98 protein-coding genes and 4 pseudogenes are annotated in these 100,736 nt (G+C 47.2%); 41 read left to right on the top strand and 61 right to left on the bottom strand.

Features of this window, described 5'->3' with window-relative positions:
• The 4 genes from GC178_01210 to GC178_01195 form a co-directional block, all read right to left on the bottom strand.
• Positions 1-169, bottom strand: a 169-nt coding sequence (locus GC178_01210) for an IS200/IS605 family transposase (GenBank protein MBI1286175.1), incomplete at its 3' end; no start/stop codon positions are given.
• Positions 170-273: 104 nt separating this feature from the next.
• Positions 274-1,527, bottom strand: a complete 1,254-nt coding sequence (locus GC178_01205) for a GNAT family N-acetyltransferase (GenBank protein ID MBI1286174.1) — start codon at positions 1,525-1,527, stop codon at positions 274-276.
• Between the two features lie 81 nt (positions 1,528-1,608).
• Complete coding sequence (locus GC178_01200; protein ID MBI1286173.1) at positions 1,609-3,375, bottom strand: DUF885 family protein; 1,767 nt, start codon at positions 3,373-3,375, stop codon at positions 1,609-1,611.
• 48 nt (positions 3,376-3,423) lie between these two features.
• Positions 3,424-4,317 (bottom strand): hypothetical protein, encoded by an 894-nt coding sequence (locus GC178_01195; protein ID MBI1286172.1) that lies wholly within the window; start codon positions 4,315-4,317, stop codon positions 3,424-3,426.
• Positions 4,318-4,427: 110 nt separating this feature from the next.
• Between GC178_01195 and GC178_01190 the strand changes: the two genes are divergently transcribed.
• The 4 genes from GC178_01190 to GC178_01175 all read left to right on the top strand — a co-directional run bounded on the left by GC178_01190 (position 4,428) and on the right by GC178_01175 (position 9,782).
• Positions 4,428-5,264, top strand: a complete 837-nt coding sequence (locus tag GC178_01190; protein MBI1286171.1) for a hypothetical protein — start codon at positions 4,428-4,430, stop codon at positions 5,262-5,264.
• A 158-nt stretch (positions 5,265-5,422) separates the two neighbouring features.
• Positions 5,423-6,877 (top strand): DUF1800 family protein, encoded by a 1,455-nt coding sequence (locus GC178_01185; GenBank protein ID MBI1286170.1) that lies wholly within the window; start codon positions 5,423-5,425, stop codon positions 6,875-6,877.
• A 72-nt stretch (positions 6,878-6,949) separates the two neighbouring features.
• Positions 6,950-8,530 carry a DUF1501 domain-containing protein gene (locus tag GC178_01180; protein MBI1286169.1) on the top strand — a complete coding sequence of 527 codons (1,581 nt, stop codon included), beginning with the start codon at positions 6,950-6,952 and terminating at the stop codon, positions 8,528-8,530.
• A 229-nt stretch (positions 8,531-8,759) separates the two neighbouring features.
• Positions 8,760-9,782, top strand: coding sequence for a hypothetical protein (locus GC178_01175; GenBank protein ID MBI1286168.1), 1,023 nt, complete (start codon positions 8,760-8,762; stop codon positions 9,780-9,782).
• A 41-nt stretch (positions 9,783-9,823) separates the two neighbouring features.
• Here the strand turns inward: GC178_01175 and GC178_01170 are convergent, their stop codons facing one another.
• The 3 genes from GC178_01170 to GC178_01160 form a co-directional block, all read right to left on the bottom strand.
• A complete protein-coding gene (locus GC178_01170) occupies positions 9,824-11,080 on the bottom strand; it encodes an MFS transporter (protein MBI1286167.1) in 1,257 nt (418 codons plus the stop codon).
• Entirely contained in the window at positions 11,077-11,931 is an 855-nt protein-coding gene (locus tag GC178_01165; GenBank protein ID MBI1286166.1) for a hydroxymethylglutaryl-CoA lyase, read from the bottom strand. Before GC178_01165 ends, GC178_01170 begins: the two co-directional genes overlap by 4 nt.
• A gap of 210 nt (positions 11,932-12,141) precedes the next feature.
• Positions 12,142-13,176: a quinone-dependent dihydroorotate dehydrogenase gene (locus tag GC178_01160; GenBank protein MBI1286165.1), complete on the bottom strand. Its 1,035-nt coding sequence runs from the start codon at positions 13,174-13,176 to the stop codon at positions 12,142-12,144.
• Between the two features lie 109 nt (positions 13,177-13,285).
• On the opposite strand from GC178_01160, the gene GC178_01155 reads away from it, so the two are divergent.
• Positions 13,286-13,705, top strand: coding sequence for a hypothetical protein (locus tag GC178_01155; protein ID MBI1286164.1), 420 nt, complete (start codon positions 13,286-13,288; stop codon positions 13,703-13,705).
• Between the two features lie 101 nt (positions 13,706-13,806).
• Here the strand turns inward: GC178_01155 and GC178_01150 are convergent, their stop codons facing one another.
• The 6 genes from GC178_01150 to GC178_01125 all read right to left on the bottom strand — a co-directional run bounded on the left by GC178_01150 (position 13,807) and on the right by GC178_01125 (position 18,757).
• Positions 13,807-14,283 carry a GNAT family N-acetyltransferase gene (locus GC178_01150; protein MBI1286163.1) on the bottom strand — a complete coding sequence of 159 codons (477 nt, stop codon included), beginning with the start codon at positions 14,281-14,283 and terminating at the stop codon, positions 13,807-13,809.
• Positions 14,280-15,344, bottom strand: a complete 1,065-nt coding sequence (locus GC178_01145) for a CoA transferase (GenBank protein ID MBI1286162.1) — start codon at positions 15,342-15,344, stop codon at positions 14,280-14,282. Before GC178_01145 ends, GC178_01150 begins: the two co-directional genes overlap by 4 nt.
• Positions 15,345-15,424: 80 nt before the next feature.
• Positions 15,425-16,375, bottom strand: a complete 951-nt coding sequence (locus GC178_01140) for a S1/P1 Nuclease (protein ID MBI1286161.1) — start codon at positions 16,373-16,375, stop codon at positions 15,425-15,427.
• A 620-nt stretch (positions 16,376-16,995) separates the two neighbouring features.
• Positions 16,996-17,703, bottom strand: a complete 708-nt coding sequence (locus tag GC178_01135) for a DUF1961 family protein (protein MBI1286160.1) — start codon at positions 17,701-17,703, stop codon at positions 16,996-16,998.
• 84 nt (positions 17,704-17,787) lie between these two features.
• Positions 17,788-18,402 carry a T9SS type A sorting domain-containing protein gene (locus GC178_01130; GenBank protein MBI1286159.1) on the bottom strand — a complete coding sequence of 205 codons (615 nt, stop codon included), beginning with the start codon at positions 18,400-18,402 and terminating at the stop codon, positions 17,788-17,790.
• A gap of 88 nt (positions 18,403-18,490) precedes the next feature.
• Complete coding sequence (locus tag GC178_01125) at positions 18,491-18,757, bottom strand: hypothetical protein (protein MBI1286158.1); 267 nt, start codon at positions 18,755-18,757, stop codon at positions 18,491-18,493.
• Positions 18,758-18,817: 60 nt separating this feature from the next.
• Here GC178_01125 and GC178_01120 point away from each other — a divergent pair, with 60 nt between their 5' ends.
• Positions 18,818-19,105 carry a hypothetical protein gene (locus tag GC178_01120; protein ID MBI1286157.1) on the top strand — a complete coding sequence of 96 codons (288 nt, stop codon included), beginning with the start codon at positions 18,818-18,820 and terminating at the stop codon, positions 19,103-19,105.
• Between the two features lie 37 nt (positions 19,106-19,142).
• Here GC178_01120 and GC178_01115 read toward each other — a convergent pair whose 3' ends face one another.
• The 3 genes from GC178_01115 to GC178_01105 all read right to left on the bottom strand — a co-directional run bounded on the left by GC178_01115 (position 19,143) and on the right by GC178_01105 (position 22,278).
• Positions 19,143-19,862, bottom strand: coding sequence for a 2-phosphosulfolactate phosphatase (locus GC178_01115; GenBank protein MBI1286156.1), 720 nt, complete (start codon positions 19,860-19,862; stop codon positions 19,143-19,145).
• Positions 19,863-19,950: 88 nt separating this feature from the next.
• A complete protein-coding gene (gene gcvT, locus GC178_01110; GenBank protein ID MBI1286155.1) occupies positions 19,951-21,033 on the bottom strand; it encodes a glycine cleavage system aminomethyltransferase GcvT in 1,083 nt (360 codons plus the stop codon).
• A gap of 162 nt (positions 21,034-21,195) precedes the next feature.
• Positions 21,196-22,278, bottom strand: coding sequence for a glycosyltransferase (locus GC178_01105; GenBank protein MBI1286154.1), 1,083 nt, complete (start codon positions 22,276-22,278; stop codon positions 21,196-21,198).
• A 90-nt stretch (positions 22,279-22,368) separates the two neighbouring features.
• Here GC178_01105 and GC178_01100 point away from each other — a divergent pair, with 90 nt between their 5' ends.
• From GC178_01100 to GC178_01075, 6 genes are all read left to right on the top strand, one after another.
• Positions 22,369-22,743: a hypothetical protein gene (locus GC178_01100; protein ID MBI1286153.1), complete on the top strand. Its 375-nt coding sequence runs from the start codon at positions 22,369-22,371 to the stop codon at positions 22,741-22,743.
• A gap of 53 nt (positions 22,744-22,796) precedes the next feature.
• Entirely contained in the window at positions 22,797-23,711 is a 915-nt protein-coding gene (locus tag GC178_01095; protein ID MBI1286152.1) for a hypothetical protein, read from the top strand.
• Between the two features lie 7 nt (positions 23,712-23,718).
• On the top strand, positions 23,719-24,111 hold the full coding sequence (locus tag GC178_01090; protein ID MBI1286151.1) for a hypothetical protein: 393 nt from the start codon (positions 23,719-23,721) through the stop codon (positions 24,109-24,111).
• A 361-nt stretch (positions 24,112-24,472) separates the two neighbouring features.
• The gene (locus tag GC178_01085; protein MBI1286150.1) at positions 24,473-24,691 is read left to right on the top strand and encodes a hypothetical protein; all 219 of its coding nucleotides are present in this window, start codon (positions 24,473-24,475) and stop codon (positions 24,689-24,691) included.
• Between the two features lie 29 nt (positions 24,692-24,720).
• Positions 24,721-25,293, top strand: a complete 573-nt coding sequence (gene tag, locus GC178_01080; GenBank protein ID MBI1286149.1) for a DNA-3-methyladenine glycosylase I — start codon at positions 24,721-24,723, stop codon at positions 25,291-25,293.
• A 33-nt stretch (positions 25,294-25,326) separates the two neighbouring features.
• Entirely contained in the window at positions 25,327-25,695 is a 369-nt protein-coding gene (locus GC178_01075; GenBank protein MBI1286148.1) for a hypothetical protein, read from the top strand.
• Between the two features lie 20 nt (positions 25,696-25,715).
• Here GC178_01075 and GC178_01070 read toward each other — a convergent pair whose 3' ends face one another.
• The 14 genes from GC178_01070 to GC178_01005 form a co-directional block, all read right to left on the bottom strand.
• Complete coding sequence (locus GC178_01070) at positions 25,716-26,873, bottom strand: DUF2062 domain-containing protein (GenBank protein ID MBI1286147.1); 1,158 nt, start codon at positions 26,871-26,873, stop codon at positions 25,716-25,718.
• A gap of 22 nt (positions 26,874-26,895) precedes the next feature.
• Positions 26,896-27,258: a hypothetical protein gene (locus GC178_01065; GenBank protein ID MBI1286146.1), complete on the bottom strand. Its 363-nt coding sequence runs from the start codon at positions 27,256-27,258 to the stop codon at positions 26,896-26,898.
• A 92-nt stretch (positions 27,259-27,350) separates the two neighbouring features.
• Positions 27,351-27,908, bottom strand: coding sequence for a hypothetical protein (locus GC178_01060; GenBank protein MBI1286145.1), 558 nt, complete (start codon positions 27,906-27,908; stop codon positions 27,351-27,353).
• Positions 27,883-28,509, bottom strand: a complete 627-nt coding sequence (locus GC178_01055) for a hypothetical protein (protein ID MBI1286144.1) — start codon at positions 28,507-28,509, stop codon at positions 27,883-27,885. The genes GC178_01060 and GC178_01055 overlap by 26 nt, the downstream gene beginning before the upstream one ends.
• Positions 28,502-29,260, bottom strand: a complete 759-nt coding sequence (locus GC178_01050; protein MBI1286143.1) for a polysaccharide deacetylase family protein — start codon at positions 29,258-29,260, stop codon at positions 28,502-28,504. The genes GC178_01055 and GC178_01050 overlap by 8 nt, the downstream gene beginning before the upstream one ends.
• Positions 29,257-29,886 carry a hypothetical protein gene (locus tag GC178_01045; GenBank protein ID MBI1286142.1) on the bottom strand — a complete coding sequence of 210 codons (630 nt, stop codon included), beginning with the start codon at positions 29,884-29,886 and terminating at the stop codon, positions 29,257-29,259. Before GC178_01045 ends, GC178_01050 begins: the two co-directional genes overlap by 4 nt.
• Positions 29,883-30,869 carry a hypothetical protein gene (locus GC178_01040; protein ID MBI1286141.1) on the bottom strand — a complete coding sequence of 329 codons (987 nt, stop codon included), beginning with the start codon at positions 30,867-30,869 and terminating at the stop codon, positions 29,883-29,885. The genes GC178_01045 and GC178_01040 overlap by 4 nt, the downstream gene beginning before the upstream one ends.
• Before the next feature lie 186 nt (positions 30,870-31,055).
• Entirely contained in the window at positions 31,056-32,246 is a 1,191-nt protein-coding gene (locus tag GC178_01035; GenBank protein MBI1286140.1) for a beta-ketoacyl-[acyl-carrier-protein] synthase family protein, read from the bottom strand.
• 109 nt (positions 32,247-32,355) lie between these two features.
• Positions 32,356-32,952, bottom strand: a complete 597-nt coding sequence (locus GC178_01030; protein ID MBI1286139.1) for a 3-oxoacyl-ACP synthase — start codon at positions 32,950-32,952, stop codon at positions 32,356-32,358.
• A gap of 44 nt (positions 32,953-32,996) precedes the next feature.
• The gene (locus GC178_01025) at positions 32,997-33,380 is read right to left on the bottom strand and encodes a PIN domain-containing protein (GenBank protein ID MBI1286138.1); all 384 of its coding nucleotides are present in this window, start codon (positions 33,378-33,380) and stop codon (positions 32,997-32,999) included.
• Positions 33,380-33,592: a DUF2281 domain-containing protein gene (locus GC178_01020; GenBank protein MBI1286137.1), complete on the bottom strand. Its 213-nt coding sequence runs from the start codon at positions 33,590-33,592 to the stop codon at positions 33,380-33,382. Before GC178_01020 ends, GC178_01025 begins: the two co-directional genes overlap by 1 nt.
• A 34-nt stretch (positions 33,593-33,626) precedes the next feature.
• Positions 33,627-34,769 (bottom strand): beta-ketoacyl synthase, encoded by a 1,143-nt coding sequence (locus GC178_01015; protein MBI1286136.1) that lies wholly within the window; start codon positions 34,767-34,769, stop codon positions 33,627-33,629.
• A gap of 140 nt (positions 34,770-34,909) precedes the next feature.
• The gene (locus GC178_01010; protein MBI1286135.1) at positions 34,910-35,329 is read right to left on the bottom strand and encodes a YbgC/FadM family acyl-CoA thioesterase; all 420 of its coding nucleotides are present in this window, start codon (positions 35,327-35,329) and stop codon (positions 34,910-34,912) included.
• Between the two features lie 128 nt (positions 35,330-35,457).
• The gene (locus GC178_01005; protein ID MBI1286134.1) at positions 35,458-36,324 is read right to left on the bottom strand and encodes a lipid A biosynthesis acyltransferase; all 867 of its coding nucleotides are present in this window, start codon (positions 36,322-36,324) and stop codon (positions 35,458-35,460) included.
• A 234-nt stretch (positions 36,325-36,558) separates the two neighbouring features.
• Between GC178_01005 and GC178_01000 the strand changes: the two genes are divergently transcribed.
• Positions 36,559-36,774: a hypothetical protein gene (locus GC178_01000; GenBank protein ID MBI1286133.1), complete on the top strand. Its 216-nt coding sequence runs from the start codon at positions 36,559-36,561 to the stop codon at positions 36,772-36,774.
• 158 nt (positions 36,775-36,932) lie between these two features.
• On the opposite strand, the gene pyrF (GC178_00995) is transcribed toward GC178_01000, so the two are convergent.
• The 8 genes from pyrF (GC178_00995) to GC178_00960 all read right to left on the bottom strand — a co-directional run bounded on the left by pyrF (GC178_00995) (position 36,933) and on the right by GC178_00960 (position 50,328).
• The gene (gene pyrF / locus GC178_00995; protein ID MBI1286132.1) at positions 36,933-37,586 is read right to left on the bottom strand and encodes an orotidine-5'-phosphate decarboxylase; all 654 of its coding nucleotides are present in this window, start codon (positions 37,584-37,586) and stop codon (positions 36,933-36,935) included.
• Positions 37,587-37,592: 6 nt separating this feature from the next.
• Positions 37,593-38,519 (bottom strand): orotidine-5'-phosphate decarboxylase, encoded by a 927-nt coding sequence (gene pyrF / locus GC178_00990; protein ID MBI1286131.1) that lies wholly within the window; start codon positions 38,517-38,519, stop codon positions 37,593-37,595.
• A 39-nt stretch (positions 38,520-38,558) separates the two neighbouring features.
• Positions 38,559-40,208 carry a phosphotransferase gene (locus tag GC178_00985; protein ID MBI1286130.1) on the bottom strand — a complete coding sequence of 550 codons (1,650 nt, stop codon included), beginning with the start codon at positions 40,206-40,208 and terminating at the stop codon, positions 38,559-38,561.
• 4 nt (positions 40,209-40,212) lie between these two features.
• Positions 40,213-45,225 (bottom strand): hypothetical protein, encoded by a 5,013-nt coding sequence (locus GC178_00980; GenBank protein ID MBI1286129.1) that lies wholly within the window; start codon positions 45,223-45,225, stop codon positions 40,213-40,215.
• Positions 45,226-45,887: 662 nt separating this feature from the next.
• Positions 45,888-46,130, bottom strand: a complete 243-nt coding sequence (locus GC178_00975; GenBank protein ID MBI1286128.1) for an acyl carrier protein — start codon at positions 46,128-46,130, stop codon at positions 45,888-45,890.
• Between the two features lie 2 nt (positions 46,131-46,132).
• Positions 46,133-47,359 (bottom strand): beta-ketoacyl-[acyl-carrier-protein] synthase family protein, encoded by a 1,227-nt coding sequence (locus GC178_00970; GenBank protein MBI1286127.1) that lies wholly within the window; start codon positions 47,357-47,359, stop codon positions 46,133-46,135.
• 543 nt (positions 47,360-47,902) lie between these two features.
• Entirely contained in the window at positions 47,903-48,643 is a 741-nt protein-coding gene (gene fabG, locus GC178_00965; protein MBI1286126.1) for a 3-oxoacyl-ACP reductase FabG, read from the bottom strand.
• Positions 48,644-48,786: 143 nt separating this feature from the next.
• Positions 48,787-50,328 (bottom strand): aromatic amino acid lyase, encoded by a 1,542-nt coding sequence (locus tag GC178_00960; GenBank protein ID MBI1286125.1) that lies wholly within the window; start codon positions 50,326-50,328, stop codon positions 48,787-48,789.
• Positions 50,329-50,421: 93 nt separating this feature from the next.
• On the opposite strand from GC178_00960, the gene GC178_00955 reads away from it, so the two are divergent.
• The 6 genes from GC178_00955 to GC178_00930 all read left to right on the top strand — a co-directional run bounded on the left by GC178_00955 (position 50,422) and on the right by GC178_00930 (position 57,278).
• Positions 50,422-54,213, top strand: coding sequence for an MMPL family transporter (locus GC178_00955; GenBank protein MBI1286124.1), 3,792 nt, complete (start codon positions 50,422-50,424; stop codon positions 54,211-54,213).
• 145 nt (positions 54,214-54,358) lie between these two features.
• Positions 54,359-54,694 (top strand): type II toxin-antitoxin system HigB family toxin, encoded by a 336-nt coding sequence (locus tag GC178_00950; protein ID MBI1286123.1) that lies wholly within the window; start codon positions 54,359-54,361, stop codon positions 54,692-54,694.
• Between the two features lie 11 nt (positions 54,695-54,705).
• A complete protein-coding gene (locus tag GC178_00945; GenBank protein ID MBI1286122.1) occupies positions 54,706-55,098 on the top strand; it encodes a transcriptional regulator in 393 nt (130 codons plus the stop codon).
• Positions 55,099-55,704: 606 nt separating this feature from the next.
• Positions 55,705-56,298 carry a cyclic nucleotide-binding domain-containing protein gene (locus tag GC178_00940; protein MBI1286121.1) on the top strand — a complete coding sequence of 198 codons (594 nt, stop codon included), beginning with the start codon at positions 55,705-55,707 and terminating at the stop codon, positions 56,296-56,298.
• A gap of 87 nt (positions 56,299-56,385) precedes the next feature.
• Positions 56,386-56,871: an SgcJ/EcaC family oxidoreductase gene (locus tag GC178_00935; protein ID MBI1286120.1), complete on the top strand. Its 486-nt coding sequence runs from the start codon at positions 56,386-56,388 to the stop codon at positions 56,869-56,871.
• 125 nt (positions 56,872-56,996) lie between these two features.
• Complete coding sequence (locus GC178_00930; protein MBI1286119.1) at positions 56,997-57,278, top strand: GNAT family N-acetyltransferase; 282 nt, start codon at positions 56,997-56,999, stop codon at positions 57,276-57,278.
• 228 nt (positions 57,279-57,506) lie between these two features.
• Here the strand turns inward: GC178_00930 and GC178_00925 are convergent, their stop codons facing one another.
• Positions 57,507-57,806 (bottom strand): helix-turn-helix domain-containing protein, encoded by a 300-nt coding sequence (locus tag GC178_00925; GenBank protein ID MBI1286118.1) that lies wholly within the window; start codon positions 57,804-57,806, stop codon positions 57,507-57,509.
• A 2-nt stretch (positions 57,807-57,808) separates the two neighbouring features.
• Entirely contained in the window at positions 57,809-58,147 is a 339-nt protein-coding gene (locus tag GC178_00920) for a type II toxin-antitoxin system RelE/ParE family toxin (protein ID MBI1286117.1), read from the bottom strand.
• Between the two features lie 112 nt (positions 58,148-58,259).
• On the opposite strand from GC178_00920, the gene GC178_00915 reads away from it, so the two are divergent.
• From GC178_00915 to GC178_00895, 5 genes are all read left to right on the top strand, one after another.
• Positions 58,260-59,774: an FAD-dependent oxidoreductase gene (locus GC178_00915; protein MBI1286116.1), complete on the top strand. Its 1,515-nt coding sequence runs from the start codon at positions 58,260-58,262 to the stop codon at positions 59,772-59,774.
• 102 nt (positions 59,775-59,876) lie between these two features.
• Complete coding sequence (locus GC178_00910) at positions 59,877-61,124, top strand: FAD-dependent oxidoreductase (GenBank protein MBI1286115.1); 1,248 nt, start codon at positions 59,877-59,879, stop codon at positions 61,122-61,124.
• The gene (locus tag GC178_00905) at positions 61,124-62,824 is read left to right on the top strand and encodes an NAD(P)-binding protein (protein MBI1286114.1); all 1,701 of its coding nucleotides are present in this window, start codon (positions 61,124-61,126) and stop codon (positions 62,822-62,824) included. The genes GC178_00910 and GC178_00905 overlap by 1 nt, the downstream gene beginning before the upstream one ends.
• A gap of 113 nt (positions 62,825-62,937) precedes the next feature.
• Complete coding sequence (locus tag GC178_00900; GenBank protein MBI1286113.1) at positions 62,938-64,407, top strand: NAD(P)-binding protein; 1,470 nt, start codon at positions 62,938-62,940, stop codon at positions 64,405-64,407.
• A gap of 3 nt (positions 64,408-64,410) precedes the next feature.
• Complete coding sequence (locus GC178_00895; GenBank protein ID MBI1286112.1) at positions 64,411-65,469, top strand: hypothetical protein; 1,059 nt, start codon at positions 64,411-64,413, stop codon at positions 65,467-65,469.
• On the opposite strand, the pseudogene GC178_00890 reads toward GC178_00895, so the two are convergent.
• A pseudogene (locus GC178_00890) lies at positions 65,466-65,552 on the bottom strand (peptide-methionine (S)-S-oxide reductase). The gene GC178_00895 and the pseudogene GC178_00890 overlap by 4 nt on opposite strands.
• Positions 65,553-65,832: 280 nt before the next feature.
• On the opposite strand from GC178_00890, the gene GC178_00885 reads away from it, so the two are divergent.
• On the top strand, positions 65,833-66,240 hold the full coding sequence (locus GC178_00885; protein MBI1286111.1) for a hypothetical protein: 408 nt from the start codon (positions 65,833-65,835) through the stop codon (positions 66,238-66,240).
• Here GC178_00885 and msrA read toward each other — a convergent pair.
• Positions 66,237-66,788: a peptide-methionine (S)-S-oxide reductase MsrA gene (gene msrA, locus GC178_00880; protein ID MBI1286110.1), complete on the bottom strand. Its 552-nt coding sequence runs from the start codon at positions 66,786-66,788 to the stop codon at positions 66,237-66,239. The genes GC178_00885 and msrA overlap by 4 nt on opposite strands.
• A gap of 484 nt (positions 66,789-67,272) precedes the next feature.
• Positions 67,273-68,550: an NAD(P)/FAD-dependent oxidoreductase gene (locus GC178_00875; GenBank protein ID MBI1286109.1), complete on the bottom strand. Its 1,278-nt coding sequence runs from the start codon at positions 68,548-68,550 to the stop codon at positions 67,273-67,275.
• Positions 68,551-68,671: 121 nt separating this feature from the next.
• On the opposite strand from GC178_00875, the gene GC178_00870 reads away from it, so the two are divergent.
• The 10 genes and pseudogenes from GC178_00870 (at position 68,672) to GC178_00825 (ending at position 78,354) form a co-directional block, all read left to right on the top strand.
• The gene (locus GC178_00870; protein ID MBI1286108.1) at positions 68,672-69,730 is read left to right on the top strand and encodes an acyltransferase family protein; all 1,059 of its coding nucleotides are present in this window, start codon (positions 68,672-68,674) and stop codon (positions 69,728-69,730) included.
• The gene (locus GC178_00865; protein MBI1286107.1) at positions 69,715-70,218 is read left to right on the top strand and encodes a hypothetical protein; all 504 of its coding nucleotides are present in this window, start codon (positions 69,715-69,717) and stop codon (positions 70,216-70,218) included. The genes GC178_00870 and GC178_00865 overlap by 16 nt, the downstream gene beginning before the upstream one ends.
• 338 nt (positions 70,219-70,556) lie before the next feature.
• Entirely contained in the window at positions 70,557-71,102 is a 546-nt protein-coding gene (locus tag GC178_00860) for a transposase (GenBank protein MBI1286106.1), read from the top strand.
• Positions 71,096-71,542 carry a transposase gene (locus tag GC178_00855; GenBank protein ID MBI1286105.1) on the top strand — a complete coding sequence of 149 codons (447 nt, stop codon included), beginning with the start codon at positions 71,096-71,098 and terminating at the stop codon, positions 71,540-71,542. The genes GC178_00860 and GC178_00855 overlap by 7 nt, the downstream gene beginning before the upstream one ends.
• 80 nt (positions 71,543-71,622) lie before the next feature.
• Positions 71,623-73,041: pseudogene (locus GC178_00850) on the top strand (methylmalonyl-CoA mutase).
• A gap of 18 nt (positions 73,042-73,059) precedes the next feature.
• Positions 73,060-73,524 (top strand): annotated as a pseudogene (locus GC178_00845) (DUF559 domain-containing protein).
• A 126-nt stretch (positions 73,525-73,650) separates the two neighbouring features.
• Positions 73,651-75,585, top strand: a pseudogene (locus tag GC178_00840) (methylmalonyl-CoA mutase).
• 47 nt (positions 75,586-75,632) lie between these two features.
• On the top strand, positions 75,633-77,060 hold the full coding sequence (locus GC178_00835) for a hypothetical protein (protein ID MBI1286104.1): 1,428 nt from the start codon (positions 75,633-75,635) through the stop codon (positions 77,058-77,060).
• A 3-nt stretch (positions 77,061-77,063) separates the two neighbouring features.
• A complete protein-coding gene (locus GC178_00830) occupies positions 77,064-77,705 on the top strand; it encodes a DNA-binding protein (protein MBI1286103.1) in 642 nt (213 codons plus the stop codon).
• A 103-nt stretch (positions 77,706-77,808) separates the two neighbouring features.
• Positions 77,809-78,354, top strand: coding sequence for a transposase (locus tag GC178_00825; protein MBI1286102.1), 546 nt, complete (start codon positions 77,809-77,811; stop codon positions 78,352-78,354).
• On the opposite strand, the gene GC178_00820 is transcribed toward GC178_00825, so the two are convergent.
• From GC178_00820 to GC178_00805, 4 genes are all read right to left on the bottom strand, one after another.
• Positions 78,339-78,950 (bottom strand): hypothetical protein, encoded by a 612-nt coding sequence (locus GC178_00820; protein MBI1286101.1) that lies wholly within the window; start codon positions 78,948-78,950, stop codon positions 78,339-78,341. The two genes, GC178_00825 and GC178_00820, sit on opposite strands and share 16 nt — an antisense overlap.
• A 172-nt stretch (positions 78,951-79,122) precedes the next feature.
• Positions 79,123-79,494, bottom strand: coding sequence for a hypothetical protein (locus GC178_00815; protein MBI1286100.1), 372 nt, complete (start codon positions 79,492-79,494; stop codon positions 79,123-79,125).
• Positions 79,495-79,804: 310 nt separating this feature from the next.
• Positions 79,805-80,278, bottom strand: a complete 474-nt coding sequence (locus GC178_00810) for a hypothetical protein (GenBank protein MBI1286099.1) — start codon at positions 80,276-80,278, stop codon at positions 79,805-79,807.
• 54 nt (positions 80,279-80,332) lie between these two features.
• A complete protein-coding gene (locus GC178_00805) occupies positions 80,333-81,097 on the bottom strand; it encodes a hypothetical protein (GenBank protein ID MBI1286098.1) in 765 nt (254 codons plus the stop codon).
• 415 nt (positions 81,098-81,512) lie between these two features.
• Here GC178_00805 and GC178_00800 point away from each other — a divergent pair, with 415 nt between their 5' ends.
• Positions 81,513-82,754: a hypothetical protein gene (locus tag GC178_00800; GenBank protein MBI1286097.1), complete on the top strand. Its 1,242-nt coding sequence runs from the start codon at positions 81,513-81,515 to the stop codon at positions 82,752-82,754.
• 84 nt (positions 82,755-82,838) lie between these two features.
• On the top strand, positions 82,839-84,674 hold the full coding sequence (locus GC178_00795; protein ID MBI1286096.1) for a T9SS type A sorting domain-containing protein: 1,836 nt from the start codon (positions 82,839-82,841) through the stop codon (positions 84,672-84,674).
• A gap of 56 nt (positions 84,675-84,730) precedes the next feature.
• On the opposite strand, the gene GC178_00790 is transcribed toward GC178_00795, so the two are convergent.
• On the bottom strand, positions 84,731-85,081 hold the full coding sequence (locus GC178_00790) for a helix-turn-helix domain-containing protein (protein ID MBI1286095.1): 351 nt from the start codon (positions 85,079-85,081) through the stop codon (positions 84,731-84,733).
• 215 nt (positions 85,082-85,296) lie between these two features.
• Positions 85,297-86,400, bottom strand: a complete 1,104-nt coding sequence (recF, locus tag GC178_00785; protein MBI1286094.1) for a DNA replication and repair protein RecF — start codon at positions 86,398-86,400, stop codon at positions 85,297-85,299.
• A 129-nt stretch (positions 86,401-86,529) separates the two neighbouring features.
• Between recF and GC178_00780 the strand changes: the two genes are divergently transcribed.
• From GC178_00780 to GC178_00770, 3 genes are all read left to right on the top strand, one after another.
• Positions 86,530-87,222 (top strand): tetratricopeptide repeat protein, encoded by a 693-nt coding sequence (locus tag GC178_00780; protein MBI1286093.1) that lies wholly within the window; start codon positions 86,530-86,532, stop codon positions 87,220-87,222.
• Between the two features lies 1 nt (position 87,223).
• On the top strand, positions 87,224-87,718 hold the full coding sequence (locus GC178_00775; protein MBI1286092.1) for a 6,7-dimethyl-8-ribityllumazine synthase: 495 nt from the start codon (positions 87,224-87,226) through the stop codon (positions 87,716-87,718).
• 105 nt (positions 87,719-87,823) lie between these two features.
• Positions 87,824-87,985, top strand: a complete 162-nt coding sequence (locus GC178_00770) for a YqaE/Pmp3 family membrane protein (protein MBI1286091.1) — start codon at positions 87,824-87,826, stop codon at positions 87,983-87,985.
• Here the strand turns inward: GC178_00770 and serA are convergent.
• Both serA and GC178_00760 read right to left on the bottom strand, forming a co-directional pair.
• The gene (gene serA / locus GC178_00765; GenBank protein ID MBI1286090.1) at positions 87,979-89,877 is read right to left on the bottom strand and encodes a phosphoglycerate dehydrogenase; all 1,899 of its coding nucleotides are present in this window, start codon (positions 89,875-89,877) and stop codon (positions 87,979-87,981) included. The two genes, GC178_00770 and serA, sit on opposite strands and share 7 nt — an antisense overlap.
• Positions 89,878-89,883: 6 nt before the next feature.
• A complete protein-coding gene (locus GC178_00760) occupies positions 89,884-90,657 on the bottom strand; it encodes a DUF4625 domain-containing protein (GenBank protein MBI1286089.1) in 774 nt (257 codons plus the stop codon).
• 126 nt (positions 90,658-90,783) lie between these two features.
• On the opposite strand from GC178_00760, the gene GC178_00755 reads away from it, so the two are divergent.
• Positions 90,784-91,878, top strand: a complete 1,095-nt coding sequence (locus tag GC178_00755; protein MBI1286088.1) for a type IX secretion system membrane protein PorP/SprF — start codon at positions 90,784-90,786, stop codon at positions 91,876-91,878.
• A gap of 14 nt (positions 91,879-91,892) precedes the next feature.
• Here GC178_00755 and bshC read toward each other — a convergent pair whose 3' ends face one another.
• The 10 genes from bshC to GC178_00705 all read right to left on the bottom strand — a co-directional run bounded on the left by bshC (position 91,893) and on the right by GC178_00705 (position 100,587).
• On the bottom strand, positions 91,893-93,485 hold the full coding sequence (gene bshC / locus GC178_00750) for a bacillithiol biosynthesis cysteine-adding enzyme BshC (protein MBI1286087.1): 1,593 nt from the start codon (positions 93,483-93,485) through the stop codon (positions 91,893-91,895).
• Positions 93,486-93,585: 100 nt separating this feature from the next.
• Complete coding sequence (rimO, locus tag GC178_00745) at positions 93,586-94,899, bottom strand: 30S ribosomal protein S12 methylthiotransferase RimO (GenBank protein MBI1286086.1); 1,314 nt, start codon at positions 94,897-94,899, stop codon at positions 93,586-93,588.
• A 167-nt stretch (positions 94,900-95,066) separates the two neighbouring features.
• Positions 95,067-96,023 carry a signal recognition particle-docking protein FtsY gene (gene ftsY, locus GC178_00740; protein ID MBI1286085.1) on the bottom strand — a complete coding sequence of 319 codons (957 nt, stop codon included), beginning with the start codon at positions 96,021-96,023 and terminating at the stop codon, positions 95,067-95,069.
• Between the two features lie 313 nt (positions 96,024-96,336).
• Positions 96,337-96,495: a DUF4295 domain-containing protein gene (locus GC178_00735; protein MBI1286084.1), complete on the bottom strand. Its 159-nt coding sequence runs from the start codon at positions 96,493-96,495 to the stop codon at positions 96,337-96,339.
• Between the two features lie 6 nt (positions 96,496-96,501).
• Positions 96,502-96,684 carry a 50S ribosomal protein L33 gene (gene rpmG, locus GC178_00730; GenBank protein MBI1286083.1) on the bottom strand — a complete coding sequence of 61 codons (183 nt, stop codon included), beginning with the start codon at positions 96,682-96,684 and terminating at the stop codon, positions 96,502-96,504.
• A 222-nt stretch (positions 96,685-96,906) separates the two neighbouring features.
• On the bottom strand, positions 96,907-97,560 hold the full coding sequence (locus GC178_00725; GenBank protein MBI1286082.1) for a hypothetical protein: 654 nt from the start codon (positions 97,558-97,560) through the stop codon (positions 96,907-96,909).
• A gap of 4 nt (positions 97,561-97,564) precedes the next feature.
• On the bottom strand, positions 97,565-98,209 hold the full coding sequence (locus GC178_00720) for a hypothetical protein (protein ID MBI1286081.1): 645 nt from the start codon (positions 98,207-98,209) through the stop codon (positions 97,565-97,567).
• Positions 98,210-98,213: 4 nt separating this feature from the next.
• Positions 98,214-98,699 carry a TIR domain-containing protein gene (locus tag GC178_00715; GenBank protein MBI1286080.1) on the bottom strand — a complete coding sequence of 162 codons (486 nt, stop codon included), beginning with the start codon at positions 98,697-98,699 and terminating at the stop codon, positions 98,214-98,216.
• An 11-nt stretch (positions 98,700-98,710) separates the two neighbouring features.
• Positions 98,711-99,706, bottom strand: a complete 996-nt coding sequence (locus GC178_00710) for a hypothetical protein (protein MBI1286079.1) — start codon at positions 99,704-99,706, stop codon at positions 98,711-98,713.
• On the bottom strand, positions 99,706-100,587 hold the full coding sequence (locus GC178_00705; protein ID MBI1286078.1) for a nucleotide pyrophosphohydrolase: 882 nt from the start codon (positions 100,585-100,587) through the stop codon (positions 99,706-99,708). Before GC178_00705 ends, GC178_00710 begins: the two co-directional genes overlap by 1 nt.
• Between the last annotated feature and the right edge of the window lie 149 nt (positions 100,588-100,736).

The following is a 100,736-nucleotide window of genomic DNA, read 5'->3' as shown; positions in this document are numbered from 1 at the left end:
CATGGCCTTTGATGGTCTCCACATCATGCTGCTTGCATATCATTCTTATCAGTTCCCGGACCCGATGAGCAACCTCTCCAACAAGTACCTTCCTCCTATATTTGGTTATCCGCACAACATGATACTTCAGGTCATATAGGCTATGAGAGGTCTTTCGGTAATTCTGCATCCTTCAAAACCATCAAACTCAGGTCTTCGCCTTAAGGCGAGGGATTTTCTCCCATTCCCAGTATGTGACATTAAAGACGCAACGCATCGAATCAACGGCTTCAATTACTGTCCCTTAAACGGCTTTCGCTGCGTCCACTCTTTGGGGCGGATGTTGGTAATGAAGCGCTTGAGGATGGAATTGGTGATGGAATTGAGGTGTTTGATCATCAAATGATGGTCCACTGGCTCGGCACCCATCGTGCTTTTGATCTCCATGGCCGTACGCGCCAGGTCAATGCTTTTCACACCATCCTTAATGGCATCGTCCAGCAAATGGTAAAGGATGTTCTGGTAGAGTGAGCAATCCTGATTGTAATCGTAGTTCAGCCCCACAAAACTGGCGTAGCTGTGCTCGAACCCACGGATGTAGGAATAGAACCCGATGAGCTTTTCATCATCGAAGAAGCCCTTCACCACGAAGTGGTCATCGAGGGCGGCCTTCAGGTCGAGGAAGTACCGCGGATGGATGCTCACCATGTGGAAATCGGCCCCGGCCTCCACATTCTTGAAAAGTTGCATGATGGTGTCGTTGTGCTGCTGAATGTCATCCACGCTGAACGCTTTCAGCGTAAGATGCTCCGCCTTTTTGATGGCCGCCTTGGCCCTTACCCGGTACTTGGAACTGAAATCGTTCATCACGCTGTCGAAATCCTCCCAATCGGGGCGGATGGTCGAGGTCATGTTCGGTTGCACCGCAAACGGTGTCAGGTCGTTGTCCAATAGCTGTAGTTCCTGCTTCAGCGGCTCGTTGATGTCTTTGATAAGGATGCAGCGGATCTTCTTCCCCGAGCGGTTCGATTCTACGATCTTCCGCCAGGCCGTGTCCACGATCAGCGCGCGTTCTGGCAAGGTCAGCGTTTCGGTGAAGAAAGCACCATGCTCGCCCGACTGCAACAGGTTTCCCTGAATAAGCAATCGTGCTTTGATGCTCTCCAAACTGGCCGAGACCATGCCCTTGGCCTTTTCGAGAAACGACTGCGTATCGCCCACCTTATTGGTGTCCACATTCTTATCCACGTTGGTGATGTGCACATCGGTTTCCTGATAGTACAGAATGGCCACGGGCTCCTCATTGCGGTAAGCCACAATGTAGTGGAAACACATGCCCTTGTACGGATGCTGCTCCAGCGCGGCCAAGTATGGGGCCGATAGCAGGAAATTGCCGCTTTCGTGCACCAGTTTGCTCCAATGCGCTGTCGGTACATCAAATGCCGAGGTGAAGTGCGCCAAGGACAGTTCCATGCCTTCCTCCGCTCCTTCGCATTGCTTGCGAAGACCGCCTATTCTATCACGTATGAAATCGAGGGAAATGGCCACTTTTAATGATTTGCAATTGACAATTTACGATTGACGATCAGCGATCGGTACAAGAACATACTTCGACTTTCCATTCGCTGACTATTCACTCGTGGTTAATGATGGTTCGTTCTCCTCCAACATCATCTCGCGCACATACTTGATCGGGGCCGAACCGAAAGAAAGGAATTCTTCGTGAAATGTCTTCAAGCTGAAGTTGTCGCCCAACCGCTTCTTCATCTCATCGCGTAGCTGCATCACTTCGTAAAATCCGGTGAAATAACTGCATAGCTGTACCTGCGACAAGGTGGCTCTGCGCCATTTGTTGGTGGCTTCCTTTTCCTGTTGAAATGCCTGATTGACAAGCAGGTCCATCGCCTGTTCTTCGGTCATTCCGTTTACGTGTATCGAGTAGTCCAAAATGGTGTTACAGACGGTGCGCAGATTCCATTTGTAGTACATCAACCACATTTCGGGCGAATTGTTTCCGTAGCCTTCCTCCAGCATCATCCGTTCGGTATACACCGCCCAACCTTCTACCATGGCACCATTGCCGAACACGCTTTTGATGATGCTTGGCGACTCGTTGCTGTACACCAGCTGCGCGTAATGGCCGGGAATGGCCTCGTGGATGTTCAGTATCTGAAGGATGTATTTGTTGTACTCGCGCAGATAGCTTTCGGCATCCTCATCGGTGTAATTCTCCAATGTTCCCACGTTGTAATATGTGTCTCCGAATCTATCGTAGGGCCCAGGTGCGGAAACGGAAGCACCCGCCACACCCGCCATGTAAGCAGGTTCTTTACGCACCACCAATGGTTTTTCAGGGTCGAGATAGAGCAGGTCGTGTTCCTTTACAAACGCCATCAGTTCGGGCAATTGCTTTTCGATGGTGGCTTGGAAGCTATCGCGGTGGCAATGCTCCAATGAGAGTCGATCGATCATCTGGCGGATGGCCAGCAAACGGTCCTCCGGCATCTTCTCCTTTGGAAGATAGGTTTCCCAAAGCTTTTGCGTGAGTTCGAACATCTTTCCATGCAGATCTTCCTTTGCCTCCAGCGCCTTCTGGTAGATCTCTTCGGCAGAATACGTGGAAACGATCTCGTTGTCGAACTTCTGAAGGAACAGCTCCTTCCCTATTCTGAAATCGCGCCCGTTGAGTTCGGCTGCGGGCAGCACTTCCGACTCCAAGAATTCCACATACCCTTCAATGGCCTCTTTGGCCAATTCGATATTGGTAAGGATGTTCTCTTTCTCCGTATCGCTCAATTCAGAAGCATGCACGCTGTCTATCAGCGATGGCCCAAACACGTCCAGCGCGCCTCTGTTCTGCATAATGGCCAACTGTGTGTGCTGCAACGTAGGGTTCTGGATGTTCTCCTCGGCCGCTTCGTAGTACGCATCCAGTTTCTCCATTTTGGATGACATGGCACGCAAACGCTGCTCCAAAGGCGCGTACTTTCCGTTGATCATGATGCCAAAGGCCGTTCCCACGTTATACACCGATGGATTCCACTGGTAGGACCTGAAAACCTCAACATTCCATATCTGCTTCTCCAGTTGATTCTGGATCATGCGCAGATCGGTCAGTTCGCTTTTGCTCAGTTTGCTCGGGTCGAACTGTTTGAGTGAATCCAAGTAGGTGCGGCAGAATTCCAACTCGGTCTTTCGGCCTTCCTCATTCGGAATGACCATGAGCGAATCATGCTCATGAAACCCGACATAAGAGGCCCAGTCAGGATTCAACCTCCAAAAGTCAAGGATGAAACGCTCTTTGAACGCCCCGAAATCCATCGGTTCCTTCTTCTGTTTCTTTTCTCCGCACGAAACAAGCATGGTCAACACAATTACAAGTACAGAATACCGCATGGCATCAATTTGCCCTAAAGATAGCGGAAGCGGTCAGCTATGTTCCAATCAATGACGTGACATGCGTTTGAGCTGCTCGCTATGGAACTGCTGGCCAGAGGAAAAGGGAGAATACAGAATCATATCCCTAGTTACTTCCGGCTCCAATTTTCGATTGGTTGCAATGATATTCTTTTTCGGAATCCCATATCCAAGTAACATTCCTTTGTTCTCTTCACACACAATCCATCGTATATTGGGTTTCTTCGAAAGCTCCTTGCTGAAAATACGTGCAAACTCTCCCTTTCGATAGAACTGAACAAATCTTCCAACTTCGATGGTCACCGTTTCGTTTTCAGGAAAGCTATTGAAAACCTTAAGAACCTCTTCCGTTTCGGGAGAGTTGACCCAACCATACCAGCGGTAACGCAAGGGCTGATCAGAAACCTTTCTAATAGGAGAACGAATTACGTGACATTCGCTGTATTCCAAATCGTAGAGTTCGCCATCACTTGGTTTAAGGGATGTGGAATGATCGGCAATCATATCATAAACGACATTGTAAGCAGCACTCACAATTTCATTGATCAAAGGGTCATCGTTACTGTTTCCACTATGAAAACCAGTATGAACCGTCTTCCCATCCTTTAGTACATCTATTTTGGTCGCTGTACCATCGCCCCAAACTCTATTCGACATCTTAAGGTTCCCTTCTACGATCAATTTTTCCGCAGTTACACGAAGCGAATTAAGATGACTCCTCAGCAAATTGTCAGTTGAATCGAGAAGATGGGGATTCCCGTTTACGGAACAGATTCTCCCGTCATATTCAATAATCATCTCCACTGTATTGCCAAAGGATGGGTTCACCTTCATGTGAACTGAAAAATCCGCAGGAGTTTGACCCGTAGCAGATAGCAAACAGACACAAATTAGAAGGGTTAAACCAAAGAAATACCTCATGGCATCAATTTGCCCTAAAGATAGCGGAAGCGGTCGGCTAACGGCTGCCGATCTGTGCGACTTGAATATTGAACCTTGAACTCTGACACCCTATCGGTATTTTTGACAGCGTGAGAATATCGGTGCTTCTATTCTTTTCTCTGTTCGGTCTTGCTGCTTTGGCGCAGGATGAGGATTACTATGCACCAGAAAAGACGCGTAAACCGATGTCTCAAGATGAACTGAACGAGCTTTACCGTTGGGGGCCGAAACTTGGCATTGAGGCATGGGGATCGATCGGTTACTCACATTTCTACACGCCCACGACCATACAGGGAGGTTTTTACAAAGCTGTGGGTGGCTTCGGATATGATGCTGGTCTCGGTGCACGCATCCGTCTGTACCATAAGCTGGCCATGGCATTCGGTTTTCAGTTCTCGGGGCGTGGCTACAACATTAGTTTTCCGGCTTACGCTGAAATAGATACTGGAACTGGGGCTAACCGCGCCACCGCCCGAATCGATCTGGACGTGAAGGAAAAAGCACAGATCACCTACATGGGCTTTTACATAAAGCCGGTCATCGAGCTTAGCCGCAAGTTCCATCTGGGTGTCATCTTCCATCCATCATGGCAGTTGAAGTATAAGGGAACCTCTTCTCAGACGATAACTGGAGGGCCTCCAAGTGTGATCGGTTCTTCTGGAACTATTAAAGACCAATCATCACTTCAACTTATCAAAAAACAGTTTGAACTGGGCATCGAGTTCGCATACAAATGGACCATTGCCCCGCAACTTATCGTCAAACCCCACATCGGTATCAATTTCGCCACATCGGGCATTTTCCATACAGGAGCCAAACTACCAACACCTTTTGGTGGTTGGGAACAGAACCCAAGTTTCATGACACTTCGATTTGGGGTCATATTAGAGACAGGTCTTTGGCTCGATAAACCTGAGAAACAGTAATTTGCGAGCAATTCTCTTAGCAGTATGAATTTCCAAGGTTCAAGCCTTGATGTTCATGCCCCATCAACAGTTACGAAATTGATAACCTTACCGTCCATCAATTTGCAATTGTCTCAAATTGTGTAATATCACGTTGTTCAATCTAAGACGTTCACTCTATGCCTCTACCTCCTGCACCGTGCGATCTTGACGGTATTTCCGTTTACGTTCCCAGCGTAGCTAAACCTTGGGATAAAAGACGTGTGAAACACCTTTATCGTAGAATGGGCTTCGGCACCACCGATACCGAAGTTCAGAATGCCTTGACAATGGATCCTGACATATTGGTGGATTCGCTGATCGATGCGGCCATTGCCCTACCGCCAACCTCGGCACCTACTTGGGGAGATTGGGCCCTTTCCGACTATTCTAATCCCAATACTGAGGTAACGGCCCAGATCCTTGCTTGGTACGGTCAGTTCATTACCGATATGATCACCAATGGGCTACGCGACAAACTGACGCTTTTCTGGAGCAACCATTTCGTTACCCGTTTAGACGTATACAACTGTCCATCTTATATGTACGAGTATTACCACCTGCTTCAGGTACAAGGTCTGGGCAATTTCAAAGACTTTGTGCACGGCATCGGCACCAGCAATGCCATGATCGTGTTCCTGAATTCGTACGAGAATGTGGCCGGGGCGCCCAACGAGAATTATGCGCGGGAGCTTTACGAGCTTTTCACCCTTGGGTTGAACAATGGCTACACGCAAACTGATATTGTGGAAACCGCCAAGGCACTCACCGGTTATAATGGTTTTGTTGAGCCTTGTGCACCCATCACGTTCAACTCCATATCGCACTCCAACGACAATAAGACCATTTTCGGGCAGACCGGAAACTGGGGATATGACGATGTGGTGAACATCCTCTTCTCCGAGCGTGAGAATGAGGTGGCGCAGCACATCTGCACCAAACTCTACACGTATTTTGTAAGTCCTGTTCCGGACCAAGGCATCATTGATGAATTGGCCTCAACCTTTACCAGCAATAACTACGAGATAGCCCCTGTGCTTCGTCAGCTGTTCAAAAGCGACCATTTCTTTGACGATGATATCATTGGCGTGAAGATCAAAAGTCCGATGGAAATGATGGTCGGTTTCATTGTAGAAAGCGGATTTCCGTACGATGCAACCGTTATCAACGGCACGCAATATTATGGTGGATTGCTCGGTCAAGAGATATTCAACCCGGTGGATGTGGCCGGATGGCAGGGCAATCATGAGTGGATCAACAGCAGTACGCTCACAGGGCGTTGGCTCATTATCGATTACTTCATTCAATACGTTTATTCACAGGATCAGGAGCTCTTCCGTCAGTTTGCCATCGATCTGGTGGGCGGTGTAAGTTCCGACCCCGATCTGGTGACCCAGACCATTGTGGACTACTTCATGCCACGCGGCTTGCAAACGCAGGCCGATTACGATCAGGCGGCAACCGTGTTCAGAGATGTCTATCCATCCAATTACTACACCTTGGGACTTTGGGACATGAATGCCCAGTACGCCCACTATCAGGTGTATCTGTTGCTCAGCCACATTGCCCATACCCCCGAATTTCAATTGACCTAAGCCTCACTGACCATGAAAGAGTTTAAGAAATACCAGAAACCGACTTTCCCTAAGCCTGGTGAGCTGAAGTTGATGCAGAATGAGCATGACCGTGAGCATGCCAGATGGGACAGGCGTTCGTTCTTCAAGACCTTGGGCATCGGGCTTGGCGGATCCATGATGCTTGGCGGAATGAAAGTGGGTGCCACAGTTGTTTCTCCGCTTGCCAAGGCATTGGCGGCAGCCGAATCAACGGGCCGTTCGTTGGTGTTCATCCGGCTGAAAGGAGGAAATGACGGTCTCAACACCATCATTCCGCTCTACGATTATTCGACCTACGCCAATCTGCGGAGCACCATCCGGATCAACCAGTCTGATGCGTTCAATCTCAGTTCCGAGTTCGCCATGCCCAACTTCATGAACGATCTGGAATCGTTCTGGAACGATGGCAAGATGAAAGTAGTGCATGGCGTGGGCTATGACGAACAGAGCCTTTCGCATTTCCGTTCATCCGACATTTGGGCCACAGGAACCGATTCGCAGGAAGTGTTGAGTTCCGGTTTTCTCGGCCGATATTATGAAGAGGAATATCCCGATTATCTGAGCAATCCGCCCGAAGAACCGCTGGCCATTCAGATCGGTAGCGTGGGCAACCTGATGTTCAAGGGTTCGGACAGCACGGACTACGCGTTTTCCGTGGCCGACCCCAATCAACTGTATCAGTTGGCGCAGAACGGTTGGTTGCATGACGTGAACAACCTTCCTCCCTGCCTCTATGGCGAGCAGGTCGGTTTCATCAGAGGAATCGCCAACAGCACATTCATCTACGCAGGTGTGATCAATGACGCGTACAACAACAGCACAAACGCGGTGACCTATGCCGATACTTCACTCGGCAAGCAACTTTCGTTGGTGGCGCGTATGATCAAAGGAGGTTTGAGCACCAAAGTATATCTGGTAACCTTGGATGGTTTCGATACACATGCCGAACAGCCCGATGCGCACCAGGCGCTCCTTACCGACCTTGCCAATAGCGTGACCACCTTCTATCAGGATCTGGCGGCCTCCGGCAGAGACAACGATGTGCTGAGCATGACCATTTCCGAGTTTGGAAGACGCCCGGAACAGAATGCTTCTGACGGAACAGATCACGGTGCGGCTGCACCATCCATGTTCTTCGGCCCTGCCTTGGAAGGAAATGGTTTCATCGGCAACCATCCATCGCTCACAGATCTTGACTATGCCGGAAACCTTGTGTTCAATATCGATTACCGCCAACTGTATGCCTCAGTACTTGAGAACTGGCTGTGCATACCCGAAGCGGTGGTGGATGAAACCTTGCTGAATGTGCATTACGACAGGTTGCAGCTCGGTTTCGAATGCGTTACCTCGGTTGCCGAACACGAACGTGTGGCACTCAAACACGAGCCGCTATACATGCCAGACGGTTCGGTAACAGTTCAATACACCTTGCCGGTGGGCATGGATGTGACCGTTCAACTCTACAACATTATGGGGCAGCAGGTCGACCAATTGGATTCGGGTTATCGAAGTGCCGGAACGTACCGTGTCCCGCTTGCCTCGGCCAATCAGAATCTTGCAGGTGGTCAGTACATCTACCGCATCATTGCCAACGATCGGCCTTATAGTCGATCGATCGTTCTGTCCAGATAACAGACGTTTGCATTTCGGTTTTGCCATCAACACCTGAGCTCGCTTCAGGTGCTTGTCCTGTGCTTGCCTTCTCCTTCCAGCAGTACAAAATGTAACCCTTTCAGTACCGATCGAGTTAAAGGCTGTCCAATGCTTTTGATTCATCTACAAAGCGAGAACCTGAAAGAGAGCGGCCATGGCCGCCAATCTGTGGTGCCTTTTTTCGGGGCATCTCTAAAAGCCTAAGATCATGAGAACCAAACTTTTCCTTGCAGCAGGAATGCTGGCGGCTGGCGTGTCGGCCAACGCACAGATCACCAAGAACAGAAAGTACGACTGGGGCTGGTCCTATAAATTGGAAATGCCAGAAACGGGACTTCGGTGCGAATTTCCGGCCCGACCTGTGACAACCACCCTCGCCTATGGCTACATGGCGGCTGCCGCGAACAATGATGAACTGTATCTGGCCGTGAAAATGGAAAACCCGGACCCGTACGACATTCAATGCCGCACGGAAGAGTTTTCGGCAGAGTTGGAAAAGGTGTATGGACTTCCATTGGGTGACCTGAAATGGGATGCCGTGCAAACGGAGAATGGCAACCTGACCCTTTCCGGAAATTCAACCGGAGGTTATGCCGACTTTCATGTGGACGCAATAGCCACCGAGGATGTCATCACCATCTTCCTCTACTCCGACCATCGAGAGCTCTCGGTTCCGGGGCATTTCTTTGCCAGTTCGTACTCGGTTTACGATACAAAGGAGGGAAACCTCTGCTATCAGGCCGATGCAGCCGGAACGCAACCGACTGCTACCAAAACCCATACTTCCATTCCGGGAACTTCGTTGATCACCTCATGGCCGGGAGCTCCGATCGTGACCACTCATCGCCATGAAACGGATTACAGCCTGAGAAGTGGCGAAACTGCCTATTCGGAGAAGGTGGTGAAATTGGAATCAGACGTCAGCTACATGCAGTTCATCACATTCGTCAATCGTGAAGAGGCACAGAGAGGTACTGCGTACGGAACGACAATCACTTCCGACAATACCGAAACCATTGATGCGAATCTCGATGAACCCGTGTTGATCCGCAAATTGAAGAGTGAGAACCCACAGACGACCTTTCACCGCACGTATGCGCTTGTAAAAGGGAGAATTGTCATTCAGGAAGTAGCTTCATCAGGTCAGCTTTCCAACAGCGACAATCGCTTTCTGAACTCGCTTGACGAATCCATCCGTAATACATACGGCCCTGTTTTCGTTTCGAAGTAGGAATCTTTCCCTCAGCAAACAATGAGATTCCGATCAACGCTTCAACCAGCGGTTGACACGGTCTCGGCATCTGCGCCCTTCCTATTCGTTCTTGCTATGGTAACGATGGCCAATGTGAACGAGATGAGAAGCATGACGGCTGCTGTTGCAAACGGCATCCCTGGGAAATAAGTGATGGCATCCTTCCCTGTGAACAGTTCGAACAAACGCGTGTGGATCAACGGCCCCAGAATGGCCGAAATACTGATGAGACTTGTAATGGCTCCCTGCAATTTGCCCTGCTCGCTTGACGAAACATGATTGGAAAGCAATCCTTGCAGCGTGGGCGTGGCCACGCCTCCCAAGCAATATGGAATGGTAAAAGCATACACTTGCCAACCGACCTCCGCCTGAGAAAGGAGTCCCATGCCGAGCGCGGCCAAAAAATAACCACCGACAATGACCCGCTCTGTGCCGAACTTTCTGGTACTCCAACCCACAAATACCGCCTGCACAAAGGAGATGAGTATCCCCACAAAACCCAAACTTATCCCAATGTCCAGTTCCGACCAGTTCAATTTCTCGATGACGAAGAAGGTCCATGTTGATGGCATGGCCTGCCCTGCCAGAAACGCAAAGAAAAACGCAACGATAAATCCTCCTACCGATCGGTATTTGGTAAGATTCAACAGGCTTGCGCCCGGGATCATCTTACTGAATTCGATAGGCCGCCTCTTCTCCTCTTCCAACGATTCGGGAACGAAGAACATTCCGAAAAGGAAGTTCAGAAAACCCAAGGCGGCCGCCAGAAAGAAGGGCGCACGGAAGCCCCAATATTCGCCACACACACCACCTATTACCGGTCCGAGAATGAACCCAAGACCGAACGCTGCACCCACCAACCCAAAGTTCTTCGCTCGGTCTTCCGCCTTCGAAATATCGGCTATGTAAGCATTGGCAACGGTATAACTCGCCCCAGAGATCCCTGCCAGTATTCTTCCCACAAAAAGCCAAGCCACAGAAGGGGCAAATGCATGAAAAAGATAGTCGATGGAAAGTACGAGCAGGGTTGTGAGCAGAAGCGGACGTCTGCCAAATCGGTCACTCAGCTCACCCATCACAGGGGCAAAAAAGAACTGCATGCCCGAATAGACCATCATCATCATACCTCCGATGGCAGCCGCTTCAGAAAGCGACACCTGCGCCACATTTCCGATCAACTGAGGAATCACAGGAATGATGATGCCGATACCGATCATATCGACCGCAACTGTACCGAAAATGAACGCCAGCGAGGCTTTGCGATTTCTCATATTCATACTGGGAATGTCTGGCTGGAAAGTTTCATCGCTTCCATCCACGCATTTTCATCGATGCCCGTATCGACCTTTTTTTCCTCCAAGAACTGAAGCACACGCTCGGTGGGCATGTTTCCCGTCAGGTCGTCCTTGGCCATGGGACAGCCACCGAAACCTTTCAAAGCAGAGTCGAACCTGCGACAACCATTGTCCCAAGCAGCATCCAACTTCTCTTTCCACGTGTCGGGCGTGGTGTGCAAATGTGCCCCGATGTCCAGTTTTGGGAATTCCTGATTGAGCAATTTGTAAACCGCAGAAATGGACTCTTTGGTGGACGAACCGATGGTGTCGGATGGCATGAAAAGCTGAATATCCAGCGCAGCGAGCTTAGCTGTCCACTCCGCTACAATTTCTGCATCCCAAACCTCGCCATACGGATTTCCGAACGCCATGCTAAGATAAATGAGCAGTTCCTTGTCGTGCTTGGTGGCGAGTTCCTTTACTTCCTTCACGCGGTCCAAAGCCTCTTCGCGCGAAGCGTTGGTATTGCGCTTCTGAAACTCATCCGAAACAGAGAATGGAAAACCCAGAATATCCACGCGAGGATGATTGGCCGCATCCAGCGCTCCGCGTTTATTGGCCACAATAACTGAGAGTTTCGTGGAGTGCTCCTCACTCAGTCTGTCCAGCACTGCGGAAGTATCTGCCATCTGCGGAATGGCCTTTGGCGATACGAAACTGCCGCAATCCAACGTATGGAAACCACATTGCAGCAATGCGTTGATGTACGCCACTTTCTTATCCGTTGGAATAAACTCATGGATGCCTTGCATGGCATCGCGCGGACATTCTATGAGTTGGATTGCTTTCATTCGTTATTTCACACAGTTCAGTTGAGAAACACAGAGCGACACCGAGAGTTCGGTCTCAATCAACTCCGTCAACTTTATCTCTCCGTCAACTTTATCTCTTTGTAAACTTTATCTCTTCGTCAACTCTATCTCTCCGTCAACTCTATCTCTCCATCAACTCTATCTCTTCGTCAACTCTATCTCTCCGTCAACTCTATCTCCTCGTCAACTCTATCTCTTCGTCAACTTTACCAACGCTTTATTTATCCGCTTCACCAATCCCGGCCCCTCATAAATGAACCCCGTATAAACCTGCACCAGACTCGCGCCCGCATTCAACTTTTCTATCGCATCCTCGGCAGAATGGATTCCACCCACACCAATGATCGGGAACGAACCATTGCTTTTCTGATGAAGGTAGCGTATCACTTCCGTGCTTCGCTCACGGACCGGTTTCCCACTCAAACCTCCAACTTCCTTTGTAATGGATTCAGAAGACTTCAAGCCCTCGCGGGAAATGGTGGTGTTGGTGGCAATTACTCCATCGATCTTCGATTCGGCCACAATTTCCACAATGTCGTCCAACTGCGAATCGGTAAGATCTGGCGCAATTTTCAGAAGGATCGGCCGTGGCACAGGGATCTTCGTGTTCTCCTCCTTCAGCGCGTTCAGAATTCGAAGCAAGGGTTCCTTGTCCTGCAACTCGCGCAGACCGGGCGTGTTCGGTGAGGACACGTTCACCACGAAATAGTCTACCAGATCGTGCAGGCCTTGAAAACAGAGGATGTAATCATCCACCGCGTTCTCGTTGGGCGTTACCTTGTTCTTACCGATGTTGCCCCCGATAATGAAACTGCGATCACGGCCTTCGAGGTTCTTGCGGGCCATGTCCAACCCGCCATTGTTGAACCCCATGCGGTTGATCAACCCTTGATCTTTTGGCAGGCGGAACATACGCGGCTGCGGATTCCCGTTCTGAGGCTGGGGCGTGATGGTCCCCACCTCAATGAAACCGAACCCCAACGAGCTGAATTCCTTGTAAAACGAAGCCTGCTTATCAAACCCTGCGGCCAACCCGACCGGATTCGGGAATTTCAACCCGAACAGTTCCCGTTCAAGACGTTTGTCCTCCACCTTATACATGCTTTCGGTGATCTGTTTCACACCGGGAATCTTCATCAGAAGCGTAAAAAGATCCGTGACGAAGTGATGTGCAGATTCAGGATCGAGGATAAAAAAGAGCGGTCGGAAAATGTATTTGTACATGCGCGGCAAAGGTAGCACCGCTGGTTTATCGGCAAACAACCGATTTCATCTACCAACGACCATAACACCAACGTGCAATGTCCGGTAAAAGACACCGAAACCAGAAAGTATGAGATCAGCAATCTTTATTCTACTCCTGTCGGGATGGGTAACATCTGCCTTGGCGCAATCCACCGAACTGTACGTGTTCAAGGACGAACGCAAGGAAGCGCTCAATGCGGCACGCAAGGCCCGCGAGGAACATCGGGCAAAGGCCGTGAGCAATGATTTTTACATGCGCGTGCGCACACTCACTTCGCTTCAGACCGCCAAGATGGAAGTGAGCATGAAAAAGGCACACGATGCCGAAGTGAAAGTGACCGATATGAACGGACAGGAATTGGCCACGCTGCACAAAGGCGAATTGAAAGAAGGTCAGTACGAATTCAGCTACGCGGCCGAAGGAAATCTGCGCAAACCATTGGTCTGCCAACTGCTGATAGACGGCAAGACCGAAGCCATGAAAGTGGTCAAATTCAATGCCTTCTAATTGAACTTGCACAGAGAGCGTCTGAGTTGAGGAGTTACACAGAGAAGGTGGCCGCCAGATCGAAGCACCTTTGAAACATCAACCTTCTGACCGGTGATCTTTCAGTCAGCTTCCCCCTTTGGGGGATCGAGGGGGTTTCTTAGCATCTCCGTATGCGGGATCTCATCTTCCAAGTATTCCTTTCCCGTGGAACGGAAACCGAACTTCTCATAGAAATCAAGTAGGTACGTTTGTGCTGAAATGCGGACAGGAACGTTCCCGTAGTGTTCCGTGATCTTCTTCAAGCCTACTTCCATCAGTTCCATTCCAGCACCTTTTCCACGCACCTTTTCGGTGGTGAGAATGCGTCCCATCGAAACCTCCTCGTAGCTCACACCCGCATCCAGAATACGTGCGTAGGCCACCAGCTCATCCCCATCAAAACCCATCAAATGGAACGACTGACGGTCTTTGCCATCGGCATCCAAGTACAGACATTCCTGCTCAAGCACAAACACCTGCTGCCGCACGCACAGGATCGTGTAAACCTCATCGGCCGTAAGGTCATCGAACCGTTTCCATTCCCAACGCAGACTCATGAGCGCATTTTGAACGCAATTTGCGAAACACGTTCGGTTTCCCCTTCCTTTCGTACCAAAGCTTGGGCTGCTTCCGTGGCAAAAACCTCCTTCAAGTTTCGGATAACCCCTGCGGGAATGTTCCTTTCCAAGAACGAATCCATCAAAATATCACAGTTCATCGAACTGGCCTTTTGCTGAAGTTGCTGTTGCAACTCGGTTCGGTTTTCCACGCGGTGCTGATTGGTCTCAAACCGTTCATCCGCTGGCAATTCCTCCAAACCCAATACTCCACAGAGTGCTTCGAACTGCGCATTGGAACCAATGGCCAGCACGATCTGCTTGCCGTCCTGCGTGTTCAATATCTCGCCATAAGGCGCAATATTCGGATGCAACGAACCCATGCGCTGCGGAATGTGACTGTTCATCAGCCAATTGCTGGCCTGATTCGTCAATGCGGAAACAGCCGCATCGAACAGCGAAACTTCCACAAACGCACCGTTTCCTGTCTTTTCGCGCTGGAGCAGCGCTAACAGAATGGCTTCCTTCAATTGATGCGCAGCCAGCACATCGATCAGCGCCACGGGCATCTTGGTCGGTTCGCTTTCCGGCTGACCGTTCATGAACATATAGCCCGTTTCGGCCTGCAACACCACATCGAACGCAGGGCGACCTTCCTCCGCCCCAAACCCCGTGATGTTTCCATAAATGACCTTCGGATTGTGTTTGTTGATGGCATCAAAATCCAACTGGAAAGCTTCGGCCTGTCCTGTTCGGTAATTGGCAATGATGATGTCGGCTTTCGCAGCCAATTGCTGCACTTCCGCCAATTCAGAAGCGTTCTTCAGATCAAGAAATCGGTGCTGCTTTCCATAGTTCACAGACGCGAAATACGCGCTGATGTCCGCGTTCGGGTCTTCGGTGGTCAGCTTCCAACTCCGCGTTACATCTCCGCCTGTTTTCGGATTCTCAATCTTGATCACCTCCGCACCAAGCTCCGCCAAGAACATGCCCACCGCTGGCCCCGCCAACACGGATGCCAACTCCAATACTTTCAGTCCTGATAGTGGTTTGTCGTTCATTTCCAATTTGTCATTCCGAGGAACGAGGAATCTCTCAATCTGAATGAGATGCTTCCTTCGTCAGCATGACAAAACAACAATCAATTCTCATGCGACCGCCCCTTGATGCCGTCCGAGCCCTTCACCTTCAGTTCCAACTCGATCATCTCCTCCTCTTCCTCAGGCGAAAGCTTCTCGTCATACAGCTTCGAAAGGTCGGGCTGCCCCGCATTCACCCAGCACGTGTACCAGATGCAGCCGATGCTGTAAATGGCTCCGCGCATGCGTCTTTCCACCATGCCGTTCAGGCGGTTGTGGTACTCCTCCGAATATTCCTGCGAATACACTTTCAGCAGCACCTGCCCACGGTTCTCCATGGTGTATTTGCGGTCGCTGGGCCATTCGGCATTCAGCTCGGCCTCAAACAGCAGCACGCTGTCCAGCGCGGCATGACTGTCCTCCACCACGTTCCACGCAAAATCCAACGGGTCGTCAATATACTGGGCGCGCCCCACCAAAAAATCATACTGATCGGAGAAGAGCTCGGGCAGACGGCTTTCCCAGAAACCATGGATGCCATGCTGGTTCGTCATGTCGCCATTGTAGTTCTCGCTGGTGTGCAGCGGCACATGCGCATCGGCAATGTAATGGCCTATCTCGGCCGAATTCCGCAGAATGCGGTCCAAGTTGCCTTCCTGAAAGGCCTTCGTCAAACGGAACACCATCACATCAATGTGCCACGGCACAATGCCGTACGCCTGTAGCGTGTCTTCCGTGTACTTCTGCACCGCCTCGTTCCATTGGCGCGGCATGGCCTCAAAGCACTCCATGCCAGGGCCGAAATGGTCGATGTCAATGTAATGCCGTGGCGCCTCATCCTTGGCAATGTAGCGCCTCTTGTCAGGGTCCACCGCATGCTCCGTGATGTAGTTGAGGTTGCGTTTGTAGAACCCGATCATCTCAGGCGGAAGCGTAAAGGCCGCCAAACGGTTGATGCGCTTATGCGCAAAGAACCCCCACGAGAAAAGCATGTTACTGCTGAACGGAACCATCAGCAACACCACCAGCACCGTACGTAGAAGAATGCGCCTCAGCATATTGCCGCCAAATTACGGATTAGGGGTTTGTGGAAGGTTGCGGGGATGTGAATTTAGGGTGATCATGAATCTGAATAATTTCGTCTAAATTTACTTATCGAGCATTCATGCCTACATACCTTCCCACAGTACTACTCATATTCGGTTCATTGATAATTCTTGCTTGGAGAATGCTATTCCAAGAGTACTTTGAATTCGTAGATTTCATAATTCTTCATTATCTAAGTATTCCAGCAATCCTATTGCTCACCGCAACAGCAGTTATGTATCGATACTTTCTACTCGACAAAAGAGTCAAATTGATAATCATTGATGTTGTCGTTGGCACTCTTTTTCTATTGATTAATTGGTTCTTACTTGACTTTAAGCACTACCACTAATCCAATATCCAAACGCCCCATGGCCGCGCCAGTCTTCCAAAGAATCACTTGTGTGGAAATAGACACGACCAGTTTTCTGCCAAATGCAGAGAGAACGCTGCGCTAAGTTGTAACTGATCTAAAGCCGCCAGCCAAACCATTCAACCAACACTCCCGGTCTGCTATAAATTTATCGCTACCGAATACCGATCTATGTCAGAGCAACTCCCAAACACGCAAGTTCCGATAGACCATCCGCGTCCATTTCATCTGGCGGAAACCGAGTTTTCCTGAACCCAGCACTTCGCCAAAGGTCTTTCCATCATCCGTCCAATCGATGATCATGCGGCCATCCACCGACATGGTAATGTGACCCTGGTCTTTCACCAATCGGATGTGGTGCACCTCCTCCGAATCGGGCGGAATGCCCAACTCTCCTGCCTGCACCTTCTTGAAACCGTGGTTCTTACGCAAGTGGCTGTGCGGACGGTCCTTTTGCGTAGGCGTGTTGGCGTAGTACGAGATGTGGTAATTGTCAATATCACCTTTGGTGTACTGCCTGAAAATGCCCGTTCGCTTGGTCAGTTGCGGGTCGAAGATGTCTTCGCCATGGCGCCCTTTGGCCGCAAAGAAAACGATGCAGAGCCCTGCTTCGGGATGGAGGTTTCTTACGTCCCACTCGGCCACAAAACGCGCTGGCAATTCCTGCGGACACCAGAACACATGATGCCCCGCCTCATCAGGCGAATACATGGTCATTCCGCTGCTGTCTGTCGCAACCACGCCCGCGCCTTCCATCACCCAATCGTTCAACGAATCGCGTTGCGTAAACGAATTGGCGTAGACAAGCGCTCCCTTCTCCTGCGCTTGCAGGCTTCCGAACAACAGCACGGCCAAGTACCATAACAGAACATTCTTGAGCATCACCGCAATGTACCGATCATCAAAAAGAAACCCTCACAGAATTGATCTATGAGGGTTCCAATAAACCTTAGAGCGTCTGCTCGATCATTCAGAAAGAAAGACCAGTCGCTCGCGCAGAATGGCCTTGTCATCTTTGCTGATGATCACCGAGTAAACGCCATCTGCCAGCGTTGCATGCAGTTTTGCTTCCTCGCCTTTCAGGTTCAACGACCTTACCAACTGACCGCTAATGTTATAGATCTCCAACTTGGTATTGTCCAAGGTCTGGCCGTTGCCTCTGACCATAAAGTCGCCCTTCACCACAGGATTCGGGAACACCTGCAGCGAAACGCCACGTGCAGCATCCACAATTCCAGTTGCGGCCGAAACAATGATCTTTCCTTTCATGCCCAAAGAAACATGGTTCATGCAGACGTAGTAAATGTCATCCGTGCTGGTGATGGTGAATGTGTAATCCGAAGTTTCTGGCCCAAAACCACCCGAAAGTTGTGTTGTGCCATCGGCATCCCATGTGGTCTGGCTCACCTGGACCAACGGGTGGTTTCCTGTGGCCTGAATGGTGATCTCATCTCCCACAACCGCATTCAAAGTAGCTGGCGTGTAGGTCAATCCGCTGATGTTGATGGTGTAACTGGTAGCAAATACCGAGTTGACCGAAAAAGCGATAAAAACGAAAAGGATAGTGTAGATTTTTTTCATGTTTTTTCCTTTAAAGGTAGGTGTCCAAAGGCACGATGTCAAATCGGATGTCCATTTGAGGCACGCGCAAAGCGGGATAACGCCTCTACTATTCCTCCTGCTTTCCTGCGTAATCCAACATTTCCAGAATGTAGAGGGTCGCCTCGTTCAAGTTGTTCAGCTGTGTCATTTCCTCCTCAGTAAGTGGCCTTTGGCGGAGTGTTTCGCGCAACTGCACCTGCTGAGGCCCAATGTCGGCCATCAGTTCATCCAGTTTCTGTCGTACCTCCGCAGTGGCAGCCAGTTGATACGCCCTAATGGTGTTCTCGGCCAATTGCTGCGCCAATCGGTACTGCTCTTCGTTCAATTCACTCATTGGCACGAAGGTACATGGCATCTTCCTAATGAATGGTCTCCCCACGCACTCGCAGGATCTGTGAAGTACATCTTGCACCGAAATACGTATGATCGGCCAATGACCGACCTAAAACCCGACACAAACCGTAACCACCTGATAACCAACATCATCAGTCCATTCCCGATCATTCTCGGTCGAGTCCCGATCTATCTCCGTCTTCTCCCGATCTATCTCGGTCAAGCCCCGATCATTCTCGGTCTTACCACAAAAATCTACCAGACAAGCATCGATCACCATCGGTCCGAGCACACACATCCACGGTCAAGCAACGGCCTTTCTCAAAAAAGCAACAAATCATTTCGGTAAATAGAAAGACAAACTCGCGGAACCGCAGTCTTACAGCTTAGTCGGTCAATCGCACCAACTTCCCATCTCGCAGCACAGGGATCACGTCTGTTACATCCCGCTGAAGACAGTATTCCACATCCTTCTCAAGGTGAAGATGCGCCAAACGCTTCCGATGAGAACAACTCTTCAAAAAGGTCATCAGATTTTTGCGGCCCGTGCGGTAAACCAGACTGCTGGCATTCGCGCTGTCGCAATCCGAATAGAACTTGCCGCTGGTAAGTAGCAAATTGGTGAGTGCACCCGCAAAAAGGCTATCCTCCATATTGAAACGGTCCTTCCAACCCGCGCAGAAGATCACCACATCCTTGCCTTGGGTTTGAATGTGATCAGCTAACGCTTGAAGATTCAGAAATGAACCAATGAGAACCGTATCGGCTCCCTTCTTGGCAATGTTGATGGCGCGGGTGCCGTTGGTGGTCGTCAGCGCAATCTCACGGCCCTTGATGCCTTCGTTCATATACGAGAACGGACTGTTCCCGAACTCAAATCCCTTCACCACTTCCCCGTTCCGCTCACCTCCTGCCAAGAAACCTTTGTCCTTGTAGTCCTTCGCCTCTTTAATGGTTGAAACCGGAATGATGCTGGCCGCCCCATGATGGAAAGCCGTGACCATGGCCGAGGTCGCACGGAAGATGTCAACCACCACCACAATGCTTCCCTTCCTCGCGAAAAGGTCGAACAACGGTGGAGAGAAACAGACTTCTACTGAGTTCAATGATCTGCGATTGACAATTTGCAATTGACGATTTGCGATTGAACTCAATCAGCTGAACCTGTCAACTTTATAAACTTTATAAACTCAATCACCCCTTATAAAACGGTGGCCTTACCACAACCGCCTTTATCTTCTTATCGCGGATGCTGATGTAGATCTCCGTGCCCACTTTCGAAAACTCCGTGTTCACATACCCAAGACCGATGGCCTTCTTCAAACTTGGCGACTGCGTGCCCGAAGTAACCTTCCCGATCTCCTTGCCATCCGCATCCACAATCACATAATCATGGCGCGGAATACCACGGTCGATCATCTCAAACCCTACCAATTTCTTGGAAACGCCTTCCTCCTTCTGCTTCAGCAACGCAGCCGAATTGGTAAACTCACCGTTGAACTTGGTAATCCAACCCAATCCCGCTTCCAGCGGAGAAGTCGTATCGTCAATATCATTTCCGTACAGACAGAAACCCATTTCCAAACGCAGCGTGTCACGCGCGCCCAAGCCTATCGGCTTGATGCCATATTCAGCACCCGCTTCAAAAACGGCATTCCAGATCTTGTCGGCATCCTTGTTCTCAAAGTAGATCTCGAAACCACCTGCACCTGTGTAGCCCGTAGCACTCACCAGCACATTCTCCACACCCGCAAAAACACCCTTCTTAAACGTATAGTAGGTCATCTCCGAAAGGTTGATGTCCGTCAACTTCTGCAAAGCCTCCGCAGCCTTCGGGCCTTGAACCGCCAAAAGCGTGGTCTTATCCGAAATGTTGATCATCTCCACCCCAGCCGTGTTGTACTTGCTGATATGCGCCCAATCCTTGTCGATATTGGAAGCGTTCACCACCAACATGTACGTCTTCTCATCAATGCGGTAAACCAAAAGGTCATCCACAATACCGCCCGTCTCGTTCGGAAGGCACGAGTACTGCACCTTTCCGTCCACCAAGGCAGAAACGTCATTCGAAGTCACCTTCTGAACCAACTCGAACGCGCCCTCACCACGCACGATGAACTCACCCATGTGCGACACATCGAACACGCCCATCGCATTGCGAACCGTGTCATGTTCAACCAGCAGTCCTTCGTACTGCAATGGCATGTTGTAGCCTGCAAACGGAACCATTTTGGCTCCCAATTCAATGTGTTTCGCGGTCAGCGCGGTGCTTTTCAGCTCGGTAAGTTCAGTAGTATCAGACATGGAGATAGAGTTATTTATCGGAGTGAATGTATTCAAATTAGATAGCCACAGAAACACAGAAGGCACAGAGGTTTTCGCTGAAGGATTTCATTTATTCAGTGGAAATCTGTGTTTCTGTGGCTATAAAATGTCGTTTTAATTGGCGAACAAAAGTAGAAAATCGCGGGTGTTGGACTTGACCGAATAATGCTCCTCGATCTTGGTTCGGGCAGCGGTAGAAAAATCCTTCAGATCTACCTTCTTCTCCAAGATGGAACGAAGCGTCTGCTCCCATTCCTCGGGTGTGTCACATATCCAACCGTTCACCTCGTGGTCAACGATCTTCGTATTCACCCCAACAGGCGAAACAATGGCGGGAATGCCCAGCGCCATGTACTGCAACGCCTTGAAGCCGCACTTGCCTTTCGCCCATTTGTCGTTCTCCAGCGGCATCACGCCCACATCCATTTTCAGCAGGTCATCGATCTCCGATTGCTTGTTCCATGGAACGAACTGAAGTCCTTTCAGGTCGAAATCGGGCTTGCGGTCAGCGATTACCACAAAGTTGAAATCGAACTCACCTTCCAGCTTCTTCAAGATCGGAATAAGCGCATCCAAGTATTTGATGGTGGAATGCGTACCTGTCCAACCAATGGTGATCTTCTCACCCGAGAACTTCTTCACCTGATTGTGATGATGCTCCGTATCAATCGTGGTCGGATTGACAAAAACGTTCTGATTGAATTGCCGCGCATGATCGGCCAAGTAATCGTTCCCACAACTAACCTTCCACGCCCATTTGCAGGTATCGTTAGCGTTGCGATACCGCTTAAAGAACGCAATAACCGAATTGGTGCTTGACGTGTTCTTCAGCCAAATGGCGTCATCAAAATCAAAGATGACCTTCTTCCTAAAAACCTTCGTGATGATCCATTCAAAAACGGGCGGACCGATGGCTGCGGCTTCGCGATGAATGAAAACGTAATCGTACTTCGCAATAGAAAATAGCTGGAGGAATCGCTTCAACAAACCGAGCTTCACCTTCCAAACCTTGCGGAAAAAGTTGCCAGGTTCGTAGAGGTAGATCATGGCGCGTTCGTCCAAGAACGGCTTTACATCAAACTCAAAACCTGCTTCCGTCAGCTTATCGAAGTACTGCTCGAAGCGGAAACGCTGGCTGGGCGCAATTCCCAATGGGTAGGGAACCAAGAAGAGAATGCGTTGCGGCTGCGAGCTCATGCTGTAGTTGCAAAAATAGGATACCGTATAAATGAACCGAGAGTGCCGAAAATCATATTTGCAGTTGAATCGCTTGGTATATTTGCCGTGATGCTTCGCGCCATAGCCGCCATAGGATTGATCGGACTGCTTTTCAGCAATGTTTTTCTGAAGAGTTTCGTGTTCTTGGATTTCAAGATCCATCAGCAATTAATTAGCCAGACCATCTGCGTGCAGAAAGACACAAAAATGAACACCTGCAACGGGAAATGTCATTTGGCCAAGCAGTTGAAGAAATCAGAAGAAGGCTCGAAAAAAATGCCCGCGCTTCCATCGCAATTGGAAGAAGTGCTGCTGTTCTTTACGCAGACCTCAGATTTTGAGTTGAGGCAATTTGAGAACGAGACACGCCTCGTTCCAAACATTTCCAATCTACACGGAGCGGATATCCCAAGTTCCATTTTCCATCCACCGCCCGTAGTGTGAATTGACGTTACTGCGGCCTCCAAGCCGCGATTTTCAACTCACACACATTTTTAATGAGACAATTCATACTTGGGCTTGGCCTGTTGGCCATGTCAAGTTTGGGCGCGCAAGCCTGCGACCAATGCGGCTGTGCCTCAAGCGGATATATGGGAATTGTACCCCAGTTCGGTCGTCATTATGTCGGCCTGAGGTATCAGTTCCAGCAATTTGAAACCCGACACACCAGTTTGCTGGATGTGTCGGCAAAAACTGCGCGAAGCCGTGAATACTTCCACACGATGGAACTGCGCGGAAGCTACTACCCACACAAACGGGTGCAGTTGCTGGCAGCGGTGCCGTTGGTGTATCGCTCGCAGATCTCAGACACCGAAGGTTCCTCTACGAGTTATGGACTGGGGGACGTTTGGCTTGGTGCCAATTACACCGTTTTCGCTTCGCCAGATAGCTTAACAAAGAAGGTGCGCCACCATGTGTTTGTGGGCACAGGATTGAAAACTCCCACGGGAAAAACCGATCTGAAGTCAAATGGCGAACTGCTGCATCGGAATCTTCAGCCAGGAACAGGAAGTTGGGATGTGGACATGAGCCTGCGTTACTTGGCGCGCATAAAGCGTTGGGGCGTAAGTGCTGCGGCCAATTACCGTTTGAACACAACGAATCGCGACCATTATAAATATGGCGATCGAATCACTTCGATGGTCGGAGTATTTTATTGGACGGTTTACAGAAACGTGACCTTCATGCCGCAAGTGGGAGTCAACTTGGATTATGCATTCCAAGACATTGACGGAAAACGGTTGCAGACGCATTCAGGCGGTTATCAGGTTTCGGCCACAGGCGGCCTGCAAGTGAGTTTCAAGCGGTTGATCGGTTCGGTGAGTTATTCTCAACCGATGTTTTTCAACCTGAGCCAAGGAGAAACCACGCCAAAGCATCAAGTGAATTTGTCGATTCTGATAACGATATAATTATTCAATGAAAAAGACCCTTTTGATGATGCTCGCGGCAGCAATTGTCGTGGCTGTTTCATCCTGCACCAAAACGGTGAAAAATGAGCCTCCAACCGTAACCATCATAAGTCCAACTGCCGCTGGTGGCGTGTACATGAGCGATAGCACGGTCAATCTGCATATTGAGTTCACAGATGATGATCAGCTGCATGAACTGTCGGTTGAGATCGTCCGTGAAGTGGACAGCCTGACGGTTTTTCACATGCATGCGCATCCTGATGCGGCCACCTATTCGCTGAATATGGACACGGTTTTCACAACTGCGGAACCTTCGAATTTCGTGATAACGGCCACTGCGACTGACCATGATGATGCGATGACGACCGACACCGAATCATTTCATGTGCATCCGATGTGATGAAGCATGTTGATCGAAACTGAAAACGGTGGCCGATAGTTGAATTCGGCCACCGTTTCTGTTTTTTGATGCGGCTGGCAGATGGCGCGCGTTAAGGATGGAAGCGGCATCTCCCGCATTTGCGGGAATATAGCGGACAGCCTGACCGCGCACATAACTGCCTCGCATTATGTGCGTGGGAACGCCCAAATAATCCTACGGCCATACATTGAAAACGCAATGAACAACAGGTGGTTAAGACTAATTAACATATAATTGGTTCGAGTATGGTTCAATTACCTATATTTCCCCACCAAGACAAGAATGAAACGCCAAACACGAATGTTCGATAAACTGGCGTAGCAAAAGAGTTAAAGACGATATGGGAAGACCTCCTACAAGACCGAAGAAGCTGAAAGACGGCTACTACATTGAAGTGCGGAACACGGGTGCAACCTCGGGCATTAAGATCAGAAGAGATACGGAAGATGAGATGATGCTGGCGGTGAAGGATTACGAGAAGTCGAAGGAAGTTGTGATTCTGGGCGAATCGGTAAACGGGAAGTTCATCAACGACCCGAAGGTGGTGAAGAAGAAGTAACCACTTCTACCCTTTTACATACTTGCGCAATGGAAAAAGTGCGTTGCGGCTGGGTTTCTGACGACCCGCTTTACATCCAATATCATGATGAGGAATGGGGCGTTCCGCTCTATGACGAGCAGAAATTGTTCGAATTCCTGATTCTGGAAACGTTCCAAGCAGGTTTGAGTTGGATCACCGTGTTGCGCAAGCGCGAGAACTTCCGAAGAGCTTTTGAAGGCTTTGATGTGGAGAAAGTGGCGGCTTTTGATGAAGCGAAGATCGCCTTACTGATGGAAGACGCTGGCATTATCCGCAATGGCGCAAAGATCCGTGCTGCGGTTTCCAACGCACAGGCATTCATTCAAGTTCAGAAAGATTTCGGTTCGTTCCGTAAATACATCTGGGATTTTGTGGATGGAAAACCGTTGCAGCCTGACCTGAGATCACTGAAAGATATTCCCGCTAAAACAGAATTGGCCGAAGCCATCAGCAAAGACCTCAAGAAACGTGGGTTCAAATTCGTTGGACCAACGGTTGTTTACGCACACATGCAAGCCACAGGCATGGTGAACGATCACACAATGGATTGCTTTCGGCATGAGGAGGTGAAAAGCCTATAGCAATCGGGAATTAATGGACAAAGAACCCCAGACATGAACTACATAAGATTTGTTGTTGGTTCTGAATCAGATTCTCCAAGAATACAAAATGGCTTGTTTACTGAAATTGAACACCTGAAATCTGAGGGGAAACTTCAACCGTATCAAGTAGATATTATCAAAGAGGTATTCGAATACTTTAACGAGAATTTACCAGTACCACCCTACTCGAAGAAAAACTGGTCAGTTGATGCAATTTCATGGTTTAAAGACGATGCGAACAACTTTATAGACAAGATGAGAGACCTTACAGCAATCTTGAAAGAAAATGGATATCAGGTTCGCGTATTGAGGACGGACAAACCTGGAATGATACTATACGAAGATGAATATCAAATCGTATCTCAAAACAGAATTCACTAAGGTTGGAAGGAAAAATAAAACTAGCTTTCAATCAGTTCTGGGTTCTTCCGCAAAGCAGAAAGGGCTGCCCAACTCACCAAGAAACCGGCAAGTCCAACCGCGATTGAGAGGATAATTGCTCCGATAACATACTGAATGAAGTTGTCGTGAATGTTCTCAAGCGTAAGTGTAGACAGCTTCTCAAATGGAATTGGTTCCGCATCGGAGAACGGTTGCCCCATCAAGTAGCTGAAAAAGATGATGAATGGAATCATCGGGGGAATACTGATGTTGGCCGCAGCAATGAACAGCACTTTATTCATTCTCAAGAGCACCGCTATCGGAATACCTATGAGTAACTGAAATCCCCAGATCGGTATGATTCCGAAGAAGAATCCGAAACCGATACTGGCAGCTTTTCTCAGATTGGTTTCCTCTGGTTTGATGGCTTCCTCTTTGATCAATCGGAAAAGTTTTCCTTTCAGCAGCAGTCTTCTTGGAAGATGATATGCAGCCGTAAGAATCGTAAACCACGCATTCAGGAAACTGATGCGTGTAAAATCTGGTCCAGGACGGAAATGTGACACGCGCTCATTCGGGTCGTACTTCACTTGAATCGGAACTGAAACAAACGGAACATCGCGCCACGCCAACTTCACAATAACTTCAATCTCAAACTCAAAACGCGTGGTGAAGAAGTTGATGTTCTTGATCTTCTGAAGCGGATATAAACGGAAGCCCGTCTGCGTATCAGGCATGAAAATTCCCGTCTGCAATCGGAACCAGAAATTCGAAAAACGATTGGCGAAACTGTTCTTGGCAGGCATTCCATCGGCTTCCAAGTTTCGAGCACCCATTATCACCGCATTCGGATGCGATTTGTGTACTTCAATGAACTTCGGAATGTCGTTTGGAAAATGCTGTCCGTCACTATCAAGTGTAATGGCATAGTGATAGCCGAGTTCGGTTGCCTTTTGAAAACCCATTCGCAGCGCATAGCCTTTCCCCTTGTTAGGAGCATAACTCACGCGAACGATTTTGTCACCAAAACCGTCCAGAATCCTTGGCGTTTCGTCTGTGGCGCCATCATTCACCACGATCAGGTCATCGGTGTATTCCAGCACACCTTCAATGACGCGGGCAATGGTCCTATGATTGTTGTAGGTAGGAACGATCACGCATATTCCCATGCGCTTCATTTCCTGCCGATAATGCTCAAATTCAGCCGAAGATGCCATTCAGCTTGAAGTAATTGGTTTCGCCAGAACGGCCTGTGCAAGTGAACATATCAACACCATTCCGCTCTTTGAAGTCGTATTCCAATACCAGTTGGTTAACCTTGGTCGGATCGATAACCGAAAGGAACTTGATCTGGCGGAACTCGGTCACTTTCTTCTTACCATCGGTCAATCGAATGGCCTCATCCAACACCATTTGCGTCAAAGCCGCACCAGGCGCAACAGGTTTTCCTACAAAATGACCTTCGTAAACCTCATGACCAGCGTTCAAATCCACGTTGACAATGAAGCCGCTTTCTGTCTTCTCTTCGGAGGTTCGTTCGTAAAATCCAGTTAGTGTTGCCATTCTTTCCGATTCGTCACCCTGAACTTGTTTCAGGGTCTATTGATTAGATGCTGAAACGAGTTCAGCATGACCGCAAAGGTGTTAAAACTCGATTACTTTTTCTTCAATGGTTCAAGCACGATTCCAAACGGAAATCCCTGATGATCAATATTCAACTTCTCAATGCACTCCGCACCATGCTCGTATTTCACAGTTCTGGTTGGATGATGTCTGCGTGTGACCACCTTTACAGAAGTCAGCTTTCCATCTTCAAAAACGGGAAGCAGTTTCTTTTTGTCCCACGTCCATTCATCGCCAAGATCCACAAAATCCTTGTCGTACTGATAGTGCGCAAATAGAAGCAGAATATCCTCCGCCATCATGTCAAATATGACCCGACCGCTCAATTTCTTGGTCGCATAGATCTTCTTCCAGCGACCTTTCTTCCACTCCATCTCCAAAAGGTTATTGCCCATAGGCGAAGTAAATTCTACGTGAAGTACATCGTTGCGCTTATGCTGTACCGCAAGAAAACCCGTAATGGTCGTTCCCGTCACTTTGATCTCCGCTTTGTAGATAGCCTCCTTGCCGCGCGGAAGTATCTCTATACCTTGCCCCGCAACAGCTGCGGAAGAAACCAACAGACTAAAAATCAGCAAAAACGCGCGCATCGTTCAGTTGGTTTGTTTTCACGTTGGAGAAGAAAATATCGGTCATATCGCCCGAAGGGTCGGTCAAAGTTACCTTTTTCAATACCGAGCCTTCCTTGGCAAACTGCACCTCTATCTGTTGAATGAACTCCTTCAGGTTCTTCTCCTTCGGTTGTAGCTGAATTCGGATGTTAGTTCCGTTGGTCGAAAATACCGTCTTGTAATTCGCGTTGCTCATGATAGAACCATCAATGCAGCCGAGAATGATCTCCTTCACCTGCCGCAGGATCTGGTTCATCCCCTTGTACTTCTTCTCCTCGCCATCTTCCTTCAGGCGCATCGAATTCTCGTTGATGAGAATGATGTACTCAATAGGCTCATTGAACTGCCAGCGCAGTTTACTCTCCTTCTGGTAGATGAAAACGCCTTTGGAGATGAGTTTCTCTGTGAGAAAAGCGAACGACTTCTCCTGCTGAATATCGCCTTTGATGCTCGTCATGCCATCCAAGGTCGATTTGAGTCCTTTTAGCATCGGGTCGTTAGCGTCCAAGCTTTTCCAATCCTGTGCTGAGAGGAAAAATGGGAAAACGAGACAAAGGAAAATCGTAAGAGTTCTACGCATGATAAGGTTCAACGCCAACGAGTTCGGGCAACGAAACGATCTTCATGCCATTCTCACGGCAAAGATGAATAACTTCTCGCAGAGCCTCGGACGTAACGGGGTTCGTGTCGTGAAAAAGAAGAATGGACGAGCCGTTCAAAAGCTTTTTCACGCGTTTTAGAATAAGGTCTTTCGATTTGGTTGTTCCGTCCCGCGAACGCAAATCCCAGCCAATGACCACACAGTTTTCCTTCTTCACCGCACGGGCAATTTCAGGCGTCATCACGCCAAATGGCGGACGGAAATACATCGTCTTTTTGCCAATGATATTCTGAATTGCTTCCTGTCCTTCTGTCACTTGCCGCTCCGCAGCCGACTTAGAAAACACATATGCGTGGTTGTACGTGTGATTTCCGATGGTGTGTCCATCTTCGAACATTTCCTTCAGCAATAATGGATTTTTCTCGGCATTCCTGCCAATGCAGAAAAAGGTGGCCTTTACATTTTCCTGCCTCAGAACATCTAAAATTCGTGGCGTATGTTCGGGGTGCGGACCATCATCAAACGTGATGGCGATTTTCCCAGGCTCGCCTTTCCAATATGTTTTCATAAAGAACTGTGAGCCGATATCGAACACGCCCCAGCCGAGAATGACCGAATAAACCGCTAACAGAATGAGCAGCGACCACCACGGAACAAATCCCAACGTGATGGCAGGCAACAAGACCAACACCAACCCGATGGCAAGGATATTCAGTCGCAGGAAATTCAATGGACGGTCAATTCTAAGAAATACCAGTTACCGATCTTCTCCCATTCAAAGAGATAAGATTTATTCAAAAACACACGCACATCTTCTCTACCCTTACACTTCGGATAGTTGAAGTATGTTCCAGCCTCAGTTTTGTTTCCACTATGCATGGCAAACTCAGTTCCAACGCCTTTTTCAGAAGCATTCACATAAGCTCTGCTATCAGTAATCATGTAGAATTTTCCACTATCGTACTGAGAAGCCGTCACTAATTCAAGTGCCTCAATATCAACGTAAGCGTCAATTCTTCCATAATCTTGAGCTCCTTGCTTTGCTGTTTTGAATTTCAGTTCAATCGCACAGCTAATGTGATCGACAAACTCACAGGTAATATCCAAATACTTTGATTTTCCTTTTACATCAGAACATTTGGCTTCGAGGTCAACTTTGAAAAGATCTTTTTCTCCAAGAGAATAGAGATTCCCAACACTTCTGATGATCTGAGCAAAATGGTGCTGAAAAGGTGCTTCCTTGTTTATTTCATGCCTTCCATGAATGAACTGCGACTTGAATATTTTCCAAGATTGATCGAGAACGGCATTTAATCGTTCCTGATAATCAAACTCGATAATGTCTGCGTCCTTCAAACCTTCTCTAATAGAATACTGAACTCCTGTCCGAACAGACTGTGGCGGACAAGAATGCTTTTTGGTTCAACGGAAGAGCCATTAAAGTTTACTGTACCAGCTTCAAATGCTTTCAATGCCATAAACAACCCAAAACCAGCAGAAGTGAAATGCTCTCCAGAATACTTCACGTAATTAAAGCCTTCGCCTGTGTTTGAAAGGAGGAGGTCAATCTGACCTCCCCCACCCCCTCCTTCCAAGGAGGGGAGTTGCTCTTCGCTCTGACCTTGGATCAGCGCGCCAGTTCCTCCCCTTGAAAGGGGAGGTGTCCGCCTCAGGCGGACGGAGGGGTCATTTACCAAACTCAACTCCACCACTTTCGCAACGGAAGAACCCAACTTCTCTTTGGATGCCAAGAAGAATGCTCCACCTTCTCCAATGGCTGGCAACTCGTAGTTGGAGGTGGCAGCAAGCTTGGTAAGCAGTTCAACCAACTCATCTGTTTTCTCATCCACCGCACCGACAAGCACCGTTTCGGCATCACCTTCTCCAATAAGCAGTTCAGCATCGGAGAGCGCATAGCCCAACGACAACCCGCCTTGCACATGCGTCATGTTGTAACCATGATTTCCCAGCAGCAACGCAATCTGCCCAGCAATAGAATTGTGTGTTGACTGAATGAACGAGGTCGGGGAAAGTCCTGTCTCAGCTTCCTCGTACATCACTTTCATAAAGCGCAGGGTGTCTCTCACACAGCCAAGTCCTGTACCTACCGTAATGGCATCACAGGTTTCCAAACCTGATTTCTGCAAGCACGACTTCCCTCCTGCCACGCCCATTTTCAGCGCGCTGCTCATTCTACGCAGCATCGCAGGGCTTACAAATTCCTTGTAGTCAGGCTGAATGAGTTGGCTTTCCACATTTGCTTCCACCAACGCGCTCCAAGGTTTTTCACCTCCAAACGTGTCCTGATACGTTATGCAACTGGCGGCTCCTAAATACACGGGTTACTAATTACGAATGGAGTACGAACTAAGCGAAGCGTTCTCATTGAACGAAGTGAAATAATATGCGAACCTACCTTAACGCATGGTGATTGCACAGAGAAAACTGGAGTATTTGAGATACACGGAGAAAATAAATCTCTGTGAAATTTCTGTGTAAATCTGTGCATCTGTGGCTCAATCATGTCAACTGTACCTACTAAAAATCACCGTTGAATTATTACCGCCAAACCCGAATGAGTTGGAAAGCACATGATTAATCTCACCACTCTCCACTTCCAACTGCGGTTTCCAATCGTTGTCCTCAATCGGGTCCTGATAGTTCAAATTGGGAAGGAACTTTTGCTCCTTCAACGCCAATAGCGAATACACCGCCTCAATGGCTCCAGCCGCAGCCAACGTATGACCTGTATAAGCTTTGGTAGAACTGATAGGCGGTTTCTGCGCCCCAAAAACTCGGTGGATGGCAATACTTTCCGACTGGTCGTTATTCTGTGTGCCAGTACCGTGGGCGTTGATGTAGCCGATGTCTGTCGACTTCAAACCTGCTTTCTCCAACGCTTGCGACATGGCCATGAACGCCCCATTTCCATCAGGTGATGAAGCCGTTTGATGGTACGCATCGTTCGTATTGGCCCAACCTGTTACCAGACCGTGGATCTTCGCGCCACGTGCTTCCGCCTCTTCCTTGCTTTCCAGCACGAGATAAGCCGCAGCTTCTCCCAAGTTCAATCCAGCGCGATTGGCAGAGAACGGCTTGCACCATTCCGTGTCCAAGATCATCAACGAGTTGAAGCCATTGGCCGTAAATCGGCACAAGGCATCTGTTCCGCCCACGATGACGCGCTTCAACTTGCCTTGACGTAGCAAGCGTGCGCCCATTGCAATGGCATTGGCGGCAGAAGAACAGGCCGTGCTTATGGTTGTTGCATATCCTGTAATGCCGAAATGCGCTGCGGCCTGTTTGGTACAGGTGCCGCAATCGTGCGTTCCGAGTAGGAACACATTCGAAAAGTCCTGTTCGAGGTAGTAAGGCTCGAAGAAGCCCTCGCTTCTGTCCATGCCGCCTACCGAGGTCGATGACACCAACCCAACATGGTTGTCCATCTCAAAACCCGATTGCTCGATGGCCTCTTTCATGGCCCAAGAACTCAGAAGCGTGGTTCTGGAAACAGCATCGCCTTTCCAGTTCAGGCCTGCTTTCAGTTGGTCGTTGCTCAACTTCACTTCTCCTAAAAGATGTGTTTCTGTGAGCTTGGATCTGAGCAGTTCGGTTTTACCAACGCCTGTTTTCTTCGCTAAAAGCGAAGCCAAGTTTTCCTGCACATCGTTGCCGATGGCCGAAATCGCTCCTATGCCTGTGACAGCAATCTCCATCATTCATTCACATAAGTTAGCCACAGAGGCACTGAAGACACTGAGGTTTTCACAGAAAAAATTCCTTTTTCATTCTGTGTAAATCTGTGTTTCTGTGGCTTTATCATGTTCATCTGTCTAAATACAAATCTGTCAAATGTTCCGCTGTCAATTCGTCAACTCCTGAGTTGGTGATGAACGCGAAGAAACCATCGTGTTCCTCTCCATTCACTTCGGTCCAGCCAATGAGCACGGCCTTGGCGGCATTATCCGCGAACAGCGCCTCGCATTGCTCCAAGAGTTGCGCAGCATCAAACCGCTCGGTGATTAGGAAGTTGTTCTCGCCATACAACTTGTGGCGGATGCATATCTCGCCCACTTCAATGTTCGGAAGCGTGTACACGAACAGCGCAGGACTGGCAATGCCGCTTTCCTTCAGCGAGTTGTAGTACGCATGGTCTGTTTCCAAACTGGAGGAACGGTTGGAATACACCACCGCCACTTCATCATCGGCATACGTTTCCAATTCGGAACGCATCAGCGTCATTTCGGCACCAAGGAAACCAAGTTGCGAAAGCGCATCCATCTTGAAGAACTTCGGGTAACTGAGCCCGATGTGCTTGTAAACCGACCGTAGGAATGGTTCCTCGTCCATGTGCTGACAGAAGAGTTCGCCATTGATGTGAACCTCGTTGTCCTTGATGCGGCAATATGTTTTCAGGCTCAAACTCAAATCAGTTCGCGAAGAAAGGGGTTTTCAAGAGATGACACTTACCAACGGGTCTGAACTTCATAGCGGTCAAACATGCGGTCTTTGGTAAGGAGAATTGCCTCTTGCCGATTGGCCTGAACCACTAACATTCTATCGAAAGGGTCGCGATGATGGTCTGGAAGACCAATTACCGACCGTGTGTCTTCGAATTCAATGGGCAGAAGAATAATCCTGTTGGAAGAACAGAATTCCAGAATGTTCTCGAAATCATCAACCAGTTCAAGTTTACCAAGATTTACCTTGATGGCCATTTCCCAAAGGCTGGCAACACTCAAATAGCAGGTGTTCTCAAAATTCTCAATGTCCTTGATAAGATGCTTAGGAAACTTACCATCCGCGTTCATGAACCAAACAAACGCGTGCGTATCAAGGAGAATATTCATCACATATAATCTTTGAAATCCTCCAATGGTTCATCGAAATCGTCAGACATTTTGAAAAAGCCCTTGGCATAGCCGAACTGTCGTTTTTCAAGAGGTTTCTTCGTTTCCTCACGTTCCAATTTCTGCTTCAGAAAGTCAATGAAATCTTCCACTTCCCTTCGGAATTCAGGAGGAAGCGCGTCTATTTTCGAAATCAGTTCTTTCGTGCTCATGACCAACATTTTTCAGCCTCCAAGGTACTCAATTTCATCTCGTCTTGAATAAAGCTGCCGCATTGCATCCGCCAAAACCTGATGCGGTCTTGAGGAAATAACCCGAGGTGGGCTGAGTGGTTGCTGTGATGATGTTCATGAGTCGAGAAACGCCTTGTTCCTCATAACCAAGCGAAGCAACAAGTTCCTTGCGCTTCATGGCTTCCAATCCGAGGAGGGTTTCTATCACACCTGCCGCGCCCAGCGTGTGGCCGAAATAGCCTTTCATGCTGTTGATGGGAACATCAGACAGTCCGCTGCGCTCAAACGCTATGCTTTCCATCTCATCATTAAAGGAAGTGCCCGTTCCGTGGGCCGACAGATAACCTATCTGCGTGGCACTGACCGAAGCAGGGTTCAACGTCCGTTCTATGCTGCGGTGCAGCCCTTCTCCCGTTCGGGATGGACCCGAAATATGGTTCGCATCGTTGGCACTGGCGCCCGACACGTACTCATCGCATCTTCCTTTAAATAGCGTATCGTCATTCGAAAGCACCAGACCTGCGGCTGCTTCGCCCAGGTTGATGCCCGTTCTGTTCTTATCGTATGGCTTGCACACACCTTCCGTCAAGGCGTGCAGAGCAGCAAATCCCGAAAGGGTGAATTCCGAAACCACATCGCCACCCAACACCAATACGTGTTCGTACTTGCCAGCACGTATCAAACGCGCTGCGGTAATGATGCTCAACACGCCCGAAATACAGGCATTGCTGATGATTATCGGTTCATTGGCCAGATCGAACGACTGCCGCATGAACTTGCTCAATCGCGTAAGCGGCAAGCGCGGGTCGTTGTCCCTATCTATCTTATCAATGTTGCCCTTGGTCGTGCAGATGATCACCAGGCCGTCCTCGTCCTGAAAGGGGTCGAAGCGCAGCTTGCTTACCGAATGCTCGTAGCACTTGGCCAGCATATTCTCCAGCTTGGTGCTGTCTATATGTTCCTCTATGATGAAACTGTTGGGTATCAGCCCCACGTGGCTGGTGGTTTCCACCCCGAACGGCTGCTCCACCTGCTGCAAACCTGTTTCGCCACGTAGCATGGCATCATACACCTTGGCGGGTGTATCGCCCAAGGGGCAGATAACAGATTTTGCGCCTACGTAAACCTCGCTCAAACCAGTCCGTACTTTAGGCATTGTTCGCAAACAAATTGAAAATCCCTACTCGCTCTTTCGTCCTTTTTCTTCGTTCTATAACCTTTGTTTAACTCTGCTATACGCAGGTTCTGAGCCTCGAAAAAGAAGCGAAATAGCTGTGTATTTTCTGTCCAATTCATTTACAAACCATGCCTTTGTTTCCACTCTTCGAAGAACGGTGGTGTGTTCAGTTGCAACACGTGGTCCGTGTCCATGAAAACCTGCACCGTTTCGCCTGTTGCCTTCAGCTGCGTTCTATCCTCGTTGTACACCTTAAAGCGGAAGATCATCTTGGCCGCAGGCGAATTGACAAAGGTTGTTTCCACCAGCCCGATCTCGTTGTACCGCAACGGATACTTGTAATCCATGTGCGATGACGCCAATGGCATCAGCAGCCCGTGCTGCTCGTACACATCGGTAAAATCGAAATCGTACTGCTTGGCCCAAGCGTCTCTCCCATCTTCAAAATACTTCAGAAAATTGCCATGCCATACTATGCGCAGGCTGTCCACTTCGCTGAACCGTACTCGGAAAGTTGTGCTGTTGGTTAATTCTTTCATTCAAAAAACATGTAAGAGCCACAGATGCTCAGATTTTCACAGAAAAAACACAGATTGTTTTCTTTTCGCTTTGCGAATATATTCTGTGAAAAATCAGTGCTAATCCGTGAATCTGTGGCTAACTCATGTTAAGGCTTCCAAAAGTCGTAAAAATTGAACCACTGGTTCGGGTATTTCCGCACCATGTGGGCCATTTCATCAACATACTTTGTGAGTAAAAGTTCGGGCTTCAATTTGCCCTCTATGGGTTGCGTGCAGTAGAAGCTGTAATCGTACGTTCCGGTCTTAAAGCCGTACACGAAAACCTTGGGCACATCGAACTTGGCGGCAATGGCAAACGGACCGTAAGGAAACTGCGCTTCCTTGCCCAGAAAATCCTCTTTGAGAGTACGCATGCCTTCGCGGAAGCGGTCTCCGTGTATGCACACCAATTCCTTGTTCAGCAGGGCTTTACTGATGAGGAATACGTGCGAAATATCGTCCTTAATGGGTATTACGTTGAACTTGCGGCCGCCCGTGGTGCCGTCCATCTGCTTCTTTATCTGCTGGTGCTCCTCATCGTACATCACCACGTTCACCTTGCCGCCATAGCCGCGCATCAGGTGGCTGGCTATTTCCCAATTGCCCATGTGGCCCGAAATAAGAATGCCGCCCGTCTGGTTCTCTACCATGTTGCGGATGTGCTCGGCCCCGTTGTGCGTTAGGTTAAAGCGGTCTTTGATGCCCGATGCCATGGCCACCTTGTCTATAATTACCTGCCCGAACACGTAGTAGGTGCGGTAAATGCCCGCAATGCTTTTCAGTACGCCATAGCGCAGGCCATCGCGGTAGTAGCGGTAGATCCATTTGCTGCTGCTCCACGAGAACAGGAAGAAATACAGCACCACAAAATGCAGGAAACCGTAGGTGAACCCAAGGCCCAGATGCTTCATAAAGAAGATGAAGAACCAGTAACCTAAGGCGTTTCCTCTACTCTTTCCGCTCCATTCGCTCATGGGCGCGAATTTAGTAAGGTTCGGAAGTTCGGGGATACGTGGATTTGCGTGTTCTTTTGGGGGCTCAGATTATGATAGGCTGACCAGCCAAGAGGGAAGGCCGCGGTTCTACTGGCATCTTTTAATTAAAACTGATATGAGTTGTTGCCCTTTGGTGAATACCCGGGACTGAACAGAGGTTGATCGGTGCTTTAAGGGTAGATTTTTGGGGCAAGACTGAGATAGATCGTGGGCTTGACCGAGATAGATCGGGGCTTGACCGAGATAGATCGGGACTCGACCGAGAATGATCGGGACTCGACCGAGAATGATCGGGAGAAGACGGAGATAGATCGGGAGTGGACTGAGAACGCTGGTTATCAGACGGTTAGGACTGATGGCGGTTTTCAGGTAAGAAAGCACGCGTTGCAAACGCTAACGGGAAGCGGAGGCAGTGGCGATCTTATTTAATCTTTGAAGATCAGTTTGGAAACTGATTGTATTTACCTCCACACGAGTGACCCTTCGGAACACTCGCGCGAGCCGGGAAGCCTCTTCAAAAGCCAAAGACCCTCAGAAACTTATGGTACTTTAAGGAAATACCAGACCTTGGGCAACCACCTTCAAACTCAAGTAATAATAGATTCAATGGCTAAGGACGGATTACTTGATTCATAAATCGCCCTTCCAATGATAGCGTAATCAGCTCCAGCTTTAATAACTTCGGAATACTGTCCCCCCTGCGCTCCTACACCACAAGCCACGATAATCATGTCCTGACCTACAATTTGCCTGAGTTTTTCAATTTGTTCCGGCCGAGTACCAGGAGCTTGAATTCCCAAACACCCCATCTCCAATGCAAGTTTTGCCGCCTCCTCTGCGTACTTTCTTGTAAACTCCAGACCTCCAGGATGAGTTAATTCCGTTACCACTATTATTTCCAATTCGCCACCTCCAATTTGCTTTATTTCATAAATCGCATCAGTACCTACTATAGCATGAACCATTATTGAATCAGCACCAGCATCTTTGACCAATTTCACGATTCGATTATTCGTTACTGGTGCATCAGCAACTTTGAAATCTGCAATAATTGGCTTGCCAAATACTTTCTTAAGCCTGCCAATAATTGGGAGACCTTCAGATAAAATAAGAGGGTAATTAACTTTGATTAAATCTATTTGTTCGTAGCAACTGTTTAAAACTCGAACACATTCCTCCTCAGTTTCACAGTCTAACGCTAAAACAATCCTTGTCTTCGGAACAATCGACCTAATCGACATCTCAGACTAACTATTCAAACTATTTCGAACATCTACCACCATATCCTCCGTATTCTGGCGAATAATACTTTCAAATTCTATCATCGAAACATCCTTATCATAACCAGCAAAAGTGATACTTCGAGATGCATTTATTAAGGCTCCCAGACCATCTGAATTGAAATTATGTACGACATCCTTTCCAGAGGCTCCTTGTGCTCCATAGCCTGGCACTAAAAAAACGTTGTTGTACATTTCAGCGCGCAATTCTTTTGCTGCTTCCGAATAAGTTGCCCCTACGACCGCTCCTACCGAACTGTAACCGTTTTTACCGACCATATCCATTCCTAACCTATTAACCGTTCGTGCCATCTTTACATAAAGCGGAAGCTTCGACTCCTCCAAGATTTGGTCCTGAACATCACCTGAACCAGGGTTTGATGTTTTGACAAGGACAAAAATTCCCTTTCCATAATCCTTGCAAACATTTACAAACGGCACCAAAGTTTCCTCACCCATGTATCCATTTACCGTCACAGCATCAACATCAAACATTGGTTTACGCTCTCCAAACACAACCGAGGCACCAAGAAACGCATTTGCATAAGCAGTTGCGGTTGAACCAATGTCATTTCTTTTGGCATCCACAATCACAAGAAGTCCTCGCTCCTTTGCAGCCTTAACTGTGTTCTCAAATGCAATCATCCCCGGTAGGCCATATTGCTCATAGAAGGCAATTTGAGGTTTTACACAAGGAACAAGGTCTTGGATTGAGTCTAATATGATTGTATGAAATGTGGTGATTGCTGAAGCTATAGCCTCATTCAGCGACCCTTTCTGAGCATTTGTAAGAATAAAATCTGGAATGAGTTCTAAACGGGGGTCCAGCCCAACTATACACGGAGTAGCTTTACGTTCAACTGAACGTATTAGTCGGTCAGCAAAATTTTCCATCATATTTTTTCTCTCATTTATTTACCAAACGCCTTATTGCTAAGGTGATTTAAATCGACTATTTGCCTCCTCAATTGCCCTTGCAGCTGCCAAAAGCGCCACAACTCTTTTACTTGGTGGAAAAGTGTTCCGACATGCCGCTTTCGCAAATTCAACCGCCAAGTTCAATGAAAACTCCCAAGGTTCAAAGGGAATTTCCACCAAGTTATTGACGTTCAGGTTTAGGTAATTTATCGCTCTACAGATTCCTTTATTGGAATCTGTGTTTGAATCGATTTTTTTCTGGTCAATAACTTTTTCCAACAATTTAAAATGTTCTCCTATAGCCGTTAGGTCAAAATACGCCAATTTACCATGATCAATACCCCTAATTAATAAATCAACCATCAAAAGACATACATCTGAGGTTGAATGACCGTAACCTATGCTTCCCGCATCGATAAGAATCGGATCATCATTAGCATCTATCAATAAATTGTTAGCATGAAGGTCACCGTGGCATATTTGAGCTTTAAATCCTGGATCCATATGCTCATTAGCCAACATGTCAAAAGACCCATTTTCCTTGATGATTGAAACAAGCGGCAGCAATGAATTTTCGTAATCTGCGTTATAGTTAAGCAAAACCCCATGTAACTCTTCTATGCTTGCTTTGACTTGCAACTTCTTGTTTCTTGAAAGTCCTAGCAGTACTAAATCCAAGGTACTTTTACAATCCAACTCTGACTCTCCAGTAACTTTATAAAGTCCCATTAAACAGGTGTCAGAAAAAATCGTCCTAAGGTTTTTCTTAACCTTAGTATCAGTAGGATTGGTCTGTAACCAATTAAAACAGGAATTTGTTTCGGAGGCAAATTCAAATGAAAGAGCAGACCAACCTTTGTACTGAAGTTTACTCGGAGATACTTTGCCAACTTTGACCGTTGTTTTTGACCTAAGAGGTTCATAATAGTCCTCAACATTCTTAAACTCTTTTCCAAGTTCCTGTAAATCGTTCGACAATTTGAACAGAACATGTTTTGATGCCCCAAAATCTGCCAAGAAGATATAAGCACCAGACCAACCTGGGGTAAGAGCTTTAATAGTTATACTTCCATTTTCAGGAATGGTCGAACTAAAACTTGAATACTTCGCCAGAATACTTGAAATCACTGACTCTCCAACGCTATCATTCAATGATAGTGTCCTTAAGTTGGGAGTCAAAATTATTTTATACCTGCCTAACAGTTCACCAAAATCTACTATACCCTCAATTGCCTTTCTTACAGTTTGAAATGCTCCTGTTTTTGCACTAAATTCCTTGCGAAGTTCACCAACTTTAATCCCTTGGTCTTGAGCTATTTGTCTTGCTGCGAGAATACTATCATCATCTGATGAATAAATTAGAACAGGTGTATTTAAGCTTCGAAGTTTCTCCGTTATCAATGGCTTGTTTAGGAGTTTCAATCCAGCTTTTTCAAGTTTTACATCGCCTTTGGCATCCACCTGCTTCTCTATAATATCCAATATGACCAAGTCAATCCTCTGGGCTTCCAACAATGCTGATTCAAACTTCTCAATATCCGCCTCTATCTTTGGACTAACAGTTCTCGAGGGAGAAAAACCATCAAACAATGGTTCTATATAATCCTTGATGAGCCTTTGATCAGCCTTTACATCGTCAAAAAAATATATTGCAAATGAATCCATGGACTTAAAATTTCAATAAAATAATCTGTCGATAAAATTTGGTCCTATCTTTATTAAAACCCCACTTCAACTCTCCATCAAAATCCAATATTTGTTCTCGCCACTTAGACAGTCCACCCATCAGGTTGTTCTTTTGTTCTGGATCTGATACCGAGTTCTCAATCAGAAGTTCAAATGAATTATCAATCTGTTTAAGCGAAACCTGAACACTAAGTGGGGTTTGCGACTGTTCATCTTCATCCTTTTCGTGAATATTATCTTCGAAAATGTGTTGAAGCAGATTCTTTAGAAGGGGTTCAAAAATAAACGCCTGATAAATAGTTGCTTCATCCCTACTAAAACTGTAGTCGAGCCCAGTCTTACATATTGCCTTGAATGATTCCAATGCGTGATTGACATTATCAACCAAATCAACATTCAATTGAGACAAAATAGTATTTAAGACTGAGTTGTTCTCCAACTGACGCTTGTCAAACCTCAAATAATTTACATACATGCTTTCTAAGAGACCAATGTATTTTTCAAATACATTTTTTTCTAATAAAACACTGGGTTCATCCTGAATAAGTTTGACCAAAATTGTAAAGTCATCATTACTTCCAATAACAACTCCAGGCCGCATTGCCTCTTCCAAATCCCTCCTAAACATGTAATAGACATTAAAACTCTTACTATCAAAGAGGTCTTTGATTTTTTCCAGGTGACCGAAGATCACATCATTCAGGTATTGTGCAACATATTTCCAGTCGGTCATCAATTTCTGACACCAACTTTGGAAGTAATCTGTTGTCACAAACGACTGATCATTGTTTACTCCTTGAATAAAATTCTCAATTTTCCCCCTATATGCTGGGCTAAGTGCGCGGTAGCGTTCAATTATGTCATAATGGTTGTACTTTCTGTCAAAGTTCCTTTTTCTCTGCACCATTAAACTTTTAACTACCGCCAGTTTAGAATCAAAAGGAATTCTAAGTCCAGTTTTTCGTTTTTCGGTTATAAGTTCTAAAAATTGAGTTGCATCTTGCATAGAATCTGAAATACCCTCTATCAGCCTTATGTCATTCAACTCTTGGATGATTGTATCATAGTATTCTTGACTGGAATGATAATCTCGCGTAATGAAAGAATGCAAGTGATAAAACAGATTCTGAACGATTGCTTCGGAAAACTTTTCTTCAATAAAAGCACTTCTAAAAATACCTCCCAAGTTCTCAATAAACAGAACTTTATCCGCAGAACGCAGTACGGTTACCGCAGCAAACTTTATTCGGACGACATTTGATCGAGTCTTTAGTTGCTGTTGCATTGGAGTAGACTCAGCTAAAGCAATCTTTAAGCTGATTTGAGCAATTAAATCGCGCGCAATTCGAAACTCCAAAGGTGGGCGGTGCATCCATATCTTTTCAACCGACAAAAAATAAATGACGGCTTGGACGACCGTATTGCCTTGAATTTTTCCCACTTGGAAACCTTCTTCCAGTTTCCTTAGATGCTCCACAACCAAGAATCGCTTTTCTGTTGACAACAAGGCTTCATCAAGCAAAACCTTGAACTTCATCATCTCAGAGATGATTGACCCCGTTAGTTGCTCACCGTAAAAATCCCTTGGTCTATGATTGACCTCTGTTGTCCTATCTCGTATTTGAAGTCGTTCCTTTCGGGAAACATTAAAATCATTGATCAATTTATTGGGAACCTCAAACTGCTTTAAAGCTTCAATTTGGGCACATACCGGGCATTCCTCCATTTCAAAATAACGCAATGGCAGCCTGTAAAGGAATTTAACCGACACGGTTGACGAAAGGTCTTCCACCGACTCCGACTCAGCAACTTTGACGCTATTTGTAAATATGTCAACTGGAATATTTTCAACCCTAGGATTGCGCTTTACCTGAACAATTTTCTCAAGCATCTCTTGCTCAGGCTTCCATAATTGAGAGAACAGGATGCAAACCTTAATGTTGGTCTTTGCCTCCGAAGCAGCAAAATTGACCATTTGCTGAACCGTGGTTCCATTCAAACTACCCCAATCAATTATCAAGACATTGTCGGATTTACTTCCACGGTGCATTTTCTCGTTATAAAACACCCAGTTCCCAAGTACGTTGTTTCTCTTGATAACTTTTCTTGCAACACAAACCGCCAATTCAGCACTATACTTGTGATATCTTTCCTCCAAGTGCTTTGAGATTTGTTCTAGGTGATTAACCTTGAGTACCGGTGTTGGTGTCCAAATTTCAAAGTCTTCTATCCCTTGACTTTCGGCCCAACTGTCAATCTCATCATAGTAACGCTGCATAATGACTTCATCATTTTTTGCTAGAAAATCAATTGCACTTAGGTAAAAAGTGAAATGTCTTCCTGCATTCTTACCAACATGACTAAAATGCAATGCACTTCCCTTCTCCACCATTTCAAGTACCTCATCAAGATCTTGATTGCGATGCCCTAAGTCCGTTGATATCAAGGCCTCTTTTGTCTTCGCTATTATCGATTCATAACTATACGGCTCAATGAACTTGACTCCACTCTTAATTGATTCCATCATTGGAGTAACAGATAAATCGTATTCAGCCAAAGACAGAATCTCAAGTTCATCATGTCCCCATATATTCACTGAACCTTGGGTTTTGGGCTGTACTAAACCGAGGATTGCAATCGGATGGGCAAGTCCCCTGTACACCGTCTTCGCCAAGCGATTGACCGTTTCAAAAGAGGAGATTAGAGTTGTTAAGATCAACACTTGATCCCCTCTGCTGAAAATGGGGGATCTTCGAGGTATTCTTCTATCAACTTCATCACTTAGAACAACAATCTTATCAACATCTATCCCCATCCATTTGCAGAACGGTTTCGCTATTTTTCTAGCCTCTTCATTATCAACGAGAATTTTAATTGATTTCAAGTCTATACGCGCATTTCCATGCCTACTTTTGAACAACAAGGTCAAAGCAATACCGAAACCATCTTCTTCAAATTCAAGTAAGGTTTCCATATTAACCCATCGCTTAACCCAACTCAGATTTGGACTAATATCGCAATAGCCCTTTTTTTGTTCTGAAACTTGTTTCTCAAGTTCCTGAATCAACTTGTCTCCATAGTATCTAATCAAACCGTTAAGACCATAAAGCAGTTCCCATATTAGCTTCCCATCCACATTTGCATATTGATGAACTAGCGGGTCATTATTCACAAACTTCTTTATTTCAAGAATTTCATTACCCCCTTTATTAGAGAGGTATGACGTAGCTTCCACCTTTCCTTCGGAAGAAAGGACCTTAAGAAGTTCCATGATTTCATCTTGGTAGATGCCGCACCACGAATGCTCTCCCTCCTTGGTTAAAACCAGAATCGGATCTGCAATATTCTCGAATTCGCTATCGAAAGATTCAGGATCTTGAATTGTAGAATCTTCCTCGTTGAAATTTAGACCGCTTTCCACCAATGTTCTTCGTAAGTACTCATTCACGGAATCGGTGCATCCTTCTAGTTTCTCATATCCATATTGCTCAGGAAAACCATAAACAACCAATGGATTCGGATGCCTTAACTGAGTTAATGAATTGAGAATATCCTCCACCAGTTTCTCAGAAATTGGTTGAATAGATTCAAGTTTGAAATCCAAAAAAATAAAGACGGTCGCAGTTCTATCCTTAATGCTCTTGAATCTATCTTCAAGCTCGATGTGTTGCTTTTCAAAAAAGTTATCTACTCGTAAATCATTGGCAGTGATCTCAACACGCTCAACTATCACTCCTGGCGTTTTTCCTGTAGGTGTTGTTAAAGGCGGATTGACCTTAGCGAGTTCCCTATAAGGCACCATGGTCATTTTGATGAAAGAACCCGGCATGTACCCTAACTCATTTGCGGAAAACTTCCTCGCAGGGCCATCGTATCCACCTTTTTGATAACCGGCTTCAACCCTAGCAGAGCGAATCGACATTAACCCATCGTACTTATTCACGATTCGCTGAATACGGTACAATCCTTTAGTCCCTCTAAATCTTTCTGATTTCCTACTATACCATTTATCAAACGCCCAAAGAACTATATTATCATCAGTCATTGTCGATGACTGTTCAGATAAGGCAAATTGTTTCTTAAGAGAATTGACAACTCCTTGACCAGTATCTCCGAAATAAATCTCGAGATGATGGTCATATCCCTCTTTTAGCCAGCTAAAAAAACTTTCATTGTTTCCAACTGAGTTCTCATCAATCACTGAGTTCGGCAATAGAATTACCCCAAGTAATGCATGGGTAGTTGAACTCTCACCTAATGGGTTGGCATGCTCTTTCAAATTTTTCACCAACTCATTTAGCACAACACCTGTAATCGAGCGCGCATCAATTTTGGCCAACCCTTTCTCCTCATTGCCGATAATGTCGTGCAAAAACTCTTTTAGATTCTTCACCTCAAGACTATCTTCCAACTCTTGAACCCAAGTCAATGGTACAATTGCCTTATAGCTTATTTCATCAGTCTTTTTCGATTCGAAATCAGATTCCGTAACATTGGCGCGCTCAAGAACGTTTTGCTCATCATAAATCAGTGGTTTTCCAGAACGGAAATCGCATTTTCGAATTATTCGTACATCCCCAGTTTCAACATGGTAACACATAGCCGCTCGTTCAAACTGTATGTGATACAGAAAGTTCCTTGCAACTCTACGTTGGCCAACCACATTTTGCATCTGTCGATGAACCCTTGGATTGGAAATTTGGATTTCTAACATTTTCTTATTCTCACCGGAAGAAGGTTGATCCAGAGGCATTGCAATATCCACAGACACATCTTGCTTTAAGGCACTTTCAATTAACAACAACAATTGAGCAGCAGCCCCGAACTCAACCCAACGTAACTGGGAAAGGTCCACAAGCAATCCATGTTCTTTCGTTTGCACTGACCAAACCCCATTTTGAAACTTGTTTTCTGTTTCAATCTCTTCTTTCAATTTCTTTTCAAGCACTGCCGCTGTGAGTCGTATGGGCGGAATATGAAATAGTGTGGTTTTCATTGCCGGTGAAGTATTGTAGATCAATGGTTTGACAATATGCAAACTATTATGGGAAAAGTGAACATAAGATGAATTAATATGCACCTTCCAAAACCCCATACCCTCTTTCCAAAAGGTCATATCCTCCTTCTGAAAGCTCACATCTAGTTTCTTAACGGGCTTACCAAATTATTTCTTGCACTTAACAATAATCTGAAAGAAAACCCATTCTCAACTGTCAAAAAGCGGTTTTCATCCACCAATAGCTGGCATGCCTCCCCGTCTTTGCGGTATGCAATCCCGTCTTTCCAGTATGCCTCCGCGTCTTTCTGGGATGCCTCAGCGTCTCGGTGGTATGCCTCACCGAACGGCTGGCATGCAATCACCATAGAGTGGCATGCAACCCCCACTCAGCATTTTGCAAACGCGTCTTCCGCAAAATCAACAAAGGTAAAACGTGGTGCGAGCAGCCGTACCCTGAGGGCAATCGAAGGGTACAGCCAAGCCTACCTCTGTAGACTTCGGCTCCGCTCAGCCTACCCAAACGCACATGCCGCTCGTCATGCTGAACTTGTTTCAGCATCTATTGAATTAGACCTTGAAACAAGTTCAGGGTGACAGCAAACGTGTACAATAAACTCAGGGAAATCCGAACTGATCAACTGGTCAACCCAGTCAACTGATCAACTCACCTTAGAGGCAATAAAGTTGTAGAAGTCGTCAAACGACTTGATGGTCTGGAAGTCTTCGGCTGTGGTTTTGAAACCGAAATTCTCATCGATAAGCACCACGAGGTCCACATAATCGAGACTGTCGAGGTCGAGTGTTTCGTGCATGTTGGCATCGGCCACAAGGTCGGCCGCATCTGCCTCGAATTCCTCTATCAGGAACTCATTTACGGTATCGATGATCTGCTGCTTGTCCATTTTCAGGGCGCGAACTTACGAATTATCAACGTTGAGTTTGTTCCTCCGAACCCAAACGAATTTGAGAGGATCGTGTTCAATTCCTTATCCACACTTTTTGATGGGATGTTGAGCTTGGCCGAGGCTTCATCTGGCTCTGAGAAGTTGATGTTGGGTGCCACGAAACCGTTCTGCATCATAAGTAGCGAATAGACGACCTCTGAGGCGCCTGCCATCCAGCACTCGTGGCCCGTCATGCTTTTGGTGCTGCTTACCAATGGGCCGTTGTCTCCGAATACGCTGTGGATGGCCTGTGCTTCGAACGCATCGCCAACGGGTGTACTGGTGGCGTGGGCGTTGATGTAATCGACCTCTTCGGGTTTTACTCCGCCCATTTCCATGGCCATTTTGAGCGCGCGCACCTGCCCTTCTTCATTGGGGTTGGAGATGTGCTCTCCGTTGGAACTGAAGCCGTAACCGACCACTTCGGCCAAGATGTTGGCTCCACGTGCCTGTGCGCTTTCCAAACTTTCGAGAATGACGGTTGCTGCGCCACCACTTGGTACCAGTCCGTTGCGTGTCTTATCAAAAGGACGTGAGGCTTCGGTTGGGGTGTCCTCATAGGTGGAGAAGGTTCCGATGCCATCGAAACTTCCGAATGCATACGGGTTGACCTCTTGCGCGCCTCCGCAGATGATCTGTTTCTGCAATCCCATTTTAATGAGCAGGAAGCCCATACCGATGGAATGCGAACCGCTGGCGCATGCCGCACTCACCGTAAAGTTGACGCCTTTGAGGCGGAAGATGGTGCTGAGGTTCATGGTTACGGTGCAGTTCATGCTCTGGAAGATGTTTCCTGAACCGATAAGTGTGGTGTCCTTCTTCTCGCGAAGCAGATCCACGCCTTCTATGACCGCACCTGCGGTACTATCGTTTCCGAAGAGAATACCGACCTCGTTCTGGTCGATGAACTCTTGGGTCATGCCTGCCATTTCCAACGCCTGTTTTGTAGAAACGAAGGCGTAGAGCGCTTCCTCTGGCATGTTCTTGCGGTCTTTACGACCGAGTTCTGCTTTCAATTCGGGCATGGGCACATCACCGACCAGCGCAGAACGGAAACCCATTTCCTTGCGCACAGGGTCGAAGATGATACCTGATTTTCCGTCCCGGAGCGAAGCCGTCACTTCCTCGGCATTTTGGCCAAGGCAAGAATGAATTCCCAGACCAGTTATCACCACTCGGTTATTCATGCTTGAGAAATATTTTTTGTTTCACGCAGAGACCAATTTACCTCTCGCAAAGGCGCAAAGGCGCGAAGAGGATTATTGCACAGAGAAAATCTGAGAAATGGAGATGCACCGAGAAAATCGTTTAGCCACAGAGGCGCAGAAGGCACAGAGGTTTTCACAGAAAAAACTCCTTTTTCATTCTGTGTAAATCTCCCGAAGTGTCGGGACAAGTTGTGTTTCTGTGGCTTTAACATGTCTGTTCTTTTTATCTCACGCAGAGACGCAGAGATGCAAAGAGGATTATTGCACAGAGAAAATCTGAGAAATGGAGATGCACCGAGAAAATCGTTTAGCCACAGAGGCGCAGAAAGCACAGAGGTTTTCACAGAGAATGTTCTCTGTGTCTTTCTGTGTAAATCTGTGTTTCTGTGGCTATAAAATGTATTCACTCTTTTTCAACTAATTAAATCCCCCGTCTCGTTTCTCGACACCCCCTTTGTAAAGGGGGAACCGCGTTCTGCAAATCTTATCTCTTAATCAACTTTATAAACTCTGTAAACTTCATCAACAATATAATCCACCATTGATATTAATCACATTTCCTGTGATGTACGATGCATCGTCAGACACCAAGAACGAAACGGCTGCGGCTACTTCTTCCGGCTTTCCGAAACGCCCCATCGGTATCATCCTTGACATCTCTTTCTGGTCGAAATCGGCTGTCATATCTGTTTCGATGAAACCTGGTGCAACGGCATTTACGGTTACGTTTCGCTTCGCGATCTCTTTTGCTAATGCTTTGGTTCCAGCAATTACTCCACCTTTTGCAGCTGAGTAATTGACCTGCCCTGCGTTGCCCATCATTCCAGATACGGAAACCACGTTGACAATTCTTCCCCAACGCTTGCGGATCATGCGGTCAACCAACTTGCGGGTAACGTTGTAGAAACCACCTAACGACACGCCAAGCACGTTATCCCAATCCTCGTTAGGCATCACCATGTAAAGTCCGTCTTTGGTAATTCCTGCGTTGTTCACGATCACGGAGATGTGTTCGCCTTCGTTGGCTTCCAACCATTTGGTCAGAGCCGCATCTGTCTCTTCTCTATCGGCCACATTGAAACCAATGGCTTCGGCCGTGCCGCCTGCTTCTTCAATCAGCTTCACGGTTTCATCCGCAGCAGCTGAGTTAGAAGCGTAATTGACCAGCACATGCAGTCCGTGGTCTTTGGCCAAACGCACCGAAATGGCGCGTCCCAATCCACGTGAACCACCTGTTACCAATGCTATTCTTCGGTCGCTCATGAGTTTTGTTGTTTTTCACGCAGAGATACAGAGACACAGAGACAATAATTCATCTGAGAAATCTGTGAAAATCTAAGCATCTGTGGCATTAACATGTAAACTCTATCTCTTGTCAACTTATCTCTTTGTCAACTCAATCAACCTCAAAAAATCTCAATCGGTGGATCATTCTCATGCAGGTAATTGGCCAGTTCTGCCAACTGTGCTGAACGCGGCTTGTCATCTTCGAAGGTTGCCAAATGCTTGCGCACCGTATCGTAGAACTTCTGCCCAGCTACTGACATCTTCGACTTGACGCCTAGACTATCGACACCTTGCGCAATGGCAACGGCTTCAATGGCCATGACCTGGAACGAATTGTCGATCACCTTTTTGGTCATCAACGCAGCGTTGGTTCCCATGCTCACGATGTCCTGATTATCGTTGTTGTTCGGAATGGAATGCACGTACATCGGGAAGGAAAGCGTCTGGTTTTCAGCCGTGGTTGATGTGGCCGTGAACTGCATTCCCTGCACCCCGAAATTGTAACCGAGTTTCCCCAAGTTCATGAACGGTGGGAAGATGTCGTTCAGCTTCTCGTTAACGAGGTAATTCAACTGCCTCTCGCACAACATGCTCAACTTGGTAATGGCAATTTTCATCTTGTCCATCTCCAATGCCACATAATCTCCGTGGAAGTTGCCACCGTGATACACGTGCTTGTTTTCGAGGTCAACAACAGGGTTGTCGTTGGTTGAGTTGACCTCATCCAACAGAATTTCCTCTGCGTTCTGAACGGTCTCCAAAATGGGCCCAATGATCTGCGGAATGCAACGGAACGAATAGTATTCCTGCACCTTTTCCTTGATCGGCTTGCCGTTGCCCACCTTGTGAATATCCTTGAACAGTCGGTCTTCGCGCTTGCGCACCAACTGGCTCGTTTCCAAACATCTGCGCATAGCGGCCGCCACTCGCTGCTGACCTTCGTGCTTCTTCGCACGGTTCAGGAACTCCGAATAACTATCGTCATACGAACGGACCACCTCGTTGATCACGGCTCCGATCAATGTTGCCCAACGCAGCAATCGCTTGGCATAGATGACATTCAGTAACCCGATGCCGCTCATGCACGAAGTTCCGTTCATCAATCCCAATCCATCGCGCAGCTGCAACATCAAAGGTTCCATTTTCAATTCCTTGAGGATGTCGGCCACAGGTCGAACCTCGCCTTTGTAGCTGGCCTCTCCTTCTCCGATCAATCCCAACGCCAAGTGCGCCAATTGCACCAGGTCGCCACTCGCCCCTACACTTCCGTGCTCAGGGATGTACGGGTAAATGCCTTTGTCGAGATATGCCACCAACTGATCGATGACACCTTCGCTAATGCCCGAACCACCCAGCGCAAGAGTGTTCAGTCGGTTCAGCATTACGGCACGCACGTACTGATCTGGCAATCCTGCTCCAAGACCTGAAGAATGGCTGCGCACCAAGTTGTACTGCAATTGCTCCAACTCCTCATTCTCAATGCGGTATTGCGCCATTGGGCCGAAACCCGTGTTGATGCCGTAAATGATCTTGTCTTTGGAGAACTCGGTCAGGAACTGAAAACTCTCGTCAACAACGGCTCGCTGCTGCGCTGACAATCGCACTTTTTCTCCTTGTACAACAACGCGGAAAAACTGATCGAGTGTAAGTGTTGGTCCTATGACGTGCGAGTTTTGGGTGAGCCCGTTCTCAGGGGGCGCAAATTTAACGTTAAATCAATTTTGTTCCCTATCATTGACTGCCAATCTTTTCTGATGGGTCGGATACTTCAGTCTATTTATCTTAAAACGCTAAAATTCAAATGGTTATGGCTGTTTGGGTTTGCCGTGATTTTCGTCATGATGGGCTGGAAAGCGAGCCAGCTCCACATTGAGGAAGACATTACCAAAACGTTTCCGAGGACTGAGGAGTTCAAGAAGTACGACAATCTATACCGCAATTCGTCTATATCTGGAAACATTGTTGTAGCGATCGGGCCGTTGTCGAAATCGTCAAGTGATGAACTTGTTTCCATCGGTGAGAACCTTTTGGAGCAATTCAACCAGTTGGACACAGGATTGTTCAAGGACATTCAGTTCAGTTCGGATGCCGCGAAGTTGGAACAGGCTTACGGGAATTACCTACGTGATCTGCCGTATTTTCTGACCGCGGATGAGATCGATACGCTTTTCAAAGACCTTTCGGGAGATGGCATCGAAACACGCCTCACTTCCACCCTGAACCGTCTTCGCAGCTATGAAAGCTTGGGAACCAAGAAGTTCCTAATGAAAGACCCACTGCAGCTCGGTTCGCCCATTCTGAAACGATTGAGCAAACTCGAAGAAGGCAGCACGTTCAAAATTGTGGATGGCTACACATTTACGGCCGATGGCGAGTATCTGCTGATGATCGTGAAGCCCACGCATCCACCTTCGGAAACCATCGAAAACACAAGATTGGTGGAAGGCTTGCAAGCTGCGGTTGATACGGTTTCTGCTGAATTGAGCGAAGAGGAAATCCTGCTCTTTGGTGGGCCTGTGATTGCCGTTGGGAATGCCACACGTATTAAGAAGGATACGAACCTGGTGGGTATTCTGGCGGGTGTGATCATTCTGTTGCTGCTCATTGGCTATTTCCGCAAACTCTTTTTACCGATTCTATTCTTCATCCCTGCCATTTTCGGATTGGTTTTCGCCTTGGCGATGATCACGCTCTGGCAAGGTTCTATTTCGGCCATTGCGGTTGCAGTGGGTACGATTGTGCTGGGAATTGCCATCGATTACAGCTTCCACTTCTTCAATCATTACCGCGAAACGGGATCCATTTCGGAAACGCTGAAAGACGTGAGTTCGCCCATGTTGCTGGGTTGCGCCACAACTGTTGCAGCCTTCTTCTGCCTAAACTTCCTGCATTCCGAAGTGCTTGCCGATTTTGGAACATTTGCAGGTTTGAGCCTTATCGGAACAGCCTTCTTCGCATTGCTCGGACTGCCACATCTTGCCACGTTAGCCAAGTTCAAACCGATGGCCGAACCGAAGGAAAAGCAACCCATGGCTTTCAAGTGGAAAGCGTTGCTGTTTTTCAGTCTTATCGGAGCTACGGTCTTCCTTTGGAATTTCGCGGATGAGGTCGAATTTGAGAATGACCTGAACAAGATCAACTACTTCCCAGAGCATCTTCAGCGCGCTCAGGACATTATTGTCGGAGACAGCAACCGCGAAAGTCTATTTGTGCTTTCTGCTGATGAAAACCTTGGAAGTGCCGTTGCTAAAAGTGCTGGAGTTCAAAATGCTTTGAAAGACACTTCCATCCGCTCTACGGTTCTGACTGATGTTGTTCTCACTCCAAGTCAAATCCAAGCAAGCGTTGAAACGTGGAACAAATACGTTTCGGAATTAGATGAGGAAATTGAATTCAATCTTTCTGAGCAAGGAACAGAACTCGGCTTTCAGCCTCAATTCCTATCTGTTTATCAAGACCTGTTTCGAACCTACGAAGTCGCTGATGAGCAATTCTACCGCGATTTCCTGCTGAACGACCCGATCTACAGCGAGTTCATTTTTAAAGGCGATGACGGCTACAATGTGGTTTCTACGGTCAATCTTCCGAAAGCCAAACGAGCGGAATTCACAGAGAAAACCGAACAATTGGAAGGACTGGAAACCGTTGCGCGTAGTTCGCTCGCTCAGAATTTGGTGGATACGGTCAGCGAGGACCTTAACCTCATGCTGCTCATCACATCGGGGCTGGTTTTCGTGGTGCTCCTCCTCACCTATGGCCGCTTGGAATTGGCGCTCGTAACCTTCCTACCAATGGCCGTCAGTTGGGTTTGGATCCTCGGCATTTGCGGCCTGTTCCACATCAAATTCAACATGATCAATGTGGTGGTTACCACGTTCATTTTCGGGCTGGGCGATGACTATTCCATCTTCGTTTCTGACGGCATCCTGAGCCGCTACAAATACGGTATCGACAAGCTGCGTTCGTACCGCAGCTCCATCATCCTTTCGGCCATTACCACCATCATCGGAACGGGTGTACTCATCGTCTCGCAGCATCCCGCGTTGCATTCCATCGCGGTGCTTTCGGTCACAGGAATGGTCTGCGTGGTCATCGCATCGCTCACACTGCAACCGCTGCTTTACGACATCCTCATCGACAGTCGCAAAAAACGCGGCTTCTCCCCGCTCGAACTCCGCGATTTCTTCCGCGCAGCGCTGGCATTCGGCTGGTTCTTCATCGGCTGCATCATCCTCACTGTCATCCTCATCGCGCTGCTTCCGCTGCCCATCAAATCGCAGAAAAAGAAGCATTGGATGTTGTCGCTTATCAGCTGGTTTATCTGGACGGATTACAAGACGATGTGGCACGTGAAGGAGCGTTGGATCGACAAAGACCCGCTCGACAAACCCGCCATTCTCATTGCGAACCACGCTTCATTTGTGGATCTAATGGTGATGATCGGCAGCAGCAACAAATTGCTACTCGTTACGAACGATTGGGTGTGGAATTCGCCCTTTTTCGGGGCGTTTATCCGTTACGCGGAATTCATCCACGCCAAGGATGAGACCTCGTGGGATCTGGAGAACATCCGCAAGAAGATCGATGAGGGTTATTCCATTCTCATTTTTCCTGAAGGAACGCGCAGTTTGGACGGCCGCATTGGGCGTTTCAAGAAAGGGGCGTTCTACTTGGCCGAGCAGATGCAGTTGGACATTCAACCCGTTATTCTGCACGGCATTCATCACGCGTTGCGAAAGGGCGATTTCTCCGTTCAGAAGAGCGTGATGACGATGAAATATCTGCCGCGCATTACTGCCGATGATGCCAGCTACGGAACAGGTTACCGCGAACGCACCAAGGCTATTTCAAGGCATTTCAAATCAGAGTTTGAGAAAGTGCGTCTGGAGGTGGAAACGGCCGATTTCTTTGCGGATAAGGTGCAGCGGCTGTACACGTACAAAGGTCCTGTGCTGGAATGGTACGTGCGCATCAAAATGATGCTCGAAAAGAATTTTGAGGAAATTGTTTCGCGTGTGCCGCGAGAAGGAAAAGCCTACGATCTGGGTTGCGGATACGGTTATCTCTCGCATCTGCTTGCAATGCAGTCGTTCGATAGGCAGGTGATCGGGTTGGATTACGATGAGGAGAAGATCCAAGTGGCGGCCAACACGCATTACAGCGGTGGCAACATCTCATTTGCGCAGGCGGATCTGACGCAGTTCACGCCCGAAGCGGCCGACTGTATCATCATTAAAGATGTGCTGCATTATTTCCCTGCGGCCGAACAGGAAGCGCTGCTGCAACGCTGTGGCGAAAAGCTGAACGATGGCGGTATCATCATCATCCGCGATGGTATTGAGGATGAGCAGCAGAAACATGGCGTGACCAAAATGACGGAGGTTTTCAGCACCAAACTCTTCGGTTTCAACAAGACCGAACACGAACTGGAATTCCTACCCGAAGCGCGCATTCTCTCCTTTGCCGAGCAGTTCAACCTGAGCGTAGAACGCTTGGAGAACAAGGCAAGCTCGAATGTTACTTTCGTTTTGAGGCGTAGACCCTGAAACAAGTTCAGGGTGACAGAATTTGTAAGGTTGCAGCAAACCTCGGCCGTCATGCTGAATTTATTTCAGCATCTTGGCAATACCCAAAATTCAATTCCAAAAAGTTTCCTTTAGTGAAACTTTATTACCTTTGTAAGTGTGTTGAATGAAAGTTCACCTGATCAAAAAGCAAAGCATTCTCGACTTCATTGGAAAGAACGCGCAAAGCAGAACGGGATTTGAGACGTGGCTGTCCATCCTCGGTCAGGCCGACTGGAACGAACCTGCTGACATGGTGGCGACCTTCAACACGGCCGACATTCTTGGAAATGGCTCCAATCGAGTGGTTTTCAATATTGGCGGCAACAAATACAGGTTGATCTGCGCTTACATGTTTGGGAAACACCAGGCGCATCTCTTTGTAAAATGGATGGGAACACATGCCGAATACGACAAGCTTTGCAAGAAGGGTGAACAATATTCGGTGGATATGTACAAATGAAATTCAGAGCCATGGCAGAGTTGAAATACAGCGTTATCAAAACCAAAAAGCAATACAACGATTACTGCAACACGTTGGAAGAACTGGTTTTCAGCCAGAATGCCGATGTGCAGGATGAGATTGAACTGCTCACGCTTCTGATCGGAACGTGGGATGCCGAACATGCTTCATTCAAGGAGAAAGACCCGATTGAACTGCTTACCGCGCTGATGCATGAAAACGGACTGAAGGCAAAAGACCTTGTTGATATTCTCGAACTCTCCAAAGGAACAATCTCCAAAATTCTGAACTATCAGAAAGGACTTTCAAAAGAGAGCATCCGCAAACTGGCCGGGCATTTTAAAATGGCGCAGGAGGCATTCAATCGTCCCTATGATCTGATGGAGAATAAGAGTGCTGCGTAAAGCAAATTCGAGTGTTACTTTCGTTTTGGGGAGGGAAAAATGAGAGCGACCAATTTCATAGTGGTAATTCCTTTAGCCATTTCAGGGTTGATTGTATCAATTGGGAACAGCCTCATTCTATCAACACATTACCTGCGTTATTTTGATGCAACCGATTTTATGTTTCTGGAGAAATTGTTTCCAATTCTTCTCATGGTTTTGGGTTTAGCACTTATCCTGAGAAGAGTTAAAATCGGACTTTGGATATCAGTTTACCCTCAGGTGTTCTACCTGTACAGGGCAATCTCTGTTCTTAACAAAACTAATCCTCAGCCAAGTCAAAATTTGGCTGACTTCCTGATTTCTTATGGGGAAATCTATATTACAATTCTTTGTTTATTCTTCACAATATTCCTCGTTCTCGTTTTTGGAAAAACTGTTAGAAAACATTTGAGTTTGACGGTAAGGAATATTACTCATCATCTCGCCTTCATCACGGGTATAGTTTTGTTAACGCTACTACTGACATATTTTGACTTTGCTCAAACCCTCCGTAAATCACCGTAATCCAATTAACCGCGCGTTTCCAAATTTGACTTGTGTTACTTTCGTTTTGAGGAAAGCGAAATGAACCTTCAACCCGTCATCGATCAGTTGTCTAATTACCTGCCATTGGAAAAGCAGGAAATTGAGGAGTTGGAAAAACGTGCTACGGAAAGACGGATAAAAAGACGCCAGTTCATTCTTCAGGAAGGTGATATCTGCACGCGCTACACGTTTGTGGTGGAAGGCTGTTTCCGCATGTACAAGGTGGACGGAACGGGCAAGGAACACAACCTTCAGTTTGCCATTGAGAATGAGTGGATCTGCGACATTGGCAGTTTCCACACCGAAAAGCCAAGCGAACTTTACATCGAAGCCATCGAGAATTCGGTGGTCATTCAGATCGAGCGACCCGACCTGCTCCATTTCTACGTCAACTACCCCAAGTTTGACCGCAACTTCCGCGTGATGATCGAGGATGCGTTTGTGGCCCTTCAGAAGCGTGTGCTTCAGAACATCAGTTCGTCAGCCGAAGAACGGTATCTCGATTTCCTCGAAAACCATCCGCATCTTTTCAACCGCATTTCCAACGTTCAGATCGCCTCTTACATTGGCGTAACGCCCGAGTTTCTGAGTAAGATCCGGAAGGAAACCGTGCTCGGCAATGGCAAATCTTAATCTACATTAAGACCATTTCTTAATCAACCTTATGGGTGGGGCTGCCTCGCATGGTTCACCTTTGTATCGAACCAAAAACAAAACGCCATGAAGTATTTCTCAGCAATCATTATCGCGATGGCACTCATCGCATGTAACTCAAAAACCGAAACGTCAAATCCTCAAAACACAGCAACAATGGAAAAACAAGACAAACAACAGATTGAACAACTTCTGGAAGTGTACAAGACCTCTCTGAACACCTCCAACGCTGAACTTTCAACCAGCCTTTATGCGAAAGATGGCGTGTTCATGCCATCCGAAGCGCCATCTGCCAACGGAACGGAGAATATCAGAAAGGCATATGAATTCGTGTTCTCGCAAATTCAGCTGAACATTGAATTCTTCATCGAGGAGATCACCGTAGAGAACAACTTTGCGTTTGCCACAACTACATCCAAAGGAACAACCCTGATACACGCACTTGGACAGACCGTTCCAGAAGAAAACCGCGAGCTTTTCGTGTTCGAAAAAGTTAATGGCGAATGGAAAATTGCCCGCTACATGTTCAATAAAATGAGCCCACAGAAGTAATTCTGAACTCACTGAAATAGGCGATCCGATGGAAATTCCATCGGGCCGCTTTCTTTTTCCAGCTTTCCGAAAAATTGAACCATCAAACAAACTCGGGTGTTACCTTCAAGCTTGTCAAACTATCCATGGAAATTCTACTGAAAGAACAAGGCAGCAAAGGTGCTGCATACATTGGCGAATTCAGCAAACCTGAAGCGGCAATGACCTACTCCATCGCTGGAGATGATCTGATCATTATCGATCACACCGAAGTTTCAGACAAGTTCCGCGGTCAAGGCGTTGGGAGAAAACTTTTGGACGCCATAGTTTCCAAGGCAAGGCGCGAGAACAAGAAGATCCTGCCGCTTTGTCCTTATGCGAAAAGCGTTTTCGATAAGGATGAAAGCATTGCGGACGTGTTGAAGTGACAGTCAGTAAATCACCGTAATCCAATTAACCGCGCGTTTGCGACCTTCGCAGCGAATGACGGAGAAGCTGTACGATTTCGTGATCATCGGTAGTGGGCTGGGCGGCCTGCAATGTGCGTACATCTCGAAAAACAGAACCTGAAACAAGTTCAGGTTGACGCACTCTGAGAAGTTTAATGGTAAACCGTTGCCGTCATGCTGAACTTGTTTCAGCATCTATTCCAACCATCACAGAAAGGTAAGCCCAATTCGCTTGTTAAGCCCCTGCTCAAAAATGCGGATGAGCGTGGAAAGTTGAATGTTCCCTTTGGCGTTCTCCAATTTGGATATGTAGCTCTTCTTGGTGCCTGTCTTTTCTGCTAATTGCTCTTGCGTAAGATTGGCCTCCTTGCGTGCAGCCTTCAACATCTCAGAGATGATGAACATCTGTGCATTCTCCTCATAGCGGTTTCTACTTTCAGAACCGACCTTTCCATGTTCGAGTTCAACAAGCTGGTCAAAATCCTTGATGTTCGCGTATCTGTCCATTTTCAATTGCTTTTCTGTTCAAAATATTGCCGCATCAAACGCTGCGCCTTTTCAATTTCGTTCTTCGGTGTCTTCTGCGTTTTCTTCTGAAAACCGTTGAAGTGTATCACCAACCGTCCTTCATCAAAACAACAGAAGATGCGGTAAATGTTCGATTGGAACTCGACCCGTATCTCATACAGACCATCCGTTCCCTCCAAGTGTTTCAGGAATTTCTCTGGCACGCGGTCAACCTGTTTTATCAGTTCAAGCACGTACTGGATCTTGGCTTTCACCTTCGCGTCCTGCTCCTGATAGAACTCAATAAAGTGCGTTTCGAAGAAGATGATTTTCCTTACCACACCGCAAAGTTAACTCAAAAGATAACTTCAATTACATGTTTCACGTTTTTCATTTCCTCATCCGTAAATCACCGTAATCCAATTAACCGCGCGTTTGCGACCTTCGCAGCGAATGACGGAGAAGGTGTACGATTTCGTGATCATTGGTAGTGGGCTGGGTGGCTTGCAATGTGCTTACATCTTGGCTGACCATGGTTTCAGTATCTGTGTGCTGGAAAAGAACCAACAGTTGGGCGGCTCGTTACAGGTTTTCAGTAGGGACAAAACGGTTTTCGATACAGGCGTGCATTATCTGCCCGCGCTGGACGAAGGCCAACCACTTCACTCCTACTTCAAATACTTCGGACTTACAGAAAGTGTGAAATGGAAGAAGATGGACAACCATTTCGACCAAATAAGTTTTGATGACGGCTCGAAATTCCATCATACCAGTTCTTGGGAAGCTTTCGAAGACGAATTGATCAAGGAGTTTCCTGATGAAGAAAAAGCCATTCAACTTTACAGCCGAACCATTCAGGAAACCGTGACCACGTTCCCGTTGGATCAACTTGAATTCTCGGAGCAAGACCATACAGACATCGGCCTATTGGGTCTTGGTGCCAAAGAGTTGATCGATGGACTTACACTCAACCCGAAATTACGGGCAGTCCTGGCGGGTTCAAACTTGCTTTACGCGGGTTCTGCTGAGAAGTGTCCACTCTATATTCATGCGTTGGTCACGCATGGATATGTGTTGAGCGCATACCGTTGCGTGGATGGCGGTTCGCAATTGGCCAAGGAACTTTCCAAGCGCATCCGCGAGAAAGGCGGTGAAGTGCTGCGAAGAAAGAAAGTGGTCGGTTTTGAACTGGAAAGTGGTCAACTCACGGCCGCGAAAACCGAAGACGGAGAAACCTTCCAAGGCAAGAATTTCATCTCCAACATTCAACCGAAAGTGCTGTTGCAGATGATCGGAAAGGAGCATTTCAAACCGTCATTTTACAATCGGTTTCAGCGCGCTCTACACACGCTTTCCAGCTTTTCGGTGCACATCGTTTGCAAGCCACAATCGTTCCCGTATCTGAACTACAATGTTTATCACCACACTTCCAATCATGTTTGGGCCAAACCTGATTACACGGAAGCTGAATGGCCGTTGCAATACCTGCTTTGCACGCCCGCCACTTCAAAGTCGGATGAATGGGCAGACGGCATTTCCATCATGACCTACATGCGGTTTGATGAAGTGGAACAATGGGCGAATTCGCAGAACACGATTGTTTCCCCGCACGAACGCCCATCCGATTACGAAGCTTGGAAACATCAGAAAACCGAACAGTTATTGGATGCGGTTGAAAAGCGTTTCCCTGAGATCAGAAACTGCATTCAAAGTGTGCATGCTTCAACCCCGCTTACTTTCCGCGATTACATCGGCAATGATGATGGAAACATGTACGGAACCGAAAAAGATTTCCGCAGAGGGCTGACGAATTTCATCTCTCCGCAAACAAAAATCCCCAACCTTTGGTTGACTGGACAATATTTGAACCTGCATGGCATCTTTGGTGTTACCATCAGTTCAATCGTCACATGCAGTCAATTTTTGGATAAGAAGCAATTATTAAAACGAATTAAGGACACCGAGTGAACACTTTAACGCCACAGATTCACGGATTTACACAGATTTCTCTGATCAATTTTCTGTGCAGAATCAGTGAAAATCTGAGCATCTGTGGCCAAATCCATGTAAATGAAAAATATTGATGTCTTAGTCATAGGAGCAGGACCATCTGGATCGGTGGCCGCTTCGCATTTGGCCAATCAGGGTTACAAGGTCACGATTGTGGAACGCGCCAAGTTTCCACGCTTTGTGATCGGTGAGAGTCTGCTTCCCATTTCGATGGAACATTATGAGGAAACAGGCCTTCTCCCCGCTTTGGAAGAGAAGCAATTCGAAATCAAGGAAGGAGCGCTTTTCATCCGAGACGGTATTGAATTCCGTATTTCGTTCGATGATAATTTCACGCCTGGCTGGACCTACGCCTGGCAAGCCCCGCGAGGCGAATTTGACAAAACGTTGGCAGATGAAACCGAAAAGAAAGGCGTTGAAATCCTTTATGAGAGCACGCTTGGCGACCTGAGTTTTGATGAGGATGTAGTGCGCTTCAACGTCAACACACCAACTGGAACTGTGGATTACACAGCCCAATTTGTGGTAGATAGCAGCGGCTACGGTGGCGTTCTGGCCAAGATGCTGGAAATTCCAACACATGTTTCGCCAACGAGTAACATGGCCACTTACACGCACTTTCTGGACGATACGCGCGACACGTTCCCAACACCGATGCAGATCTCTTTCGACATCCTCGAAACAGACCTTTGGCTGTGGGTGATTCCGTTCAATAATGGCATTACTTCGCTTGGTTTTGTGGGCAACAAGAAATACTTCGATGAGTTTACGCAGGACGGTGCCGATGTGAATGCGGCCTTCAATAATATGTTCAAGCGGTCGAAGAAATTCGCAGAGCGTTTCAAGGATAAGACCTACATGTTCGAACCGAAAGTGCATGGCGATTACACGCGTCATTCCGACCGTTTCTTCGGTGACCGCTACGTGCTTACAGGAAACACCACCGAGTTCCTCGACCCTGTTTTCTCTTCGGGTGTGGCGTTCGCAACGCAATCTGGAATTACCGCTGCTAAGCTGGTTGACCGCCAACTGAAAGGCGAACAAGTCGATTGGCAGAAAGATTACGTGGAGTTTTTGGAATACGGTATTGACGTTTTCCGAACCTATGTGAAGGAATGGTACACAGGCAATTTGCAGAAGATCTTCTTCCACGTGAACATCAACCCGTTGATGAAAAAGCAACTCACTTCTGTGCTTGCAGGCTATGTTTGGGACAAGACAAATCCGTTCGTGAGCAAGCACAACACCATCATCCGCACGCTGGCTCAGGTGGTGGATATTGAAAAGATGGCCAAGGCCAAAGCTTGATGCGTCACCAACCCATCAAACCATCCTACGATGTGGTTGTCATCGGTGCGGGCGTTAGCGGACTGACCTCTGCTGCGCTGCTAAGCCGTGCTGGACTTTCCGTTGGCGTTTTCGAAATGGACAGTCGGCCAGGGGGTTATCTGGCAGGTTTCCGCAGGAAGGATTTCCGTTTTGATAGCGCCATTCATTGGTTGAACCAGTGCGGACCGCGAGGTCTGGTAACCCGCGTTTTCGATTTCATTGGAAACGACCATCCTGTGGCAGAAATTCAGCCGAACATCAAGCGATATGTGGGCGATACGTACAGCTATCATCTCACCAACAATCCCGATGAACTGAAAGCAGAGCTCATTGCCAAGTTCCTGCACGAGAAGGACGGCATTGAACGCTTTTTCAAGGATGCCAAGCAGATAGGAAAGTCGTTTGACGGACTGCCCGCTTTCTCGCGTTCGTTGGAAACAATGGGTTTCTTGGAGAAATTCTTCTTCAACATGCAACGGTTGGAATTCGCAATGGCGTTTCTGAAGCACATCCGTTTTACAGGACCCGAAGGAACGGTGAAAGGATTGCAGCGCTACTTCAAAGACCCTGAAATGCTGAAAATCTTTGGGTCGGAAGAGGAATTGCTTTCTGCGTTGGTGCCTATCGGATGGGCGTATTATAGCGATTATCAGAGTCCACCGAAAGGTGGAAGTCAGGTATTTCCTGAGTGGTTGCAATACGTGACCGAGAAACTCGGAAATGACGTTCATTTCCAATATCGGGTTGAGAAAATTGAACTGGAAAATGGGCAGGCCAAGGGCGTCACCCTCGACAGAAAAGGCGAGAAATTCACCGTAAAAGCCAAGCACATCATTGCCGCTTGCGATGTGGAAACGCTGTATGAGAAGATGCTTCCCGACACGGCTGTTCCAACCACCATCAAGAAGAAACTGAAGGACGCGGAACTCTACAGCTCGGCTGTGACCATCAACTTAGCACTGAATTGCCCTGTGGAAGAACTCGGTCTGGATGACGCCATGCTTTTCATTGTGCGTGATGATGTGAAACGCACGGAGCACAACGCAGGCGACCCGCACAAAGCGGGCATCAGCGTTCTCGCTCCTTCGTTCCGCGACCCATCATTGGCACCGAAAGGCAAAGGCACCATGACCATTTACTGCTACGCACGGTTCCATCAGAATGAGCAATGGATGACGGAAATCGATGAACACGGTCATCTGAAACGTGGCGAGGCGTACAAGAAATTCAAGCAGGAATATGCAGATGTGCTCATTGACCGCGTGGAGAAGAAACTCGGCAAGGACATCCGTTCGCACATTGAGTATTGCGACATCGCAACGCCTATTACGCACTGGCGCTACACGGGAAACCGCGATGGCTCGCTGATGGGTGCGCGCCCTGGAAAGGCAAACATGCAGGCCAAAATTGCGGGGCACAGAACGCCCGTGAAGAACCTTTGGCTTGGTGGCCATTGGGCAGACCTTGGCGGTGGCGTTCCCATAGCCGTTAAATCGGGCATGAACACCGCGTTGCTGGTACTGAAAGACATGAAACCAACTGCGTTCAAGGTATTGGCGCATTACGTGGATACGAAAATCACCAAAGAAGAAGCCGACAATTCGGGTATATTCGTTCCGTATGATAATTCTTGGATTCAGGAATTGACTCCTGCCGAAAAGAAACAGAACATTTTATAGCCACAGATGCACAGATTTTCACAGAAAACACGGATTAAATATTCTCTGTGAAAATCAGTGTCAATCTGTGCATCTGTGGCTAAACACATGTACCCATCTGTTCAATAAATAACGTGAACGAACTTCCATCGAAAGTTGACATTGTAGTTGTAGGAACCGGATTTGCGGGCGTTTGCATGGGCATCAAACTGCTCGAAAACGGCTTCAAGGATTTCCTGATTCTCGAACGTTCTGACGATGTGGGCGGCACGTGGCGCGACAACACCTATCCGGGTGCGGCCTGCGATGTGCACTCGCACCTCTACTCCTACTCGTTTGAACCCAATCCGAACTGGAGCCGCATGTTCGCCAATCACAGAGAGATATACGATTACACCAAGCATTGCGTGCAGAAATACGGGCTGGAGCCGTACATCCGTTACGGGAAATCGGTGCTGGGTGGCGATTATGATGCAGCCACTTCCGAGTGGACTATCAACTTGGCGGATGGCACCAGTTTTAAATGCAACAAGTGGATAAACGGCATGGGGCCGCTCAACCGTCCCGTGTTCCCGAATTTGGAAGGAATCAATGATTTCAAAGGGCCGCATTTCCATTCTTCGAAATGGCGGCATGACGTAGACTTGAAAGGCAAGAAAGTGGCCGTGGTGGGCACGGGTGCCAGCGCAGTTCAAATTGTACCGAACATAGTCGATACCGTTGCGGAACTGCACCTTTATCAGCGCACACCTGCGTGGGTCATCCCCAAACCAGACCGAGAAATGAAAGGCTTCGAAAAGTGGCTTTTCAAACACCTTCCGTTGGTTCAGAAACTGTACCGTTGGCGCATCTATTGGCAGAACGAATTCACGGTGAACCTCATCGTGTTTAATCCGAAATGGACGAAACTCATTGCAGGCATCGGAAAACGTCATTTGAAAAAAGGCATCAAAGACCCCGAACTGCGCGAGAAACTGACCCCGAACTACAGTCCCGGTTGCAAGCGCATTCTGCCATCCAACGTGTTCTACCCTGCCATTGCCAAGGAGAACGTGCAACTGCACACCGAAGGCATTGAGCGCATTACCGAAAGCGGCCTACTGGGCAAGGATGGCCGCGAGACCAAGGTGGATGTGATCATTTACGCCACAGGGTTCGAGGCGGCCGATTTCCCCACATGGTTCAAGGTTTCGGGCAAGGACGGGCAGCAACTGCTGGATGTTTGGAAGGACGGCCCCGAAGCGTATCTCGGAACGGTGGTGAGCGGTTTCCCGAACATGTTCATGCTCATTGGCCCCAACACGGGACTGGGCCACACCAGCATGATCATTATGATAGAGGCTGCAGTACAATACACCATCGAATGCCTGAAAGCGCTGCAACGCCACCACGCTAAGGCGCTGGATGTGAAGCCCGAAGTGCAGCAAACCTACAACGCGGACATACAGCGCAAACTGGCCACCACCGTGTGGGCTGTGGGCGGCTGCAACAGTTGGTACATCTCCAAAACGGGCAAGAACACCTCCGTTTGGCCCGATTTCACTTTCAATTACATGCGCGCTACCAAGAAGGTGAAGGATGGGGATTTTGAGTTTCATAACTAAGGAATGAATCCATTTCGCATCTTTTCGCTTCTAGTACTTCTCAGCCTTTATGGAGGCCATGTAAGAGCACAATCATTTGAAGAAATAACTGATAGAATAATCTACACGGTAAGATTTGACGGAAAGAAGAGCAAGGTTGGTGACTATTATGAGTTTTTGGACGACTCATCAAAAACCAAGGCCATAAATCAACTGTGCGACTTAATTCGAGATGGGAAACTACAAGCGAGCTATTATTGGGGCGATCAGGTTGGAAATATGGTTCAACCTTTCAATAAGTTGAGACATGCACTTGCCGAAGGTCGTTTTTCATGGAACGATAGTATTCAGTACAAATGTGAAAAGGGGAAAAACGCGTTAAGAGATAATCAGGTACACAGAAACCTGATAAACAGTCTTTCATTCTTAGAAAGCTGGCACTATGATGAAAAAACGAATGTGTTCAAAAAGGTTGTAAATGGAGTCATTCTTTTTCAAGATAAATACACCCATAACATTGGCATGACCTGTAATTACTACACGTCACTCAATGACAGCACTATCAATTCTTTTCAAGAAAAATTCTCACTTGGTAGGATAATTTATGATGTTCCCGTTACAAAAACGCAAGAGAATGAGTGTAACGACTATAACTGGTGGCACAACTACCTAGAGCCATCCAAAAGAGAACGTTTTTTTGGTGCGTTAAAGTTTGATGCACTTCGAGATACAGTAACTCCGTTGCCAGCATTCTGGGGTGAATTTCCGTTTGACAGTCTCATTGAAAGAACGGAATACGTCAATACGGGTCTAGCCACCCTCTTTTATGGTAGATCCAATTGGTATTCAAGTGACCCATTATTGTCCGGTATGACGGACAACAAAATTCAAGCTCACAGTTATGAACTTTCTGATTGGACTACAATCAAGAAACTTCGCTTTGATGAAGAATGGTTTTTCGACCCCGAAAACCTCAGGTTCGAGAAGAAAGTACTTGGATTGGGAGTTATTGTCGACACCTTCAATGAAGATGGAGATGTCATTGGAGAGAAATGCCTGCTCTACTACAAATTGAACCCTTAGTTCTTCAACCTATCCTTAAACACCTTTCTGAATTTCTCCGGTTTGGGGCCTACCACGCGTGAGCAGTACGGCTGGTTGGGGTTGATGGCGCAGTAATCCTCTGTTAACCTCCATCGGAGCGTCATGCTGTCCGCCTCAGGCGGATTCAGCATCTATTCCATAGTTCCAAATTGGATAGACCCTGAAACAAGTTCAGGGTGACACGCTCTCGTATGCAGTGTGATAACTCGAAGCGTCATGCTGAACTTGTTTCAGCATCTGAATCCACATAGAACCTTGTAACCACAGACCCTGAAACGAGTTCAGGGTGACACGACCTGATACGTTTGAGAAGATTGAAACGGAGACTAACTTTGATAGGCCATGATCAAAGGGTACTTCTATATCATCAGCAACTATGAACGAACCGTGCTGTATATCGGTGTAACAGGTAATCTGGAAAAGCGAATGTTGAGACATAAGGTTGGTACGGGTTCCGAATTCGCTTCGAAATACAACTGTAAATACCTTTTGTATTACGAGGATTTCCCCGATATGACGCAGGCCATTTCCCGCGAAAAGCAACTGAAACGGTGGCACCGTGAATGGAAGTTCAATCTTATCAGCGAAGCCAATCCAAATTTGGATGACCTTGCTGCTGATTGGTTTGATGAGGAGACTTTGACGAATGCCCGGTTGGGTTTCTCGGAGGCGGATGAATTAGTTGGTTTAGACCCTGAAACCCCGTTCTGCAACGGGGCAGGCTCAGGGTGGCGGCACCTGAGAGGTTAGTGCTTGAGTTTGTCCTTAAACACCTTCCTGAACTTGTCCAGTTTGGGGCCCACCACGCGTGAGCAGTACGGCTGGTTGGGGTTGATGGCGTAGTAATCCTGATGGTAATCTTCCGCTGGGTAGAACGTTTCAAACGCTGAGATCTCAGTTACCACTGGTGCACCGAAGGCATCTTCCCTGTTCAGTGCCGCCTTTTTCTCCTCTGCCAACTGCTGTTGCACAGCCGTGTGGTAGAAGATCACCGAGCGGTACTGCGTACCTACATCCGCGCCTTGGCGGTTGAGTTGCGTTGGGTCGTGCGAGAGGAAGAAGGCCTCCAGCAGCGTTTCGTAGGAGACAATATCGGGGTCGTAGGTCACTTGAATGACCTCCGCATGGCCCGTTCTTCCCGTGCAAACCTCCTTGTAAGACGGATTTTTCACGTGTCCGCCACTGTAGCCAGACACCACGCTGGTAACGCCTTTGATGTCCTGAAACATGGCCTCCACACACCAGAAACACCCTGCTCCGAAAGTTGCTTTCTCCAATGCGGCCTCGCTGCTGCTCATTTTCTGTTCGTTTTTGGTGGTTCCGAAAATACTCATCGCTCCGATGAGAATGATAGATACTATAACGATGGAATACTTCATGGTGGAAGGTAAACAATCCATTTGGCGCAAGGTTCAATCCTCTCGTCTTTCCTGGTCGAAAGGATGATTTTCCATGGACTCCATAACCAGACCGTGAAGCGAACGAACAAATCCGAATAGAGACCAACCCTCTGACCATCCTTGGGATTTTCCATGTTTATACCCCTTGTTCTTTCTAAAACCGATGGGCTGAAAAGGTCATACTTTCAATGTCCTTTATTTGTAGTTGTGGGATTTTCTGTTGAATCCAATTCATAGAACCTCCTTCCAAACCCTTAAAACAGCGGAAGCCTTAAGACTTTCGGCACGGAAGAATTTATCAGATTTGAAAGATCATGTCGCATTGTTGAATGCGTGGTGACATGACCAAACCCTTCAAGAGAAAACTTTATATAACGAGAGCTCAATCGTCCTCCGAACGAACGATGAGCCGTGTTCCCTTATCGAAATTGATGTAGCTCCACGCCCAGTTGATGAATACCACTAAGCGGCTCCGGAAATCGACAAGCAGCATCAGGTGAACGAACATCCAAGTGAACCAAGCGAACAGCCCGCTGAACTTGGCATTGGGAAGATCTACCACGGCACGGTTACGGCCAATGGTGGCCATGGTTCCTTTGTCGTTGAATTTGAAATCGGTGGTCTTGCGGCCTTTGGCCAAGGCGTTGAGGTTCTTGGCCAGATGCGCGCCCTGCTGCCCTGCCACGGAAGCCAGCATGGGATATCCGTTCGGTGTGGTTTCCGATTTTACAGCTGAAACATCTCCCACGGCATAAATGTCGCTCATTCCCTTTACCTCGTGCTGGGCATTGGTCTCCAGGCGGTTGCCGCGTGTCAAGCTCGCATCCAGCCCGCCAATGGGCATTCCTTTTACACCTGCCGCCCAGATAAGCGTATGACTGCGGAACGTATGCTTGTCGGTAACCACCTCTTTGCCGTCAAAATCCTTAACCTGATGGCCGAGCCAGACGTTCACGCCCATCGATTTGAGGAATTTGAGTGTTGCGGTGGATGCATGGTCACTCATATTGGCCAACAGTCGGTCGGCAGCCTCTACCACATGCACCTGCATTCTGCGGATGTCCAGATCGGGATAATCGGTAGGAAGTATCTGTTTCTTCAGTTCGGCCAGCGCCCCTGCCAACTCCACACCTGTTGGACCTCCACCAACTATGACGAAACTCATCAGTGCTTCCTGTTCGGCAATGTCGGTTGCATTGAGAGCCTTCTCAAAGCATTTGAGAATACGGCTTCGAAGGTTCAATGACTCCACGAGATTTTTCATTGGCATGCTGTGCTTCTCCACATTTTCCATTCCGAAGAAATTGCTATCGGCTCCTGTGGCCACCACCAATTTATCGTAATGAATGGGGCCGATGCTCGTTTCAACCACCTTACTTTCAACATCAACCTTCGAGACATCCGCCATGCGGAAATGGAAATGCTCTTTGCCTTTGAAGATCTTGCGAAGCGGGTAAGCAATGGAATCGGGTTCGAGGCCAGAGCTTGCCACCTGATACATCAAGGGCTGAAAGGTGTGATAGTTGTTCTTGTCGATGAGCACCGTTTGGTACAGGCGGCTGTCGATACCCTTTGCCAGTTTGAGGCCGGCAAATCCGCCTCCGATGATCACAACCCTTGGCAGGTCGATGGTGGGAATATTGTGTTCGTCTGCTCCCATTGCGTCAGCAAATGTGAGGATAATACGAACCGGTTGTATGGCATTAACACTCTTTTACATTTCTGGTCGATCTGGTTCGGTCAATGGAAATGATACTCATTAAAACCTACATTCGGGGCGGATGAGGTACATCGGTCAGTTCACGTTTCTGCGCTTTCTGGCGGCCGCTTTGGTAGTGGTATTCCATTTTGGGAAGGATGTCTTTCCATTCGACCAAGGCGGGCTGAAGGAACTGGTAAATGAAGGTTCCATTGCGGTCAGCTTCTTTTTTTTCCTGTCGGGCATGGTGCTGGGCATCCGCTACATGAACGATACAACGCTACGGTTCGGCCCCTTTATGCTGAAACGCATTGCCCGCATCTATCCCACGTACCTGCTGGCATTTGTGGCCGCGCTGGTGCTGATGATGGTCTTCAAGAACGCCTATCCGCGTGGGTTGAGCATCATTCTACAGGCGTTGTCGCTACATGCGTGGGCCCCGGGCAGTTGCCTGGCCATCAACTTTCCGGGATGGTCCATTTCGGTGGAGATGTTCCTCTATCTCATGTTCCCGTTGCTGGTGGTACCATTCCGCAGGCTTTCGCTTACAAATGCTACGGTTGCCACCCTTGCGCTATGGGCGATAAGCGGTGTGCTGCATGTGCTTGCCTCCAAGTACCTGTACCGACCGAATGACCCTGCCATCGGTCAGTTCATCCTTTATTTTCCGCCATGGCATCTCAACGCGTTCGTTTTCGGGATGCTGGGTGCGCGGTTCATTCAAGAGATGCAGTTGACGGAAAATCCTCGCCCAGTGCTCTCCAAAGTGCTTTACGTGGTAGGAGCGCTTCTCTTCGTTGGCATCCTTACCACGCAGAACCCAGTTCGGCCTTACACGCACAACGGCCTGCTCTCTCCCATCTACTTCATGGTGTTGTTGGGGTTGGCGGCAGACCGTTCGGCCTTTACACGCCTGCTTGCTGCCAAACCGCTTGAGCTGCTGGGCAACGCCAGCTACGCGCTGTACATCCTTCAATGGCCCATATATCTTGTATTTGAACAAGTAGTACCTGATGATGCCCTGGGCAATGGACGGTTCTACCTCTACTTTGTCATCCTTACCCTGACCAGCGTGGCGAGCTACCTGCTGTTTGAAAAGCGGATGAAACGGCTTATTCTGATGAAATGGAGTTCAAAGTAACGGTATGTACGGTTTTTGATTGTCCTCTGGAGCGAGCGTTCCGAACGCCCATGCTCTGCGATGTGACGAAGGTGCACACGGGTTTCGGGCTGATGCCCAAGGTGACGCACACCACCGATGATGCCGATTGGGGCAAAGTGGGTGCCAGCAAGGCGATCCATGTGGCTCCCTCGCTGACGCAGAAAGGAGGCGTGGGCTCTACCGACACGGTGCTGGAACGCGTGGAAAATGAATACTGGAAGATCGAAGTGGGCAATTTCACTTCGTGGATGCTGGGCTTTACCCGCTTTGTGGGCGAATGGAGCACCACGGCAATAGATACCGATACCACGGCCATCACCTATACGTACACGCTACATTCCAACGCGCCTTTGCTCTACCCGTTCAATTGGCTGTTTGCCAACACCTTCTGGCGCATTTACATGCGGCATGTGTTGGAGAACGTGCGGAAGATGGCGTACGCGCAGGAGCCTTATCTGTATGAATGAATTCGACAGGGTCATAATGAGCCCCTTTGAATCCATGAAATAGTTAACTGAACGAACACGCAAGGGAACGCCAATCCTTCGATAGTTCGGCAGGCTCCTTTAGACTTGCATTGACATTTTGCAAGTGTAAACCAGTCTTTAAAAGGATGTAGAAAAGAAGAAATAGGAGGTGAACTACGGCAGGCTCCAAGCTTTGATGCTTACGCGCTGATTCAGACCTCCACTTTCTTACCACAGCCAGTACTCAAATAGAAATTCGGACCCACGACCCATTATAGGAGTTAAGTTCCACTGTGTATCCTTCCTTCTCCTTAAGTAGACCTCTTAAAATCAAAATCATGAATAAACATGAAGTATTTGTGGGAGTGGACATCAGTAAAAAGACCTTGGACATCAGCTTGGGGTCGGACGGCAATTACGATGACCATCGTATTGATAACACCACCGGCAGCATTCGAAAGTTCTTCAAGAAACATTTGAATGAAGGCTTTTTCATTATCGGTATGGAGAACACCGGAAGGTACAACTGGCCGTTACTGAGTGTGTTGAGCGACCATTGTTTCAAAGTCTTTGTCATCAACCCACTGCACATCAGCAAGAGCCTTGGACTGGTAAGGGGCAAGGATGACCGGACAGATGCCAAGCGTATCTGCAATTTCATCGGAAAGAACCACGCGGAACTCACTCCCTGGAAACCGAAAAGAAAGGTGATAGACGCCTTGGGTGTTCTGATCTCTGAACGCAGACGATTGAAAAAAATGAAGACTCAGACGCTTTGCGCACAGAAAGACTTTGACCTTTTGGACAATGGTCCCACCAAAAAAGCATTGACAGGGAACAATCGAGGACTGATCAAAGATCTCAATAAGCATGTTAGATCGTAGAGACAGCTCTGGATGAACTGGTGAAGCAGGATGAAAGTCTGAATCAGCAGAGCAAACTTCTGCGGACGGTTACAGGCATCGGCAAGGTCCTTTGTTGGAATCTGCTCTACAAGACCAACGGGTTCATCTCCATATCCGACCCGCGTAAAATGGCCTGTTACGCTGGCGTTGTACCTTTTGAACACTCATCCGGAACATCGGTCAGAGGCAGAAGTAGGGTGTCGCACTATGCTGATAGAGACCTGAAAGGAATTCTTCATCTGGCCGCAATGAGTTCCATCCGTTTGGACGGTGAACTAAGAACCTATTATCTGAGAAAAGTAGCCGAGGGCAAAAACAAAATGAGCGTTTTGAATGCAGTAAGAAACAAGATACTGCACAGGGCTTTTGCTGTGATAAAAAACCAAAAACCGTATCAGGATAATTTAGTCGTGTCATAGAAATCAGCGCAGGCTACCTATGGGCAAGAATCAATAAACCCCAAAGGCTAAATCGTAAATTCGCGGAATAACACGAGACGATGCAGGAAGTAGCGCCATACAGACCGAAGAATAAGATCAGAATTGTGACCGCGGCCAGCCTTTTTGACGGGCACGATGCGGCCATCAACATTATGCGCAGGATCATACAGAGCACGGGCTGCGAGGTGATCCATTTGGGGCACGACCGCAGCGTGGAGGAAGTGGTGAACTGCGCCATTCAGGAGGATGTGCAGGCCATTGCGATGACGAGTTACCAGGGCGGCCACACGGAGTATTTCAAGTACATGCACGACCTGCTGAAGGAGAAGGGCGCGGGGCACATCAAGATTTTCGGTGGCGGTGGCGGAACCATTCTGCCTGAAGAGATTCAAGAGCTGCACGCGTACGGCATTTCGCGCATTTATCACCCTGACGATGGCCGCGAGATGGGCCTGCAGGGCATGATCAACGATATGGTGGAGCAATGCGATACGACCCCTCCTGACCTCCCCAAAGGGGAGGGAGTTCGAAGGTTGAAACCTTCGAGTGTCAACACAATTGCGCGGCTTATTACGATTGCGGAGAATGATAATGAGGGATTTCACGCAAAGTATGCGGATGAACTGGCGAAGCAGATTTCCTCCCCCTCGGGGAGGTCAGGAGGGGTACCCGTTTTGGGAATTACGGGTACGGGCGGTGCAGGAAAATCATCGTTGGTGGATGAGCTGGTGCGCAGGTACTTGATCGATTTCCCAGAGAAGACGATCGCGATCGTTTCGGTGGATCCAACGAAGCGGAAAACGGGCGGTGCGCTTTTGGGCGACCGTATCCGCATGAACGCCATCAGAAACCCGCGTGTTTTTATGCGTTCGTTGGCCACGCGCCAGAGCAATTTGGCGATGAGCAAGCACGTGCAGGAAGCGGTGGATATCCTGAAGGCCGCGCATTACGACCTGATCATTCTCGAAACTTCGGGAATTGGCCAGAGCGATACGGAGATCATGGATCACAGCGATGTTTCGTTGTATGTGATGACACCTGAGTTCGGAGCGGCCACGCAGTTGGAGAAGATCGACATGCTTGATTTTGCCGATCTGGTGGCCATCAACAAGTTCGATAAGCGCGGTGCGTTGGATGCGCTTCGCGATGTGAAGAAGCAGTACAAGCGCAACCGCCAGTTGTGGGATATGAAGGACGAGGATGTTCCTGTTTATGGAACGATTGCCAGTCAGTTCAACGACCCAGGCACGAATTCGCTGTACAAGGCAATTATGGATGAGGTGGTGAAGAAAACGGGTGCCGACCTGCAATCCACGTTCGAGATAACGGACGAGATGAGCGAGAAGGTGTTCGTTATTCCACCGAACAGAACGCGGTACTTGTCGGAAATTTCGGAGAACAACCGTGCGTACGATAAGTGGGTGAATGAGCAGGCGGAAGTGGCTGAGAAACTGTTCGGGTTGAATGAGGCTATCAAGTTGTTTGGTGGACAAGACATGTTGACCTCCTCCAGCCCCGTCCAGAATAATGACCTCCCCCAACCCCTCCTTTCGAAGGAGGGGAGCGAGGGCTCCGATTCAGGTTTTCATAAAACTGAACCGACTTACAAGCAAGGGAATTCGGTTATGAATTTGCCGCAACTGAAAACGTTCAGGCAGCAATTGCGGTCGAATATGACACCTGCCGAAGCACAGCTCTGGGAGAACCTGAAAGAGAAGAAGCTGGAAGGAAGAAAGTTCCGAAGACAACACAGCGTTGGGAATTACATCCTTGATTTCTATTGCCCCTCTGAGAAGTTGGGTATTGAGCTGGATGGAGAAGCACATAATAATCCGAGCGCAGAAGAATACGACCAGGAACGGACACTTTTCTTGAATCAATTTGGCATCAAGGTCATCCGATTTGAAAACCACTTGGTATTTGAAAGGTTAGATGCGGTGCTTGAAGCCATTTCGGAAGAGTTTGGGTGGAGTAATGACCTCCCCCTACCCCTCCTTTCAAAGGAGGGGAGTTCGGGCTCCGAGCAAAGGTTGGATCAGGGCACCAGTTCCCCTCCTGGGAAGGAGGGGTTAGGGGTGGTCGAAGAACTCATTCAAAAGTTCAATCAGACCAAACTCGACCTCGACCCGCGCAACTGGCTCATTATTGAAGAATGGCCGCAGCAGGCGCAGCGCTACAAGGATGAGTTCTACAAGTTCAAGGTGCGCGACAAGGAGATCAAGATCAAGACGCACACGGAGAGTTTGAGCCACCTTCAAATTCCGAAGGTTGCCACACCGAAATACCGCAATTGGGGCGACCTTTTGAAGTGGATATTGCAGGAGAATGTGCCAGGCGAATTCCCATACACGGCAGGTATCTATCCGTTCAAGCGTGAGGGCGAAGACCCGACCAGAATGTTTGCGGGAGAAGGCGGCCCAGAACGTACGAACAGACGTTTCCATTACGTTTCGATGGGATTGCCAGCCAAGCGATTGAGCACGGCTTTCGATAGCGTCACGCTTTACGGAAACGACCCAGACCACCGTCCAGACATCTACGGAAAGGTGGGCAACTCAGGCGTGAGCATCTGTTGTTTGGATGATGCGAAAAAGCTCTACTCGGGCTTCGACCTGACCAACCCGATGACCTCGGTTTCAATGACCATCAATGGGCCAGCACCCATGTTGCTTGGGTTCTTTATGAATGCAGCTATTGATCAGGAATGTGAGAAATACATCCGCGCCAACGGCTTGGAAGGTGAAGTCGAGAAAAAGAAAAAGGAAAAATGGGATGATGCAGGTCTGAAGCGGCCTGAGTATCAAGGAGAACTTCCCGAAGGAAATGACGGATTGGGTCTTTTGCTACTTGGCGTGACGGGCGATGAAGTGCTTCCAGCGGATGTGTATGCCAAGATCAAAGCGGATGCGCTGAGCAAGGTTCGTGGTACTGTTCAGGCGGATATCCTGAAGGAAGACCAAGCACAGAACACGTGCATTTTCAGCACGGAATTCGCGCTGCGACTGATGGGCGATGTGCAACAGTATTTCATCGAGCATAACGTGCGCAACTTCTACTCGGTGAGCATCAGCGGGTACCACATTGCCGAGGCGGGCGCCAACCCGATCTCGCAGTTGGCATTTACGCTGGCAAACGGCTTTACTTATGTGGAATACTACCTGAGCCGCGGCATGGACATCAACAAGTTCGGGCCGAACCTGAGTTTCTTCTTCAGTAACGGCATCGACCCAGAATATGCGGTCATTGGTCGTGTGGCACGAAGAATTTGGGCCAAAGCGCTGAAGCAGAAATACGGTGCCGACCCACGTGCTCAGATGCTGAAGTATCACATCCAAACAAGTGGTCGTAGTCTGCACGCGCAGGAGATCGATTTCAACGATATCCGCACCACGCTACAGGCGCTGTACGCCATTTACGACAACTGCAACTCGCTGCACACCAATGCTTACGATGAGGCCATCACCACTCCAACGGAGGAAAGCGTGCGCAGAGCGATGGCCATTCAGCTGATCATTAACCGTGAGTTGGGATTGGCTAAGAACGAGAACCCGATACAGGGCGCGTTCATCATCGAAGAACTGACCGACCTTGTAGAAGAGGCGGTGCTACTGGAATTCGACCGTCTGACAGAGCGCGGTGGCGTGCTGGGCGCGATGGAAACCATGTATCAGCGCAGCAAGATCCAAGAGGAAAGTCTGTACTACGAAACGCTGAAACACACGGGCGAATACCCGATAATCGGTGTGAACACGTTCCTTAGCAGCAAGGGCTCTCCCACCATTCTGCCCAAGGAGGTGATACGAGCGACCACGGAGGAAAAGGAGTACCAGATAGAGATGCTGGGCAACCTCCACAAGGCCAAGGCCGAAAAAGCGGAAGCTTCATTGGAGAAACTGCAACATGCGGCCATCCAGAACGCTAACATGTTCGATGAAATGATGGAAGCCGCCAAGCATTGCTCTCTGGGACAGATCACCAATGCGCTGTTTGAGGTTGGTGGGCAGTATAGGAGGAATATGTAGGAAATATCCTGTTGGCTTCTTGAAGCCTTTTACAGTTCTTTAATGCTATGGATGAGGAAGTCGTTCGCGGACCAAAATGGGAGATTGAAACCCTTGAACCTATGTCAGGTGAGGAGTTCACCACTTGGCTAAACTCAGACAGTGAAGGCCTCTATAATAAACGTATTACAGAGCCGATTAGGTTTAACGGGGAGAACCTTGTCAAAAAGTACATTGCAAATTGTGCTTTTGAAGATGGGTTGGAGATAAATGTCAACAACAAAGAAGGAGCATATTTATCATTTGATTACTGCCTAATAAAAGGACAAGCAGATTTTTTCACAAACACTCATCATGTAAGGTGGGTGTTTAACACGTGTAAATTCCACGATGTAGAGTTTTATTCGTGCGTAGATGGTTCCATTAGCGTTATAAACTGTGACGTGGGAGGCAAACTGGTCTTTCAATCGGTCAAAGATGCTCAAATCAACCTAGACGACATCAAGGTTCTTGGTTCCATTAAGTTTATTAATCTGAAAGCCGAATATGACTATAGCACAATTCGTCTGACTGATATAATCTGTTCCGAAATGCTTAACATTTCTTCGGATCGGATAATAAAAGAGTTCAAAATCTTTTCTGGAAGTTTTGGCTCAATCAACATTAGTGCTCCAATCAATCAACTTGAAATAGGTCAAAAAGAAGTTTGCCTAAACGCGACAAAACTGAACCTTTCAGGATACAATTATGAAGGAGAAGTTTTTATTCGGAATGTGAGGCTTGATCATTTGGTTATTGATGATATAGTTGGAGATAATACATCGTTCGAAATCATGGACACAGCCATTAACAAACGCTGGTCGATGACAAATTCCGCTCCTGAATATTTCTATGTTCTTAACTTAACCTGTTGTCAATTAAGCCAACTCTACTTTGATAATTCGTTATTGGCCAAATGCACTTTTTCAAACATTACTTGGCCAAAACGCAATCTTCTTCAATCAAAAGCAAAAGACGAGAAAGTAAAGCACCGAGTTCTTCGGGAAGCCTATCGACAATTGAAGCAGGCAATGTTGAAGGATGGAAACAATATCGATGCGCTGTCATTTTACAGAAATGAACTTGAAGAGTACAGAGCTTTTGTCAAAGGCAATAATGATGTCAAACGAGAGGATAAAATCATCCTTTGGATGATGAGGACTTTCAGCGACCATGGCCAAAGTTTTGCCCGACCGATTGCTTGGTTAATTGGGGTTCATCTTGTTTTCTTTCTGTTGATGATTTTGGCGAATTACCACGGATATTACTTCACGACCAATCATGATTGGTCTGTTGTACCTGATTTGATTGGTGAATATTTGACGCTATTAAATCCAGCGCATCGTTCCATGAACATTTCGGGTTGGCAAGAGGTTATTGACTTCTTAATGCGCCTTTCATCAGGCTTCTTCATTTACCACATTATTCGCGCAAGTAGAAAATTTGCAAAAGTTTAAACCATGAAAAAAATAGGCATTCTCGGTTCAGGCGCTGTGGGGAAAACCCTTGGCGCTGGTTTTCTGAAACACGGCTATGAAGTGATGCTCGGCACACGTAATGCCGAGAAGTTGGAAGAATGGAAAGCCGCCAACCAAGGTGCGCAGATCGGTTCTTTTGAAGAAACTGCGGCTTTCGCAGATATTGTGGTGCTGGCCGTAAAAGGCACAGCGGCCAAAAGTGCGTTGGAATTGGCTGGAGGAGACAACCTCAATGGCAAGATCGTTATTGACACCACCAACCCGATAGATGGTGCACCGACCAACGGTGTGCTCAATTTCTTCACGGAGCAGAACAGTTCGCTGATGGAGCAGTTGCAGTCGGCTTTCCCAAAGGCGCGTTTTGTCAAGTCATGGAACAGCATCGGTTCAGCCTTTATGGTCAACCCCGATTTCGGTGGGGAGAAACCTGCCATGTTCATCTGCGGCAATGATGATGCGGCCCGAAAAAAAGTGTCAGAAATCCTTGTTCAATTCGGTTTTGAGGTGGAAGACATGGGCATGGCCGAGGCCGCCCGAGCGATTGAACCACTTTGCATGCTGTGGTGCATTCCTGGTTTTCGCGAAGGCCGCTGGAGCCATGCTTTTCGGTTGTTGAAACGGTAGGGGCGTATGGAAATACGGCCTTTTGCCAACGTTTTTAATTGGGGCGTATGGCCATACACCCCTACGGTGGGAAATTGAAACGTCCGTTTTGTAATTTCCATTTATGAAACGTGACCGCCAATCCATCCGATTGAAAGGCTATGATTATTCGGCCGAAGGCGCATATTTCGTTACCATCGTCTGCAAAGACCGATTGCCGTGGTTCGGGGAAATCGTTGACGGTGAAATGCAATTGACCGATGCTGGAAAGATCGTTGAGGAAGAATGGCTGCACGGTGCGGAATTGCGTTCAGAAATTACATTGGATGCGTTTGTGGTGATGCCCAACCATTTTCATGGCATTGTGGTCATTGGCGAGCCGTTGGTACCATTGGCCGGTGTGCATGGTAAGGGCGTGCCGCGGCACGCCCCTACGCCAATGGGTTCGAAACCAAATACGTTGGGAACAATTGTTCGCATGTTCAAACAGGCATGTACCAAGCGCATCCGCCAATCCGTGTCGGCAGATTTTGCATGGCTACGCGGCTACCACGACCGCATCATCCGAAATCAGGAGGAATTACAGAAAATTCAGAGTTATATTCAGAACAACTCGGCTATGTGGAACGAGGATAGATTCAACTCTCGGTTCGATCAGCCACGAAACTGAAACTCACCGATGAACCTGAATGGCGGTTCCTTCTTCTCAAGAAGTACAACCGAATTGACCGTGAAGGAGCTATTGTAAGGCCTATCCTCGTAGGTTGGCCAAAGCGAGTCAAACTCATTTTTGGTCAGTCCGCTGGCAACCGTCATGTGCGGGTGATCCGTTAGGAATGGCCTACTGGTATTCGGAATGGAAACAGCATTTCGGAGTTCTTTGAAAAGTTTCTGTGGAACCGAAACAATTTCAGCCTCTGAACTTGGTTTAACAAAAATCACATTGGAACCAAGATTGAAACATCCAAATCCGTTAAGTTCAATCTCAAACGGAGAAAGCGACCTGCATTCATTTTCCAGAACTTCAATCATTTTAAGTTCATGGACATCGCTCATTTTTATCAGCCAAAGGGTAATATGCGGTTTTGAATTATAGCTCCTAAATGACCTATCCAGCAATTGCTTCACTTCTTCTTTCATTCTTCTTACATCCGAGCTAACCTCCCTTGAGGGGTTGATCACCAAAAGATATTGCCTTCTGGTTCCCTGAAGGCTGGGTATTGGTTTTGTCAGTTTTGGTTCATTTGGAAACAATTCTACTTGCATGACTGTAATCTTGCACTTACGCGAAATTGAATCAAAAACTCAAGCCCTGAAGTTTAAACTGTTTGACATGAACCTCATTGATTTGATCAGCATGACCCTGTACAATTTCCTAAATCTCCAGATTTCCGTGAAGACCACTGGAGCCACGCTTTTCGGTTGTTGAAGAAGTAGATCACTGCTTCTGACCGGAGAACTGCTCGTTACTGCCATAGTTGTACGCAAGATTGTACACTCCATTCACCTTGGTAAAGGTTATCTGATTCTGTGCCACGCAACTGATGCACGTAAACACGCCCGCCACGTTATTCATGTTGGCAGTCCATGCTGTTCCGTGGCCATCTGAAGGTGAGATCCTGACAACCTCAGAGGTCACATCGGTTATCACTACCGTAAAGGAAGTATTCTGAAAAGAAGGGTTGCTGATTTTCATAACGCCAACATAGGTTCCAACAATCGGAGCCACCAGATCAGGTTCGCTCGAATTGCAGGAAACGATGGCTGTGATAGGAACAATCAGAATAAGGTACCGGAAAATCGCTTTCATATCGAAGGAGGTTTGGGGAAAGATAAGCACCTTTTCAAATTGAATTACAAACTACATTTACACATTCTTTCAGCGTTGCTGCGTGGACAACACCTCGGTGAGTTGCCACTCCAGTTTGAGCGGCTCGCCCGAAAGCGCCATGCCCTCCTCGTTGGCCTTGTTGCCCACGCGGTGTACTGAAATATGCTCGATGCTGCCTAATGCGTTGTCTTCTGTCATGGTTCTGTGGGCACTGATATTTTGAGGGCTTGAAGCTAGGAAGGTATTTGGAATTGTGGGAAGGGGCTGGAAAGGAATCAATGTCGATAGCTCATATTTTTTTGAGATAGACCGCATATGATCCAATATAGACAATGGCGTAAGTGGCACCCTCGTAAACAGGCGTTTCGTTCCAAGGATATTTGGAGTATTCAACATACAGCTGGTCTCCGTTCACATTAAAAGTCTTCACATCATAGAGCAATTCCCCGACTGGACAGGAAATGAGATACTTATAGATGATCTTCCCTTCGGGATTCAGGTGAATAAATTCTCCCCATTTCTTATGCATCTCTTCGGCATATTTGATGTAGGCCGCCTCCAGTTGCTCCCTTGATAATCCCGTGGTGTCCGGCCTATCAGGTAAGCGTTCTTTGATGCCTAAGACCACCTCTGAAGCACCGAACCAGAGCCCGGTCGTACGTAGGTCATTCGTATCAAGAAGGTCATAAATGGTGGGTTGCGCCAGTCCTACTTGGGTTATTCCAAGCAACAGAACCACCCAAAGAGGGGTAGCAAATTTCATGGTTGTTTATTTGAAAAGGCTTATTCGTTAATCACATAATCCTTCGATTACCGCCTATTCACAACTCCATCGAGTATTAACTTGGCATGAATTGAGCACATAAGAATACCCTTTATCCCTGATGAATTTGGCAACCTCGTCCGAATAAACCAGATATATTAATGTCTTGGCTTTAGGATGCGAGACATTGGATGCTGGTATACTTATCGGAGGCAAGTGAATTTCGGCAATAAGTTTTCTTTTGGTTGTATCTGTAAACTCAAGAGTACAGCCTAACTTATCTATATAATTACTGCTGCTAACGTCAAACGAAAACTTGGAAAATCCAGAATCATTAACACAGATTTGAAAATTCTGACCAAGTGCTGAACCACAGAAAATTTTTCTGTGGGTTGGTAGCCATTTAGTAATAGTGCAAGAAGGACTGTCGAATAGGTCAAACTCTTTCAGTGTTGTATTATACTCGAAACAACCATTTTTATCCTTATAAAAACGCACAAAAGCAGTGTCATAAAACATCAGTGAATATTTCTTGGTGTCATCTTTCAGAAAACCCGCAGTAATCACGTCCTCCAGTTTATTACGCTGAGCTATAGTATCAGATATGGAAAATAGATCTTGAAGAACTTCTTGCTCCAACTTTAGCTTCCTTGACTCAATATCTCCTTGGATGGTATCATTATTAGCTCCTTGCAAATAGATGCCTCCAATGATTGCAGAAATCACCACAACTGCGCTAGGCATTACTTTCATAAGCCATTCACAAAAAATGGATGCGTAGAAGTAAAAACCGGATTTCCTTTTTGATTTTTCAGACATATACCAAACCTACAACATCGCCCTCACAAAACAAATAGCCCCCGTCCGAAAGATTCAAACAGGGGCTATCGATATTCTGGGTTGGAGAAAGGCCATTCGTTTAGCTTCAAGATCAACTTGAATGACCATGAAATCAGCAAAAACTGCCTAAATCCCATCATTTCAGGACGCTCCAAAATGATTTCGGAACATTCCGAAATGGTTTCCGGTTCACCTCCAGAGCCTTCCGGTGAAGCTTGGAGCATTAAAGGTTCAAAGGAAATGACAGGGCTTTTTAGCTTTTCTATTGATTTCACCTAAATGTAACCGGAAGAAAGACCTTAAAACGACTGCATTTACAGCACCTGATATTTCAAGCAATTTCCATTCGGAATTAGGTTATCTTCGCGTTCCCGAAAAAAGCCCCTGAATCCGCATGTTTACTGAACTCTGGGAAACGTACAGTTACCTCCTTCCCTACTTGGCCATTCCTGTGGTGAGTGGACTTGTAGGTTGGGGCACCAATGCTTTGGCGATTTACATGACCTTCTATCCGATGGAGTTCGTGGGCATCAAACCCTTCTTGGGCTGGCAGGGAATTGTTCCCGCCAAGGCGGCCAAGATGGCCGAGAAATCGGTGGATCTGATGACCACCAAGCTTATTGATGTGCAGGAACTCTTCAATAAGATCGAGCCGAATCGCATTGCGGAGAACCTGATGCCCGTAATGGAACGCGTTTCGGTGCAGATGATTGATGAGGTGATGAAAAAGGAGGCATGGGTCATGTGGACCACCACGCCTCCATTGGTAAAGGAGACCATTTACAGGCGCGCGGTAGATGGCATGCCGCTGGTGGCAGAAAAGATGATGCTGGAGATCCGCGACAACATCGAAGATTTTCTCGACCTGAAAGGATTGGTGGTGGAACACATGACGGCCAATAAGCAACTGACCAACGAGATCTTCTTGCGCTGTGGCTCCGAAGAGTTCAAGTTCATCAAAATATCGGGGCTTTACTTCGGTTTCCTGTTCGGTATTGCGCAGGCCATTGTGTGGTATTTCAACGATTCGTGGTGGCTGCTGCCGCTGGGCGGATTGATCGTGGGCTGGGCCACCAACTGGCTGGCGCTGAAAATGATCTTCAACCCCAAACAGGAAGTGAGGATTCTGGGCATTACGTTCCATGGGCTTTTCATCAAACGGCAGAATGAGGTGGCCACCGAATACAGCAAGATCGTTTCGGATAAGATCCTGACCGTTGAGCGCATGTTCGACCGCATTTTCCGTGGCAGAGCCTCAGACGAGTTGGTGACCATGATGCACGGCCACATCAAACAGGCCATTGACGAGCAGGCAGGACTCTCCAAGAACATCTACCAGCTTTTTGCCGGTACCAAAAAGTATGACGAGCTGAAGAACATGGCCGCCACGCGCTTTGTAGAAAGCCTGCCGCTATCCATCCACCGCACGTTCGAATACACCGAAAATGCGCTGGACCTTGAAACCACCATGCGCGAAAAGATGGCAGGGCTGTCGCCCGATGAGTTCGAAGGCGTACTGCGCCCCGCGTTTCAGGAAGATGAGTGGATCCTTATTCTCGTAGGTGCCGTTCTTGGCGCCTTGGCAGGTTTTGCACAATTGGTGTTCTTATTCTCTGATGGTTCCATTCCCTTCTGAGCACCTTTATTAACAAAACCTTATTGGTTCATGCGCATTCCCAAATTTCGGGTAACTTAACTTGCGTTTCTCAACTCAACCTCCATGAACAGGATCTTTTCGCTGCTAATAACTTCAACCCTGATTGCGGTAACCGCCAAAGCCCAACCAACCCTTGTGTATCACGATATTGTGACCGACAACAACGGCAACCTCATACCGTGGTACAATGCGGATCACGGCACATCTTACGACCACTGTCTCGACCTTGTCTGGAACTTCTGGAAGAACATTCCCACCTGCTGCGGTGGCCACAAGTATTACATGATAGACCACTCCTACAACGAACCCGTTTCAGGGAACATGGTGGGTGGCGACCAGTTTGCCATGATTCTTTCCTCCTGGGCGTTGTATTATGCATATACGGGCGATACAGCCTTGGTACAAGACATGGTTTACATAGCCGATACGTACTTGGCAAACAGTCTTTCCCCATCTAACTGCGAATGGCCCGACCTGCCTTACGGTGCCAATTATGGCGACCAGATGGCTGCAGTTTATGATGGCGATTTCCTTATCGGACAGAACTACACCCAGCCAGATAAGGCCGGTTCGTTCGGTGCAGAACTGCTTAACCTTTACAAGATCACCGGCAACGAAGACTACTTGCAGGCCTGCGTCAAGATCGCCAATACCTTGGCAGATAAGGTTCAACCTGGCTCATCTTCTGTATCTCCTTACCCGTTCCGGGTGAATGCCATTACAGGCGACCTGCCTCCCTTGCTTCCCGATCCGTGGCATTACACCACCAATTTCATCCCCACAATGCGACTGTTCGAGGATCTTTCTGAAATGGAAATGGGAAATACTGCGGTTTACGATAGTGCCTATGGGATCATCAAATCCTGGATGCAGCAATATCCGGTTCAGAACAATGAGTGGGGCTCATTCTTCGAGGACATTCCAGTACCTTCAAAAACAGAGATAAACGCTGTAATGGCCGCCAATTACATCCTACAGAAAGGAGAGGAATGGGCGCCAACTTGGCAACAGGACGCCCGGAACATTCTGGATTGGGTACTTGATGTGCTTGGTAGCACGGCCTACCAGCAATGGGGCACCACCGCCATTTACGAACAGACGGCCGATATGAAAGAGGCTGGAAGTCATACCGCTCATTTTGCAAGTGCCGAACTGCTTTATGCTGAGAAAACAGGCGACAACTCGCGTGTGGAACAGGCCATCCGCCAATTGGACTGGGCCACCTACATGGTGGATTTTGACGGCAAGTGCAAGTTCTCGCCACAGGGAGCTTCCATCTGGTATACGGATGGGTATGGCGATTTTGTGCGTCACTTTCTACGGGCCATGGGGTCTTTGCCATCCATCTCATTTCCGTTTGATAATCACATGCTCCGAAGCTCATCCGTTATCAGTTACATGAATTACCAACCGCTGGAGATCAACTACCATACGTACGACAGCGCCTCTACCGAGATGTTCCGTTTGGTAGCGCGCCCAGATTGGGTGAAGGCCGATGGTGTAGCTCTCACCGAACTTAGTTCTCTGACGGGCGAAGGCTGGACTTGGACGGATTATGATGATGGCGGCCTACTGGAAGTTCAGCATGATAATGCACACCAAATGCAGATAGGTGGACTCACGCTTGGCATCACTTACCAAGCACCTACTAATCAGAAGCTGGAAATTTACCCTAACCCAGCCAAGGCCAATGTTCGGGTACATCTTCCATCTGTCGCCAGCGGTTCGTGCCAGCTGGCCGTGTTTGATGCCGTTGGAAGAATGGTGAAAAATGAACCGCTAACGCATGCCAATACCGATGTGAACTTGGATGTTTCGAACCTGCCAGGAGGTATTTATACCGTTCAGTTCCGCAATAGTAGCCATACAGCGTCCAGCAAGTTGGTCATCAGGCGGTAGTTACCATTTACATCGCCAAATAGACACTTGAGTTGAATCTTCATCTTTTATCGATTTTACGAATTCCGGTACTCCTCCACCGTTTTATCGGTGTAAAGAATCAGGACTTTTTCCATGACTTTTCCGACCCCATTTCGGGGTGGGATTTCAGCCTGTTTTCGAGGCTCATTTTGAGCCATTGAAACGGGTGTTTTTTCATCCGTTTTCCGACCTCTCAAAAGCCACTCTGACGACACCTCTGGAAAGCTTTCCAAGACCTTCAGAACGAAGTCCAAACTTGGCTTGTTCCGACCCGAAAGAATATGGCTGATAGCACTTCGTTGCACCCCAATTCTGTCGGCCATTTGGGCCGGAGAAAGCCCTCCGTCTTCCATGATTTTCTTGAGCCTTTCAGTAATCGCTTCCATCGTTTTACAAATGTAAACGATTACGGGATGATACAATTGTAAACCAAATGAAATTAGCTTCAATTAGGATTTCAAAAACTCAAACCATCAATTACGATTAATACATTTAATTAATTGATTATTAATGATATATATAATTTAAATTGACAATTGTAAATTTCAATGAAAACTCACCCGATTTACAGATGTAAAACGGTTACGATCGTCACAAATAGTTACTGATCGACTTGAATTTCTCCCTGAGAAATAGGAAAAACGCGGACGTCTTTTTCGTCCTTCAAAAGTTCGGCCACACGCGCTGGATGCGTGTCGGTAATGAAGATCTGTCCGAAGGCTTTTTCGCCCACCAATTTCAACAGCTCCCCTACCCTGTCATCATCCAATTTATCGAAGATATCATCGAGCAAAAGCAGGGGTGTAATTCCCGACTTTTCATGCATCACTTTGAACTGTGCCAACTTGAGTGCCACAAGGGCCGATTTCTGCTGTCCCTGCGACCCGAATTTCTTCATTGGAAAACCGTTTATCGTCAGCCCCAGATCATCCTTGTGGATACCTATTGTGGTATAGGTCGCAGCGCGATCCTGAGCCACGTTTTCCTTGAGAAGACCGAGCATGTTTCCATCACTCAACTGACTGTCATAATCCAACCCGACCTCCTCCACAGAGCCAGAAATGGTCTTGTAGAAAAAGCTGAAAGCCTCAATGAAATCCTGCAAAAAAGCCTTTCGCCTTTCGTAGATCATCTGTCCGCGCTGCGACAGCTGCACGTCCCAAACATCCAGCGAATCAGCTTGGAAAGTTCTGTTCTCTCTAAAGTACTTGAGCAACGCGTTCCGATGCTGCAATGCCTTATTGTAGTGCATAAGGTTTTCCAGATACTCACGGTCAAGCTGCGAGATAACGCCATCCAGAAACTTCCTGCGAAGGTCACTTCCACCATTGATAATGTCCGCATCTGTTGGTGCAATGATCACCGAAGGGAACAATCCGACATGATCGATCAGCCGTGCATATTCCTTCTTGTTCCGTTTAAACTGCTTCTTCCCTTCTCGCTTCAATGCACAGTACACCAGCTCATCCTCACCATCTTTGACAAACCCGCCACTTACCACCATAAAAGGCTGGTCGCGCTGAATGTTCTGACTATCGATCGAGTTCAGAAAACTCTTCGTCATGGAGAGATAGTGTACCGCATCGAGCACGGTGGTTTTGCCCGAACCGTTGTTCCCCACGAAGCAGTTGAACTTCTTTCCGAGTTCCATATCGGCACCCGAAATGTTCTTAAAATGAACCAATGAAAGTTGCTTGATGTACATAGCGGAACGAGCGTTGGCAAATGTAACGAAAGCACCATTCTACGCGGTTTTCACCCCACTTTCGAAGCTGAAAACTGGTGCTTTTTCCAATTGAAAATATCCTATTTTTGCGCTTCGAAAAAAACGGACATGGCCAAGAAGACCAAAGAAGCTGAAAACGAAGAATTGATCGTTGATGTTGAGGAAGTTTATTCCAAAACGGAAGACTTTATCAATCAGAACCAGAATCTCATCCTTGGGGTTGTTGGAGCAATCGTAGCTGTAGTTGTCGGATTTTATGCTTACAACCGCGTTTATCTGGAGCCTTTGGAAGAAGAAGCGAGCGGACAGATGTTCATGGCTGAGCAGTATTTTCAGAAGGACAGTTTTGACCTTGCATTGAACGGTGATGGAAACTACCTCGGTTTCTTGGATGTGGCCGATGAGTACGGCAACACAGCCTCAGGAAACTTGGCACACTACTATGCTGGCATCTGTTACCTACGCTCAGGTCAGTACGAAGACGCCATTGACGAACTTGAAAGTTACGATGCCGCTGGCGAAATGCTCGGACCTGTTGCTCTTGGCGCCATCGGTGATGCGCACATGGAATTGGGCGAGACCGATGAGGCGCTGAACTACTTTGAGAAGGCTGCCGATGCCAACGACAATGACTTTACCGCACCTATTTTCCTTCAGAAGGCCGGATTTGCTGCTGAGAAAGCTGGCAAGTTCGATAAGGCCATCGACTACTACACACAGGTGAAGGAGAAATACCCGAACAGCAACGAAGGCCGCGATGCCGCCAAGTACATTGCGCGTGCTGTGGCTAACATGAACTGATTTGGCCTCGGCTCTTAAAAATCTATCATCTTACGATGCGAATACGGTTCCTTCGGCCGAAGGAATGCGCTTCGCGGTTGTAGTAAGCGAGTGGAACACGGAAATCACCGAAGCACTTTACCAAGGTGCCAAAGAAACCCTTCTGAAATTCGGAGCCAAGGCTGAGGATATCGTTCGCAGAAACGTGCCCGGAAGTTATGAGCTGACCTTGGGAGCACAACTGATGGCCGAACGAAATGAGTTCGATGCCATCATCTGCATCGGAGTGGTCATTCAAGGTGAAACGAAACATTTCGATTTCATCTGTGATGCCGTGAGTCAAGGAATCACGAACTTGAACATCAAGTACAATCTTCCTGTGATTTTCGGGGTTTTGACACCGAATACCATGCAACAGGCATTGGACCGCGCGGGTGGTGTTCATGGCAACAAAGGCGATGAAGCTGCCATCACCGCCATCAAAATGGCTGCGTTGAAAAAGGAACTGGCTTCCTGATCTTTACACAGAGGTTTAATCGAGAAATTGAGATTCACAGAGTGACTCTGTGCAACAGATGTACTCGGAGTATCTCCGTGCAACAGACAAACTTATATTTACAGCATGTCTTTAGGTCGCGTTATCCTTTCCATCATCTTCCCGCCATTGGCCGTTTACGACAAAGGCTGCGGGTCGATTCTTATTGTGTTCATTCTTACCCTGTTGGGATGGGTGCCGGGCGTTATCGCTGCCCTCATCATCCTCAACAAGAACGAGAATCAGTAAAGCACGCGTAGCTTGATGGTGTGATCGATACGCCTGAGTTCATCCACCACATCCGAGTTGTATTCCTTATCAATGTCCGTGATGACGTAACCGATCTGCTGATTGGTCTTCAGATATTGTCCCACCACGTTGATATTGAACCGTGAGAAAATGTTGTTGATACGCGCCATGATGCCTGGCACATTCTGATGTACATGTAGCAGTCGGTGCGCACCTTTCACCTCAGGAACACGGATGTTGGGCAGATTCACACTACCGAAGCTATCGCCAGAGTTGACATAATTGACCAACGCCTCTGGAACGTAAGCTGCAATGTTCTTCTGAGCCTCAATGGTACTTCCGCCCACGTGTGGTGTGAGAATCACATTATCCATTCCCGTGAACGGACATTCAAACGGTTCATCGTTCGATTTCGGCTCCACTGGAAAAACATCGATGGCTGCTCCACGGAGTTTACCGGAAACAAGCACAGCTTTCAACGCATCCAGATCGACCACTTTCCCTCTGGCCAGATTGAGGAACACGGCTCCATCTTTCATCCAGCCAAGTTCCTTTTTGCCGATCATGCCGTTGTTCTCCGAGCGTCCGTCAACATGCAGCGTCACCACATCCGACTTGCTCATCAACTCGCGTAGCGTTTTTGCTTTCTGCGCATTTCCCAACGCCAGCTTCTCCTCCACATCGTAATACATTACCTGCATGCCCAATGCTTCGGCCAACACGCTCAATTGAGCACCGATGTTTCCGTAACCGACAATTCCGAGTTTCTTGCCGCGTATCTCAAAACTACCTTTGGCCGACTTATCCCATTCACCACGATGCATGGCCATGCTCTTTTGATGCGTGCCGCGCATCAGCATGATCATCTCACCGATGACCATTTCCACCACACTCCTTGTGTTGCTGAATGGCGCATTGAACACGCAGATACCTTTGTTCAGACAAGCGTCAAGATCGATCTGGTTCGTTCCGATACAGAACGCCCCGATGGCCAAGAGGCGATCAGCAGCTTCCACAACCTTCGCGGTAATCTGTGTTTTCGATCGGATGCCAAGAATGTGTCTGCCTTTCACAGCTTCGCAGAGTTCATCCTCGGTCATGCTGCCGGCCATCAACTCCACTTGATAACCTTCGCCTTTCAGCATCTCAACAGCATCTTCATGAATACCCTCAAGGAGCAACACTTTGATCCTGTTCTTCGGGTAAGAGATGGCCATCGGGAGTTTCTCCTTGTAAAGGATCTCATCCAAACTTGGAGCGATATGATCCGCTTTATCGAGGATGTTCTTACGTTCCACATTCTCAGTGAACGCGTAGAATTTATCGGCAATACCAGCTGCACGCATCTGGTAATCAGAGAATCCATCACCGATAACATGCACTTCGCCCGGAAGCTCCATTTTTTTCAGCTCATCGATCTTGCCATCAGGTTTAGAAAGGTCATTTTCTCGGTCGAATCCGATGATCTTACCGCCTTTGTTGTACCTGAATGTATTGGCATGGATCCGTTCGGACGGAATACCATATTTGGCCATGATCGGATCGATGAACTCTTTGAATCCGCACGAAACGATGTAGATATCGTCCGCGAACTTTTTAAAGAAATCCTTATTCCGAGAGATGGAAGGTGAGATCTTTCGGCTCAAACGTTTCACCAGCACATCCAAATGATCTTTGTGCGCATTAAGGATCTTCAATCGCTTCTCCAGCGATTCGGTAAATGTGATGTCGCCATCAACACCTTGATCGGTGATCTTGGCGATCTGCGCGATCTTCTCCTTCTTCTTCGGATCACCTTTCAGTGATACCTCCGCCAACTCTTCAAACGCCTCCACCTGCGTGAGCGTACTGTCAAAATCGAACACGAATGTTCTTTTTTTGGTCTCAATCATTGAAAATCAATACTTAACGTAAAATGGAATGGAATATGAAACGCCCGAATACTTGTCCCAAGCGGTGTAATAAACATGATATGAACCTTGGGTCCACGTACTATCGATCGGAACCCACCACGTGCCATCATAAGTAATGGCATTATCAACTATTACTGGATAAGGCACGTAGATCATGGTATCAGAGAAATTTACGGTTCCTACAAAAAGTTCGGAATAGGTCAACTCTTCAGCATCGGTTATGATGCCTCCAAGGAGAAAGCCCTGTCCATAACCCAAGGTATCGTAAGGTGTGGGACCGGTCACATTGAAGGTTGGTGGTACTGAATCGGCACTGTTCTTTATCTCAAACAGCACCGTATCCCGGATAGATTCGTTACCCTCCACATCGACACACGCCATGGTAAATTGATAATGTCCATTGAACGTGGATGCAGGAAGATCGAGCGTTTGGTCGTAGTTGTAATCCGTTGGCTTTCCAGGAATGGCGTCAATATAGGTTATGGAATAGGTGCTATCAGCAGCAATATCATTGAGCGAATCAATTCCGTTCAGCGTTATCTTATACTGCAAAACACCTGTATTATCGCTCAGATCAGCACGAACCCGAAGGCCATCATTCGTGTAAACTGCCCCATCTTCTTGCGGTGAATACACCACGACCGTTGGTTTCTCCGTATCGTCCGTTGTATTACACCCTATCGCGAAGGGAATCAAAACCACTAAAAAAAACCAACGTTTCATTCGAAAACGAAGGTACTTCAGCAATTTGACCCACATATGAGAACATTGAAAAAATGTTCATGATCCGATGTTAAAACCATTGTTCCACGAAAAACTTCAACTTTATGTAACGAAATCCGATTTTGCGAGTATAAATCGGCAGTTTTGGGACTAAGATTCGATATGCGGAGACTACTACTTTCGGTACTTCTTGGGTTGAGCGGACTGTCTGCGGCACATGCGCAGGATCCTACATTCACTCAGTTTTATGCGAACCGGACGTACATCAATCCTGCTTATGCCGGTGCCGATCTTGGTGTACGGGTCAACATGAATTACCGAAATCTATGGACTGCTGTTCCGGGTGATTTCTCTACGTATTGCGCTGGTGTTGATATAGGTGACCCGAATATATTCGGTGGTATCGGTTTTCTGGCAACCGTTGGAAATGAAGGCGAAGGACAATTGCAGTCGCAACGGTACAGCATCATGTATTCATACCGATTGATCGTCATTCCACGGATGTTTGACCTCCACTTTGGTTTGGATGCCGCCTACATGAGCAAGCAGATCAAGAATTGGGACGCGTTTGTTTTCTCCGATCAGTTGCACCCGATCTATGGAAATATAAACCCGACCAACGCGCAGCGACCTGATAAACTGAAAGTACAAATGCCAGATTTCAACTCAGGTATTCTGGCACGGTTCAACATTCGTCCCGGTGGTGGAAGAATGCGCACACGGAAAGTGATCGCCAACACGCTTGGTTTCGCGGCCCATCACATTACCCAACCAAACGAATCATTGATCGGCAGAACCGAAAAACTACCGATCAAATTTGTAGGTCACTACAGCATGATGGTTTCGCTTTCGAAGCCAAGAAGTAAGAATCCGTTCTACCTTTCGCCCAATATCATGTACGAGCATCAGCGTACGCTTTCTACGCTGAACGTAGGTATGTATGCCATGCGAGCACCATTGATGATCGGGGTTTGGTACCGAAATGAGTTCCGATTTGAAGCGAACGACACCGATGCGTTGATGTTCAACGTGGGCATGCGCGGCACCAATCGCGACAAGACCTTTATGTATCAGGTCGGTTACAGCTACGACCTGACGCTATCTAAACTTGCAGGATCAACCTCCGGTAGTCACGAAGTTGCGCTCATCATCGAGTTTACACGTGCCGGTTTCAATAAGAAATCGCGTATTGCACGTAAGCGCGCCCGAAACTGCTACAACTGGCAGGGACCTGGAAGTACTCCAAAGATCTTCTAAGAACGATTTACGGTTCAATCGAAAGTCAGCACACGAAATTCTGTGCTGAAAGGTTCTGTTGCATCGTAAACGGATGACCAGAAAATTGACTCACTTTTGGAGAACGGTTGCAAAAAATTGATGTGTCGTTCCTGAAGGAATCCGTTCGGGAAAAGATGTGCATGCAGTTTTCGGATGCGATTGACCGAAACCTCGTTCTGCTGCTTCAAGGCGCGCGCAAACCTTCCGCCCCATTGCTCAACACTTTTCTGAACGCGTGTCTGTTCCGCCTCGACAGAAGCGACCAGTGAAGCATCAATATCATCAGCCTTCTCCTTCAATAACCCGTACAACTGAGCTAAGAGATCCAACTCTGAATCTAAGTTGACATCCGTATCCGAAACTTCCAACACGTGTGCTTTCACCAACTCATCAACGGAATGGAACAGATCTTCGGGCAACAGCTTCAATTCCGTCATCCGCTTGGAAGAACCGTGGTCAATCAAAAGGAAATGGTTCCGCAATGAAAGCATCGGAAAACTCACACCCATTTGCGTGAAATAGTCTTTGTACTGTAGCCAGTAAGACAACTCGCCTGCTCCACCGACATACGTCAAATTCGGCAGAATGAACTCTTGAAACAACGGCCGCAACACCACATTCGGACTGAAATTCTCGGGATGTTCCTTCAACTCCGCTTCAAGCTCTTCCCGTGTAAATCGAATATCCGTCTGAAAAACCTTGTAGCCCGATTCGGTCTCTACAACTCGGTTACGCATACCATCGGCCAAGTAAAAACAGTTCACTTGGCGCGGGTTCACCTGTACGTGATATCCCGAAGCTTCAAGCCGTTGGTTCGTTGAACGGACCAATGCAAACGGCTCGCATTCAAAGTCTTTCTTGAAGAACTCGAAAAAAGGACGTTTCAATTCTGCATCATCACTATCAATGATCACCAGACCTTTCTCACCGAAAAACTCATTCACGAAATATCGCGTAGCATCCGAAAGTTTATCGAACTTGTAATAAGCCGTTCGGAAGACCTCAATGAGCCGTTTTGTCTCTTCATTGTTCGGAAAGACCGCTTCCAACTGATCACAGAACTGTTCCAAACTCGTTGGGTTCATTCTGCCCGTGGCGCCTGTCTGATCGGTTTCCCAAACGTATTTCTTCCCGAACAGATTGAAATGCCCCACTTCATCCAGATCATGATCCTCGGAGTTCATCCAATAAATAGGAACAAACTGATTTTCGGGATATGCTTTGCGAAGCTGCTCTGCCAGTTTTATCGTGTGGAAGATCTTGTAGATGAAATACAGCGGGCCCGTAAAGATGTTGAGCTGATGGCCCGTGGTGACCGTAAACGCGTTCTCATTTCGTAGCGATTCAATGTTCTTAAGCACCGAATCCTTTGCACCACCAATGGTTCTGTATTGCTTCAGAAGCGCATCTGCCAGTAACTCCCGATCAATCGGAAAATTCTTCCGCGATTCAATTTGCTTGGCGTAATTCTCCAACGAATGACGGAATCCGTAGAATTCCTTCACCGTTTCCGCACCATTCACATAATCAAGGATCAGTCGGTTGAACCGCTCTGTATGCTCCAGCGAAATGGTAGAGATTTCCATCTAAACAACAACATTTTATAGCCACAGATGCACAGATTTTCACAGAATTCTCACAGAGACGATAGTTGATGCTCTGTGCGCTCTGCGTTTCTGTGGCTTTTCATGATTTTACTTTTCCGAAAAGGTCGAAGTGTTCCGCATCCGTGATCTCCACATTCACAAAATCACCGATCCGTAGGTAATTGTCTTCAACAGGAATCAAAACTTCGTTGTCCACTTCAACGGAATCGTACTCCGTTCTTCCAACGTAGTTTTCGCCTTCCTTCCGATCGATCAATACATTGAGCGTTCTACCAATCAACTCCTGATTCTTTTCGAGGGAAATCTCCTGCTGCACTTCCATAACCAGTTCAGCGCGTCTTTGTTTTTCCTCTTCGGGAATATTGTCCTCTAAAAGATACGCGTGCGTGTTCTCTTCGTGTGAATACGTGAAAACACCAAGCCGCTCGAAACGCATCGCCTTCACCCAATCAAGCAACACCTCAAAATCCTCTTCGGTTTCGCCAGGATAACCAACGATCAATGTGGTTCTCAACGCAATTCCGGGAACTTTCTCCTTAATGAGATTCAGAAGCTTGGTTGTCTTTTCCTTGGTAGTTCCTCTGCGCATAGATTTCAGCACCGGGTCTGCAATATGCTGCAACGGCATATCCAAGTACTTGCAGATCTTCGGTTCGCGCGCCATTACGTCCAGCACATCTTCCGGAAAACCTGTTGGGAACGCATAATGCAGACGAATCCACTCAATGCCTTCCACTTTGCAGAGTTCGGTGAGAAGGTCGGCCAACCTGCGTTTGCCGTAAATGTCAATTCCGTAGTAGGTAGAGTCTTGCGCGATCAACATCAACTCCTTCACACCTTTGGCCGCCAATTTCTTAGCCGATTCCACCAACTCCTCTATAGGTGTAGAAACGTGTTTACCACGCATCAGCGGAATGGCGCAGAAAGAACATGGTCTATCGCAACCTTCCGAGATCTTGAAATACGCATAATGAGATGGCGTGGTCAGAAAACGCTCACCTACCAATTCGTGCTTGTAATCCGCACCCAGAACCTTCAGCAGCCGAGGAAGATCACGCGTTCCGAAATACTCGTCCACATTCGGGATTTCCTTTTCCAAGTCTGGTTTGTAACGTTCAGAAAGACATCCGGTAACGAATACCTTTTCCACAAGTCCGTCATCCTTTGCCTTGGCAAAACGAAGTATGGTCTCAATGCTTTCCTGCTTGGCATTGTCAATGAAACCGCAGGTATTGATCACTACGATATTCGAATCATCCTTGGTGCTTTCGTGCTCCGCCTCAAGGTCATTCGCTTGCAATTGTCCCATCAGAACCTCACTATCGTAGAGATTCTTGGAGCATCCCAACGTGATGACGTTGATCTTGTTCTTTTTGAGTGTGCGTGTTCTCATTCGGGCTGCAAAGAACGGCATTCCTTACTTCAGGTAAAACCGAAGTAGAAACCGTGTTCCTAAAATTTCACCGTATGGCTCCCCTACAAGTGAAACTCACCCAGAGACGCTACTCGAAGTGTCACTTTCTCCCCTTTGGGGAGATGCCGAAGGCAGAGGGGTTGGTATCATTTCCCTAAGAACAGCGAATCCACAAATTCTTCGCGGTTAAAAACCTGAAGGTCTTCCATACCTTCGCCCACACCAATGTATTTCACAGGAATTTTGAACTGATCGGAGATACCGATCACCACGCCTCCTTTGGCAGTTCCATCCAATTTGGTCAAGGCCAAAGCGTTCACTTCAGTTGCTTTCACAAATTGCTTGGCCTGCTCAATCGCGTTCTGTCCGGTCGATGCATCCAAAACCAATAGTATTTCATGCGGTGCGCCAGGAACAACCTTGTCCATCACTCTACGGATCTTACTCAACTCGTTCATCAGGTTCACCTTATTGTGCAAGCGCCCTGCCGTGTCAATAACCACCACATCGGCATTCTGCGCTACGGCCGACTGCAACGTATCGAACGCCACAGAAGCGGGGTCTGCATTCATTCCTTGGTTCACAACAGGAACCCCAACGCGTTGCCCCCAAATGATCAACTGATCAACCGCAGCAGCACGGAATGTATCTGCAGCCCCCAAAACCACCTTCTTTCCCGCACTCTTCAGTTGATGCGCCAACTTACCGATGGTCGTGGTCTTACCCACTCCGTTCACACCCACAACCATAATTACATACGGCTTCTTGTCTTCTGCGATCGGCAATCCGCTTACATCCGCGCTGTTGTTCTCGCTCAGAAGTTCCACGATCTCCTCACGAAGGATCTTATTCAACTGATCCGTCCCCACATATTTATCACGCGATACACGCTCTTCAATGCGCCCGATGATCTTCAGCGTGGTATCCACACCAACATCAGACGTCACCAACACCTCTTCAAGGTTATCGAGCACCTCATCGTCAACCTTCGATTTTCCGATGACCGCCTTCGTAAGTTTCGAGAACACGCCCTCGCGCGTCTTCTCCAAACCCTGGTCAAGCTTCTCCTTTTTTTCCTTCGAAAAGAATCCGAACAATGCCACCTTCTGTCAATTAATAATTAGAAACGAAAAATTATGAGTTCATGATTTTCAGCAATGCCAACTTACATGAAATAGCCACAACTTGTCCCAACCCTTCGGGAGAAACGAAGAAAACATACAGGTCTTCCCGAAAATCTCTGTGAAATCTGTGAAAATCTGTGTTTCTGTGGCCAAAAAAATGTCCTTTAAAAGTCCTGTTTACAGTCTGATAAGCAGAGCAATTGTCAATTAAAAATTGCCCATTGTCAATCGCAAATAAAAAAGGCTTCTCCCTTAGGTTAGAGAGAAGCCTTTCATTCAATGCGGTAACGTCTTAGTCCTTTTGTGCAAAAAAGTCCTTCACGTGGTCGTTATGTACAACTTCCTGACGGAAAGTGTAACCACCGGTCTTATCCGACTTCACCATTTTGATCACTTTGGTGAAATCCTTACCTGAACCTGTCTTAAGCGTTGCTACTGTCTTCTTAGCCATGACCTATTACTTTATCTCTTTATGAACCGTCATCTTTTTCAAGATCGGGTTGTACTTTTTCAATTCAATACGCTCTGGGGTGTTCTTTCTGTTCTTCGTGGTAATGTACCGCGATGTTCCAGCTACACCACTCTCCTTGTGTTCCGTACACTCAAGGATCACCTGAATTCTATCTCCTTTCTTAGCCATTTCGCTGCTTCAAAATTTTGGGAGTGCAAATGTAATGTTTTCATTCCTTTATACAACACCCCTTTTTCAATTCAATCCATTACACATCTGTTTTCCTGACTGCCTGCCCTGAGTCTGTCGAAGGGAAGGAAGGACCTCATCATTATTTCTCTTTAGTATTCCCCTGCGGGGCTCATACCCCTCGCTTCACTATGGGGTATCCGCTACAATCCTTAACACATGCTACTTCGGTCCGTTAATCAGTCTAAGTAACTCTTTGGAATATTTCTCTAACGTCTTGTTTACCTCTAAAAGATTAGAAATGAGTTCTTCATAATCAGGATAGTTGCGTTGAACCATCTGACGAGAGAGCTCCGAATTCTCTTTTTTATCAATTTCGGCATCATACCATTTTCTAAACGCAGCTTGGTACTTTGTCAAGTGTGGTCGAAGACCTTTGTTCAAGATATCAACCGTTAGTGTTATAAGTTCAGATGAAGCGCCAGAATTGGCAACGAATTGAGATGGCAATCCTTTGATTTCATTTCTTACCACCTGAAAAAGGCTGTACCATGAATTGTAAACCTCGGCAATGACATCATTGTCTTTATCGAACGGAAGCGCAGCTTTTCTTGTTATCAGTTCAATGTAGATTTTGTGGGCAATCTCAACATTTTCGGAACTTCTGACAATCTTATTTTCATAGTCAATAACCCCAGTTTTAACCGTAACTGTAACTTCTTCAGTCTGCCAATTGGGCTGGAGATTTTTTCTTCTGTACCAACGAAACAAAGCCAGCCCTACAATCAATATTAAAAATGGCCCAAGAACTAGCCAATCGGTTGCGAAGCTAATTTCTGGTTTTGACCAATCTACAGAGAAGCTTATAATGTCCATTTGATCAATCGTTTCCAGGTTTCGTCAGATTTAAATGCTCCTCCCAACTATCGTTGTTCGATTTCCAGTTAATTGGATCTCCGCTAATGCCAATATCAAAATTGCCTGTAAGCCAATCAACGAACGCCACTATAAGATCAGGAGAAAAATTTCGCTTGTAACTTCTTCCCTCACTACAAATTCCTTGAAGTTCTTCAGGTATTTCCACAGACCGGTTACCGAAATAGTAGAAGGTCTGAGACACTAACACATTTTCTCCACCAGTATCATTCTCTAAATGCGTTACGTTAGGCTCTCCACTCGCTAGTGAATGTGCCGAATTCTCTTGTACCCAATCTCCATTGACCTTGTGATAAAAATTATCCCCATACATCTGGGTCAGCGTACCGTTGATAACAGGCTTTTTGTACTCAAATCTATCGTCATTCCAATATTCATCCAAGGTCATTTTTTCCTCAACTTTCATAGCATAGATCAAGTGATGAATATTACCTAATGCAACGCTTCCAGTTCCAATAATCCAATCTCCAATTTCAAGATGAGAATGTCTTCGGATTGCAGGTTTACAAACCGCTAAAGTGCAGTAACCACCGAAAGGGTTTGGAGCCAAACCAAAATCATGTTCAATCTTATAAGAGAATACATTCATTTTCCTAGCATTTAATTCGAACAATATTGTGGATCGGTCCGCTTGGGGTTCCGTCAGGGTTTTCAGGTGCGACAACTTTTCCCTGCATTATATCAGCCAACTTATCCAACGAATTCCAACCAATTGGGCTACCACCATATTTCTTGTATGCCTCAGGTAATTCCACAGAATTATTACTGCCGTGTGTGTAAATACCTACTATGGTTTTCCCTTGACGGTAAGCTTCCCTGATTTCATAATTGACCCAAGGTCTATTATGAGTTTCTGGACCAATCAGACAAATAAATGTTTTAGCCCAAGATATACCCCTTCTCAAATAACGGGCTATCACACGGTCGCTTGGTATCTTACCATTTTTGTGTTTAGTGCTATCAATAGAACTATTACGCACATTTTGTCCGTTTGCAATCAACCGTTGTTTAAGGCGCTGAACGTGCTTATCGTCATGACCGTAATGGCTGATAAATACATTATGGGTGTTGCTAGGCATCTAACTATTACTTATTCAGGCACAATCTCCCATGAAGGAGGGAACTCAAATTGAATTTTTTTGAGTGAACTGGGACGATACTTCTGCTTAATCCTTGTTCTTCCAGAACTTCCAATTAAATCTGGATTACTAACTCGTAAGTACTTATCTACCTCACAAAATAGGTTTTGGCAGTCAATTAACTGCAACGGCCTACCCCATAATCCGTCAAACTTCAAATCAAGCCTATCAAACTCAGCCAATTGATTGTCAGCCATTAACTTAATAATGTCCTCTTCATTGTAGTCCCCTAAATCCGTAAAACACTTCCTGATACCGTCAATTGCCCCAGGACCAGCCTTAACAAATTCCATTTCGGAGAAATTGGACACAGAACTGTAATTGATGTCAATAGCATATTGGTAGGCAAGGAACTTTCCAATCGAAGGAAGGCTTAATAGGGAATTATACTGTTCCTCCATTCCTTTACTGGTCAACAACTTGGAAGAAAATCTATCATCCACAACCAACTCGATTAGTTTCAAATGATTTTGGTGCTTCATTTTAAAACCGAAAGCACTTTTTCCTGAAGCCATAATGTAGGCTGCAGAATAAATTGAACCGTTTACGTATTTGGCCTTATCCAATAAGGACGCGTAAGTATTGAAATCGTAAGTTTCATATGAGATTTCTTTCAAGTGGCTTCTAAGAAATTCCCAAGTCTCAATCTTGTTGAAGATTTTGAAAAGCAATATCCGAAACAACAACTCCCCAGGCTCATTACTTCCCTGGCCAATAACATTTCTTATCAGGTATTGGCTTACCCGATCTGTTGCTCTGTAAACATTAGTGAACTTGTAGACCCGAAGAATTGGGTCTTCGGTCCAAGGGGGTTCTAATTCATGAAATCTTCGATAGAATATTTCCAATCGCTCAGCAGCAAATCGCCAATAAGTATCATACCCTTCTGACTTTCTAGGTTTGTTCTTCTTTATGATGATGGACGGAGAAAAAGTATCAGCTTGCATCACTTCTTACCGATATAAATCAACTTTCTGTTCTTGATACTTACCAAAACCCTACCTCCATTGTTTTTTCGCAATTCGTGATAAACCTTGTAAGAATTGATAATTGCCGTCTCCCATTGACGAGTTGTACAATCACGGATCTCAATTCCACTAACCAATTTCTGTATCGTTTGTAGGACTTCCGTATCAACCCTCTCGCTGTATTTAAACAACTCATGGTTTTGAGCATGACTGTAGATATAGAGAGTGATCAACTCTTCAACAATTGCGGCTCTGGCTCCGTCCTCCACTTCATCTGTTGTATCATCACTTCTTCTTTTCAAATCCATCAACTTCCGCACAACGGCAGACCAACCGAGAAAGGCTACGTACCCAAAATGAAATACATCGTGAAACCTGTATCCATCATCATTGTGTGAATTATCAGTCAAAGGATCTCCTACAAGGTTTCCTTTTGCATCAACAATTCGGAGCATGCTTTTCCCATTCTTTTTAAATGGCTCGAATGAAATTTCAAATTCACGTGGGAACCGTTCCTTTTTTGGGTAAGCTTCATCGTATATTTTAAACTGTTCAGGGTCTGGCTCCATAAACCTTTCCTTGGTTTTCTTAAGATTATCCCTAGCAATCTCCTCTAAATCAAGGCCTTGTTGAGTTGCAATCGTGGATATGTACCACAAAACATCTCCTAATTCTTCCTTTAACTTCTCTTCAAAACCTGGATAACCTTCGGCATCACGAACTTTCTTCTTTAGTTCACTCAGAACCGACCCAGCTTCTCCAATAATTCCTAGGAAGGGAATCACCTTATCCATGTTTTCATCGGCTATATACTTTTGGATTGTGGTCCTTGCCTCTTCCTGGTACTTTTTGAACTTCATGGCATGTATTTATTTCGTACGTCTCCCTATAAAGGATTGATTCCGATATTTCATAGCTTAATAGGCTTTTTGATTATTTCCCACGCTTTTTCTTTCCCTATTGCAGATGCTGGCGACTCTGCATACGAAACAAATATTTCGTTTTGTTT

This window comes from Flavobacteriales bacterium (assembly GCA_016124845.1).
GTDB lineage: Bacteria > Bacteroidota > Bacteroidia > UBA10329 > UBA10329 > UBA10329.
Note: the sequence above shows the minus strand (reverse complement) of the source record. Positions and strands in the feature narration are given on the sequence as shown.

Excerpts from the sequence above, each read along its gene's own strand:
- GC178_01200 (MBI1286173.1), bottom strand. The coding sequence starts at position 3,375 with ATGCGGTATTCTGTACTTGTAATTGTGTTGACCATGCTTGTTTCGTGC.
- GC178_01195 (MBI1286172.1), bottom strand. The coding sequence starts at position 4,317 with ATGAGGTATTTCTTTGGTTTAACCCTTCTAATTTGTGTCTGTTTGCTA.
- GC178_01185 (MBI1286170.1), top strand. The coding sequence starts at position 5,423 with ATGCCTCTACCTCCTGCACCGTGCGATCTTGACGGTATTTCCGTTTAC.
- GC178_01180 (MBI1286169.1), top strand. The coding sequence starts at position 6,950 with ATGCAGAATGAGCATGACCGTGAGCATGCCAGATGGGACAGGCGTTCG.
- GC178_01175 (MBI1286168.1), top strand. The coding sequence starts at position 8,760 with ATGAGAACCAAACTTTTCCTTGCAGCAGGAATGCTGGCGGCTGGCGTG.
- GC178_01170 (MBI1286167.1), bottom strand. The coding sequence starts at position 11,080 with ATGAATATGAGAAATCGCAAAGCCTCGCTGGCGTTCATTTTCGGTACA.
- GC178_01165 (MBI1286166.1), bottom strand. The coding sequence starts at position 11,931 with ATGAAAGCAATCCAACTCATAGAATGTCCGCGCGATGCCATGCAAGGC.
- GC178_01160 (MBI1286165.1), bottom strand. The coding sequence starts at position 13,176 with ATGTACAAATACATTTTCCGACCGCTCTTTTTTATCCTCGATCCTGAA.
- GC178_01155 (MBI1286164.1), top strand. The coding sequence starts at position 13,286 with ATGAGATCAGCAATCTTTATTCTACTCCTGTCGGGATGGGTAACATCT.
- GC178_01150 (MBI1286163.1), bottom strand. The coding sequence starts at position 14,283 with ATGAGTCTGCGTTGGGAATGGAAACGGTTCGATGACCTTACGGCCGAT.
- GC178_01145 (MBI1286162.1), bottom strand. The coding sequence starts at position 15,344 with ATGAACGACAAACCACTATCAGGACTGAAAGTATTGGAGTTGGCATCC.
- GC178_01140 (MBI1286161.1), bottom strand. The coding sequence starts at position 16,375 with ATGGTTCCGTTCAGCAGTAACATGCTTTTCTCGTGGGGGTTCTTTGCG.
- GC178_01135 (MBI1286160.1), bottom strand. The coding sequence starts at position 17,703 with ATGCTCAAGAATGTTCTGTTATGGTACTTGGCCGTGCTGTTGTTCGGA.
- GC178_01130 (MBI1286159.1), bottom strand. The coding sequence starts at position 18,402 with ATGAAAAAAATCTACACTATCCTTTTCGTTTTTATCGCTTTTTCGGTC.
- GC178_01125 (MBI1286158.1), bottom strand. The coding sequence starts at position 18,757 with ATGAGTGAATTGAACGAAGAGCAGTACCGATTGGCGCAGCAATTGGCC.
- GC178_01105 (MBI1286154.1), bottom strand. The coding sequence starts at position 22,278 with ATGAGCTCGCAGCCGCAACGCATTCTCTTCTTGGTTCCCTACCCATTG.
- GC178_01100 (MBI1286153.1), top strand. The coding sequence starts at position 22,369 with ATGCTTCGCGCCATAGCCGCCATAGGATTGATCGGACTGCTTTTCAGC.
- GC178_01095 (MBI1286152.1), top strand. The coding sequence starts at position 22,797 with ATGAGACAATTCATACTTGGGCTTGGCCTGTTGGCCATGTCAAGTTTG.
- GC178_01090 (MBI1286151.1), top strand. The coding sequence starts at position 23,719 with ATGAAAAAGACCCTTTTGATGATGCTCGCGGCAGCAATTGTCGTGGCT.
- GC178_01085 (MBI1286150.1), top strand. The coding sequence starts at position 24,473 with ATGGGAAGACCTCCTACAAGACCGAAGAAGCTGAAAGACGGCTACTAC.
- tag (MBI1286149.1), top strand. The coding sequence starts at position 24,721 with ATGGAAAAAGTGCGTTGCGGCTGGGTTTCTGACGACCCGCTTTACATC.
- GC178_01075 (MBI1286148.1), top strand. The coding sequence starts at position 25,327 with ATGAACTACATAAGATTTGTTGTTGGTTCTGAATCAGATTCTCCAAGA.
- GC178_01070 (MBI1286147.1), bottom strand. The coding sequence starts at position 26,873 with ATGAAGCGCATGGGAATATGCGTGATCGTTCCTACCTACAACAATCAT.
- GC178_01065 (MBI1286146.1), bottom strand. The coding sequence starts at position 27,258 with ATGGCAACACTAACTGGATTTTACGAACGAACCTCCGAAGAGAAGACA.
- GC178_01060 (MBI1286145.1), bottom strand. The coding sequence starts at position 27,908 with ATGCGCGCGTTTTTGCTGATTTTTAGTCTGTTGGTTTCTTCCGCAGCT.
- GC178_01055 (MBI1286144.1), bottom strand. The coding sequence starts at position 28,509 with ATGCGTAGAACTCTTACGATTTTCCTTTGTCTCGTTTTCCCATTTTTC.
- GC178_01035 (MBI1286140.1), bottom strand. The coding sequence starts at position 32,246 with ATGGAGATTGCTGTCACAGGCATAGGAGCGATTTCGGCCATCGGCAAC.
- GC178_01025 (MBI1286138.1), bottom strand. The coding sequence starts at position 33,380 with ATGAATATTCTCCTTGATACGCACGCGTTTGTTTGGTTCATGAACGCG.
- GC178_01020 (MBI1286137.1), bottom strand. The coding sequence starts at position 33,592 with ATGAGCACGAAAGAACTGATTTCGAAAATAGACGCGCTTCCTCCTGAA.
- GC178_01015 (MBI1286136.1), bottom strand. The coding sequence starts at position 34,769 with ATGCCTAAAGTACGGACTGGTTTGAGCGAGGTTTACGTAGGCGCAAAA.
- GC178_01010 (MBI1286135.1), bottom strand. The coding sequence starts at position 35,329 with ATGAAAGAATTAACCAACAGCACAACTTTCCGAGTACGGTTCAGCGAA.
- GC178_01005 (MBI1286134.1), bottom strand. The coding sequence starts at position 36,324 with ATGAGCGAATGGAGCGGAAAGAGTAGAGGAAACGCCTTAGGTTACTGG.
- pyrF (MBI1286132.1), bottom strand. The coding sequence starts at position 37,586 with ATGTCGATTAGGTCGATTGTTCCGAAGACAAGGATTGTTTTAGCGTTA.
- pyrF (MBI1286131.1), bottom strand. The coding sequence starts at position 38,519 with ATGGAAAATTTTGCTGACCGACTAATACGTTCAGTTGAACGTAAAGCT.
- GC178_00985 (MBI1286130.1), bottom strand. The coding sequence starts at position 40,208 with ATGGATTCATTTGCAATATATTTTTTTGACGATGTAAAGGCTGATCAA.
- GC178_00980 (MBI1286129.1), bottom strand. The coding sequence starts at position 45,225 with ATGAAAACCACACTATTTCATATTCCGCCCATACGACTCACAGCGGCA.
- GC178_00975 (MBI1286128.1), bottom strand. The coding sequence starts at position 46,130 with ATGGACAAGCAGCAGATCATCGATACCGTAAATGAGTTCCTGATAGAG.
- GC178_00970 (MBI1286127.1), bottom strand. The coding sequence starts at position 47,359 with ATGAATAACCGAGTGGTGATAACTGGTCTGGGAATTCATTCTTGCCTT.
- fabG (MBI1286126.1), bottom strand. The coding sequence starts at position 48,643 with ATGAGCGACCGAAGAATAGCATTGGTAACAGGTGGTTCACGTGGATTG.
- GC178_00955 (MBI1286124.1), top strand. The coding sequence starts at position 50,422 with ATGGGTCGGATACTTCAGTCTATTTATCTTAAAACGCTAAAATTCAAA.
- GC178_00950 (MBI1286123.1), top strand. The coding sequence starts at position 54,359 with ATGAAAGTTCACCTGATCAAAAAGCAAAGCATTCTCGACTTCATTGGA.
- GC178_00945 (MBI1286122.1), top strand. The coding sequence starts at position 54,706 with ATGGCAGAGTTGAAATACAGCGTTATCAAAACCAAAAAGCAATACAAC.
- GC178_00940 (MBI1286121.1), top strand. The coding sequence starts at position 55,705 with ATGAACCTTCAACCCGTCATCGATCAGTTGTCTAATTACCTGCCATTG.
- GC178_00935 (MBI1286120.1), top strand. The coding sequence starts at position 56,386 with ATGAAGTATTTCTCAGCAATCATTATCGCGATGGCACTCATCGCATGT.
- GC178_00930 (MBI1286119.1), top strand. The coding sequence starts at position 56,997 with ATGGAAATTCTACTGAAAGAACAAGGCAGCAAAGGTGCTGCATACATT.
- GC178_00925 (MBI1286118.1), bottom strand. The coding sequence starts at position 57,806 with ATGGACAGATACGCGAACATCAAGGATTTTGACCAGCTTGTTGAACTC.
- GC178_00915 (MBI1286116.1), top strand. The coding sequence starts at position 58,260 with ATGACGGAGAAGGTGTACGATTTCGTGATCATTGGTAGTGGGCTGGGT.
- GC178_00910 (MBI1286115.1), top strand. The coding sequence starts at position 59,877 with ATGAAAAATATTGATGTCTTAGTCATAGGAGCAGGACCATCTGGATCG.
- GC178_00905 (MBI1286114.1), top strand. The coding sequence starts at position 61,124 with ATGCGTCACCAACCCATCAAACCATCCTACGATGTGGTTGTCATCGGT.
- GC178_00895 (MBI1286112.1), top strand. The coding sequence starts at position 64,411 with ATGAATCCATTTCGCATCTTTTCGCTTCTAGTACTTCTCAGCCTTTAT.
- GC178_00885 (MBI1286111.1), top strand. The coding sequence starts at position 65,833 with ATGATCAAAGGGTACTTCTATATCATCAGCAACTATGAACGAACCGTG.
- msrA (MBI1286110.1), bottom strand. The coding sequence starts at position 66,788 with ATGAGCAGCAGCGAGGCCGCATTGGAGAAAGCAACTTTCGGAGCAGGG.
- GC178_00875 (MBI1286109.1), bottom strand. The coding sequence starts at position 68,550 with ATGGGAGCAGACGAACACAATATTCCCACCATCGACCTGCCAAGGGTT.
- GC178_00870 (MBI1286108.1), top strand. The coding sequence starts at position 68,672 with ATGAGGTACATCGGTCAGTTCACGTTTCTGCGCTTTCTGGCGGCCGCT.
- GC178_00865 (MBI1286107.1), top strand. The coding sequence starts at position 69,715 with ATGGAGTTCAAAGTAACGGTATGTACGGTTTTTGATTGTCCTCTGGAG.
- GC178_00860 (MBI1286106.1), top strand. The coding sequence starts at position 70,557 with ATGAATAAACATGAAGTATTTGTGGGAGTGGACATCAGTAAAAAGACC.
- GC178_00835 (MBI1286104.1), top strand. The coding sequence starts at position 75,633 with ATGGATGAGGAAGTCGTTCGCGGACCAAAATGGGAGATTGAAACCCTT.
- GC178_00830 (MBI1286103.1), top strand. The coding sequence starts at position 77,064 with ATGAAAAAAATAGGCATTCTCGGTTCAGGCGCTGTGGGGAAAACCCTT.
- GC178_00825 (MBI1286102.1), top strand. The coding sequence starts at position 77,809 with ATGAAACGTGACCGCCAATCCATCCGATTGAAAGGCTATGATTATTCG.
- GC178_00820 (MBI1286101.1), bottom strand. The coding sequence starts at position 78,950 with ATGCAAGTAGAATTGTTTCCAAATGAACCAAAACTGACAAAACCAATA.
- GC178_00815 (MBI1286100.1), bottom strand. The coding sequence starts at position 79,494 with ATGAAAGCGATTTTCCGGTACCTTATTCTGATTGTTCCTATCACAGCC.
- GC178_00810 (MBI1286099.1), bottom strand. The coding sequence starts at position 80,278 with ATGAAATTTGCTACCCCTCTTTGGGTGGTTCTGTTGCTTGGAATAACC.
- GC178_00805 (MBI1286098.1), bottom strand. The coding sequence starts at position 81,097 with ATGTCTGAAAAATCAAAAAGGAAATCCGGTTTTTACTTCTACGCATCC.
- GC178_00800 (MBI1286097.1), top strand. The coding sequence starts at position 81,513 with ATGTTTACTGAACTCTGGGAAACGTACAGTTACCTCCTTCCCTACTTG.
- GC178_00795 (MBI1286096.1), top strand. The coding sequence starts at position 82,839 with ATGAACAGGATCTTTTCGCTGCTAATAACTTCAACCCTGATTGCGGTA.
- GC178_00790 (MBI1286095.1), bottom strand. The coding sequence starts at position 85,081 with ATGGAAGCGATTACTGAAAGGCTCAAGAAAATCATGGAAGACGGAGGG.
- recF (MBI1286094.1), bottom strand. The coding sequence starts at position 86,400 with ATGTACATCAAGCAACTTTCATTGGTTCATTTTAAGAACATTTCGGGT.
- GC178_00780 (MBI1286093.1), top strand. The coding sequence starts at position 86,530 with ATGGCCAAGAAGACCAAAGAAGCTGAAAACGAAGAATTGATCGTTGAT.
- GC178_00770 (MBI1286091.1), top strand. The coding sequence starts at position 87,824 with ATGTCTTTAGGTCGCGTTATCCTTTCCATCATCTTCCCGCCATTGGCC.
- serA (MBI1286090.1), bottom strand. The coding sequence starts at position 89,877 with ATGATTGAGACCAAAAAAAGAACATTCGTGTTCGATTTTGACAGTACG.
- GC178_00760 (MBI1286089.1), bottom strand. The coding sequence starts at position 90,657 with ATGTGGGTCAAATTGCTGAAGTACCTTCGTTTTCGAATGAAACGTTGG.
- GC178_00755 (MBI1286088.1), top strand. The coding sequence starts at position 90,784 with ATGCGGAGACTACTACTTTCGGTACTTCTTGGGTTGAGCGGACTGTCT.
- bshC (MBI1286087.1), bottom strand. The coding sequence starts at position 93,485 with ATGGAAATCTCTACCATTTCGCTGGAGCATACAGAGCGGTTCAACCGA.
- rimO (MBI1286086.1), bottom strand. The coding sequence starts at position 94,899 with ATGAGAACACGCACACTCAAAAAGAACAAGATCAACGTCATCACGTTG.
- GC178_00735 (MBI1286084.1), bottom strand. The coding sequence starts at position 96,495 with ATGGCTAAGAAGACAGTAGCAACGCTTAAGACAGGTTCAGGTAAGGAT.
- rpmG (MBI1286083.1), bottom strand. The coding sequence starts at position 96,684 with ATGGCTAAGAAAGGAGATAGAATTCAGGTGATCCTTGAGTGTACGGAA.
- GC178_00725 (MBI1286082.1), bottom strand. The coding sequence starts at position 97,560 with ATGGACATTATAAGCTTCTCTGTAGATTGGTCAAAACCAGAAATTAGC.
- GC178_00720 (MBI1286081.1), bottom strand. The coding sequence starts at position 98,209 with ATGAATGTATTCTCTTATAAGATTGAACATGATTTTGGTTTGGCTCCA.
- GC178_00715 (MBI1286080.1), bottom strand. The coding sequence starts at position 98,699 with ATGCCTAGCAACACCCATAATGTATTTATCAGCCATTACGGTCATGAC.
- GC178_00710 (MBI1286079.1), bottom strand. The coding sequence starts at position 99,706 with ATGCAAGCTGATACTTTTTCTCCGTCCATCATCATAAAGAAGAACAAA.
- GC178_00705 (MBI1286078.1), bottom strand. The coding sequence starts at position 100,587 with ATGAAGTTCAAAAAGTACCAGGAAGAGGCAAGGACCACAATCCAAAAG.